This is a genomic window from Providencia sp. PROV129 (assembly GCF_028482245.1).
Taxonomy (GTDB): Bacteria; Pseudomonadota; Gammaproteobacteria; order Enterobacterales; family Enterobacteriaceae; genus Providencia; species Providencia vermicola.
Genome location: NZ_JAMPQD010000024.1, coordinates 1 through 88,448 on the forward strand (window position 1 = coordinate 1; position 88,448 = coordinate 88,448).

Annotated in this window: 74 protein-coding genes, 3 tRNA genes and 1 riboswitch; of the genes, 27 read left to right on the forward strand and 50 right to left on the reverse strand. The window is 41.3% G+C overall.

Going from position 1 to position 88,448, the window contains the following annotated elements:
- Positions 1-92 precede the first annotated feature (92 nt).
- On the reverse strand, positions 93-659 hold the full coding sequence (gmhB, locus tag PSF27_RS17165) for a D-glycero-beta-D-manno-heptose 1,7-bisphosphate 7-phosphatase (RefSeq protein WP_206083776.1): 567 nt from the start codon (positions 657-659) through the stop codon (positions 93-95).
- Positions 660-829: 170 nt separating this feature from the next.
- Here gmhB and metN point away from each other — a divergent pair, with 170 nt between their 5' ends.
- The 6 genes from metN to proS all read left to right on the forward strand — a co-directional run bounded on the left by metN (position 830) and on the right by proS (position 6,464).
- Complete coding sequence (gene metN / locus PSF27_RS17170) at positions 830-1,861, forward strand: methionine ABC transporter ATP-binding protein MetN (protein WP_206083775.1); 1,032 nt, start codon at positions 830-832, stop codon at positions 1,859-1,861.
- Entirely contained in the window at positions 1,854-2,507 is a 654-nt protein-coding gene (gene metI, locus PSF27_RS17175; protein ID WP_206083774.1) for a methionine ABC transporter permease MetI, read from the forward strand. The genes metN and metI overlap by 8 nt, the downstream gene beginning before the upstream one ends.
- A gap of 60 nt (positions 2,508-2,567) precedes the next feature.
- Positions 2,568-3,389 carry a MetQ/NlpA family lipoprotein gene (locus tag PSF27_RS17180; RefSeq protein WP_206083773.1) on the forward strand — a complete coding sequence of 274 codons (822 nt, stop codon included), beginning with the start codon at positions 2,568-2,570 and terminating at the stop codon, positions 3,387-3,389.
- Positions 3,390-3,514: 125 nt separating this feature from the next.
- A complete protein-coding gene (gene rcsF, locus PSF27_RS17185; RefSeq protein WP_206083772.1) occupies positions 3,515-3,919 on the forward strand; it encodes an Rcs stress response system protein RcsF in 405 nt (134 codons plus the stop codon).
- 7 nt (positions 3,920-3,926) lie between these two features.
- Positions 3,927-4,646, forward strand: a complete 720-nt coding sequence (tsaA, locus tag PSF27_RS17190; protein ID WP_206083771.1) for a tRNA (N6-threonylcarbamoyladenosine(37)-N6)-methyltransferase TrmO — start codon at positions 3,927-3,929, stop codon at positions 4,644-4,646.
- Positions 4,647-4,745: 99 nt separating this feature from the next.
- Positions 4,746-6,464 carry a proline--tRNA ligase gene (proS, locus tag PSF27_RS17195; RefSeq protein WP_206083770.1) on the forward strand — a complete coding sequence of 573 codons (1,719 nt, stop codon included), beginning with the start codon at positions 4,746-4,748 and terminating at the stop codon, positions 6,462-6,464.
- A gap of 63 nt (positions 6,465-6,527) precedes the next feature.
- Here proS and chbG read toward each other — a convergent pair whose 3' ends face one another.
- The 7 genes from chbG to nlpE all read right to left on the reverse strand — a co-directional run bounded on the left by chbG (position 6,528) and on the right by nlpE (position 12,878).
- Complete coding sequence (chbG, locus tag PSF27_RS17200) at positions 6,528-7,283, reverse strand: chitin disaccharide deacetylase (protein ID WP_272539780.1); 756 nt, start codon at positions 7,281-7,283, stop codon at positions 6,528-6,530.
- A 35-nt stretch (positions 7,284-7,318) separates the two neighbouring features.
- The gene (locus PSF27_RS17205; protein ID WP_206083768.1) at positions 7,319-8,671 is read right to left on the reverse strand and encodes a 6-phospho-beta-glucosidase; all 1,353 of its coding nucleotides are present in this window, start codon (positions 8,669-8,671) and stop codon (positions 7,319-7,321) included.
- Between the two features lie 121 nt (positions 8,672-8,792).
- Positions 8,793-9,659 carry a transcriptional regulator ChbR gene (gene chbR / locus PSF27_RS17210; protein ID WP_206083767.1) on the reverse strand — a complete coding sequence of 289 codons (867 nt, stop codon included), beginning with the start codon at positions 9,657-9,659 and terminating at the stop codon, positions 8,793-8,795.
- A 9-nt stretch (positions 9,660-9,668) separates the two neighbouring features.
- A complete protein-coding gene (gene chbA, locus PSF27_RS17215; RefSeq protein ID WP_206083766.1) occupies positions 9,669-10,013 on the reverse strand; it encodes a PTS N,N'-diacetylchitobiose transporter subunit IIA in 345 nt (114 codons plus the stop codon).
- Positions 10,014-10,057: 44 nt separating this feature from the next.
- A complete protein-coding gene (chbC, locus tag PSF27_RS17220; protein WP_272539783.1) occupies positions 10,058-11,419 on the reverse strand; it encodes a PTS N,N'-diacetylchitobiose transporter subunit IIC in 1,362 nt (453 codons plus the stop codon).
- Positions 11,420-11,527: 108 nt separating this feature from the next.
- Complete coding sequence (locus tag PSF27_RS17225; protein ID WP_206083764.1) at positions 11,528-11,848, reverse strand: PTS sugar transporter subunit IIB; 321 nt, start codon at positions 11,846-11,848, stop codon at positions 11,528-11,530.
- Between the two features lie 373 nt (positions 11,849-12,221).
- Positions 12,222-12,878, reverse strand: a complete 657-nt coding sequence (nlpE, locus tag PSF27_RS17230; RefSeq protein ID WP_206083763.1) for an envelope stress response activation lipoprotein NlpE — start codon at positions 12,876-12,878, stop codon at positions 12,222-12,224.
- A 273-nt stretch (positions 12,879-13,151) separates the two neighbouring features.
- Here nlpE and rof point away from each other — a divergent pair, with 273 nt between their 5' ends.
- Positions 13,152-13,415, forward strand: a complete 264-nt coding sequence (gene rof, locus PSF27_RS17235) for a Rho-binding antiterminator (RefSeq protein WP_042848970.1) — start codon at positions 13,152-13,154, stop codon at positions 13,413-13,415.
- A gap of 60 nt (positions 13,416-13,475) precedes the next feature.
- Here rof and tilS read toward each other — a convergent pair whose 3' ends face one another.
- The 19 genes from tilS to rpsB form a co-directional block, all read right to left on the reverse strand.
- Positions 13,476-14,828, reverse strand: a complete 1,353-nt coding sequence (gene tilS / locus PSF27_RS17240; RefSeq protein WP_272681921.1) for a tRNA lysidine(34) synthetase TilS — start codon at positions 14,826-14,828, stop codon at positions 13,476-13,478.
- Positions 14,829-14,845: 17 nt separating this feature from the next.
- Positions 14,846-15,730 (reverse strand): DMT family transporter, encoded by an 885-nt coding sequence (locus PSF27_RS17245; protein WP_206083761.1) that lies wholly within the window; start codon positions 15,728-15,730, stop codon positions 14,846-14,848.
- Between the two features lie 109 nt (positions 15,731-15,839).
- Complete coding sequence (accA, locus tag PSF27_RS17250; protein ID WP_206083760.1) at positions 15,840-16,799, reverse strand: acetyl-CoA carboxylase carboxyl transferase subunit alpha; 960 nt, start codon at positions 16,797-16,799, stop codon at positions 15,840-15,842.
- Between the two features lie 12 nt (positions 16,800-16,811).
- Positions 16,812-20,294: a DNA polymerase III subunit alpha gene (dnaE, locus tag PSF27_RS17255; protein ID WP_272681922.1), complete on the reverse strand. Its 3,483-nt coding sequence runs from the start codon at positions 20,292-20,294 to the stop codon at positions 16,812-16,814.
- 11 nt (positions 20,295-20,305) lie between these two features.
- Complete coding sequence (gene rnhB, locus PSF27_RS17260; RefSeq protein ID WP_206083758.1) at positions 20,306-20,899, reverse strand: ribonuclease HII; 594 nt, start codon at positions 20,897-20,899, stop codon at positions 20,306-20,308.
- A complete protein-coding gene (lpxB, locus tag PSF27_RS17265) occupies positions 20,899-22,050 on the reverse strand; it encodes a lipid-A-disaccharide synthase (RefSeq protein ID WP_272681923.1) in 1,152 nt (383 codons plus the stop codon). Before lpxB ends, rnhB begins: the two co-directional genes overlap by 1 nt.
- Positions 22,051-22,103: 53 nt before the next feature.
- Positions 22,104-22,901: an acyl-ACP--UDP-N-acetylglucosamine O-acyltransferase gene (gene lpxA, locus PSF27_RS17270; RefSeq protein WP_206083757.1), complete on the reverse strand. Its 798-nt coding sequence runs from the start codon at positions 22,899-22,901 to the stop codon at positions 22,104-22,106.
- 1 nt (position 22,902) lies between these two features.
- A complete protein-coding gene (gene fabZ, locus PSF27_RS17275) occupies positions 22,903-23,355 on the reverse strand; it encodes a 3-hydroxyacyl-ACP dehydratase FabZ (RefSeq protein WP_047756012.1) in 453 nt (150 codons plus the stop codon).
- 129 nt (positions 23,356-23,484) lie between these two features.
- Positions 23,485-24,522, reverse strand: a complete 1,038-nt coding sequence (lpxD, locus tag PSF27_RS17280) for a UDP-3-O-(3-hydroxymyristoyl)glucosamine N-acyltransferase (protein WP_206083756.1) — start codon at positions 24,520-24,522, stop codon at positions 23,485-23,487.
- A gap of 3 nt (positions 24,523-24,525) precedes the next feature.
- Positions 24,526-25,020: a molecular chaperone Skp gene (gene skp / locus PSF27_RS17285; protein WP_206083755.1), complete on the reverse strand. Its 495-nt coding sequence runs from the start codon at positions 25,018-25,020 to the stop codon at positions 24,526-24,528.
- A gap of 89 nt (positions 25,021-25,109) precedes the next feature.
- Positions 25,110-27,524 carry an outer membrane protein assembly factor BamA gene (bamA, locus tag PSF27_RS17290; protein ID WP_272681924.1) on the reverse strand — a complete coding sequence of 805 codons (2,415 nt, stop codon included), beginning with the start codon at positions 27,522-27,524 and terminating at the stop codon, positions 25,110-25,112.
- Between the two features lie 41 nt (positions 27,525-27,565).
- The gene (gene rseP / locus PSF27_RS17295; RefSeq protein ID WP_206083753.1) at positions 27,566-28,918 is read right to left on the reverse strand and encodes a sigma E protease regulator RseP; all 1,353 of its coding nucleotides are present in this window, start codon (positions 28,916-28,918) and stop codon (positions 27,566-27,568) included.
- Positions 28,919-28,926: 8 nt separating this feature from the next.
- Positions 28,927-29,787 (reverse strand): phosphatidate cytidylyltransferase, encoded by an 861-nt coding sequence (gene cdsA, locus PSF27_RS17300; RefSeq protein ID WP_206083752.1) that lies wholly within the window; start codon positions 29,785-29,787, stop codon positions 28,927-28,929.
- Positions 29,788-29,796: 9 nt separating this feature from the next.
- Complete coding sequence (locus tag PSF27_RS17305; RefSeq protein ID WP_272681925.1) at positions 29,797-30,552, reverse strand: isoprenyl transferase; 756 nt, start codon at positions 30,550-30,552, stop codon at positions 29,797-29,799.
- Between the two features lie 186 nt (positions 30,553-30,738).
- The gene (ispC, locus tag PSF27_RS17310; protein ID WP_206083750.1) at positions 30,739-31,932 is read right to left on the reverse strand and encodes a 1-deoxy-D-xylulose-5-phosphate reductoisomerase; all 1,194 of its coding nucleotides are present in this window, start codon (positions 31,930-31,932) and stop codon (positions 30,739-30,741) included.
- Positions 31,933-32,079: 147 nt separating this feature from the next.
- Positions 32,080-32,637, reverse strand: coding sequence for a ribosome recycling factor (gene frr / locus PSF27_RS17315; protein ID WP_206083749.1), 558 nt, complete (start codon positions 32,635-32,637; stop codon positions 32,080-32,082).
- 108 nt (positions 32,638-32,745) lie between these two features.
- Complete coding sequence (gene pyrH, locus PSF27_RS17320) at positions 32,746-33,474, reverse strand: UMP kinase (protein ID WP_206083748.1); 729 nt, start codon at positions 33,472-33,474, stop codon at positions 32,746-32,748.
- Positions 33,475-33,691: 217 nt separating this feature from the next.
- Positions 33,692-34,543 (reverse strand): translation elongation factor Ts, encoded by an 852-nt coding sequence (gene tsf, locus PSF27_RS17325; protein WP_206083747.1) that lies wholly within the window; start codon positions 34,541-34,543, stop codon positions 33,692-33,694.
- A gap of 143 nt (positions 34,544-34,686) precedes the next feature.
- On the reverse strand, positions 34,687-35,412 hold the full coding sequence (rpsB, locus tag PSF27_RS17330) for a 30S ribosomal protein S2 (protein WP_102139937.1): 726 nt from the start codon (positions 35,410-35,412) through the stop codon (positions 34,687-34,689).
- Between the two features lie 658 nt (positions 35,413-36,070).
- Between rpsB and map the strand changes: the two genes are divergently transcribed.
- The 4 genes from map to PSF27_RS17350 all read left to right on the forward strand — a co-directional run bounded on the left by map (position 36,071) and on the right by PSF27_RS17350 (position 41,296).
- On the forward strand, positions 36,071-36,868 hold the full coding sequence (gene map / locus PSF27_RS17335; protein WP_206083746.1) for a type I methionyl aminopeptidase: 798 nt from the start codon (positions 36,071-36,073) through the stop codon (positions 36,866-36,868).
- A 108-nt stretch (positions 36,869-36,976) separates the two neighbouring features.
- Positions 36,977-39,613, forward strand: a complete 2,637-nt coding sequence (glnD, locus tag PSF27_RS17340; protein ID WP_272539787.1) for a bifunctional uridylyltransferase/uridylyl-removing protein GlnD — start codon at positions 36,977-36,979, stop codon at positions 39,611-39,613.
- A 62-nt stretch (positions 39,614-39,675) separates the two neighbouring features.
- The gene (gene dapD / locus PSF27_RS17345) at positions 39,676-40,503 is read left to right on the forward strand and encodes a 2,3,4,5-tetrahydropyridine-2,6-dicarboxylate N-succinyltransferase (RefSeq protein ID WP_206083744.1); all 828 of its coding nucleotides are present in this window, start codon (positions 39,676-39,678) and stop codon (positions 40,501-40,503) included.
- Between the two features lie 412 nt (positions 40,504-40,915).
- Positions 40,916-41,296, forward strand: a complete 381-nt coding sequence (locus PSF27_RS17350; protein ID WP_047755916.1) for a DUF3461 family protein — start codon at positions 40,916-40,918, stop codon at positions 41,294-41,296.
- Positions 41,297-41,374: 78 nt separating this feature from the next.
- Here the strand turns inward: PSF27_RS17350 and PSF27_RS17355 are convergent, their stop codons facing one another.
- Genes PSF27_RS17355 through PSF27_RS21105 form a run of 3 tightly spaced genes read right to left on the reverse strand, consistent with a single transcriptional unit; the run spans position 41,375 to position 42,946 of the window.
- Entirely contained in the window at positions 41,375-41,827 is a 453-nt protein-coding gene (locus PSF27_RS17355) for a flavodoxin (protein ID WP_047755915.1), read from the reverse strand.
- A 21-nt stretch (positions 41,828-41,848) separates the two neighbouring features.
- Positions 41,849-42,607 carry a tRNA pseudouridine(65) synthase TruC gene (gene truC, locus PSF27_RS17360; RefSeq protein WP_272681926.1) on the reverse strand — a complete coding sequence of 253 codons (759 nt, stop codon included), beginning with the start codon at positions 42,605-42,607 and terminating at the stop codon, positions 41,849-41,851.
- A 3-nt stretch (positions 42,608-42,610) separates the two neighbouring features.
- Positions 42,611-42,946 carry a YqcC family protein gene (locus PSF27_RS21105; protein WP_272681927.1) on the reverse strand — a complete coding sequence of 112 codons (336 nt, stop codon included), beginning with the start codon at positions 42,944-42,946 and terminating at the stop codon, positions 42,611-42,613.
- Between the two features lie 239 nt (positions 42,947-43,185).
- On the opposite strand from PSF27_RS21105, the gene PSF27_RS17370 reads away from it, so the two are divergent.
- The gene (locus PSF27_RS17370; RefSeq protein WP_272539790.1) at positions 43,186-44,073 is read left to right on the forward strand and encodes a DUF535 family protein; all 888 of its coding nucleotides are present in this window, start codon (positions 43,186-43,188) and stop codon (positions 44,071-44,073) included.
- A 446-nt stretch (positions 44,074-44,519) separates the two neighbouring features.
- Here PSF27_RS17370 and syd read toward each other — a convergent pair whose 3' ends face one another.
- Positions 44,520-45,080: a SecY-interacting protein gene (gene syd, locus PSF27_RS17375; protein ID WP_272539791.1), complete on the reverse strand. Its 561-nt coding sequence runs from the start codon at positions 45,078-45,080 to the stop codon at positions 44,520-44,522.
- Between the two features lie 143 nt (positions 45,081-45,223).
- On the opposite strand from syd, the gene queF reads away from it, so the two are divergent.
- From queF to xni, 3 genes are all read left to right on the forward strand, one after another.
- A complete protein-coding gene (gene queF, locus PSF27_RS17380) occupies positions 45,224-46,069 on the forward strand; it encodes an NADPH-dependent 7-cyano-7-deazaguanine reductase QueF (RefSeq protein ID WP_272681928.1) in 846 nt (281 codons plus the stop codon).
- A 108-nt stretch (positions 46,070-46,177) separates the two neighbouring features.
- Positions 46,178-47,545 carry a nucleotide 5'-monophosphate nucleosidase PpnN gene (ppnN, locus tag PSF27_RS17385; RefSeq protein WP_206083738.1) on the forward strand — a complete coding sequence of 456 codons (1,368 nt, stop codon included), beginning with the start codon at positions 46,178-46,180 and terminating at the stop codon, positions 47,543-47,545.
- Positions 47,546-47,563: 18 nt separating this feature from the next.
- Positions 47,564-48,319 (forward strand): flap endonuclease Xni, encoded by a 756-nt coding sequence (xni, locus tag PSF27_RS17390; protein ID WP_206083737.1) that lies wholly within the window; start codon positions 47,564-47,566, stop codon positions 48,317-48,319.
- Positions 48,320-48,374: 55 nt separating this feature from the next.
- Here xni and rlmM read toward each other — a convergent pair whose 3' ends face one another.
- The 3 genes from rlmM to PSF27_RS17405 are packed head-to-tail and all read right to left on the reverse strand — an operon-like array spanning position 48,375 to position 50,835.
- The gene (gene rlmM / locus PSF27_RS17395) at positions 48,375-49,478 is read right to left on the reverse strand and encodes a 23S rRNA (cytidine(2498)-2'-O)-methyltransferase RlmM (protein WP_206083736.1); all 1,104 of its coding nucleotides are present in this window, start codon (positions 49,476-49,478) and stop codon (positions 48,375-48,377) included.
- On the reverse strand, positions 49,471-49,866 hold the full coding sequence (locus tag PSF27_RS17400) for a DUF423 domain-containing protein (RefSeq protein ID WP_206083735.1): 396 nt from the start codon (positions 49,864-49,866) through the stop codon (positions 49,471-49,473). Before PSF27_RS17400 ends, rlmM begins: the two co-directional genes overlap by 8 nt.
- Positions 49,867-49,893: 27 nt before the next feature.
- Complete coding sequence (locus tag PSF27_RS17405; RefSeq protein ID WP_206083734.1) at positions 49,894-50,835, reverse strand: transcriptional regulator GcvA; 942 nt, start codon at positions 50,833-50,835, stop codon at positions 49,894-49,896.
- A 699-nt stretch (positions 50,836-51,534) separates the two neighbouring features.
- Between PSF27_RS17405 and csdA the strand changes: the two genes are divergently transcribed.
- Entirely contained in the window at positions 51,535-52,740 is a 1,206-nt protein-coding gene (gene csdA, locus PSF27_RS17410; protein WP_272681929.1) for a cysteine desulfurase CsdA, read from the forward strand.
- A 29-nt stretch (positions 52,741-52,769) separates the two neighbouring features.
- The gene (csdE, locus tag PSF27_RS17415; protein WP_206083732.1) at positions 52,770-53,228 is read left to right on the forward strand and encodes a cysteine desulfurase sulfur acceptor subunit CsdE; all 459 of its coding nucleotides are present in this window, start codon (positions 52,770-52,772) and stop codon (positions 53,226-53,228) included.
- A gap of 37 nt (positions 53,229-53,265) precedes the next feature.
- Here the strand turns inward: csdE and tcdA are convergent, their stop codons facing one another.
- On the reverse strand, positions 53,266-54,087 hold the full coding sequence (gene tcdA / locus PSF27_RS17420; RefSeq protein ID WP_272681930.1) for a tRNA cyclic N6-threonylcarbamoyladenosine(37) synthase TcdA: 822 nt from the start codon (positions 54,085-54,087) through the stop codon (positions 53,266-53,268).
- 30 nt (positions 54,088-54,117) lie between these two features.
- Entirely contained in the window at positions 54,118-55,227 is a 1,110-nt protein-coding gene (gene mltA / locus PSF27_RS17425) for a murein transglycosylase A (RefSeq protein ID WP_206083809.1), read from the reverse strand.
- A gap of 263 nt (positions 55,228-55,490) precedes the next feature.
- Here mltA and PSF27_RS17430 point away from each other — a divergent pair.
- The 3 genes from PSF27_RS17430 (at position 55,491) to PSF27_RS17440 (ending at position 55,797) form a co-directional block, all read left to right on the forward strand.
- Positions 55,491-55,567 (forward strand) — tRNA-Met (locus PSF27_RS17430).
- Between the two features lie 57 nt (positions 55,568-55,624).
- Positions 55,625-55,701: transfer RNA gene (locus tag PSF27_RS17435), tRNA-Met, on the forward strand.
- A 19-nt stretch (positions 55,702-55,720) separates the two neighbouring features.
- Positions 55,721-55,797, forward strand: a tRNA-Met gene (locus PSF27_RS17440).
- 112 nt (positions 55,798-55,909) lie between these two features.
- Here the strand turns inward: PSF27_RS17440 and amiC are convergent.
- Entirely contained in the window at positions 55,910-57,160 is a 1,251-nt protein-coding gene (gene amiC / locus PSF27_RS17445) for an N-acetylmuramoyl-L-alanine amidase AmiC (RefSeq protein WP_206083730.1), read from the reverse strand.
- A gap of 246 nt (positions 57,161-57,406) precedes the next feature.
- On the opposite strand from amiC, the gene argA reads away from it, so the two are divergent.
- Positions 57,407-58,750 carry an amino-acid N-acetyltransferase gene (gene argA, locus PSF27_RS17450; RefSeq protein ID WP_206083729.1) on the forward strand — a complete coding sequence of 448 codons (1,344 nt, stop codon included), beginning with the start codon at positions 57,407-57,409 and terminating at the stop codon, positions 58,748-58,750.
- Between the two features lie 109 nt (positions 58,751-58,859).
- Here the strand turns inward: argA and PSF27_RS17455 are convergent, their stop codons facing one another.
- From PSF27_RS17455 to rppH, 13 genes are all read right to left on the reverse strand, one after another.
- Complete coding sequence (locus PSF27_RS17455; protein ID WP_272681931.1) at positions 58,860-59,429, reverse strand: hypothetical protein; 570 nt, start codon at positions 59,427-59,429, stop codon at positions 58,860-58,862.
- A gap of 70 nt (positions 59,430-59,499) precedes the next feature.
- Positions 59,500-61,347, reverse strand: a complete 1,848-nt coding sequence (gene recD / locus PSF27_RS17460; protein ID WP_272681932.1) for an exodeoxyribonuclease V subunit alpha — start codon at positions 61,345-61,347, stop codon at positions 59,500-59,502.
- On the reverse strand, positions 61,347-64,958 hold the full coding sequence (recB, locus tag PSF27_RS17465; protein WP_272574349.1) for an exodeoxyribonuclease V subunit beta: 3,612 nt from the start codon (positions 64,956-64,958) through the stop codon (positions 61,347-61,349). The genes recD and recB overlap by 1 nt, the downstream gene beginning before the upstream one ends.
- A complete protein-coding gene (gene ptrA, locus PSF27_RS17470; protein ID WP_272539795.1) occupies positions 64,955-67,852 on the reverse strand; it encodes a pitrilysin in 2,898 nt (965 codons plus the stop codon). Before ptrA ends, recB begins: the two co-directional genes overlap by 4 nt.
- A 17-nt stretch (positions 67,853-67,869) precedes the next feature.
- On the reverse strand, positions 67,870-71,247 hold the full coding sequence (gene recC, locus PSF27_RS17475; protein ID WP_272681933.1) for an exodeoxyribonuclease V subunit gamma: 3,378 nt from the start codon (positions 71,245-71,247) through the stop codon (positions 67,870-67,872).
- Positions 71,225-71,611, reverse strand: a complete 387-nt coding sequence (locus tag PSF27_RS17480; RefSeq protein WP_206083723.1) for a type IV pilus modification PilV family protein — start codon at positions 71,609-71,611, stop codon at positions 71,225-71,227. Before PSF27_RS17480 ends, recC begins: the two co-directional genes overlap by 23 nt.
- The gene (locus PSF27_RS17485; RefSeq protein WP_272681934.1) at positions 71,608-72,045 is read right to left on the reverse strand and encodes a DUF2509 family protein; all 438 of its coding nucleotides are present in this window, start codon (positions 72,043-72,045) and stop codon (positions 71,608-71,610) included. Before PSF27_RS17485 ends, PSF27_RS17480 begins: the two co-directional genes overlap by 4 nt.
- A complete protein-coding gene (locus PSF27_RS17490; protein WP_272681935.1) occupies positions 72,045-72,650 on the reverse strand; it encodes a prepilin peptidase-dependent protein in 606 nt (201 codons plus the stop codon). The genes PSF27_RS17485 and PSF27_RS17490 overlap by 1 nt, the downstream gene beginning before the upstream one ends.
- A complete protein-coding gene (locus PSF27_RS17495) occupies positions 72,644-73,129 on the reverse strand; it encodes a prepilin-type N-terminal cleavage/methylation domain-containing protein (protein WP_272681936.1) in 486 nt (161 codons plus the stop codon). Before PSF27_RS17495 ends, PSF27_RS17490 begins: the two co-directional genes overlap by 7 nt.
- A gap of 307 nt (positions 73,130-73,436) precedes the next feature.
- The gene (locus PSF27_RS17500; protein ID WP_206083719.1) at positions 73,437-74,288 is read right to left on the reverse strand and encodes a thymidylate synthase; all 852 of its coding nucleotides are present in this window, start codon (positions 74,286-74,288) and stop codon (positions 73,437-73,439) included.
- A gap of 111 nt (positions 74,289-74,399) precedes the next feature.
- Positions 74,400-75,296 carry a prolipoprotein diacylglyceryl transferase gene (gene lgt / locus PSF27_RS17505; RefSeq protein ID WP_206083718.1) on the reverse strand — a complete coding sequence of 299 codons (897 nt, stop codon included), beginning with the start codon at positions 75,294-75,296 and terminating at the stop codon, positions 74,400-74,402.
- A 158-nt stretch (positions 75,297-75,454) separates the two neighbouring features.
- Positions 75,455-77,701 carry a phosphoenolpyruvate--protein phosphotransferase gene (gene ptsP / locus PSF27_RS17510; RefSeq protein ID WP_272681937.1) on the reverse strand — a complete coding sequence of 749 codons (2,247 nt, stop codon included), beginning with the start codon at positions 77,699-77,701 and terminating at the stop codon, positions 75,455-75,457.
- Positions 77,702-77,705: 4 nt separating this feature from the next.
- Complete coding sequence (rppH, locus tag PSF27_RS17515; protein WP_206083716.1) at positions 77,706-78,239, reverse strand: RNA pyrophosphohydrolase; 534 nt, start codon at positions 78,237-78,239, stop codon at positions 77,706-77,708.
- Positions 78,240-78,352: 113 nt separating this feature from the next.
- Positions 78,353-78,450, forward strand: a riboswitch (TPP riboswitch).
- A gap of 59 nt (positions 78,451-78,509) precedes the next feature.
- On the opposite strand from rppH, the gene thiB reads away from it, so the two are divergent.
- The 6 genes from thiB (at position 78,510) to rluA (ending at position 88,373) form a co-directional block, all read left to right on the forward strand.
- The gene (gene thiB, locus PSF27_RS17520; RefSeq protein WP_272574345.1) at positions 78,510-79,514 is read left to right on the forward strand and encodes a thiamine ABC transporter substrate binding subunit; all 1,005 of its coding nucleotides are present in this window, start codon (positions 78,510-78,512) and stop codon (positions 79,512-79,514) included.
- Positions 79,490-81,094 (forward strand): thiamine/thiamine pyrophosphate ABC transporter permease ThiP, encoded by a 1,605-nt coding sequence (gene thiP, locus PSF27_RS17525; protein WP_272539802.1) that lies wholly within the window; start codon positions 79,490-79,492, stop codon positions 81,092-81,094. Before thiB ends, thiP begins: the two co-directional genes overlap by 25 nt.
- Entirely contained in the window at positions 81,087-81,791 is a 705-nt protein-coding gene (gene thiQ, locus PSF27_RS17530) for a thiamine ABC transporter ATP-binding protein ThiQ (RefSeq protein ID WP_272681938.1), read from the forward strand. Before thiP ends, thiQ begins: the two co-directional genes overlap by 8 nt.
- Positions 81,792-81,853: 62 nt before the next feature.
- Positions 81,854-84,205, forward strand: coding sequence for a DNA polymerase II (locus PSF27_RS17535; protein ID WP_442958954.1), 2,352 nt, complete (start codon positions 81,854-81,856; stop codon positions 84,203-84,205).
- Positions 84,206-84,587: 382 nt separating this feature from the next.
- A complete protein-coding gene (gene rapA / locus PSF27_RS17540) occupies positions 84,588-87,494 on the forward strand; it encodes an RNA polymerase-associated protein RapA (protein ID WP_272681939.1) in 2,907 nt (968 codons plus the stop codon).
- 228 nt (positions 87,495-87,722) lie between these two features.
- Complete coding sequence (gene rluA / locus PSF27_RS17545; protein WP_272681940.1) at positions 87,723-88,373, forward strand: bifunctional tRNA pseudouridine(32) synthase/23S rRNA pseudouridine(746) synthase RluA; 651 nt, start codon at positions 87,723-87,725, stop codon at positions 88,371-88,373.
- Positions 88,374-88,448: the final 75 nt, after the last annotated feature.

An 88,448-nucleotide genomic window follows, 5' to 3' on the forward strand; every position in this document is an offset into this window, starting at 1 on the left:
AGTCAGTGGATGCGCATTATAGGGAGTCAGAAAAATCTGGCAAGTATTTTTTTAAAACTTTTTTCTGACTGCTCGCTTATCACCCAAAATGACTATTTTTTGATTCTTTTTAGCGTTGCTGGCAGGTCTGCAATGCTATTAATCACGAAATCGGCACTATTCATTGCTTCTTCTGTCACAGGTTCGCCACTTTTAACTAACACTGTCGCCCCAACGTTTGCTGCTTTACCTGCTAAAATATCTGCGAGTTTATCACCGACCATTATAGAAGCTGCCATATCTATATTTAAGAAAGACTGAGCATCTAATAGCATGCCAGGTTTTGGTTTACGGCAATTGCAGTCTTGCTGATACTCTTCAACATCTGACTCGGCGTGATGTGGGCAGAAATAAATGCCGTCTAGGTCAACACCACGATCTGCAAGTGACCAGTCCATCCATTCGGTTAATTGCATAAACTGGTCTTCGGTATAAATGCCACGACCAATACCCGATTGATTTGTGACAACCACTAATGCATAACCCATTTTTTTTAATTCCAACATGGCTTCAATAGCGCCTTCAATAAATTCGAAGTCATCTATTTTATGTACATAGCCATGATCGATATTAATTGTTCCGTCTCTGTCTAAAAAGACTGCTGGTATCCCGTTACTCACCTGTTTACTCCTCAAACCAAATATCTTTTTAGTATCTCACGAAAAGAAATGAAATGAGAATAGAATAAATCGCACAATCTTTGTTGACTTAGACGTCTAGACGCCTTAACATCCAACCATATTAGATACACTATCTAAAGAACAATTCAGATAAAAGTTAGAAAACATAAATGATAAAGCTCTCAAATATAAATAAAGTTTTCCAGCAAGGAAGCCGTAGCATTCAAGCGCTAACTGATATTAGCTTGCATGTACCTGCTGGTCAGATATATGGCGTTATTGGTGCTTCAGGCGCAGGTAAAAGTACGTTAATTCGTTGCGTAAACATGCTAGAGCGCCCAACGTCAGGCCAAGTTGTTGTTGATGGGCAAGATTTAACATTAATGACAGAAAAAGCGTTGACGAGAGCACGCCGCGGTATTGGCATGATTTTCCAACATTTTAACTTATTATCTTCGCGCACTGTTTTTGATAACGTGGCACTGCCACTGGAACTCGACAATACACCCAAAGAAAAAATTAAAGAACGTGTTGATGAGCTATTAGAGTTAGTCGGTTTAAGTGAAAAGAAAGATGCTTACCCTGCTAATTTATCGGGTGGGCAAAAACAACGTGTTGCAATCGCGCGTGCTTTAGCTAATTCACCCAAAGTTTTATTGTGTGACGAAGCGACTAGCGCATTAGACCCTGCAACAACGCGTTCTATTTTAGAACTATTAAAAGACATTAACCGTCGTTTAGGGTTAACCATCTTATTAATCACTCACGAAATGGATGTCGTAAAACGTATTTGTGACCAAGTCGCAGTGATTAGTGGTGGTCAATTAATTGAACAAGATAAAGTGAGCGAAGTGTTCTCTCACCCGAAAACACCTGTTGCACAGGCTTTTATTCAGTCAACATTAATTATTGATATTCCAGATGACTATAAAGAGCGTATGAGTACAGAGGCAGGTAAAGATTTATCGCCATTAGTGAAATTAGAATTTACAGGTCAATCCGTTGATGCGCCGCTAATTTCGATGGCAGTACGTAAGTTTGATATTGATATTAATATTTTAAGCTCTCAGATTGATTACGCAGGCGGCGTAAAATTTGGTGTGATGCTAGCTGAGCTACATGGCATTAATGGTGGTGTTGAGTCCACAATTGAATTTTTGAAAGAGCACCACGTGAAAGTAGAGGTTTTGGGTTATGTCTGAGAGAATGATTTATTTGCTGATTAACGGCACCATCGACACTATCACAATGACCTTTGTTTCTGGCTTTTTAGGCTTTGTTTTAGGCTTACCATTAGGTGTTTTACTTTATATTACGCGCAAAGACCAAGTGATGGAAAATGTCGGTTTATATCGTGCACTTGCCGTTATAATTAATATTTTCCGTTCAGTACCATTTATTATTTTACTCGTTTGGATTATTCCATTAACGTCATTTTTAGTGGGTACAACCATTGGTTTAAAAGCCGCGATCGTCCCTTTAACCATTGGTGCTGCGCCATTTATTGCACGTATGGTAGAGAATGCGCTATTAGAAATTCCAAGTGGTTTGATTGAATCAGCACGTGCCATGGGGGCAACGCCTCTTCAGATCATTCGTAAAATATTGATCCCTGAAGCAATGCCAAGCCTGATCAATGCTGCAACCATTACCTTAATTATGTTAGTCGGTTATTCAGCGATGGGCGGCGCAGTGGGAGCGGGTGGTTTGGGTCAAATCGCGCTGCAGTATGGTTATCAAACCTATAACCCTGTTGTGATGAATACCGTGATTGTTCTTCTTGTCATTTTAGTAAACGCAATCCAGTTTGGTGGCGAGTACTTAATGAAAAAAGTTTCACATCGATAGTCAGTAAAATAGCGGCGCCATTAGGGTGCTTATAAAGTCAGTATGAAAGGGGTACTACCAATGTCTATTAAGTTAAAATCTATCGCAGTTGTCGGCGCGCTATTAGGCACACTCGTTTTAGCGGGTTGTGGCGAAAAAGAAAAAGATGCTAACAGCATTAAAGTTGGTGTGATCATGGGCAAAGAGTTAGAAGTTGCTGAAGTCGCACAGAAAGTTGCTAAAGAAAAATACGGTTTAGATGTTGAGCTAGTTTCATTTAATGATTTCGTATTGCCAAACGAAGCATTAAGCAAAGGCGATATCGATTTAAACGCCTTTCAACACAAGCCATACCTTGATCAACAAATTAAAGATCGTAATTATAAGTTAGTGCCAGTTGGCAATACTTTTATTTACCCAATTGCTGCTTATTCTAAAAAAATCAAATCTGTTGATGAATTAGCTGATGGCTCACAAATCGCATTACCGAATGACCCAACAAACTTAGGTCGTTCTTTACTGCTACTGCAACAACAAGGTTTAATTAAACTAAAAGATGGCACAGGCTTAATGCCTACTGTTCTGGATGTTGTTGAGAATCCAAAAAATCTGAAATTTGTTGAACTAGAAGCGCCACAGTTACCACGCGCACTTGACGACCAAAAAATTGCTTTAGCTATCATCAACACCACTTGGGCAAGCAGCGCTACACCTAAACTGACGCCAGCAAAAGATGGTTTATTTGTTGAAGATAAAGATTCTCCGTATGTGAATATTATTGTTGCCCGTGAAGACAATAAAGATAACGAAAATGTAAAGAAATTTATCCAAGCTTATCAATCAGATGAAGTTGCTAACAAAGCTAACGAAGTCTTTGATGGTGGTGCAGTTAAAGGCTGGTAATCTTTTTTATTATTAAAAAAACGATTAAAATACCAGATGGCTCCGTGCCATCTGGTATTTTTTGCAATTTATAGACTATAAAAATAACGATATTTTATTGAATCATATAAGAAAGGTAATAACTTATGAGACTGTTATTGCTCACCTTAGTAGCGTTTACGTTAGCTGGGTGTGGGATTAACCAATACACGAGTCCAGGGGCAAACAAAGGTTTCACGAGTATGAAATTGTCTAAGCCTGTGCCGAGTGTGACTGAAGAACCAGAAACAGCAAATGTTAAATTAATGAATAGCCCTGAAGAACTCCTAGGGATGCCTTTCAAAGATTTAGGTATTGTTTCTGGCGAGTCTTGCAGAGAAAGCGTTCAAAGCCCCCCTGCAAATCTAAATACAGCGAAAAACAGTATGTTATCACAAGCTGCTTTTATCGCTGCTGATGCCGTCCTTTTGCACCAATGCCAGACAATGACCGCTCCTGGTTGTTATCAAGCAACGATTTGTGAAGGTAGCGCATTAAAAATTGTTGAATAACCGTCATATGCAATCTTTTCAATTTGATACTATTGGTCATATCGAATCACCATATAAAGAAAAGTTTGCCATCCCGCGCCAACCTGGGCTTGTTCCAGGTGGTGTAGGACGTCTACACCTCCATCCCCCTTTCAATGATGCGAATACCGTTCGTGGCTTAATGCAGTTTAGTCATATCTGGGTAATTTTTGTTTTTCATCAAACAATGAAAGGCGGCTGGAAACCATTAGTTCGTCCACCTCGTCTCGGTGGTAATGATAAAATGGGTGTGTTTGCAACTCGTTCAACATTTAGACCAAATCCAATTGGTATGTCCCTTGTTGAATTAAAAGGGGTTTCTATAAAAAACAACCAAGCTATACTCGAGCTTGGTAGCCTGGATTTGGTTGATGGCACTCCTGTGATTGATATAAAGCCTTATTTACCTTTTGCTGAGGCAATACCAGAGGCTACCGCGGGATATGCACAGGCTGCACCTTCAGATAATATGCAGGTTATATTCACGCCAGCCGTTGAAAATCAATTAGTGTCTTATCAACACCAATACCCTGCGCTAAAACAATTTATTGAACAAATTTTGATGCAAGACCCTCGCCCTGCGTATAAAAAACAATCTACTGAAATTCGTGACTATGCGGTTCATTTATTAGATTTTAATATTCGTTGGCGAGTATTTAATGGTGTGACTGAAGTATTCGCTATCGAACCCTATGAAAAAACGTGTTAACCCCTTTTGGCGAGTCTCAGTCACTGGTAGACTAGCTCTCTATATACTTTGGTAAGCAAGCGGCTTGCCATAATTTGTTGTTCTAATGGAACCTATACAATGCGTACTAGCAAATATCTGCTCTCAACTCTAAAAGAGACCCCTGCGGATGCAGAAGTTATCAGCCACCAGCTGATGCTGCGTGCAGGAATGATCCGTAAACTTGCTTCTGGTCTGTATGACTGGTTACCCACAGGCGTGCGTGTTCTGCGTAAAGTCGAAAACATCGTCCGTGAAGAAATGGAAAATGCAGGCGCTATCGAGGTATCTTTACCCGTCGTTCAGCCCGCAGATTTATGGCAAGAAAGTGGACGTTGGGAACAGTATGGCCCTGAGTTGCTGCGTTTTGTTGACCGTGGTGAGCGCCCATTTGTCCTTGGTCCAACCCATGAAGAAGTGATCACTGATTTAGTGCGTAACGAAATCACATCTTATAAACAACTGCCATTGAATTTATTCCAAATTCAAACCAAATTCCGTGATGAAGTTCGCCCGCGTTTTGGCGTCATGCGTTCACGCGAATTTATTATGAAAGATGCATACTCTTTCCACATTAGCCAAGAATCATTGCAAGAAACCTATGATGCAATGTACGAAGCATATAGCAAAATTTTCACGCGTATTGGCTTTGATTTCCGAGCGGTTCAAGCGGATACTGGCTCAATCGGCGGTAGTGCATCTCACGAATTCCAAGTGTTAGCGAAAAACGGTGAAGATGACGTTATTTTCTCCACTGAGTCTGACTATGCTGCAAATATCGAATTTGCCGAAGCATTAGCACCAACCTCGCCACGCGGGGCACCAACCGAAGAGCTTCGTTTAGTCGATACACCAAATGCAAAAACAATTGCTGAGTTGGTTGAGCAATTTAACTTACCTGTTGAGAAAACAGTTAAGACTCTCATTGTTCATGCCGAAAAAGATTCAGGTCATACGTTAGTGGCACTATTAATCCGCGGTGATCATGAACTGAATGAAGTTAAAGCTGAAAAACATCCTTTAGTCGCTAGCCCACTCGAGTTTGCAACAGAAGCTGAGATCAGAAATGCAGTGAATGCAGGCCCAGGATCACTAGGCCCGATCAATATGCCACTACCGATTGTTATCGATCGCAGTGTTGCAGTAATGAGTGACTTTGGTGCAGGTGCAAATGTTGATGGTAAGCACTACTTTGGCATCAACTGGGAACGTGATTTAGCATTACCTGAAGCTTATGATTTACGCAATGTCGTCGAAGGCGATCCAAGCCCAGACGGTAAAGGTGTACTACAAATTAAACGTGGTATCGAAGTTGGTCATATTTTCCAATTAGGTACCAAATACTCAGAAGCGATGAAAGCATCTGTACAGAACGAAGAAGGCCACAACCAAATCGTCACCATGGGTTGTTATGGTATTGGTGTAACACGTATCGTCGCCGCAGCTATTGAGCAAAGCCATGATGAACGTGGGATTATTTGGCCAGATGCAATTGCACCTTTCCAAGTTGCAATTTTGCCAATGAACATGCACAAATCTTACCGCGTTAAAGAAGTCGCTGAAAAACTGTATGCAGACTTAAAAGCAAACGGCATTGATGTGATTTTTGATGACCGTAAAGAACGCCCAGGTGTGATGTTTGCGGATATGGAGCTGATTGGCGTTCCATACACTATCGTGATTGGTGACCGTAACTTAGATAACAACCAGATTGAATATAAATCACGCCGCAGTGATGATAAAGAATTGGTTGGCTTAGAAAATGTCGTTAGTTTCCTTAAAGGTAAGCTCGGCAAATAAGTTAGGTTAAAAGCCAAAAAATAGAGCCCAAATTGCAGTCATATTGAATTTGGGCCTTTTTCTTTAAATATCTCGGTAGGAACCAACTTTAAAACCACGTGCTATTATTTGTGATTTTAAATTTTCCGATGTTAATACTTCTAGCTCATTTAAACGTGGATAAGCGTAGTTGCTTTTTAATAACGCATTATCAATAAAAGCGGGATGACTCATGACCTCAATAGAATGATGGCCCTGTGCTTTGGCTTCATCAATAATCTTCAAAAACAATGCTTCTGAAATTTCATCACCATAAAATTCACTACTGAAACAGTCAGTGCTTGCCACTTGATATGACAATGGCGGCCAATTTTTTTCTAATTGGCGGTCTACACGCAATGCAACTCCCTGTTCTTGTGCAAAACCCACGACTATTGGGAAAATTCCTTCAATCATATGCACGTGATGATGGCTATCAATATGGCTGGGCTTTTGGCCAAAAATTTCAATAAATTTGTGATATTGCAGATTCAGTTCTTGTTCAATCTCAGACAAAGGCAAATCATTAATATCGATATCCCACAGCCATTTACCCAACATTCCATCACGGCTGAGAGTCGGCATTGATGAAAAAGGCTTACCTGCCGTTAAAACAAAATGCATTCCCACCGCTAAATTCGGATTTTCATGACTTAATTTAGCCGCATGGGATATGGCAGGCATATTCATCATTGCACTCGTTGAATTAACAACCCCATTACGATGAGATTCAATAATCCCGTAATTAACGGCTTCACATAATCCAAAATCATCAGCATTCACAATAAGTAATGAAGCCATTTGTTCTCCCTTAATGCTATAAGCTATTTAACTCATTAACCTTCCTGCTCAATTTGTTGTATTGCTTTCGCAAAGTTCGGCAGGTGTTTTTTATGGGCGATAAGTAATTCTTTCGAAATTAAACGCGCATCATTATCGGAGTGAATTAATGGGTTCAAATTCATCGCCAGTAATACATCATTAAACTGACCATTGACTGCGGCTTGGCTAGTAGCAACTTCAAAGTTTTTTAAGGTATAAATTAAGCCAAGTACTTTATCATCAAAATGCGTTACTCGTGGGTGCGGTTTCGCACCATCACGCCCAAGTAGGCAAGTCATTTCCACCGTCCAATCTTCAGGAATATTATCAATTTGCCCCTGATGTGGGATATTAACGTAATGCTCCGTATTTTTATCGTTATAGATCGCGTTAATGACTTCACAAGCTGCATCCGAATAATAAGCTCCGCCACGTAACTCAAGCTCTTTAGGTTTCACATCAAGTGATGGATCCTTATAAAGTTCAAATAGCCGATGCTCTACTTTTTGCACGATTTGAGCTCGAGCCCCACCTTTATAATATTCACCAAGCTCGATAGCTAACATTTCTTTTGGTTTAAAGTAATACAGTAAATAAGAACAAGGGATCAGATTTAAGCTGCGAATTAGCCCTTCGTCAAACGCAAGGTCAGTGATGTTTTTTACTGAGTTGGCACTTAACGTACCTGACGCAATACCATCTAATAGCTCATCAAAACGAGAAACTCCATTAACAATCACATCTTTGATAAAAACCATATGGTTTAAACCGAATAAGTCGATGGATAACTCATCGTTATCTGACAGATTAAGAACATCTGTAATAAACATTTTCATGCCAATCGGTATATTACACACACCAATAAAACGCTTAAAGTTAGTGTGCCGGTAAACCGCTTCTGTCACCATCCCTGCTGGGTTAGTAAAATTAATCACCCATGCATTAGGGCAGATTTCTTCCACATCTTTAATAATGTCAAAAATAACTGGAATTGTACGCAGCCCTTTAAATAATCCACCAGCACCATTGGTTTCTTGGCCTAAATAACCATGTTTTAATGGAATAGACTCATCTAATTCACGAGCTTTTAATTGGCCGACCCTTAATTGCGTAGTCACAAAATCAGCATCTTTAAGTGCTTCTTTGCGATCCAATGTCTTCACTATTTTTAATGGAATGTTTGCATGTTTAACCATGCGTTCGCATAAATCAAAAATAATCTCTAATTTTTCTTTGCCTTCCTCAACATCCACCAACCATAACTCAGTGATCGGAAGTTCATGGTAACGTTTAATAAAACCTTCGAGTAATTCAGGTGTGTAGCTACTACCGCCACCAATCGTGACAACTTTTAACTTCTGAGTCATATTAACCTCATAGAACCTTATACAATAGACATAGAAAGACACACCATCTTTATTAGAAAAGATGGTTATGCTTGAATTTTTTAATTAAGAACGTTTTGAAGCTTAGTTTAATTAATGCTAATTAACCCACCATTTTCTGCTCAACACTGTATAAATTTTTACGATAATCACTCGGCGTCAGTGAGGTTGATTCTTTAAATTTTTTCACAAATAAACTTGGGCTACTGTAACCAGACTCAAATGCAATATCGGTAATCGAATAGTTGGTAATTTCTAATTGTTTTTTAGCAAAATTAATTCTGATATCGTTAATAATTTGCATTGGTGTTTTACCATAAAAACGTTTTGTCGCCCGCGTTAGATACTCTTGTGATTTCCCCGTCATAGTGATCATATTTTGTAGCGCACTTTCACTGAACATCGCAATATCATGCATGTCTTCAAGTGTGTTTTTAAGCCATTGAGGAGCATCGTCTTGCAGGCTTTTTTCACGAAAATGACGTAATCGATTGACGACATTAAACGTGACTAATTCAATAAACTCATTAAATTCGCTATCTCTGAAATTTAAAGAGGCGATGACGGACTCAATATAAGCCATAAATTCATTTTTTAGTGGGTAGCTTTGTGATGCAACAAAACAGCTTGGCAATAATGGCAAATAATGTTTATCAAAAAATGATTTGCTAATTCCAACATTTAATATTCTAGTTGGACCAAAGTCATAAGCACTTTCGTGATATGAACCAATAGGTAAAAAAACAAAATCCCCGCGCTCTAATAATATCTTCTTTCCATTAATAAATTGGTAACAACGACCCGTTAATACAATCGTATATTCATAATAGTCGTGTTGATGCAGTCCACTTGCACTCTCAACTTTATTATAAATAAAGACATGAAAGGTTTTATTGTTAAACAGTTCACTTTCTTGAACTAATTTAATTTCAGCATTAGTGTCGGTTCTATTCATCAGTGTCTGCATCATTATCCCCTTTTAACGGTTTAATTTTTCATGTAGCTCAATTAATTCTGTAATCAGTTCGCGAGCTAACATAGCATTCATTAAATGATCTTGAGCATGGACGAGGACTAAACTGACTTTGATTCTGCCCTCCCCCATATCGCTTTCAATGAGCTGAGTTTGTACTTTATGTGCGTCATTCAAAGAAGAGTGAGATTGCTCCATTAAACTTTTTGCCGTTGTGAAGTCCCCCTCTTTGGCCTTTCTTAATGCCGTATAGGCTAAACTTCTTGCTTGCCCTGCATTAATAATTAAGCCCATGACAACTTCTTCTAATTCGTTAGCTGCATCTTCTTGAATATCATCGAGTTCAAACATTTTTTTATCTCTACTTAAATGGGAGGAGCAAGCTCCTCCGTTTTTTAAAACTTCAGTGCATTAGCAATATCTTCTTCGCTTTCTTCTTCATCTATCGTGTTTTGGGCTTTATTCGAAATCACCACAAATGGTAGATAAACCAGAACAGCAACACCAAGGTTAAATAAAGCAAGTAATAAAGCGGCAATACTTCCATTGGTGTTAAAGAAGGCTGCTAAACCTGTTGGCATTGTCCACGGTGCAATATTGGTCACTGGTGGGATAATCCCTAAAGAATACGCTGCTACCATTATTCCCGCCAATAAAGGCTGAATCAGAATAAATGGAATAAACATAACTGGGTTCATGATGATAGGTAATCCAAAAATAATCGGCTCATTTATTTGGAAAATACCCGCTGGTAACGCTAATTTTGCAACTTGCCGGTGATCTGCACGACGTGAAGCAATAAAGATGGCAATGATCAGCCCTAATGTTGCCCCTGTTCCACCTAAGAAGACGTAGGAATCAAGCATTGGTTTTGCCCACATATGGAAAGATTTACCCGCAGCAATTGCCGCATCGACCGAACCATACTCCGCATATAATGAGACGTTTTCCAGTGCCCATGGCGTCATAATCCCACTATCTAAGGCTGTCAAGGCGAGTGAACCGTGAATACCAAAGAACCACAGCAATGACGTAAATACCACATAGGCCCAACCAACGACATTCCCCATTGATGCAAGAGGAGTCGACACCGTATCCATAATAATTTGGTGGAAATTTGTACTAATACCGCTAGAAAGCGCCCATGACACAATCCCCATTATTGATAAGATAATAAAACCAGGAATAAGTGCAGAGAATGAACGAGAAACAGATGGAGGCACGCTATCAGGTAATTTAATCACCCAGTTACGGCGTACAATAAATGCAAACATTTCGGCAACCACTAACCCTAATATAATACCCGAAATGATATTTGCCCCACCTAACCAATTCGCGCCAACGGCATAAGCACCATTTACTTCGTAAGGTGTCACCGTCATAAAAGCAGCAACAGCCAGTAGCCCTGCGGCTAATGGGTCAACTTTTCGCTCTTCAGCTAATGCCATCGAGATAAAAAAGGGTGCCATGAGGGACATGATACCTAGTGTCCCGTTATACACATTCCCCCCAATCACTTTAAATCCATTTAAAGTTTCAATTGTCGATGGTTCTAATCTCACGCCCAATGAGTAGAAGAACGACCCTGCATCAAAGCTTAAAAACACATTATTAATTAATACAAACATTGCCCCGACTAATGTCAGTGGCATAATACGAATAAAACCATTCTTTATTGCATTAACGTGAGGTTGCTTCCCCAATCTAACTGCGAAGGGCAGAAGTACCTTTTCAAGCGAAGTGATAACAAGACTCATAAAAATACCCTCGATTTTTTGAGTGTGCTCCATTCTGAATAGGCTAATCTGCAGTGAATAGCACTAAGGTTGATGGAGTTATTATTGAGTAGAGGTAGCTCTCTAATGTTAGTTTGCTGTTTGTTTTTTTATGCTTGCAACGGCTGCTTTTAATACCCCAAGTCCATCCACTTTGCCGTATAACAATGAATCAATCACTTCGACAGGTTTATTTGGCAGTATTTTTTGAATATCCGTTAACATCCAAGCAATTTGTGGACCGAGTAAAACCAAATCTGCATCAACACCTTTTTCACTTGCTAAACTTTCAGGAAAAGCCTCTATGTTGACGGGTACATCGTATTTTTCTGCCTGTTGCCTCATTTTGTTGACTAACAATGAAGTCGACATGCCAGCAGAACAAAATAAATAGATATTTTTCTTCTTCATTCCTTATCCTTTGATTCGTTCTATTTTTTAGTTACCGCTTAGATTTATAAATTTTTTTACAGACTTGCGGCTTTTCTTAAATCAACAAACTAAAAATTAAAATTATTTCTAGTTGAATGGAGTATACGGAATTCCCTTAGTTTACGATATTTCATTGTTATCACTAATTGCTCCTGATTGACCAATCGCCATGACAACCTTCACAAAATACGCAAATATTTTGCGACAATAAAAAAGTTATACTGATATCAAAAAAGAAGTATGTGAAGGAGTGAAAAATAGATGGGATAATTTTTTATTGGAATTTTAAGACGTTAAATAAAAAAAGCCCAATATTTCTACTGAGCTTTTTAGGAAGAAAATGCAATCTAAATTATTTGCAAGACGCCGTTTTATCGAATTTAATTTGCCCTGTTTGGACGAATGCAGAGTCAAATTGACCATCCTCCATTGATGGACGAACGGTATAATAACCTTCAGCCTCAACATACACAGGGGTTCCACCGTCAACCCCTGTTTCCCTATAGGCTTTTTCTAATTCAATACCAGATGCTGAGTATTGACGCCCTGTATCACATTCTGTAAATACTGCGGCATCCGCCATATAGCGATATTTCCCTATTTTTTTACTTGGCTGAACACGGTTTAGCGTATAGTTCAGTTCCGTTTCAATTGGGTTTCCTTCTAAATCCAGCAAAGTGACGGACTCACCATTGTCGGCTTTAGCAAAAAAGGTATTCTCACCTTTCGGATTAGTAGTACGGAGCTTATTACCTTCAAGGTTCCATTTGCCTGCTTCATGGAAGCCGCTATTGCCGTCTTTTGTTCCCAAGTAAATCAATTGTTCTACATAACTGCCATCTTGGTTAACTAACAATGTTGCTTCAATGCCTGAGCAATCTGCACAAGGTAATACCCCAGTATAGACCTGATCAACTGGCGTTGTATTGGTATTTTGCGCACTACTTTGGCAGCCTGCTAATGCCACTGTACCAACCGCCATTAAGACTAATAATAGTGTTTTTTTCATGATAATTCCCTTGAAATCATTCGTTTTTAACTCGTTTACCAATATTAAACATCATAGCATCTCAAGCCATAAAAGAGTGGAAACAGTAACATAATTCAGACATAACTGATAAAAAATACCACGCATTAATTTGATGAATAAGAATTATCTTTTTCATCCAGTAGCGATTATAGTTATTAAAATTACTATGCTATTATCGTACTAAGCATTTTTTTGCTTGATACAATATGTTCAAGGCGGCAATAACCGCCACTAACACAGTGGTGAGGGAATATGTCTACAGATACTGAATATCAACCTATCAATTGTGATGATTACGAATATCTAGAAATTGCATGCCAACGTCAGTTGAAGTTGCAAATAAAACTTAATGACGGCGAGAATATTGAAGGGCAAGCTAGTGATTTGCTCCTACGAAAAAAAGTCGAGTACCTGATTGTTGAAACACATGAAGGAACCAAGGAGCTACGACTGGATTGCATTAATTCCTTCAGTCATCCTGAAATCGGCACAATTGTTGTCGACCACTCTCACTAATACTCACAATTTGAGTTCTTCTTGCCCCTTATGATGGTCACAGTCATAAGGGGTTTCTTATTATAAGGCTAACTGGAATCTCGATTCCTGCTGCCAATCTATTGCAATCCCCAATAATTCATCATTCATTAACCCTTCAGGTGTGATAAAACAACCCACTGCCGTAATCAGTTGATCATTGTAATAAATCAGTGGAATACGCTCCCGCATCCATGGCGCAATGCCCAGTTCCTGCCATATTTTTTTACTGCTTCTTGAACGGTGCCGCCCCACAATATTAAGAGTGCCTTGCAAACCAAAACGCACAGTCACTTTTTCATCTGGCTCTGGAGGACGGATTTGCCCTTGCCCTTCCATAACCTGTAGTCGCCCAAGTGATCCAGGTAATTCAAACGAAGCGGGATATGACCACGCATATTGCTGTCCCACCAAGTTTTCAACACGTGGAACTACCCACAATACACCTTGGTAACGGCGGACTTCAACCTGCCCTAGACGGCAAACAGGTTCAGCATCTTGTCTGGCTAGCGCCACTTCTTGCCAAATACGCTCTAACTGGTTAAATGGTGGCATCGGGAGTTGATGCAGCCCAATCCAGCGGCGAATCAACGCGTTACGTTTCGCCGAAGAACAGTGCTGTAATTCATCAATAAATAAACCACCTCGGTAATCAATCATACCTTCAAGCGTTTCTTGCAATAACTCATCCAGCAAGGATTCTTGCTCCGCACATAGCAATGCACTTCGAGCAATGGCATTGGACATATGCGGCCAACGGGCAGTTAAACGGGGTAAAATATGCAACCGAAGAAAATTGCGGTCATAACGATCATCTTGGTTGCTATCATCCTCCACCCAAGGTAATTGCTGCTCTTGCATGTAAGCTTCTAAATCGATACGGCCGATGGTTAATAATGGGCGCAACAATTGTGTTTGCCCTTGTTGCGTAACAAAGGGCAGAGATTCAGGCATTGATGATAACCCCGCAGGGCCACTTCCACGTTTTAAAGCTAATAAAAATGTTTCTGCTTGGTCATCCAGATGCTGAGCTGTCACCAACACTTCATCAACATCAAGTTCTTCACGGTAAGCCTGATAACGAGCATCCCGCGCAGCGGCCTCGATACCTTTTTCACTAGGATCAATGAAAACAGGGCGGCAGACAAAAGGAATCTCCCATTGTTGGCATAGCTGTGCACAATGCTGCGCCCACGCATTTGCCTTAGTATTTAGGCCATGGTGGACATGGATAGCACGAATAATTAGTGATGAGTCATTATTTTTCTTGAGCTGGCAAAGGGCATGTAACAATACCGTTGAGTCAATTCCACCACTAAACCCAACCAGTATTTTTTTATAATCACCAATTTTTTCACGTACCCGCTCAATGACCATGGATGATATCTGTTCCATTCATTCGCCCTTTTTAGCTATTGCTGATTGCGGCGTTTTGCACCAACACATAAAACGCCTGAAATAATCACTAACATAACCCCAATAATATATGCGATTTCAAATGGGTCACTTAAAAGTAAAACTAACCACAACACAGATAATACAGGTGATAAAAATACCACTGAGGCAATTTTTGTTGAGTTCCCCGTATTCATTGCTTTAAACCACAAGATATAAGACACACCATTAATAAGTACCCCATTAATCAGCGTCGGCCAAAATGTACCTTGCGATGGCAACTGCATTTCACTAAATGACAATAGGAGAACCAACGAAGTCAATGTCGAGAAGATAAATAACCAGACTGTGCTAATATACGGATCAATAGAATATTGGCGTGAAAATACTGACATTAAAGCAAAGCAAAATGCACCACTAAACACTAACAATAATGCTATTGGGTTATCCACATGCAATTGGGTAATTTGCCCTTTAGTAAACGTGATAATAACGGCAATAAAACCAACCACAACCCCCACAATTTGCCGCCCCGACAATCTGTCTTTTAATAATATTACTGATAAAAGAATAATTATTAGTGGCCAGCTATATTGGATCACCAAAACAGCGATACCATTTTCTATGGAATAACCGTAGTACAATAACAAATAGAAAAGACAATCAAGAAATCCAAGAACAAAGACTTTGCCTAAAATATCTCTAGGTAAAATCAACAATTTGGCAGGTGTATAGCCTGATGCCAGTGCCACCGAGATAACGGCAATGACCGAAATAAGGTTTGACCAAAATAGAAATTGGAAACTATCCATCCCATTTTGCCCAAAGCGTGAAACTATTGGGATAAAGCTCCAAATCAATACGCAAGAAAAAGCATAAATTAAATAATTATATTGTCGCACTGCCATACCTATTTTTTATTATTTGTAGTGAATATTGGTAATGTTCAATAAAAAACGGGAGTTAGCAAAAGCGAACTCCCGTTTTATCTAATATAGGGTTTGCTAGAAATTAGCAATAACCGTATTCCATCAAGCGCTGATAACGACGGTCTTTTAATGCATCCGCATCTAAAATTTCCAGCTCGTTAAGGTCTTCAGTGATACGTGCTTTTAGATGTGCGGCTATTTCATCGTAGTTACGATGTGCACCACCTAAAGGCTCAGAAATAACGTTATCAATCAGTTTTAGTTCTTTCAGGCGCGGTGCTGTAATCCCCATCGCTTCAGCCGCTAGTGGGGCTTTGTCTGCACTTTTCCACAGAATGGATGCACAACCTTCAGGTGAAATAACGGAATAAGTGCTGTATTGCAACATGTTCACTTTATCACCCACACCAATGGCTAACGCACCACCAGAGCCGCCTTCACCAATGACAGTACAAATTACTGGTACAGATAAACGTGACATTTCACGCAGGTTACGTGCTATCGCTTCGGATTGACCACGTTCTTCTGCACCAACACCTGGATAGGCCCCTGGAGTATCAATGAAAGTGATAATAGGCAGATTAAAACGCTCAGCCAGTTCCATCAGGCGCAGCGCCTTACGGTAACCTTCAGGGGCTGGCATACCAAAATTACGACGGATTTTTTCTTTCGTTTCACGCCCTTTTTGGTGCCCGATAATCATCACTGGACGACCCTCTAAACGCGCCAAACCACCGACAATGGCTTTGTCGTCAGCATAAGCACGGTCACCCGCTAATTCTTGGAAGTCCGTGAAAATGCGAGAAATGTAGTCCAGTGTATAAGGACGACGAGGATGACGAGCGAGTTTAGCAATTTGCCAAGCCCCCAGATCAGAGAAAATTTTACGTGTCAGTTCAACACTTTTTTCACGTAAACGAGCAACCTCTTCATCAAGGTTGACCTCTAAGTTGTTATCTTGACGGCTTACGGCTTTTAGAGAATCAATTTTTGCCTCTAATTCCGCAATTGGCTGTTCAAAATCAAGAAAATCCAGACTCATAATATTCCTATTTTAGTCAAATTCTAATTCTACCTGCTCACTACCCAGCAGAGTTCGAAGATCGTTCAGAAGGGGATCCACGGGTGTCACACGCCAAACAACGCCAAATTTAAGCTTGGCTCTGGCATCGTCCTTCTGGTAATACAGATGAACCGGGATAGTGCCCGAACGGTGAGGTTCAAGCGCACTGCGCAACCGGTTCAGTAATTGATCGTTAATTTGTTTATCTGACAGTGAAATCGCAAGTCCGCGTGCATATTTCTCCCTTGCCTCACTAATGTCCATTAACTCACGCACTGTCATTTTATTACCACCATTGAAATCATCAAAGCTGACCTGACCAGTGGCTATCAGGATATTGTCTTTTTCCAACATATGTTGGTATTTATCAAGTGCATCTGAAAATAGCATAATATCCAGACGACCAGAACGATCATCAAGCGTGCAGATACCTATTCTATTCCCACGCTTGGTCGTAATCACTTTAGCTGAAAGTACTAAACCTACCACAGTTGTCACTTGACCACGAGGGGTTGGGTTCACATCTTTTAATCTAAGGCCATTAGTATAGCGTTCTATTTCACTCAAGTATCGCGTTATTGGGTGGCCTGTTAAATATAAGCCTAGGGTTTCCCTTTCCCCATCCAACACCACTTGTTCTGGCCATTTTGGCACGCTTGCGTACGAGCTTTCCACTTGCTCTGGCGCTTCAGCTAATACCCCAAACATATCTGCTTGGCCAATCGCTTCAGCTTTCGCATGTTGATCAGCGGCTTTAAGTGCATCCTCAAGAGAAGACATCAAAGCCGCACGGTGAGGGCCTAATCGATCAAACGCCCCTGCCATGATCAACTTTTCCATCACGCGGCGGTTAATTTTTTTAATATCAACACGGGCGCAAAGGTCAAAAATTTCTTTGAAAATCCCGCCTTGTTGGCGAGCTTCGACGATGGCTTCAATTGGGCCTTCCCCTACCCCTTTGATGGCACCAATTCCGTAAACTATCTCACCTTCATCATTCACATGGAAGTGATAAAGGCCACTATTGATATCTGGCGGTAATACCTTCAAGCCCATTCGCCAGCATTCATCAACTAAACCAACGACTTTTTCTGTATTATCCATATCTGCGGTCATTACCGCGGCCATAAATTCAGCAGGATAGTGTGCTTTTAACCACAGTGTTTGGTAAGAAACCAATGCATATGCTGCGGAATGCGATTTGTTAAACCCATAACCAGCAAATTTCTCTACCAAGTCAAAGATTTTCATCGACAGTTCGCCATCAACACCGTTTTTGATTGAGCCTTCTTCAAAAACAGAGCGCTGCTTCGCCATCTCTTCTGGTTTCTTTTTACCCATGGCTCGGCGCAGCATATCCGCGCCACCAAGAGTATAACCCGCCAGAACCTGCGCAATCTGCATAACTTGCTCTTGGTATAAAATAATACCATAAGTTGGCTCAAGAACAGGTTTTAACGATTCATGTTGCCACTGTACATCAGGGTATGAAATCTCTTCACGGCCATGTTTACGGTCGATAAAGTTATCTACCATGCCTGATTGCAAAGGACCAGGGCGAAATAACGCGACCAGAGCGATCATGTCCTCAAAGCAGTCAGGACGTAACCGCTTAATTAAGTCCTTCATTCCACGGGATTCTAACTGGAACACCGCCGTGGTTTCAGAACGTTGCAGCATATCAAAACTTTTTTGGTCGTATAATGGGATCGCTGCAATATCAATTGGTTCTAAGTTTTTCTTAGCTCGACGAGCGTTAATCATCTCTAACGCCCAGTTAATGATCGTTAACGTCCGTAAACCAAGGAAGTCGAATTTCACTAACCCAGCATATTCAACGTCGTTTTTGTCGAATTGTGTAACGGGGTTATTCCCTTCTGCATCACAATACAGTGGGGCAAAATCAGTAATTTTTGTTGGTGCGATAACCACACCACCAGCGTGTTTACCTGCGTTTCGAGTCACCCCTTCAAGTTTTCGCGCCATATCAATCAACGCTTTAACTTCTTCATCTGCTTCGTAAATTTCAGGAAGCTGAGGCTCAGCTTCAAAAGCTTTTTCTAATGTCATTCCTGGATCAGGAGGAACTAATTTAGAAATTCTATCCACAAAGCCATAAGGATGCCCAAGGACACGCCCTACGTCACGAATAACCGCTTTTGCCGCCATCGTACCGAAGGTAATAATTTGTGATACCGCATCACGACCATACATTTGAGCCACGTGATCAATAACTTGGTCACGTTTTTCCATACAGAAGTCGACGTCAAAGTCAGGCATTGAAACCCGCTCAGGATTCAAGAAACGCTCAAACAGTAAGTCAAATTCTAATGGATCAAGATCAGTTATTTTAAGGGCATAAGCCACTAATGACCCCGCACCAGACCCCCTTCCAGGCCCAACAGGAACACCGTTATCTTTTGACCATTGGATAAATTCCATCACGATCAAGAAGTAACCAGGGAAGCCCATTTGGTTAATAACATTAAGTTCAATGTCCAGACGCTCATCATATTCAGGACGTTTCTCTGCACGCACTTTTTCGTCAGGGAATAAAAATTCAAGGCGTTCTTCAAGCCCTTCTTTTGACCGCATAACCAAGAAATCTTCGGTTTTCATATCCCCTGTCGGGAATTGTGGTAAGAAGTATTCACCAAGACGAATAGTCACGTTACAACGCTTAGCAATCTCTACACTGTTCTCTAATGCTTCAGGAATGTCGGCAAAAAGCTCGCACATTTCTTCTTCTGTACGTAAGTATTGCTGAGGGCTATAGTTTTTTGGTCTTTTTGGGTCGGCAAGCGTAAATCCATCATGGATGGCGACACGAATTTCGTGGGCATCAAAATCGCTGCTTTCAATAAAGCAGACGTCATTAGTCGCAACGACGGGTAAACCTTTTTTTGTCGCCAATTCGACGGCAGCATGAAGATAGCTTTCTTCATCGGGGCGGCCTGTTCTCACTAACTCAAGGTAATAACAACCTGGAAAATGCGTTTCATAAAATTCAAGACATTCGTCTACAAGAGCTTGGTTGCCGCGCAAGAGAAATTGCCCGACATCCCCTTTACGCCCACCAGAGAGCAAAATAAGCCCATCTTTGTGCTTTGCTAGCCACTCACGCTTAATCGTTGGCCCAATTGCACCATAACCTTTTTGGTAAGCTTCTGAAATCAGCAGAGTCAGGTTTTGATACCCTTCATTATTGCGAGCGAGAACGGTTAGGTGAGAGATTTCATCGCCTAATAACTCACTTTCAACATAAAAATCAGCGCCGATGATCGGCTTGATCCCTGCACCATGAGCAGCACCGTAGAATCTGACTAACCCACAAAGGTTAGTAAAATCCGTAATTGCAAAGGCAGGCATGCCCATCGCCGCGACTTTTTTGACTAATGGGCCTGTTTTAGCGAGCCCATCAATCATTGAGTAGTCACTGTGCACACGCAAATGAATAAAACGAGGTGATGCCATCGATTAAATACCTATTTTTGACTGTCTAAAGCTCGTCTCACAGGAGCAAAGCTTTTACGATGGAATTCGGTTGCACCATACTGCGCCAATTTTTCTAAGTGATATGCGGTTGGGTAGCCTTTATGCTTTGCAAAGCCATATTCTGGAAATGCTTTGTCCAGCTCAACCATCTCCCTATCCCGTACCACTTTCGCTAAAATGGATGCTGCGCTTATTTCTTGCACAAGGCTATCGCCTTTGACCACCGCCTGTGAAGGCATTGGCAGTTCAGGGCAGCGATTGCCATCAATTAAAACAAATTCAGGAACGATAGATAACCCTGCAACGGCACGCTGCATGGCTAACATCGTCGCATGTAATATATTTATTTTATCAATTTCTTCAGGTTCTGCACGACCAATACACCAGCACAACGCTTTTTCTTTAATTTCGTCGAACAGTTTCTCACGTTTCTTTTCGCTGATTTTTTTAGAGTCGGCGAGCCCTGCAATCGGGTTATTCGGGTCAAGGATCACCGCAGCGGTGACTACTGCTCCCACTAATGGCCCGCGTCCGACTTCATCAACGCCAGCAATTAAGTTGGCTTTAGGATATATAAATTCCATTAATTTCTAACCAAATCGAGTACTGCTTGTGCAGCTTGTTTATCTGCATCACAACGAATGAGTTGATGCAGATGTAAAAAAGTTTCTTTTAATTCATCAACTCGCTTCCCCCCTTCCAGTAATGGAAGCAGTTCCTGCGCCAGTTTTTCTGGCTGACACTCTTCTTGCAGCAGTTCTTTGACAATTTCTTTTTCAGCAAGCAGATTTGGCAAGGAAACATACGGGGTTTTGACTAAGCGCTTAGCAAGCCAAAAAGTGAATGGTTTCATTCGGTAACCAACCACCATAGGACATTTAGTTAGCATGCACTCTAGGGCTGCGGTTCCCGATGCTAACAGCGTAGCATCCGCCGCTATCATCGCATCACGGGCTTGCCCATCTAAAATATGCACAGATAATTCAGGCGCAGCAGTGGCTTTTATGGTATCAAATTGCTGACGGCGTTTTACATTAACTAACGGTACCACAATGTGCAAATCAGGGAAGCGTTGTTGGAGTATTTGCGCCGTTTGTAAAAAATCGGCACTCAACATTTCGACCTCTGAATGGCGACTTCCAGGCAATAATGCGAGGCATTTTGCATTTTCGGGAATGCCGAGGCGTTCTCGCGCAGCAAGTTTATCTGGGTTCAACGGGATCGCATCCGCCATCGTGTGGCCAATAAAGCGACAAGGTACATCGAAACGATCGTAAAACGCTTTTTCGAAGGGTAAAAATGCTAAGACTAAATGAGTGGAGCGACCAATTTTAAATACGCGTTTTTGGCGCCATGCCCAAACGGAAGGGCTAACGTAATGAATAGTTTTAATGCCTTTCGCTTTTAAGCGCCCCTCTAGAGTGATGTTAAAATCAGGGGCGTCAATTCCAACAAAAATGTCGGGTTGTAACTGCGTAAAACGCTGGGTCAAGTCTTTACGAATGGATAATAAGCGAGGTAACCGGCCGAGAACTTCAACAATTCCCATCACGGCTAATTCTTCCATTTCGTACCAAGCTTCACAGCCTTCAGCTTGCATCAACGGACCTGCCACACCAACAAAGCGCGCATTAGGCACTTGTTCTTTAAGTGCACGAATAAGCCCCGCACCGAGAATATCACCAGATGTCTCTCCAGCAACAAGGCCAATAGTAAGTGGACGGTTATCAATCACCGAAATTCGCTCCTTAATAAAGGCCTAGTCACGTTAAGCACATTACCTTGTGATTAACGGATAATACCACGCTTAGATTGTGCAGAATCTTCTAAGAAATCACTAAACACTTTAACATGTTCGTTTACTTTTGCCGCTTCTGCGATTTCTTCACGTGCTTCTTCTAATGATTTACCTGAACGATACAACGTCTTGTATGCATTACGAATAGCATGAAGTGATTCTTTTTCAAAACCACGACGTTTTAAACCTTCAAGGTTTAAGCCAAATGGTGTTGCATGGTTACCTTGTGCGATAACATAAGGAGGTACATCTTGCGCCACACCAGAGCAACCACCAACCATAACATGAGCACCAATTTTACAAAATTGATGAACCGCAGTCATGCCACCTATAATCGCGTAATCGCCTAACGTGACATGGCCACCAAGGGTTCCGTTATTTGCAATAATGCAGCGATTACCAATGATACAATCGTGAGCTATATGCACGTTAACCATCAATAGGTTATCGTCACCCACTTTTGTTAGGCCAGTATCTTGGACGGTACCACGGTGGATCGTTACGCTTTCTCTAATGCGGTTTCTATCACCAATTTCAACACGAGTTGGTTCGCCTTGGTACTTCAAGTCTTGGTTAATTTCACCAATTGAAGCAAACTGGAAAATGACATTATCGCGGCCAATTTTAGTATGGCCATTAACAACAACGTGAGATTTCAGCTCAGTGCCTTCGCCAATTTCAACATTCGCGCCAATATAACAAAAAGGGCCAATACGCACATTGGCTCCAATAATCGCACCCTCTTCAACAATGGAGGAAGGATGGATATAGGCAGTATTGTCAATCATATCAGACCTCACGGCGACGGGCGCACATCATTTCTGCTTCGCAGGCCACTTCTCCATCAACTTTTGCAACGCCTTTAAAACGTGCGACTCCGCGACGTTCTTTAATAAATTCAACTTCTAAGACCATTTGGTCCCCAGGTAGAACAGGACGTTTAAAACGTGCATTGTCTATCGCTGCAAAATAATACAGTTCACCTGGCTCTAATTTTCCAACGCTTTTAAATGCAAGGATACCCGTTGCTTGCGCCATCGCTTCTAAAATTAAAACACCAGGGAAAATTGGTTTACCAGGGAAATGCCCTTGGAAAAATGGCTCGTTGAAGGAAACATTTTTAACTGCACGCAAAGATTTGCCTTCTTCAAAATCCAATACACGGTCAACCAAAAGGAATGGGTAACGGTGTGGAAGGAGCTCTAAAATTTCTTCAATATTCAGAGTATGATTATCACTCATCGAAATACTCTTCCTGTCTATTAATACGATTATTATTAACGAATCGGCCTGCTTTAACCTTAAATTAGGTTAACTGGCAGGCCGGAAAACGTAACTCAGATAACTATTTTAGCCTGAATTACAAAATGATTACTGATTTTTTTGATTTTGGCTATCTAATTCACGTTCAACATTTTTCAGGCGCTTATTCATCTCATTGATACTTAAGACTAAAGCAGCTGTTTTACGCCAAACTTTATTAGGTTGTAAAGGGATGCCTGAAGAGTAAACACCTGGTTCAGTGATAGGACGCATGACCATTCCCATTCCCGTTACTGTGACCTTATCGCAAATTTCCATATGGCCATTGATCACACTCGCGCCACCAATCATACAGTAACGACCGATTTTTAAGCTGCCAGCCATAATTACACCACCAGCAACTGCGGTATTATCACCAATAATGACATTATGTGCAATTTGGCACTGGTTATCGATAATAACCCCATTACCTATCACTGTATTGTCGAGTGCGCCCCGGTCAATTGTTGTACTTGCGCCGATCTCAACGCGATCGCCGATGATCACTGTGCCTAATTGCGGGATTTTGATCCAATTACCGCGATCATTTGCATAGCCAAAGCCATCTGACCCGATCACAGTACCAGATTGCACTAAGCAGTGTTCGCCAATTTCAATATTGTGGTAAACGCTGACATTTGCCCATAAACGGGTGCCTGCCCCAATACGCGTGTTTTTACCCACAAAGCAACCTGCGCCAATCACCACGTTATCACCCAGTACAACACCACTTTCGATAACGGCATTTGCGCCAATTGCAATATTTTTACCGAGTGTTGCATCACTTGCAATCACTGCGGATGCATGAATATCTTCTGCCGGGCTTGGCGTGGTATCCATGATTTGAGCCATCCGTGCATAGGCTAAGTACGGGTTATCAACAACCAGTGCTGCTACTTTGCAGGATTCGAGATCTTTTGCTGTGAGGACCACCGCGGCAGCTTGGCAATCGGCCAATTTATCGCTGTAACGGCTATCAGATAAAAAAGTTATCTGTTGATTATTCGCTGAATGCATAGGCGCAATACTGGTGATGACGGTATCGCCATCACCATGTAATTGTGCATTCAACTGCTGAGCAAGGTCAGCCAATCGAATTGAAGACATCTATTATTTAACCTGTTTTTGAACCTGACTCGTGATGTCGATGCTATCTTTTGCATACGCAACTGCGTTTGCATCGATAACGACATCGTAGCCTTCTTTAGCGGCAACAGACTTAATAGAGTCCTGAATACGAGTTAAAATCTTATTACGCTCTTCACCTTGACGACGACGGTTGTCTTCTTCAAATTTCTGCGCTTTTTCAGCAAAAGTGTCACGTTTAGTCATGAGTTCGGATTCAAGCTTTTCGCGCTCGCTTTGCTTCATGGTAGCACCATCGCGACGCAGTTTTTCTACGCGCGATTGCAGGTCTTTTTCCAAATTCTGCAATTCAGTTGCACGGCTTTTGAATTCGCTTTCAAGCTGTTTAGCAACGGCTTCACGCGCAGGCATATTTTGGAAAATTTCACCAACGTTTACGATAGCGATTTTTTCAGCATAAGCCCCCGCAGACATTGCTAAAGCAATACTCACACCCGCTGCACACAACAATTTTTTCACACTAAACTCCTTAGCCCATATGTATGGTTGGAAATTTTGGTTGCCCCCATAAAATTATGGGAGCCTTCATAGATAGAAACAGGAATAGATTACCACGTTCTACCAATATTAAATTGGAACTGTTCTGATTTATCCCCTTCGTAGTCCTTAATCGGCTGCGCATAAGAGAAGACCAGTGGTCCAAGTGGGGACATCCACTGTAAAGCCACACCCGCAGAAGCACGGACGTTACTTGCCTTACCATAGTCAGGCATACCTGCACGCCAAGCAGCAGGAATACTATTCCAATTAGTGTCCCATACCGTACCCGCATCAACGAAAAGAGAGGTACGAACCGAGTTCGAATATTTCTCATCGAGGAACGGTGTAGGGGTAATTAACTCAAATGATGCTGCATACATGGCGTTACCACCTACTGCATCACTCGATGGGCTTCCTGGCTCAGGGCCATCTTTTCCGTTAACTTTCTTCAGATAAACAGCTTTTGGACCAATATTATTCGAACGGAAGCCACGGAGAGTGCTTGAACCACCCGCATAGAAGTTTTCATAGAATGGCATTTGCTTGCTGCCGATACCATCACCATATCCCGCTTGAGCACGGCCTAGAACCACCCACGTTTCATCTTCATTCAATGGGTAGTATTGGGCGGTATCAAAGCGCAGTTTATAGTATTCGTTATCGGAGCCAGGAACAGTCACTTTACCAGAGACATTCGTTTTATTACCTGAAGTTGGGAAGAAACCACGGTTTAACGAGTTGTATGTCCAGCCTAAGTTAAGCGTAAAGTCATCCGCATCAAAACTTTCTTTATTACGGCCATTTTCTGTGATTGGTGGATTTTTACCCATAGAATCAAGGTAATCCCACATCGCAGCTTGCGCACGCATATCAGATAGTTTGTTATGAACATAACCCGCTCCCACACGGAAAGAGTTATTTTCATTGAATGGGAAGCTTAAGAAACTATCTAAGCCATACGTTTTGTTGTTATAGCCAGACAGGTCAGCATCTTTCGCGCTAAAGTCGTTATAGAAAATACGACCACCCAAGCTCACACCATTAACAGTGAAGTAAGGGTCAGTAAAGGAGAACTCAACGTTAGTTGAATAGTCATTTTTACTTGCGTTGATACCAACCGCGTTACCTGTACCTAACCAGTTATCCTGTGTAACACCGACTTGGAAGCTCACGCCACTTTCTGTACCAAAACCGATACCGAAGTTCATCGAGCCTGTATTACGTTCTTTAACTTTATAGATAACATCAACTTGATCAGGGCTGCCTGGCACACGCTGAGTTTCAACATCAACAGTTTCAAAATACCCTGTACGATTCAGACGTTCTTTACCAAGCTCGACAAGGTCATTCCCCAGCCATGCTCCTTCCATTTGACGCATTTCGCGACGTAGGACAGTATCTTTACTGGTGTCATTACCTTGGAAACGAATTTCACGAACGTAGAAACGGTTACCTGCATCAATGTTCAGATGTAATTTAACTGTTTTATCGGTGTCGTTAATTTCAGGCTGAGTCATCACTCGTGGATAGGCATAACCATAACGACCAAACAATTCTTTGATCTGGTTTTCCATCCGCGTCACTTGCGCACCATTGTATAACTCACCTGGTGTAATTGTGATCAGCTCTTTGATTTCATTTAAATGTTCAGCCGTATTACCATTAATTTCAACGCCAGAAATTTTGTACTGGTCGCCTTCAGTAATGTTAATCGTGATGTAAATACCTTTTTTGTCTGGGGTCAGACTGACTTGTGTTGAGTCAATATTAAAGCGTGCATAACCGCGATCAAGATAGAAACTGCGCAGCGTTTCTAAATCACCTGCCAGTTTTTGCTTCTGATATTTTTGGTCAGCCGCAAGGTTCCACCATGGGACATCATCACGTAATTGCAGCTTGTTAACCAATTCAGCAGTCGTGTAGTTTTTGTTCCCCACAATGTTAATCTGCTGAATTTGCGCAGAAACACCTTCGGAGAATACAAATTTTAAATCCACACGATTACGCGGTAATGGCGTCACAACGGCTTTCACTGTCGCGTTGTATTTACCCACACTGTAGTAAAAGTCTTCTAAGCCTTTTTCAATATTCGCGATTGTCGTGCGGTCAAGTGCCTCACCTACGCGAATATTTGAAGCCTCCAAGTTCTGCTTGAGCATATCGTCTTTAACAGATTTATTACCTGTAAACGTGATGCTTGCGATGGTTGGCCGCTCTTTAACTTGAACGATCAGCGTGTTTCCATCACGCAGGACCCTAACATCTTCGAAGTTACCCGTTGAAAATAGTGAACGAATCGAACGACTGATATCGTCGTTATCAATCGAATCACCAACCCTAACTGGCATGTTCAATAATGCTGCACCAACGGCGACGCGTTGTAGACCTTCGAAACGAATGTCTTTAACTACGAATCCGTCTGAACCGTATGCAGTGGCGCTGCCTAGAAGCAGCGACGCTATGAGCAACTTTTTCATCGCCATCGTTGTTATGCGTATTCCTTACTGGTCCCCAGCTTACAAAATTAGAAGCGAGAGAAATCATTAAAAAGTGCAAGTCCCATTAACAGAATCAATGCCATTGCACCTATCCGAAAACTAAAGTCTTGTACTCGCTCAGACACTGGACTTCCCTTAATTTTTTCAATTAATAAGAAGAGCAAATGCCCCCCATCTAAAACAGGCAATGGAAACAGATTGATGATACCTAAATTCACGCTAATAAGCGCAATAAACATCAAATAATATACCAAGCCTGATTCGGCTGATACCCCCGCTCCTTTCGCGATAGATATCGGACCGCTTAAGTTATTGAGTTTGACATCCCCAACAACTAATTTACCCATCATGTTGACCGTTAGCTTCATCAACTGCCACGTTTTATCACTTGCTTGGTAAAACGCAGAAAATGGCCCGTATTGCTGAACCATTTTATATTCATCTGCCAACGGTAACACTGAAAGTTCCACCCCCGCAAATCCAATTTTCTCACCACGCTGCCCATCTTGGCTGTCTGGCGTTAAGGTGAGTGAAATACGTTGTGAAGAACGTTCAATTTCTAATTTTAACGGTGTTCCCGGATTCATACGAATAATTCGAGTCACAGGATTCCAATACCCAAGTTCCTCACCGTTAACACTCACAATTCTATCGCCTGGAATTAAGCCCGCGCGTTCACCAGCTTGACCCGCTGTTACTTTTTGAATCACAGGGTCAATTCTGACTGAAACTGGCATAATACCCAGTGACAAAATCGGATCTTGCTTTTCAGGATCAAATTTCCAGTCAGTTAAATCAACTGTTTTGGTTATGGGTTCACTATACCCTTGTGGCAACACTTGCGCAGTTAACTCGCGATCACCTATTTTGCCAACTAATGCTAAGCGCGCCGAATTCCAATCAGGTGTTTCGATACCATCAATGGATTTTAGTTCCATTTTGGGTTCAAAATTCGCAACTGCTGCAATCGAACCAGGTTTTATATCCTCAATAACTGGCTTAACAGAAGGAACACCAATCATAAAGACTATCCAGTAGACAACAATAGCTAACAAAAAGTTCGCAATTGGGCCAGCACTAATAATTGCCGCACGTTGCCCTACCGTTTTATTGTTAAATGCTTCATGTCGGCGTTCAGGAGAAACGTCACCAACACGTTCATCCAACATTTTGACATAACCGCCCAGCGGGATTAACGCAAGGACAAACTCAGTACCGTGTTTATCTACTTTACGCCACAACGTTTTACCAAAGCCAATGGAGAAACGCTCAACATAAACGCCACAGCGACGTGCAACCCAATAATGGCCAAATTCGTGTACGGTTATCAGCACACCAATTGCAATAATAAATGCCGCTAAGCTCCAAATAAATCCCATTTATCTTCCTACAGCCCAAAGCCGTTAAAAATTAACAAATTCAGCCCAGCAAACACTGGAATTGCTGCAGTTAAGCTATCAATACGGTCAAGGATACCACCGTGACCAGGGATTAAATGGCTACTATCTTTAATACCAGATTGGCGCTTAAACATACTTTCCGTTAAATCGCCAAATACAGATACTACAACAACAATAATTGAAGTCACTAGCAAATAATCTGGCATAGCAGGGATTGGTGCATATGCACTAAATACCCAAGAAATAATCCCAGCTGTGATTAAACCACCAACGAGGCCTTCCCACGTTTTGCCTGGCGAGACTTTTGGGGCCATTTTATTACGACCAATCGTACGACCAAAGGCATAAGCACCAGAGTCTGCCCCCCATACCAATAACATGACATACAGTAGCCACCATGCACCAATAGCGGTGTCATTCTGGTAGCCCACGGTACGTAGTGCCATCATTCCGCAGTAGAAAGGGATTATGGTTAATACCCCAAATAATAAGCGAATAATAACAGATTTACCCCATGACGCTGATGCTGGATAAGTGACAACAAGGATAATAGCAACAACCCACCAGACCAGCCCTGCCCATAGTCCATAAAGGATCATTGGCGCATTGGATAATACCGTGATGTCAGGGATTGAAAATTGTATTGCAAGTAATATTGCAGCAAAAACAACTGCTAAGCTAATTCGTTTAACCTGTGAGTGCCATCCTGCAAATTGTGCCCATTCCCAAGCACCTAGTGCAGAAACAGCAATCACAACTAAACCAAAATTCGCTGGAGAAAGAAAAAACAACGCCGCAATAACAATTGGTATCAATACTATCGCAGTAAGCAAACGATATTTCAGCACATCTATCCCCTATTCTTTGACGAGTTCGTCATCTGATTCAGCCCCACCATAACGACGCTCGCGCTTACTAAATGCATCAACCGCATCCTGAAACACCATTTCATCAAAATCTGGCCACAAAACGTTGGTGAAATAAAATTCCGCATAAGCGACTTGCCATAATAGGAAGTTGCTAATTCGATGTTCTCCCCCTGTTCTGATGACTAAGTCGACATTCTCTTGGTCATGCATACAGATTGAGTTATTAATAGAGTCTTCACTGATATCATCAATAGACAGCTCACCACTTTGCACTTTTGCAAAGATTTGCTTCACACTATTGGCGATATCCCAGCGCCCACCATAGTTCGCTGCAATATTTAATATTAAGCCTGTATTGTTTTGCGTCAATGCTTCTGCTTTATCAATGCGTTTTCTAAGACGCTCGCTAAAGCGGTCAATATCCCCTATCACTTTTAATTTAACATTGTTCTTGTGTAGGTTTTTGACTTCATTATCGAGTGCAAAAACGAATAATTCCATCAACGAACTGACTTCTTTTTCAGGCCTTCGCCAATTTTCACTGCTAAATGCATAAAGCGTGAGCGAGCTGATTTTATGTTTTACCGCAAAACGCACAGAATTACGTACAGATTCAACACCTGCCTTATGGCCTGTTATTCTGAGTTTTCCTCTCTGTTTTGCCCATCGCCCATTACCATCCATAATGATAGCGACATGCTTAGGCATCATCGATTCAGAGAGATTTTCACCACTAGAGTTCATTAAATGTTAATCCTTGTAAGTACCGCTTTGAGAATACCACTCAATAATAACCACTATTATTAAGTTTGCTGATAAGACACATCCTTAATTCTCTGCTAAATACTAGGTTATCTTTCTTTTTTTAAACGCATCACATATTAAAGATAAATTATGGTTATCAGCAACTAAATAAATCACATACCAAGCTTAAACTGTCTGAGCGATTATTTTTATCGCATCACGACGTGCACATTCATCGATTTCTAAGACCTCTTCAATAGAAACAGGTTCAGAAAAAACTTGGTTTTCTAGGATTTTGTGATTAATTTTCGCGATATCTGTAAAACGAATTTTCCCTTCAAGGAACGCCGCTACCGTCATTTCATTTGCCCCATTCAGTGCTGTTGTCGCTGCTTGCCCTTGATGACACGCATCAATAGCAAGTTTCAAACAAGGGTAGCGCTGATAATCAGGTTGCACAAATGTTAACGATGAAAGGCTAGAGAAATCAAGCGGTTTTGCGCCTGACATAATACGCTGTGGGTAAGCCATGCTATACGAAATTGGGGTGCGCATATCAGGGGTACCAAGCTGTGCGATGACACTGCCATCACGATATCTCACCATTGAGTGGATCACCGATTGCGGGTGAATAATCACTTCCATCTGATCAGCATTTGCATTGAAGAAATAACAGGCTTCAATATATTCTAGCCCTTTATTCATCATAGTCGCTGAATCAACTGATATTTTACGACCCATCGACCAATTCGGGTGATTACACGCTTCATCTGGCGTCACGTTATCAAAGTGCGATAGTGGTGTATCTCTAAATGGGCCACCTGAGCCTGTTAAAACAATACTGGAAATACCTGAAGCCGTTAAATCAGCAAAACCTAAGTTGAGCTGAATAATTTCAGGTAAACTTTGGAAGATAGCATTATGCTCACTATCAATTGGAAAGACTGAGGCATTATGTTGTCGAATCTCATTAAAGAATAAGCGGCCACTGGTAATTAAAGACTCTTTATTCGCTAATAATATTCTTTTACCTTTGCGGATCGCCGCCAAGGTGGGTAATAGCCCAGCAACACCCGTGATTGCTGACATTACTTGGTCTGCCTCGTCAAGGCCTGCAAGGTCAATTGCTGCTTGCTTGCCCGACAACACTTCTGTTTTGTTATTATTCTCAGATAAAATTGTCCGTAATGCCTTCGCCGATAACTCATCCGCCATGGCGGCATATTTCGGATTAAACTCAAGACACTGCTTTGCCATTTCGGCAACATTTTTACCTGCAACAAGGGCAAGAACTTGGAATTTTTCAGGATTTTGACGAACAACAGAAAGTGTATTAGTACCAATTGAACCTGTTGAACCCAGGACTGTCAGACGTTTCATAGTGATCGGATACTCTGTATTAATTCAATACTGAGATTATATCAGCTTAGTGATAAGAAAGGATTTTTTAATGGGTACGAAAAATAATAAAGCCACGCTAACGCACACTTTTACAGTTTGCATTGGTGGCTTTATCATCATAATGGATTAAAACTCCATCAATTCTGCTTCTTTTTGCGCTAATGATTCATCAACTTTCTTGATGTAGCTATCAGTCAGCTTTTGAATGTCATCTTGTGAACGACGCTCATCATCTTCACTAATTTCTTTATCTTTTAGCAGCGCTTTTACTTTGTCATTAGCGTCACGACGCACGTTACGAACAGCGATACGACCTTGCTCCGCTTCACCACGAACCACTTTAATTAAGTCTTTACGACGTTCTTCCGTTAACGGAGGAAGCGGAACACGGATAACAGTGCCAGCAGAAGATGGGTTCAAGCCTAAATCAGACGCCATAATCGCTTTTTCAATCGCAGGTGACATGCTACGGTCAAAAACAGAAATAGCTAATGTACGTGAATCTTCAACCGTCACGTTAGCTAATTGGCGCAATGGTGTCGCTGAGCCATAATATTCAACAGTGATACCATCTAATAAACTTGGAGATGCACGGCCTGTACGAACTTTGCTGATTTGGTTTTTGAATGCTTCAAGGCTCTTTTCCATACGGTCTTGAGCATCTTTTTGGATTTCGTTAATCACGTTTTCAACCCTTAAGAACTGATTATTAAAGGCCGCAATGCGACCTCGCTTAAATTGTCTGAATTTATCTTAGATAATACATTTAAACTCAGGCTATGTCTCTGAGTATTAGTTGTGAGAAATCAGAGTACCTTCGTTTTCGCCCATGACAACACGGCGTAATGCACCTGGTTTATTCATATTGAAAACACGAATTGGTAAGTTATGATCGCGAGCTAATGTGAAGGCAGCTAAGTCCATCACTTTTAATTCACGTTCCAAAACCTCTTGATAATTCAGGTTTTCATATAATACAGCATCAGGGTCTTTTGCTGGATCAGCTGAATAGACGCCATCAACTTTTGTGGCTTTTAACACAACATCCGCTTCAATTTCAATACCGCGTAAACACGCTGCAGAGTCTGTTGTAAAGAATGGATTACCTGTTCCCGCAGAAAAAATAACAACACGGCCGTGACGTAGCAAGCTGATGGCTTCCGCCCAGCTGTAATTATCACAGACGCCGTTTAATGGAATAGCAGACATCAGTCTTGCATTCACATAAGCACGGTGCAAAGCATCGCGCATAGCGAGTCCGTTCATCACCGTGGCTAACATACCCATGTGGTCACCGACAACACGGTTCATACCAGCTTGTGCCAAACCAGCACCACGAAACAGGTTACCACCGCCAATAACCACACCGACCTGTATACCCAGTTCTATGAGTTCTTTGATTTCCTGAGCCATACGATCTAAAACGCTAGCATCGATACCAAAACCTTCTGCGCCTTGTAAGGCTTCGCCACTTAATTTAAGCAGAATACGCTGATAAACGGGTTTTGCATTGGTAGCCATGGTGTTCTGTCCTAACAGATTATTTATTGGGGTAACATACGCAGAACACACAGGTTCTACATACCTAAATTTGAATAGATTTTTAAACCTTAATTACCCACGTAATATTTCAAGCCAAAAGATAACCTTGATGGTCTCTCATACCCGCTAACTCATGTTTGTTTACTTGAAAGAAACGTGAATAAAACAGAGCCGCCAATTGGCGGCCCTTAGTTGATTACTTGCTCATCGCAGCAACTTCTGCTGCAAAGTCAGTTTCAACTTTCTCGATACCTTCACCAACTTCGAAACGAAGGAAACCAGAAACAGTAGCGCCTTTTTCTTTCAGTAAGTCACCAACAGATTTGCTTGGATCCATGACGAAAGGTTGGCCAGTCAAAGAGATTTCGCCAGTGAATTTGTTCATGCGACCGATAACCATTTTTTCAGCGATCTCGCGTGGTTTACCTGATTGCATTGCGATGTCTAACTGAATTTGGTGCTCATGAGCAACAACATCAGCTGGAACGTTGTCTGGAGTCACATATTCAGGTTTGCTTGCAGCGATGTGCATAGCGATGTGTTTCAGTAATTCTTCGTCTGCGCCTTCGCCAGCGACTAAAACACCAATACGAGCACCGTGCAGGTAGCTACCTACTTGTGCGCCTTCCAGAATAGCAACGCGACGAATATTGATGTTTTCACCAATTTTCGCAACTAATGTTGTACGAGCTTCTTCGAATTTTGCTTTCAGCGCGTCGATGTCAGCATTTTTATCAGCAACAACAGAAGCTAAAACTTCTTTACCGAATGCTAAGAAACCTGCGTCTTTAGCAACGAAGTCAGTTTCACAGTTCAGCTCAACCAGAGCACCTGTTTTACCATCGTTGAAAACTTCAGTCAGGATAACACCTTCAGCTGCAACACGGCCTGCTTTTTTAGCCGCTTTTGCTTGACCTGATTTACGCATGTTATCAATCGCTAATTCGATGTCGCCATTAGCTTCAACAAGTGCTTTTTTACATTCCATCATACCTGCGCCAGTACGTTCGCGCAGTTCTTTTACCAATGCAGCGGTAATTCCAGACATGTGATTTATTCCTCGATATTCCCCGTGAGAGTCTTCCCCACGTGGATAGTTCTGATTCATATATAAAAGGGGCCTAAATCAGGCCCCTTCTAACATATAGCAGTACCTGTATAGCAATACCTGTTAATAAGGTTAAAACCTTATTATTCAGCTTCTACTAAGCTTTCTTCTGCTTGAACAGCCAGATCTTGCGAACGACCTTCACGAACGGTGCTTGCTACAGCGCCCAGATACAGTTTGATTGCACGGATTGCATCGTCGTTACCAGGGATAATGAAATCAATACCATCTGGATCAGAGTTAGTATCAACGATAGCAAATACTGGGATACCCAGGTTGTTTGCTTCTTTGATAGCAATGTGTTCGTGGTCTGCATCGATAACGAACAGAGCGTCAGGTAAACCGCCCATATCTTTGATACCGCCTAAGCTGTTTTCTAACTTGCCAAGTTCACGAGTACGCATCAGCGCTTCTTTCTTGGTCAGTTTGTCGAAAGTACCGTCTTGTGATTGAACTTCTAAATCTTTCAGACGTTTGATTGACTGACGAACAGTTTTCCAGTTAGTCAACATTCCGCCTAACCAACGGTGGTTAACGAAATATTGGTCACAGCTGTTAGCAGCTTCTTGAACGGCTTCGCTTGCAGCACGCTTAGTACCAACAAACAGAATTTTGCCTTTACGAGAAGCAATTTTAGTCAACTCAGCCAGAGCTTCGTTGAACATTGGAACAGTTTTTTCCAGGTTGATGATATGAACTTTATTACGCGCGCCGAAAATGAAAGGTTTCATTTTTGGGTTCCAGTAACGAGTCTGGTGACCAAAGTGAACGCCCGCTTGTAACATATCGCGCATGGAAACAGTTGCCATTTAATACCTCTGTATTTAAGTAATTGGGGTTATGCCTCCACGAATCCCATACTACCGACTCCAAAGCTGCGTCTAAACGCATAAGAGCACCCCGGCGCACGTGTCGATTCGTGTGTGTTATACACAATTGAGTTTAAGTTTCGCAAATCCAATTTCCTTTTCAGGAAACCTCATTTTGCTGCCATAAGTTGACATTTCAATGAAGATGAGAAGAAATAATATGGATTGCCGGCGCGCTTTATACCATAAAACCAACTTAGAAGCCAACTTTTGTTGATTTTTTCACACATAAAAATGCGTGAAAAATGGATTTTATGGTTCGCATTTCGCCTATCTAATACGTGATCCGTATTGGGTTAATTATAGACCTTTTTTGATGTGATGAAAAAGCCCTATTTTTATAATGGATACTCATTCACTTACTGGTGTTTTTTGCAATTTGTGCGGTTAAAAGCTCAAAATGAACAAGCCGCTCGCTTCTATTACCTTATTCTAATAGCAACTTCAACTCTCGAACCTTTCGATAGCTAGTTGGCAGAAAATGCGGTGGCTGTTACCATAAGTGTTATTAATGCTAAAAAATGGTCTCAAAAACCCATTTTAACCTCTCATTTTTTAACATGTCATCAATCATTGCTGGCATGAATGGACTGAACTCATGGCTATTATTATCAAAACTGAAGAAGATATTCAGAAAATGCGTGTTGCTGGCCGCTTAGCTGCCGAAGTATTAGAAATGATCGCACCGCATGTGGTACCAGGTGTTAGCACAGGTGAGCTGGATAGACTTTGCCATCAACACATTGTTGATACACAACAAGCAATTCCAGCATGCCTGAACTACCATGGTTTTCCAAAATCCGTTTGTATTTCCGTTAATGATGTTATCTGCCACGGTATTCCAAGCGATGAAAAAATCCTAAAAGACGGTGACATCGTGAATATCGATGTCACCGTGATTAAAGAAGGCTTCCACGGCGATACTTCAATGATGTTTATTGTTGGAAAACCAACTATTCAAGGCGAACGCCTGTGCCAAGTCACCCAAGAAAGCCTATATTTAGCCATTCGTATGGTTAAACCTGGCATTCGCCTACGTACCATCGGTAAAGCGATTCAAGAATTCGTTGAAAAACAAAGTTTCTCCGTTGTTCGTGAATATTGCGGTCACGGTATTGGCGAAGGTTTCCATGAAGAGCCACAAGTGCTGCATTATGATGCAGATGACAGTGGCGTCATTCTGCAAAAAGGCATGGCATTCACCATCGAACCGATGGTTAATACAGGCGACCACCGTATTCGCACGATGAAAGATGGCTGGACGGTAAAAACCAAAGATCGCGGCTGGTCTGCACAATATGAGCACACCTTAGTTGTCACCGACAATGGCTGTGAGATCCTCACACTGCGTAAAGAAGAAGAGCCGTTTATTTCTGCGGTTTTAGTTAACGAATAAATTTCCCCAAGAACCCTCGATTAAGAGGGTTCTTCCTCTGTTCATCTTTCACAAAAAACCGTAAGCTGGTCGTAGTTTCTTTATGGCTATCAATACGGAAAGATAAAGATGACGGCATCCTCTGCAACATATCTTGCACCAAACCACTTCACTGCCCACGACCTTGACCTCATTACCTTAAGGCAACATGTTGATGATTTTGATCGTTGGCTTGAAGACAGCTTTAATCAAGGTAAAAATGTGGTTGATTTAATTCACGTTCGCAGTGATTACCTTGATGCTTTGTTGACAAGGCTTTGGCAGGCTTTCGAATTCGACAAACAAGCAAATATGTCCCTTGTGGCTGTCGGGGGCTATGGGCGACATGAGCTCCATCCACTTTCTGATATTGATATTTTAATTCTCAGTAAACAACCACTTCCCGAGGATATCGCTACAAAAATTGGCCAATTTATCACGTTACTGTGGGACTTACGCTTTGATATTGGGCATAGCGTCCGTTCTCTTGCTGAATGTATCGAAGCAGGCAATGCCGATTTAACAACAGCAACCAATTTAATCGAATCACGGCTTATTTGCGGTGATATCACCCTTTTCTTATCGCTACAAAAAACCATTTTCAGTGATGATTTTTGGCCATCAGCCACCTTTTTTGCGGCAAAAATTGCTGAGCAACAAGAACGCCACCAGCGTTACCATAGTACCAGTTACAATTTAGAACCCGACATCAAAAGCAGTCCTGGCGGCCTACGGGATATTCATACCTTACTTTGGGTTGGAAGGCGCCATTTTGGTGCGACCACAGTAGATGAGATGGTTGGTTTTGGTTTTTTGACTGAAGAAGAACGCCAAGAGCTCAAAGAATGCCTCACTTTTTTATGGAAAATTCGTTTCGCGCTCCACTTAGTGGTGAAGCGCCACGATAACCGTTTACTGTTCGATCGCCAATTTAGCGTTGCACGTTTACTAGGTTATGTCGGTGAGAAAAATCAGCCTGTAGAACGCATGATGAAAGATTTTTATCGTGTGACTCGCCGCGTGAGGGAGCTAAATCAAATGCTATTACAGCTATTTGATGAAGCGATTTTAACCCTTAAACCAAATGAAAAACCGCGACCGATTGATTCACAATTTCAATTACGCGGCACATTAATTGATGTTATCGATGAAAACCTATTTATCAACCAACCTGCCGCTATTTTAAAAATGTTCTACCAAATGGCTCGCTATCCAAATATCACGGGTATCTATTCCACAACATTGCGCCTACTGCGCTTTGCTCGACGAAACTTGAGCGTGCCACTGTGTGAAATCCCTGAGGCACGCAAGTTGTTCCTAAAAATTCTGCGCCACCCACGAGCAATTAAAGGCGCATTTGTTCCCATGCACCTGCACAGCGTACTTAGCGCCTATACGCCGCTTTGGAGCAACATTGTTGGGCAAATGCAGTTTGACTTGTTTCACGCCTATACCGTTGACGAGCACACCATCCGTGTTTTACAAAAAATCGACAGTTTTACACTTGAAGAAAACCGTCGCGAGCACCCTTTGTGTGTCAGCGTTTACCCTAAACTGCTGCAACCTGAGATTTTACGCCTTGCGGCTATCTTCCATGATATCGCCAAAGGCCGTTCAGGGGATCACTCCGATTTAGGCGCTGATTTTGTGTATGACTTTGCGCTACTGCATGATTTATCAGCAAAAGAAGCTGAGCTTGCTGCATGGCTTGTTAAAAACCACTTATTGATGTCGGTTACTGCTCAACGCCGAGATATTCAAGACCCTGATGTTATCAAGCAATTTGCAGGTGAGGTGAAATCGGTTTCTCGACTTAACTATTTGATGTGTCTAACGGTTGCAGATATTTGCGCCACCAATAGCACTTTATGGAACAGCTGGAAGCAGAGCTTAATTCGCGAACTCTTTCTATCAACGGAACATCAGCTCAACCAAGGCATGCAAAGTACGCCAGATTTACGGGAGCGCATTCGCCATCACCGCAATCAAGCGTTATCTCTGCTTCGCCCTCTTGCAATTGATGAAGAGAAACTGCAAAAACTGTGGTCACGCTGCCATGCCGACTATTTTTTACGCCACACCCCGTCACAACTCGCTTGGCATGCCAAAAACCTGTTACATCATGATTTAACTCAGCCTTTAGTGCTAATCAGCACTCAACCGAAACATGGTGGAACAGAAATTTTTATTTGGTGTCACGATAAATCGCATCTGTTTGCCGCCGTAGCCAGTGAACTAGACCGTCGCAATTTAAGCATTCACAGTGCTCAAATATTCACCAATAAAGACAATATGGCGATGGATACCTTTGTAGTCCTTGAGCCAAATGGCTCGCCGCTCGCCAAAGACCGTTATGACCACATACGCAAAATGTTGTTACTGGCGGTACAGCAACCTGAAATTTCCCTGCCGAAACAACGTACATTGCCCTCTAAATTGCGCCATTTTACGGTTCCTACCAAGGTCAACTTCTTGCACTCCACCAATGAACGCCGTACCTACATGGAATTATTCGCGTTAGACCAGCCCGGCTTGCTGGCAAGAATTGGCCATATTTTTGCACAGCTAGAAATTTCTTTATACGGCGCGAGGATCACCACAATTGGCGAAAAAGTAGAGGATTTCTTTGTGTTAGCAGATAAAGAACACAAAGCACTCGATAAAAAAATGCAACAAGTGTTATCAGAAAGGTTGACAGAAGCCCTACAATCGAAGGATAAAATATAACGTTCATCACATTTTTATGGTGAACGCTCACTTTTATGTTATTCAAGAGGGAAATAGAATCAATGCAGCATTTACAAGCGATCATTGAAAACGCATTTGAAGACCGTGCTAACATCACGCCAAATACGGTTTCAGCCCCCGTTAAACAAGCCGTTTTGGACACTATCGCGTTATTAGATAGCGGTAAACTACGTGTTGCCGAAAAAATCGCAGGTGTCTGGGTCACTCACCAATGGTTAAAAAAGGCCGTCTTACTGTCATTTCGTATCCAAGACAATCAAGTGATTGACGGTGCTGAAAGTCGCTACTTCGACAAAGTACCAATGAAATTTGCCGATTACGACCAAACACGCTTCGAAAAAGAAGGTTTTCGCGTTGTACCACCTGCCGCGGTTCGTAAAGGTGCCTATATCGCCAAGAACAGTGTACTCATGCCATCTTATGTCAATATTGGTGCCTATGTCGATGAAGGAACAATGGTCGATACTTGGGCAACAGTGGGCTCTTGTGCGCAAATTGGTAAAAACGTGCATTTATCTGGCGGTGTCGGTATTGGTGGCGTGTTAGAACCATTACAAGCGAACCCAACCATTATCGAAGACAACTGCTTTATTGGCGCACGCTCTGAAGTTGTTGAAGGTGTCATTGTCGAGGAAGGCTCGGTGATTTCCATGGGCGTCTATTTGGGGCAAAGCACTAAAATTTATGACCGTGAAACGGGCGAAATTTTTTATGGCCGCGTTCCTGCGGGGTCTGTCGTTGTATCGGGCAATTTACCGTCGAAAGAGGGTAACTACAGCTTATATTGTGCAGTCATCGTCAAGAAAGTGGATGAAAAAACGCGCGGAAAAGTTGGCATCAATGAATTATTAAGAACTATTGATGAATAACTAGTTTTCTAACAGTTTCTCCTCCTGAACCTTTTACTGCTGTTTTTGAATCACTTAGCAGTAATCTGGTAAAACGAAGCTATCCCGAAATGCATACGCTGTATGCAACTCGGGTGGCCAAGTTCCCTTATCTCCCCCACATCTCCTTTTTCTTTTCACCGTTTTATTGCAAAGAGAAGTTGGTCAATTTCGAGAAATCGCGCATAATATGTTCGTGACTTTTGCCGTTTACCATCAATAAAACTGTATTATTTTATTTTTCATTATCATGATGCTATTTACGTAATGGCTTAATGTTATTTACGTCTTTAGGTCAATAGCACAGTACAAGAGAAATAGACTGGTATTGTTGCGGCCTGTTCACACGATTATTCTGTTCACCGACTCTGACTCTACAGTTAAGCGAGCTAACATGTACGATAATTTGAAAAGTTTAGGCATTAGTAACCCTCAGGATATCGACCGCTATACCCTGCGCCAAGAAGCAAATAACGATATTTTGAAAATTTACTTCCGTAAAGACAAAGGGGAATTTTTTGCCAAAAGTGTAAAATTCAAATACCCACGCCAACGTAAAACTATCGCGGATGGTGGTAATAATTTCAAAGAGATCCACGAAATTAACACCAACCTTCGCTATGCCATTGAAGAACTTGATCAAATTTGCCAAACAGATAAAACTGATATTGATTTAAAACACAAAATCCTTGATGACTTACGTCATTTAGAACATGTAGTTTCAAACAAAATTGCAGAAATTGAAGCTGACTTAGAAAAACTGACTCGTAAGTAACTGACCTGCAAAATAATTTACTGCGCCGTGAAATCACCTGAATTCGTATCGAAAAGGGTTACTCCACGGTGCAGGTACTTAAAGTAATTCACTCCACGCTTCAACCCACGGTTTTGCAAACTCTTCAGGAACATCCACTTCAATAGCGTCAATAAAAAGAATATCACCAATACGCGTAGCTGATTGTTCGGTCAGCACTTCATCAAAACGTAACCCAGCGCCACAAAAACTTTCATAACTGCTATCACCTAAGGCAATTAACCCATAACGTAAATCAGGTTGGTAACCAACAACATCATTGATTTCATTAAAAAGTGGTGCAATAGAGTCAGGTAAATCACCTTGTCCTGTAGAGGAAGTCACGATTAACGCAATTTCATTTCCTGAATTGTATAATTGCCAATCATTCAGAGTGGGTTCGTCAAAGACAACCACTTCATGCCCTCGTTCCTCTAAGATTTCTTGTGCTATTTCAGCCACAGCTAAAGAGTTGCCATAGACAGTACCAACAAAGATACCTATTTTTGACATAACGCCTCCCTCTAAATTTATTTAAACTGATGGATTAATAACTTTCATACTTAAATTAGCGACTTGTGCTGACCATCCAAACTGCTCAATCAGTGATATCCATTGTGCATCCCAAGGTGCAACCAGAGATATATTTTCTTCTGTTATAGGATGACTTAAATTTAATTGACTTGCGTGCAACATTAGACGCGACACAGAAAAATGTTCTGTTACCCCTCGATTTTGGCGTAAGTCACCATGTTTACTATCCCCAATAATTGGGTGACGTAAGTGAGACATATGCCGCCTGAGCTGATGTTTTCGACCTGTTTGTGGTGTTAATTCGACTAAACTAAACCGTGCCGTTTCATAGCGACCGATGGCCACAGGGCATTCCACCGTCGCAATTGGACGGCAATGGGTAATGCACTCTTGTAACACAGGCTCCCGAGTGGCATGTTTGTCTGCAATTTTGTCTAACTCTTCCAGTAAAGGGTAATCAATAGTTTGCTCATCTGTCAGATAGCCACGCACAATGGCATGATACGTTTTCTCTAACTGATGTTTTTCAAACTGAGTAGCTAGCAACCTCGCAATGTCACTCGATAACGCAAATAATAAAATACCTGATGTCGGTCTATCGAGACGATGAACGGGATAAACATATTGGCCAATTTGGTCACGCAATGTTTGCATCACAAAAACAGTTTCTTTGCTATCTAACCAACTGCGGTGAACTAACATACCTGCGGGTTTATTCACCGCAATCATATATTCATCTTGATAAATGATTTCTAACATCAATCACCTGTTTGAATTAGTTGAAAAGATGCTGTCTAGCTCACGCAAGTGCTGGATAAGAGCCACATATTGCTCTTCTTCATCGTGCTTATAGGCTTCTTCAAAATACGGCGCGATAGCAAAATTTGCAGGTAACATGCCACCTTGGTCAATAATCGCTTGTAAACGTGGAATTAAGATCCATTGTAGCCATTCCAGTGCTTCCATCGTATCAATACAAAATGGCTCGACACTTTTAAACGCATCCTGTTCAGGTGGATGCTCACGCCACAATAATTTTAATTTCATTTCCTCTTCGAGATGGCGAAGCTTTTCAACAATGCGTTGTTCTTTGTTCATATTTAACCCTTTTAACCTTTATGCTGCGAAATATACTGTAATTTTGCCAATGATTCTGTCGGATAAATGGGGTTGTTCTGTCTTATATACAAGCGGGTTTACTTCTATTGCATTTATTTATTCATAATAAATTCAATTCAATAAGTTTCGTTGATGTTTTGTTAGGGTGTATACGGATATAATGAAATGTTTTTTTAATTGAATTTTAGCAAAATAATTAACAATAAAATGGTCTATCTATGGGATTACTAAAGCAGTGGCGCAAGGAAAATAAGGCATGGAAGGCCTTCAGTGGTAAATATGTTGAGCTCAAAAGAAAAATTCGCATAGCGAAACTCCCTTCAGTGCAATATCAACAGTACCAAGGCATGTGTCAGACATATCAAAGTGCTCAGCTCGCTTCTGCAATTAACGGAGTTCCCCATTTTATTGAGCGCCCAATTAATAAATATCTGCATAAAGCTTGGAGTGGAAAGCAAAAATTGCTGACAGCAAGCTATACACTGGATTTAATTGAAAAAACCTTTACCCCTAAAGCCGTCGAAAAAATGTTTTCGGCAAAACGTGAAGGGTTAACTGTTGCAAATATTGAGCTGAAATCTGGTGATTTTGCACAGCTCACCTTGATTTATTCTCAATACCCAAGAGAAGGCGATCTTACCTTACACCTGCGTAATGAAACGGGTGATGATATCTATTTAATGAGTTTTTCTTTTGGGCCTGAAGGGCAACTCTATGTTTGCTCACTGCAAGGCCCATCAACCGACCAAAGTGTTGAGCAGGTTCGCCTAATCACCAAACAAATGCATGGTATGAGGCCCAAAAACCTATTAATGTCTGCTGTTTATGCTGTCGCGACCTATTTCAAAGTGACATCAATCCAAGGCATTTCAAACAATAGCCATATTAAGAGCCAACATTTAAAATCGAGCTATGATACTTTTTGGCAAGAATGTAGTGCAACATTATCATCTGATGGTTGGTACCAGCTTCCATTACAAGAGCCAGTTCGTGATATAGAATCCGTGAAAAGCCAGCGTCGTGCTGAATTTCGTCGACGTGAAGCACTTCGTGATGCGATGAGCCAAGAAATTATTGCATCACTCAGTGCAAACTCAACGAAGTAACAATCCGTTGATTACAAGCTAGAATAACAAAAAAAGCCAGCCGGCCTAAATCAGGCCGACTGGCTTAACATCACATTTTAGATTTTAATGCATCCTGCAAAACGACATCCTGTCGTTCAACATCCTGTTGAATAAAACAATTTAATAGGTTGTTCCTGCCTATTAAGCAGTCCATCGCTTTGGTTTTTTCATTTTTTATACATTACGATGTATAAAAAGCTAAACGAACTTACCCTGTCCAGCGGCATAAGAATGTATTAAATCTATTAATGAAACAACCTAGCTGAGCAAACAAAAATTAATTTTAAAAAGCGGTGTTTCCATTATTGGTAGTAACGTCATGATATTAAAAGTTAATTAATTATCATTTAAATAAAATTAAATAACTTTGAGAAATTACTTAACCCAATTGTAAGTCCTGACTTACAACATTTATCCTAAAATACTTACTCCTGAAGCTCAACAACAGGGAGTAACTCTCCAATAAAACTCGCTAAATTTGGTGAAAGTACGCGCCGCTCTTGGCTACCAAATTTTTCTAAGATCACCTCCCCTGTCAAATTACACAACGAGATCATTTCAATTTCAGAGTCTATTGTGGCAATAAACAGAGTTGGCGATAACTTTAAACGCTTTTGAGTAACTAAATGCCCAATTAAATTTTCTTGTAAGCGAATAAAATCCTCTTCATTCCATACTTGTACCAAACTTAAGGTAATATCACGAAATGTGGCTTTCATATCCCCAGCCAGCTGAGTGGTATAAAAGTGATGAATATCGTCCTGTAAACTGATATCCAATGCCGTAGCGACTTTATTTAAATGTGCATCCTTAATGGGAAATGCTTGCGGTTCCCAATAGACCCAGTTCTCGCCTGTTCTCACGACACAAGGAGAAGGAATACCATATAAATCAACAGATGCAGGTGGTAACCCCGTTTGTTGTTCCCACGCTGAAATATAGTTTTGAGTAAAACGCTGTAACGCTTGAGAGAGTATTGTATTCATAATTACGTAATTTTTACGGCTAGCCTAAATTGAAAGACGTCAATATGATGGATAAATGGTATTATGACAGATGTTTGCAGGCGAATAAAATGTACTCATTGCGCCTTTTAGCCTCATTTTGTTTATGAAGTATAAGGATCACTATGTCACACTACCAGAACAATCCCGCTCTTGACAATTTAACCCTCGGGAAAAAAACGGCGTATCACGACCAATACGATGCCTCGCTACTGCAGCCCGTCCCTAGGAGCTTAAACCGTGATCCACTGGATATTTATGCAAATTCACTGCCATTTCATGGTGCTGATATTTGGACCTTATATGAACTTTCTTGGCTAAATAAAAGTGGCGTTCCCCAAGTGGCTATTGGTTCAATCAGTGTGGATGCAACAAGTGACAACCTGATTGAGTCTAAAAGTTTTAAGCTCTATCTCAACAGCTTTAATCAAACTCGCTTTGAAACTTGGGAAAATGTGCGAAGCGTTTTGCAAAATGACTTAAGCCACTGTGCTAATGGCAAAGTTGACGTTACACTTCATAAGCTAGAGGCTTTTTCTCATCAGCCAATCTTACCCTTTAAAGGGCTGTGTATTGATGAGCAAGACATTACTATCGAACAGTACGAGTTTAATCGTGACTATCTAGCGGGTTGTACTCAAGAACCGATTGTTGAAGAAACATTAGTCAGTCATTTGCTAAAATCGAATTGTTTGATTACAAATCAACCTGACTGGGGCTCTGTACAAATCCACTACCATGGCCCTAAAATCAATCATGAAGCGCTCTTACGCTATTTGGTTTCGTTTCGCCATCATAATGAGTTTCATGAGCAGTGTGTTGAACGAATTTTTAACGACATTATGCAACTGTGTAGACCCGAAAAATTGAGTGTTTACGCGCGTTATACCCGCCGCGGGGGGCTGGACATTAACCCATGGCGTAGTAATGAAATTTTTGAACCTGAACTTGGTCGTTTGGCTCGCCAATAAGTACACATGTAGTTAAAAAATGCTTGAAAAACAGTTGAAAAGTAAATGCACTAGTGTATTTGCGGTACAATTCACCTATCAAGAACCCATGGGGTAAAGGAGTACTACTTGATTACGCATATCAGTCCATTAGGATCTATGGATCTACTCTCGCAGCTTGAAGTTGACATGCTTAAACGCACTGCAAGTAGCGATTTATACCAGTTATTTAGAAACTGCTCACTCGCGGTTTTACATTCTGGAAGCCTTACTGATAGCAGTAAAGAGCTACTAGAAAAAAGCAAAGACTTTGATATCAACGTATTACGTCGTGAACGTGGTGTAAAACTTGAGCTTATCGAGCCACCAGAAAAAGCATTTGTTGACGGGAAAATTATTCGTACTTTGCAAGCTAACTTATTTGCAGTTTTACGCGATATTTTATTCGTTCACGCGCAAATAAACCAAGCTAAAGAGCAACTCCATTTTGATACGGAAAATGGCACGCACATCACCAATATGATTTTCTCTATCCTACGCAATGCTCGTGCATTACATATTGATGATGACCCAAGCATGATAGTTTGCTGGGGTGGCCACTCAATAAATGAAATTGAATATCAATATGGCCGTAAAGTTGGTAACGAACTGGGTTTACGTGAACTGAATATCTGTACGGGCTGTGGGCCTGGTGCGATGGAAGCCCCAATGAAAGGTGCAGCTGTTGGTCATGCCCAACAACAGTATAAAGATAGCCGTTTCATTGGCTTAACCGAACCTTCAATCATCGCAGCAGAGCCACCTAACCCATTAGTTAACGAGTTAATTATTATGCCTGACATTGAAAAACGGTTAGAAGCGTTCGTCCGTTTAGGTCACGGTATTATTATTTTTCCAGGTGGTGTTGGTACCGCTGAAGAGCTGCTGTATTTGCTGGGCATCTTGATGGATCCAGCCAATAAAGAGCAAGTTCTCCCGCTTATTTTAACGGGTCCGAAAGAAAGCGCTGAATACTTTGAAGTCCTCGATGATTTTATCCGACATACTTTAGGGGATGAAGCGAGCAAACACTATCAAATCATTATCGATGATGCTCAAGAAGTGGCGCGTGTGATGAAAAGAAGCATGCCACAAGTGAAAGAGAATCGCCGTAGCACAGGCGATGCATACAGCTTCAACTGGTCAATTAAAATTGCGCACGACTTGCAGCATCCGTTTGAACCAACACATGAAAACATGGCCTCACTGAACCTTCATCCAGGGCAAGCACCTGAAAAATTGGCTTCAGATTTACGCCGTGCGTTCTCTGGTATCGTTGCAGGTAATGTGAAGGAATTTGGTATGAAAGCCATTGAAAAACATGGCCCATTCAAAATTCACGGTGATAGCGATCTCATGAGGCGTATGGATGTGTTACTCCAAGGCTTTGTTGAACAACATCGAATGAAATTGCCAGGTGGCACTGCATATGAGCCTTGCTATGAAATCGTGAAATAAATCTGTAATGGCGTATTTATGATCCATTTATTAATTATTGATGCATTAAATTTAATACGCCGTATCCATGCGGTGCAAGGAAGCCCGTGTGGAGAAACCTGTCTATCTGCGATATCACAGTTGCTCACTCATACAGATGCCACACACATTGTCGCGGTGTTTGATGAAGAAGGTCGCCATCAAAGCTGGCGTCATGAAAAACTCCCTGATTACAAAGCAGGTCGGTCGCCGATGCCTGAAGATTTACACGCTGAGCTCCCTGATCTAATGGCTTTATTTACAGAAAAAGGCATTCACTGTTGGCAATCTGTAGGGGATGAGGCTGATGATTTAGCGGCCACGTTAGCAACGCGTATCGCGGGAGCTGGGCACACTGTTACCATCGTTTCCACCGATAAAGGCTACTGTCAACTGCTTTCGCCTAATCTACGCATTCGCGATTATTTCCAAAAACGCTGGCTAGATATTCCTTTTATCGAAAAGGAATTTGGCGTTTCTCCTGAACAACTTCCTGATTATTGGGGACTTGCGGGGATCAGTAGCAGTAAGGTTCCAGGTGTCGCAGGTATTGGCCCGAAAAGTGCGGCAATACTATTGCAGCAATATCACTCTATCGAAAACTTATTTGCGAATTTAGATAAACTGGAAGAAAAATGGCAAAAAAAACTAGTTAACCAACAAGAAATCGCATTAATTTGCCGCGATATTGCCACATTAAGAACGGATATTGCACTGCAAGGAAATTTAAACCAGCTACGTTATATAAGCAACTGATCAAAATAAAAAGGCCTCTGAGTTAATTAGTGGCCTTTCTTATTAGTTTTATAAATTAATAATATTCACGCGCCATTGGGTTTGCTGACCAAACACGCATCACATGCACAGTCACTTCTTCACGATCATGATAAAGCTGCTTAGCTTGGATTAGCACGTTTACACCCCGTTCTTTCAGCTGCACCTGCATCTTTTCTAATATGTGTGAGACTTCTTCATAGCGCTTTTTCATTGGCAGTTTTAGGTTAAATATGGCCTCGCGGCACCAACCTTGAGCTAACCAATCCGTCATCAATGCAGCCACTTTTGCTGGCTTTTCAACCATATCACACACTAACCATGTGATGTTTTGTGATGAAGGTTGAAACTTAAAACCATCTACACGGTGATGAGTAACTTGCCCTGTATCCATCAAACTTTCTGCCATCGGGCCATTATCAACCGCATGAACCATCATGCTACGTTTCACTAGTTGATAAGTCCAGCCCCCAGGGCAAGCGCCTAAATCGACCGCTTTCATTCCACTGGCAAGACGCTCATCCCACTCTTCATAAGGAATAAAGACGTGAAATGCTTCTTCTAACTTCAAGGTAGAACGGCTGGGCGCATCTGATGGAAATTTTAAACGCGGAATGCCCATATAAAAATTTGAGCTATTATTGGTATATGAATATCCCGTATAACAGCAACCTGGTGCAATAAAAAACACGTGGATCACGGGTCTTTTGAAATTCTCAAGTGGAAGTAAGATTTTTTCTTTACGCAACGCATTACGTAAAGGCACCGTAAATTTACGGCAAAACTTCATCAGTTCTTTGGATTCGTTGGTATCTGCGACCTCCACCCGAATATCACCTGCTCTCACCACTTGTTGGCTTAGCGCATTGACTATTGGGGTGATACGATCTTCAGGTGGCAAGTCTTTTAATAAATCACCAACCACAATCATTTGGCGAGCAAAAATTAGCTCACGAAAAGGCAATGTACGGGCGAGAGTGTCTGCATCTTCAGCTTGGTAGCACTCAAAAATGACATAACCACTATTTTCTTTTACACGGGCAAAACCATAAATTTCTTTTTGCCCTGCTTTATCCGTAATCTCTGCTGCGCACTCTTTTTCAAAGCCTGGTCGACAATAAAGTGCAATTTTATTACTCATTACGTGACGCCGATTTCCTTAGACGCATAGCGCCAATAACTACTAACAACCAACCAATCAGGAAACAAACTCCCCCTATTGGCGTAAAATAAGAAAAGTATTTTACCTGCAATAGGGCCATACAATAAAGGCTACCGCTAAAAAGAAGTATCCCAACAGAGAAAAAAACACCTGACCAATAAAACCATAGGATCACTTTACGTAATAAAATTGCGCCTAATACCATTAATGCAATAGTGTGCAACATCTGATAACGCAATCCAGTTTCAATCCAGTCCATTTGATGGACACTCATAATTGACGATAACGCATGAGAACCAATAGCCCCAAAAGCAACAGTAAAAAAGCCACTAATTCCAGCGAAAATTAACATCAAACGACTATTCACAGTAACACCTTTTGTTTAAATACTTGATTACTGAATAAGCGCCACATCTTGGTCACCCGTAATAAAACCCAATTTTTCTTGTTCACTCGCTGCTTGCGCAAGGATCCACTGACGAAATGCAGCGATTTTGCCTAAATCTGCTTGGCTTTCTTGGCAAACTAAATAAAACGCATTTTTACTAACTAACACCTCGCTAAAGGGACAAACCAAACGCCCTGCGTCAATTTCATTCTTTGCCATTACATTATTGGTTAATGCAACACCTTGTCCATGTACTGCCGCTTGAATCACCATCGCGCTATGGCTAAAAATCGGCCCTTGTTGTACATTCACTATATTCTGTAGCTCTAGCTGTTTAACATACGCTTGCCAGTCTCTTCGAGAAGAATCATGAAGCAGTGTATGTTTTGCTAAATCTTCTGGATTTTTTAGTTGGTTTTCCCCTGTCATTAATGACGGTGCACAAACTGGCATTAAATATTCAGCGTAAAGCCTATCAGTTCTTAAACCAGACCAATTTCCTCGACCATAAAAAATCGCTACATCCACATCATCTGCGAGTTTATCTTCTTCTCTATCAACGGCTTGAATGCGGACATCAATACCTGGGTAAGCTTGGTTAAACCCTGAAAGCCTAGGTACCAACCATTGGATAGCAAAACTGGGTGATAAACTTACCGTTAATGCACCTTTGGCGCTTCTCGCTTGCAACTTACGTGTTGCTTCATTTAAAGAAGAAAATATTTCTTTAATATCAAGGTAATAACTTTGCCCTTCTTCCGTAAGAAGTAGCGAGCGATTACGCCGACGAAATAGCTTTAACCCAAGAAAGTCTTCCAAACTTTTCATTTGGTGACTCACGGCTGCTTGGGTGACAAATAATTCTTCTGCTGCCTTAGTAAAACTTAAATGACGGGCTGCGGCGTCAAACACTCTCAGCGCATTCAGTGGCGGTAATCTTTTAGACATAATCACTTCTACTCGGCATCTCGTTATGCATTAGTTTTTTTTATCCGAAGCATTATAATTTGTCCCTTGAGGATCTGCCAGTAAATACCTATAGTATGCGCACTTCCTAAGCCGGAACGAAAAGTTACAGAGTTTAGTTACTCTGAAACTTTTGGCTTTGTGGTTGTGATGTTGTGTTTGCAAGTTGTCTGGTTGAACCAGACTTTGTAGCTTTTGCTACTGTTTTTTTCACTTCCTGTACATTTACCCTGTCTGTCCATAGTGATTTTTTATAGTGCACCGCCAAAACGCGGTGCTTTTTTTTGATTTTTTTACTGGTATTTACTTAGGACAAATGAAAAATTTAACTTAGTAAATACAAATAGCTACAGATAATTACTAGTGTACCGAAAAAACTTTAAGTTAGATATTTAAGATAATTCCTGAAAATAATTCAGTTTATGCTTTCTAAAAAAGAACTCTCAAACAAAAAGGATTACTTTGCGGTGCAATACACTGAATCACCCAAGAAAATTTACTTTTGATATTGCTAATAAGTAATACCAAACGTAACAAAATATTTCAATGTTTTGATTGAAAATGACAAGTTTAAATTAATCAAAAAATAATCAATAATGTACGGATAAATGTACATCTCTGTAGACAATACCCACAACTATCAGATAACACAGATAATTATTGACTAAAAAGAAAGAACCCATGGATCATTTTAGCGCTACCGCATTTCGCCAATTATTTCCTGCAATAAATTCCTCAACATTATTTTTTGATAGTGCAGCAACTGCATTGAAACCGATTGCAATGATTGAGGCTTCAAATAATTACTACCGCTTATCTGGTAGCTCGGTTTACCGCGGTCAATCACCAGAGTCATTAAAATTAACTCGCGACTATGAATTAGGCCGTATTCGAACGGCAAAATTTATTAATGCCGCCAGTGAAAATAATATAATTTGGACACGAGGTGCCACCGAGTCGATTAATTTGATTGCTCAGAGTTATTTTCGGCCAATCTTACGAGCAGGTGATGAAATCATTGTCAGCGAAATAGAACATCATTCAAATTTATTACCTTGGATGATAATTGCTAAGCAAACTGGCGCTAAAATTATAAAATGGCCCATCGAACAAGGTGCCTCACTCAGTTTAGCAACGCTAAAATCACTGCTAAATAACAAAACCAAAGCCATTGCTATTACACAGATGTCGAACGTCACTGGCTTTCAGCCTGACTTATCGGCAATCACTCATCTCGCCCACCAAATAGGTGCCCTGGTTATCGTTGATGGCGCACAAGGCGCTGTACACTGCCCTATTGATGTTAGTGCTGAAGATATCGACTTTTATGTTTTTTCCGCCCATAAACTGTATGGCCCTACAGGCCTCGGTGTTTGTTATGGAAAAACAGCATTATTAGAAGCCATGGTGCCTTGGCACGGCGGGGGAAAAATGTTGACTGAGGTGACTTTTGAAGGTTTCACGCCAGCCCCCATTCCTCAATGTTTTGAAGCAGGCACACCTAATATTGCTGGCGTTATTGCTTTTTCAGCCGTTCTTGAGTGGATTCAATCTATCGATTTAGTACAAGCAGAAGCTTATACTTGCTCACTTATCGAACAAGCCAATAAAAAACTCTCACGCATTCCTGGTTTTATTGGTTATAGTGTGCCTAATTCACCATTACTTTCATTCAATTTTGAAAGTATTCACCATAGCGATTTAGGTGTGCTCTTGACTGAACAGCATATTGCATTACGCTATGGGCAACATTGTGCTCAACCTTTAATGGATGCCTTGAATATTAGTGGCTGCATACGCATCTCTGTGATGCCATATAATAACCTACAAGATATTGATAAACTTATTAATGCAGTCACTCGCTCACTTTCAATACTCAATGACTAAATCAATACTAAAGATAAAAAGGAAGCCTAATGACTTCGACTAAATATGAGCTTGCTCCGCACCCTTTTGGTACAGAGATTAAAATTCAGGAAATAGTTGAACAGTTTTCCGCACATAAAGCCTGGGAAGATAAGTACCGTTTGCTTATCCAATTAGCGAGACAATTACCGACACTAACTGATGATGAGAAGCAACAAACTCAAGAAGTGAAAGGCTGTGAAAACCGAGTGTGGATTGGTGCAATACTCAATGATGATGAAACTTTCCATTTCTATGGTGACAGTGAAGGTCGTGTTGTAAAAGGGCTTTTTGCGATTTTATTAGCGGCTATTGAGCAAAAAACAGCGAAAGAAATTATGGAATTCGACTTCAATGAATTGTTGGAACAAACAGGCTTACCCAGTCAGCTCAGCGAATCTCGCCAAAATGGTATTCAATCATTAATTACGGCAATTCGAAATATTTCCAATGAAATGACGCCAGCCTAATCAACGAAAGAGGCTATGTATCGCAATAGCCTCTTCACTATTTAATGTTTTTTTCTACATTTCTTTGGGCTTTTGCCATCATTTTTTTCAACGCATGTGCCACAGCAATAAAGCCAAAGCTTGCTGTGACCATGGTGACTGCCCCGAAACCTGATGCACAATCCATTCTTTTTGAGCCTTCTGCAGTACTTTTTGCTGCGCAGACAGTGCCATCACTTTGTGGATAAACAAGCTGTTCCGTGGAAAACACGCAATCAATTCCTAGCTTGCCTTTACCATTTTTAACCACATTAAAGTCCGACTTTAACCGCTCACGAAGCTTTGCCGCTAATGGGTCTTGAATGGTTTTCGCCAGATCCACCACTTGTATTTGTGTGGGATCTATTTGACCACCAGCCCCACCAGTTGTGACTACAGGGATTTTAAATCGCCTACAATAAGCCAGTAGTGCAGCTTTAGGCCGAACACTATCAATTGCATCAATAACGTAATCAAACCCCGTACTGAAGTACTGAGCGACATTATCGACTGTGATGAAATCATCAATGACATTCACCTCACACTCTGGGTTAATCTCCAAAATCCGCGCTTTCATCACCTCAACCTTCGGTAAGCCAACGGTTGATTTAATAGCATGTAATTGACGGTTAGTATTCGTGACGCAAATATCATCCATATCAATTAAGGTGATTGCACCAATTCCAGAACGAGCTAATGCCTCAGCTGCCCATACACCAACACCACCCACACCGACAACACAGACATGAGAGCGCGCAAAAAGATGAAGGGCTTTCTGCCCATATAAACGCCCGATCCCAGCAAAACGCTGCATCCAAGCATCTGAAAGCTTAGCTTGCATAATAACAAACAACCTTAGTTAAGACGGTAATTACATTGCACCAAAAAGGGGCTGACTCTTTTTCAGCACCCAGACGCGTCCATAATGGTTATAAAAACCAGCCATTTTGCCTGCGTCATGACCTGTTCCATGGTAAATATCGAAGTGGTGGCCTTTAATCGCTCCCCCTACATCCAAGGCAACCATCATACGCATTTCGTATTGCCCCGTAAATTTACCATTACCATCTAAAACAGGAATTTCCGCCAGCAATGCCGTTCCTGCTGGGATCAAGGTTTTATCTGACGCAACTGACGCTTTTGCTATCAACGGAACTGCGCTAGCGCCTCTTACTGGTACAAAAGATTGCGGTTTGAAGAAAACAAACGATGCATTTTCCTCCAATAATTGACGAACTTCTTGCTCACTATGGCTATTTGTCCAATCGTGGATAGCTTGTAAAGACATTTGGCTTAATGGCACTTCGCCACGGTCAACAAGAACTTTACCGATACTTTTATACGCGTGGCCATTTTTCCCTGCATACCCAAAGAAATTCAGCGGGCTACCATCACCAAAATCGACATAGCCACTCCCTTGAACTTCCATCATAAAATTATCTACAGCGGAATTACTGTAAGCCAAAATGAGGTTATTACTCAACGCGCCATTATAGATAGCTGCTCGGCTAGGTAACCGCGATTTCCCTTTTGGGGGCATTCCATATAATGGATGGCGAAATTCCCCTTGTGGTGAACGTCTTGCTTCAATAACAGGTGTGTAATACCCCGTAAATTGAACGTTCCCGTAATTATCAGCCCCTTCCATTTGGAAGGCCGATAAATTGAAGCTGGCGAGCTGTGCGGGGTTTCCACCTGCCATTAACCAATTTTCAATCGCATGATAAGTGTCACGGTTATTTTGGAATAAACGCGGAGATGCATTTTTAATTTCAACGATCTGCTGATTAAAGTCAGGTGCATTTATTGGTTTGCCTTGAACATTTACCTGATTAACTTTCTGTAAGTCTTCAACAAGACGACCATCTTTGTATTGTTGGCCTTTATCCGTTGGGTGAGTTTGGCATCCTGCCAACAATGAAAAAAAGACACCTGTGACTATCCACTTATTTACTATTGACCATTTTTTCACCGATAGCATATTAATTACCTTCATTAATTCTAAGTTCATGCTCCACCATCCAAATACAACCCACAATCCAATATGCAACGCACAATAGCAAACCCAAAATGGGAATGAAACGAGTAAACATATTTAGTTAAATTATTTTTCTTTGCCACCCCCGCAAAGTTCAAAAAATAAACATAACGTGCGTATTTTGTTCTGTAGAATGCTAAAAATGAAAAAAAAACACGAAAAAACTTGCATCAGATCTCATCCCGAGTATAGTGCCCGCTATCGGACGCGGGGTGGAGCAGCATGGTAGCTCGTCGGGCTCATAACCCGAAGGTCGTTGGTTCAAATCCAGCCCCCGCAACCAATACTGATTTAATCAGTAAAGTAGTAAAAAAAATCAAAACGTTGTAAAGAATTCAGTCGCGGGATGGAGCAGCTTGGTAGCTCGTCGGGCTCATAACCCGAAGGTCGTTGGTTCAAATCCAGCTCCCGCAACCAATTTTTTTACTTCTTCAGTCGCGGGGTGGAGCAGCTTGGTAGCTCGTCGGGCTCATAACCCGAAGGTCGTTGGTTCAAATCCAGCCCCCGCAACCATTTCTTTCCCTAGCCCCACACTCTCAAAAATATTAATCACCACCTTTATTTTTACAAATAAAAAAGGCGACTCGCTTTTGCTTATCACCTGTTTATTTACCGTTCGTTATGGTTAGTTGCGGATCGCTAACTCACCCCCATTGCGGAAGTAAGCTTTTACCCCTTCAAAGATAGACTCTGCCATTTGTTGTTGGAACTTGGCCGTTTTCAGCTTACGCTCTTCTTCCAAGTTACTGATAAACGCGGTTTCAACTAATATTGATGGAATTTCAGGTGCTTTGAGTACCGCAAATCCAGCTTGATCAACCTTATTTTTGTGTAATCGGTTGACTTTCCCCATACGTTTGAGTACTTCATCACCAAATTTCAAACTATCATTAATCGTTGCTGTCTGGACTAAATCCAACATTGTGTGGTCAAGATACACATCACCACTCTTACTTACACCACCAATTAAATCGGCCTCATTCTGAGTTTGAGCAAGGTAGCGAGCCGTATTACTGGTAGCTCCTTTAGTCGATAATGCAAAAACTGATGAGCCATGTGCTGAACGATTAGTAAATGCATCTGCGTGAATTGAAACAAATAAATCAGCCTGCATCTTACGTGCTTTTGCAACACGCACTTTAAGAGGAATAAACACATCCTCATTACGAGTCATGTAAGCACGCATTTTAGGATCTTTATCAATCAACGCTTTTAAGCGCCGTGCAATCTGCAAGACAACATCTTTTTCACGTGTTTTATATTTCCCTATCGCACCTGGGTCTTCCCCACCGTGCCCAGGGTCAATCATAATAATAATTGGGCGATCCGTCCCTGCTTTACCTGGTTTTTTCGCTTGCGCAGGCATACTTTCTTCGAGGTCACCTTTATTGTAGTCCTCGAGTAATGCTAATAATGGATCATCGCTAGTATCCACACCTTTGCCTGGATAGAAATCAAGGACTAAGCGGTGTTTAAACTCCCCCACAGGCGACATGGTAAAGAATTGTGGGGTCACTTTATTTTTCACTTCAAAAACAAGGCGTACGGTTTTAGGATCAAATTGCCCCACTCTGACCAATTTGAGATAAGGGTCACGTGTTTGAATTTGAGTTCCCATCTGCTTAAGTACGTTATTTAACTGTACGCCCTCAAGGTCAACAACAATCCGCTCTGGGTTATTCAGCACAAACTGGCGGTACTTTAGCGGAACGCTTGATTCAAGCGTTACACGAGTGTAACTCGATGCAGGCCAAATACGCACAGCAATCACGCTGCTATTAGCAGAAAAACCGAATGGGCTAACGCTCAGTAACATAACTGCGGCGGCGCCTTGAATAAAACGACGCTTAGATGGGCTGTGATCTTGCTGACTCATCAATAATTCCGAACCTAGAACTGAAAAATAAATTGATATTAGACTATATGCCAATTAATTGGCCAGAAATAAGCACTCTAACTAATCATGTGCTCTCTGTCATTAATAATACACATTTATATTTAAAGATATGTAACTCTTAAAAATATATTTGTTATTTTTTATACCATCTTTTACTTGATATTTTTCGCCAAAAAGAATAAAAATACATTATTAACGAATAAAAATTCATTAAAGAGGGTTATTATGAAAGAGCGCAGCACCGAGTTGGTTGATGAGTTTCGCCATTCGGTACCTTATATAAACGCCCACCGCGGCAAAAATTTTATCATTATGCTTGGTGGTGAAGCGATTGCGCATGAAAATTTCCCAAGTATTGTCAATGACATAGGATTATTACATAGTTTAGGGATCCGAATTATTGTGGTCTATGGTGCTCGTCCTCAGATTGAGGATATTCTAGCAGAACACAAATATGATGCGGTTTACCACAAACATACCCGTGTGACTGATTCGAATACACTTGAATATGTTAAGCAAGCATCTGGTGCATTACAGCTTGATATTACCGCTCGCTTATCAATGAGTTTAAGTAATACACCATTACAAGGTGCCCATATTAATGTAGTCAGTGGTAATTTTGTCATTGCACAGCCACTTGGTATCGATGATGGTGTTGATTACTGCCACAGTGGGAGAATTCGCCGCATCAATGAAGAAGCCATTAATAATCAATTAGATAATGGTTCTATTGTTTTAATTGGCCCTGTTGCGGTTTCCGTTACTGGGGAAAGTTTTAATCTGACCTCAGAAGAAATTGCGACTCAACTCGCTGTAAAAATGAAGGCCGAAAAACTGATCGGGTTCTGTTCTTCTCAAGGTGTCGCAGATAAAGAGGGTAATATCTTATCTGAATTATTCCCAAATGAAGCAGAAAATAGAATTCAAGAACTTGAATCTGAAGGGGATTACTACTCTGGAACTGTACGTTTCTTGCGTGGCGCAGCAAAAGCTTGCCGCCGTGGGGTACGTCGTAGCCACCTATTAAGCTATCAAGAAAATGGCTCGCTTATTCAAGAATTATTCTCTCGTGACGGTATTGGTACTCAAATCGTAATGGAAAGTGCTGAACAAATTCGCCGTGCAAATATCAATGATATTGGGGGTATTTTAGAACTAATTCGCCCTTTAGAGCAGCAAGGAATACTTGTTCGTCGCTCACGGGAACAACTTGAAATGGAAATCGATAAATTCACGATTATTGAACGAGACAATTTAGTGATAGCTTGCGCTGCTCTTTACCCATACCCAGAGGAAAAACTAGGGGAAATGGCTTGCGTTGCTGTTCACCCTGATTACCGTAGTTCTGCTCGAGGAGAGGAGCTACTTCACCGCGTTGCAGTACAGGCGAAACAATTAGGCTTAGATAAACTATTTGTATTAACGACTCGTAGTATCCATTGGTTTCAAGAGCGTGGTTTTACCCCTGCTGAAATTGAGATGCTGCCACTGAAAAAGCAAGCTTTATATAATTACCAGCGCCGTTCTAAAATTTTGATCTTGGAGCTAAAGAGCCAATCTGATAAGTAACCGTCCTTATTTGCAATAAAATAAGTGTTGGTTAGTGCAGTTAATACCCCAAATTATGCATGGATGTCTAATTTGGGGGCATATAATTAACTCGTTAATATCGACTTAATTAAGCAATCTGTACAATTCTTGCTTTTTCACAAAGTGGATTGGCCTCTAAATGTGGCTTTATTGCCGCTTCCATTTCAGCAAAAGAGCTACCATAGAAGTAGAATGCGGTTTCTGTTGGGCCATCCCACACACCGTGAATACTGCCGATGTCTTCAACAGCTTCATCTAATACATCAAAAACGTCGTTAATGTCCCCATTTTCATAAACTTCATCAGCAAGCTCTGTACCATTAAAATAAACGGCTAAACCTTCGTGCTCACCAAAGTCGATACGAACATCTTCAGCATGAATAAATAAACGAGACCCTTTTGGCGCTAGCATTGAGGTAAATAGCTGGATTATCATGCTAATATTTTCATCACTTGCGTCAGCGATGGCCAATTCAATATCACATTCCTGTGCTTCACCATTATCACCTAATAGTGTGCCGCCACCTGTGACATGAATATCCTTACCCAGACTTTTCATGACTTCATCAAATGCATCTTCTAAATCTGCACGCCTAACAGGTTCTAATCTCGCATTTAACGTAATGGTTACTGCGGTCATCTCTTGCTGGTTATCCATATCATTACCTTTAAATCATTATTATTAACAAGTTAAGTAGTTTTATTACCTATACTATCACTTGTCATGGTTACACTAACTGTCTCGTTAGCCCACTACGGCGTTTTGTTGGTGTTTCGATTGCCCGACGTAATATCTTCGGGTTGCTATAAAGGGAAAGTTCTTTTTTTGCTCGGGTGATTGCGGTGTATACCAATTCCCGAGTAATAACGGGTGAATATAATTGGGGTAAAACGAATGCGGTATGAGTAAATTCCGAACCTTGTGATTTATGAACCGTCATCACATAAGCGGTTTCATGTGAAGGAAGTCGATTTGGCTGAACTCCGCGAATACTCCCATCAGGAAACTGAAAATAAGCTCTAAGTGCGCCTTCTTCATCAGGTAAAATAATGCCAATATCGCCATTAAAAAGCCCTAATGGGCTATCATTACGGCTGATCATTATAGGCCGACCTGCATAATGTTTATTCAAATGATTATAAGGCCGATTGATTAGCCCTTGACGATGAAGTAGCTTTTCTAGTTTATCGTTTAGCCCAACGACACCAAAAGGCCCTTCTCTTAGCGCGGTTAACAACCGATATTGATTAAACTTAGATAAAATTTCTTCAGGCGTTTTATTTGCTTTCACCGCAAGTAAGTAATCTTCATAGCAAACTGAAGCATCAAATAAAATTTTCACATAATCATCTGCGGTTTCTTGTACATAATTATGCACATCCACTAACCCTTGGTTTAACAGCTTTTGAGCCCGAGTGGAATTGCCGTCGTTAACAGCAAAAGCAAGTTGCCCAATACCTGATTGCGCTGAAAAACGATAACTTTTGCGTAATAAGCACAAACTATCACGAATAACAGGGCCTTCAACCGACGAGTATTCACCTAATGAATAACCTGTAATTTCTGCCAATTGCTTCGCTCTTTCAGGACTATAGCCAATATCTGCAAACTGGCAAATATCTCCGAGTACCGCCCCTGCTTCTACTGATGCAAGCTGGTCTTTATCCCCTAGAAATATCAATTTTGCCTGTTCGGGTAGCGCCTCAATCAATTTTGCCATCATCGGTAAATCAACCATCGATGCTTCATCGATAATTAAGACATCCAATGACAATAAATTATTGCGATTAAAGCGAAATTGTTGACTTTCTGGTTGAGCCCCTAATAATCGATGCAACGTCTTTGCTTGACTTGGCAAAATCTCACGCTCTTTTTCGGTCAGTGGCATGCCTTTCATCGCATTACCAAGGGATTCCGTTAACCTTGCTGCGGCTTTCCCTGTTGGAGCCGCCAGCTCAATCTTTAACTGATTCTCTTTTTGCATTTCCAGCTTAATTAAAGCAGCCAGTATACAGGCAACTGTCGTGGTTTTTCCCGTACCTGGCCCCCCTGAAATAATGGAAACCTGACTGGTTACAGCAACTGCTGCTGCAATTTTTTGCCAATCAATACTTTCTGAAATAGGAAAGAGAGTATCTAACACGGATTGAATTTGTTGATTCTGACTATTTTTCACTGACCTGTTAGAGAAAAAATGAGCAACACACTGCTCATACTGCCACATACGTTGAAAATATAAATAATCCCCCGAAAGCAATAACGGGGAGAGGCTATTTTCTGATGTTAAAGAGACCGCATGTGCATTTTGCACAGCTTGATAAAGTGTTTTTTTGTCAGGCTGCCCCATTCTTTGCCAAAAATCATTTGCAAGCTCTTGATGACGCCCTGAAAATAGGTTATCCAATGTCACGTCAGATAATGCTAAACACACATGTCCTGTCATGGTTTCCGCACTCAAAAGCGCAGCAACAACCAATAAAATGGGATTGTTTTCATCAGCAATACTGTAAGCAAATTGCACATCTAAAGGCATAAAAATTCGCTCTTCAATCCCTCGATTAAAAAGAGATTTCATTAGCATGCCTCCTTAACAGGTGTATCGCTAAACAGTTGATCGATAGCTTGAATAAACGCTTTTACTGGGCGATAAAAGAAAATACCATTCTGTGAATTAACGCTATCAATTCCTCTTAAAAAGAGATAATACACACCACCAAAATGCGTTTCATAATCGTAGTCAGGTAAGCGCTGTTTTAAATAGCGATGTAGCGCCAAGGAATACAATTGATATTGTAAATCATAGCGGTGGTCAATCATTGCTTCAGCCATCGCTTCTTGCGTGTAGAATGAAGCATCTTCACCAAGGTAATTCGATTTATAATCAAGTAAATAGAATTTTCCATTCCAATAAAAAGTTAAATCGATAAAGCCTTTTAAAATCCCCTGCACTTTTTCAAAATTCAATGGCGGACATTGCTTAGATAATGGATCATAGCGATGCGTTACGTTATCTAAGCTTTTCGCATTAATGATGGCGTCAATGGGCAAATAAAACTGCATTTCATCAAGCTGATCTTGTAGCGGCAATACGGATAAACAAAGCCCGTCGTCAGAAAGGGGAGCATCTACGATTGCTTTTAGCCATTCTTGCAACATGGGCGCCCATTTAACATCAAACCCCGAACCTTCAAGCTTTTCAGTTAACCACTCGAGTGAAACTGGCTCGCTAAAGCCAATTTCCTCCATCAAGGTATGCAGGAAAGTTCCTGGTGATGCTCCTTTAGGAAACTGATGAGGAGTTAAGATATTATCGATTTCATCGTCTTGTTGTTCGAGATCAATACTCACTTCGACATCCATTTTAGGTGCCAATGAGTTTGCAAACTGTAACGGAGAGACTGTTTGCCCATCTTCTGAATGGCTAGCCCCATAACTAAGCCCTGAATAGCTGGTTACCCGCCAGTGATCATCAAAGTAACGAGTTAGTTCCCTCGCCATTAAATCGCCATGAGTTTCTTTGTCTAACACGAGTCTTTCGGATTCAAACTGACCAATAGGAATAACGTCAATAATCTCATTGCCAATCTCATTTAACATACTATTTAGCAGCAGATGATCACCTGGCTCTCCTTTTTGGATAACGTAGCCAAGGGCTGATAAATGTAAATCCGTTTCACCACTTTTCTTTCTATTTCCCTTTATTAACGGAGCAATACCGACACTACAATGGTAAATTGCACGAGTTAATGCTACATACAACAAACGGAGATCTTCAGCTAAACGTTCTTCATCTGCTAAAATAACGGTTTCTTCACTATCTTCTAAATCTAACCTCGTACCATAATCATTCCTATCATGATATAAGCCTTTAGATTGCGGTAAGAAATTGCTAGCGAAAGGTAACCACACAATTTTATATTCAAGGCCTTTTGACTTATGGATTGTACTAATTTGAACAAGGTGCTTATCGCTTTCCAAGCGCATCTGCTGCGCGTCCGATTGGTGGTCGGGATGAGCAATTTGTTGTGCTAACCAGCGCGTTAGTGTGTGCTCACCTTCAAGTTGAACTGACATTTCCTGCAATAGCTCACCGATATGCATAACATCCATCAAACGCCTTTCACCATCAATTGCAGATAATAATGTTTCAGCAATATGGCGCTGTGACATTATCATTCTCAACATTGGCAATACACCTCGTTTTTGCCAGACGGTAGAATAGCGAGAGAATTCATCAACGAGATTTTCCCATGCTTTTTCATCATGGTTGAGTTCATCAATCTCTTTGGCGGTTAGCCCTAAAATCCCTGTCGCTAATGCACTTCGTAGCACGCGCTCTTTTTCAGGAGTCAACACTGCCTGTAGCAGCCACAATAAATCCCTCGCTTCAGGTGTTGAAAATACACTTTCCCTATTTGATTGAAAAACTGAAGGAATATTTAGCTGATTTAAGGCATCTCTAATTAATACTGCTTCACGGCGGCTGCGTACCAATACGGTAATATCTGAAGCGGAAACTGAAACCTGTTGCTCATTATTCACGAAGTATGTTTTACCTTCGAGCCCACCTTGCAGGTATTGTGCAATTTGCGCTGCACATTGTTTCGCCATTCCATATTCATATTCAGAAACAGAGACAGCTTCTGCATCTAACTGCCAAAAAGTGAGAGCTTTTACCTCATTACCTCTGTTGACCAGTTTTTTCCCTACATTTTGTTGTGCAAAGTTAACGGGCTGAAATGGAATTTGTTCAAAAATAAAAGGCGATTGGCAATGGCTAAACACACGATTTATGGCTTCAACCATACTTTGTGATGAGCGATAGTTGGTTTCTAATGTGTAGTGAGCGCTAACTTCTTTTTTCGCTTCAATATAGGTAAAAATATCTGCGCCACGAAAGGCATAGATGGCTTGTTTCGGATCACCAATAAATAAAAGAGCTGTATTATCAACACCTTGATAAATTCGCTGAAAAATACGGTATTGCTGTGCATCTGTATCTTGAAACTCATCAATCATTGCAACAGGAAAACGCTGGCTAATCGTCTGTGCTAAGAACTTACCACCATCATGACTCAGAGCACGGTCTAAACGCGTTAAAAGATCATCGAACCCCATTTCCCCGCGACGATGTTTTTCATCAGCAATAGTTTGCCTAACTTCTGAAATCGCTAATGGGATCACAATATCTTTCAACGTGAGTGATTGAGTGAGTAACACCTCTATTTGCTGAAAAACCGCATGCTCAGGGCCCTGCCCACTTTTTGATTTTTCATGTAATACCGTTTGAGAAAAACGAACAAGATCTTTTGGAAGATCATAATCTTGGGTGATTTCTTCCGCCCACAGGCCTATTTTGGTTAACCAACCTGGTAAAAAACGAGAACTGTAGCTTCGTTTATCAACGTCAGAGCCTGTAATGAGTTTTTCAAAATCCCCTGCATTTTCTCGCCAAGATAGTTTCACCGATTCAATAAGGGAAATTATGCGCTGATGCCGTTCCTCCAAAGACTCTTGAACCCTAGGCTGATTAATAATAAGCGGCATATCCCCTTGTAAGAAAGGCCTTATTTCAGCTAAAAGAGACTCAGGGCCATTCCATTCGGACTGCACGACTTTAGCCATTGAGTAATCAAGCGGATAAAAGTGGCGTCGCCAAAAGTCTGCACAGGCTTGCTTTTGAATTGGAAATTCATCTTGGATCATTGTTTGCTCAAAGAGTACACCAGATTCAAATGCATTATGCACTAGCATCCTTTGGCAAAACCCATGGATAGTATAAATAGCAGCCTCATCCATTTGCCGTTCAGCCGCCAATAACCACTCTTGTGCAAATTTTAATTGTTCTTCACCTGAAAGCTCACCAAGCAACTCCAAATATTCAGGTTGAGATTCAAACCCAACGCCATTCCTTAAGCAAACCAAACGCATTTCATGAATTCGCTGACGTATTCGTCCACGTAATTCATTTGTTGCAGCCTCAGTGAATGTCACCACTAATATTTCTTCAACGCTAAGCGGTCTAGGGAACGCATTTCCCCCCCCTAGACCTAATAAAAGCCGCAGATAGAGTATACCAATAGTATATGTCTTCCCTGTTCCCGCAGAAGCTTCTATTAATCTTTGTCCACTTAATGGTAAAGAAAATACATTTAATAGTTGGGACTCTACCTGCACTTTATTCACTCAGCATCTTCCTTTATTGGCAAAATCTTTTGTAACTCTGAAGCTGTTGGGTAAAACACCCAATCTTTCAGTTGAGCAAAACCAGACTTCGCATCCACGCCTTGACCAATGACTTGAGATGTTAATGCTAGCCCTTTTCGCCTAATGACTGCATTTTCGTAATATTCAATGACTTGCTCTTTCGTTGCAGCCCCTAAGGCCAACAAAACTTTCTCACGGGTGTCAAAACTAAAAATATTACGTGAGAAGTCTGATGAATAACGCCCAAGCTCTTCATAAAATGTCTGTGGTGGCTGGTTCATTTCAGTAATAATTGATTGTTTATACTGACTAAACTCTTCAACTGGTAGCTTTTTAAGTTTATCTAATGCCTGAGCATAAAACGCTTGATAGCGCATGTTAAGGTAATCGGGTGTCTTGGCATTACTTTGTAATAAAAAGCCCATTCCCCACTGGTCACCTAAGCCAGATTTAAATGCAAATACCGCATAACCTAGCTGTTCATTAGTCCTTAATTGATCATAAAACCAAGGCTGAATAACCTTCGCTAAAATACCTGACAGCACTGCGCCATCTATGCGACTATAGCCATCTGGGACAAAGATTTCAGCAAGTGCGTTATCGGTACTATTCCCTTGTTTATGGAAGTCAGCTAAATAGTTTTTATCAATAACAACCACATCACCACGCCACCATTCAGTACCCTCGCTGTGTAATAACTTTTGAGCATCCTGAATTGTTTTGATACTTTGCGACTCACTCATGTTACCGAAAACGAGGGCTTGTAATGCTGCGCTTTTCACCAATAGTTGACGATAATGAGTCAAATCACCTAACGATATTTTGCCCAACTCAGCAAGACGTTGCTCTTGTTCAAAGTAAGGTACGCTATTAATACGCTGAAGAGGCTGCATTGCCAATTCATAAGCTTTAGCATTATTTGCAACGGCTATTTGTTCCTTATACCAAGATTTTGCCTGTGCTAACTCTTGCTCTGTTGGCTCAAAGCTTAAATACAGCTTAGTCATTGATAAAAAGAGTTCTGGTAAATGTTGCGTATAACCACTCGCATTGAGCTGTAAACCAATATCTTGTGAAACAGAAACAGACATACCCGCAACGGATGCTTGATATTGCAGCTCATCCATTTTTAATGACGAAATATATTGCAGTAATGCCCCTGTTACTTGATCTTTCGCACTCTGATTACCTAGCTTTGTACGTAAAGACAATGTGATACTTGCTTTAGGTTCATCAGCAAAATATTGGCTTGGCATATATAACACACGAGTATTTCCATTTTGATAAATAAACTCAGGGTGTTTATAAGCTTTTTCAGGTTTAATTAAGGGTAGTTTATCCGCAATGTAAGGGTTTAATGCTGGCAGTTTAAAGTGCATTTTAGACTCTAAACTATCCCAATTTTCAAACTGTTTTTGCGTGACCTGATCCACTTGATAGGGAGCTTCAACAAAATACGCTTTTTTATTGCTTGGTTCATCAGGGCTAATAAACCAGATTCTTGCATTTTTTGCGGTCAACTCAGATAGACGTTGCTTAATGGCTGCGGGATCATATTTATCTGCAATATAATCAGAATCAAGCACATGATTAACAGGAACATCGATCATTTGGTCAGACAACCACTCGATGTAGTTCATATCCCTAACAACCGAACCATAGCGAAAAGATAAGTTAAGCACTTTTGCAATTTCATCAAAATAGCTTTTGCTTATACCATCATTTTTGATTAGCTCTATATAGGAGAAAATAGCGGCAATAATCTGGTCTCGTTCCTGTAACCCCTTATCCGTTAAAGTGACATAAATCGAGAAAGAACCATAATTTCTATCCGCGTTTGGTGATGCTGATGCGCTTATTCCTTCAGCTAAACCCTGCGAAATTAACCAATCAGCTAATGTTCCAGGGCTACGATTCCCAAGTAGGTAACTAATATAGCTATCACTTTTACTGCGAAAATCCGCCATATTGTTTTTAATACTAAATTCAATTTGAATCGCCTTTTGTGGCTGCGCTGGCACGTAATGAATAATAATGCCTTTTTCTTTATCTGTAACCGCTTGAGTATTAATGGCAGGAACACTGGCATTAAAATTAGGAATACGACCAAACGTTTCTTGCGCTATATTGGCAAGAGATTCAATTGATTGATCACCATAAAGAACACCATTCATCAAATTCGCTGAATAATAATGTTTATAAAAACCAACAAGTTCATCCTGTAATTTACTGTTAGGCTTATCTTTTAATGTATCTAAATTACCGCCAGAAAAACGAGAGTTAGGATGTTGTGGGTTTAGTGTTTCAGAACGTACTTGCCATATACGCATTCCATCGCGAGAACGCGCCATCGTTAATTCTGCATTAACTGCATTACGCTCTCTATCTGCATTAGTAGGATCTAATAACGGCTCCGCTAATGCATCAGCTAATCTATCAGTCGCTTCTTTTAATGCGCCGTTCTCCACTTCAAAATAGTATGCTGTTCGGTGTGGTGCAGTACTGGCATTATGGCTACCGCCGTGTTTTTGTAAGAATTCAGAAAAGCTACTTGGTTCTGGGTATTTTTTAGAGCCCATCAATACCATATGTTCTAAATAGTGAGCTAACCCTAGCTGGCTATCTGGATTTTCAATACTTCCTACAGGTATAGAAACAGCCGCTAATGATTTTGTTGCTTTAGCATCAGACACCAATAAAACCGTCATATCGTTATTCAGTTTTATTGCCTTATACTCGCGAGGGTCGCTCTCACTCTTATTAATCGTCTCAGGTAACAATTGCCATAATGGTTGAGCGGCAATAGCACTACCACACCCTAATACTATGAATAATAAGAATAGTTGGGCGATTTTTTTGGATAAATATTGCATCCTATAATGCACTCCCGTTATTTTAAATATTTAGTCATTGGCTGTAAAAAACGCTGAGTATTCTGTAACAGCGATTGAATCATTGTACTATTCAAGTTTCTACAAGCCCTCAACACGTAATCATCTTCTATCTCGCCTTTTTTCATCGAACTCCCTTGGAGACTTTGAATTAAGGCTGATAGTGCTTTTTGTTGGTTATCCTCTGAAACGAAATCATATTGCTTCGTTTTTTTATCAAAACATGCAGTTAACCAACTCCAACCACTTTGGTTTAAAAGAATTAATGGGGAGTTTAACCCTTCACAATAACCTTTTACTAAGTTTTTTAAGTAACCTAACGCATCGTCTTTTTCGATGGATGAAAACTGCCAAATACTGTTATCGCGCCCCAATGCAATGCTCTCTCCCTCGCCAACTTGAGCATTAAAAAGAAGATGCTCAATCCATAACTGCATTCCATCATTCGCAGTTAGATAAGCTGGACGATAACGTAATATACCTGCTTCGTGCACATTCTGAAGTTGCCCTGTCAATTTGATCCCTTCAATTTCACAATCTATCGGATAATCAAACGGTTGAACTTTATAATCTTTTATTTTTTCAGCTAATGGAATAATCTCGTTAAGTTGTTGTTCCCAAACAAGCTGACCAAATTGTTTCGCTGGCAGCTGCCCTGATGCTTTAAGTGCATGATAAAAAGGATCAGGGCTTTCCTCTTTGACGAGCAAATCTAAAATTTGGTCGTTAATTTTATAGCGTTGTAGCCGCCCAAGGATAAAAGGTTCTTCCTCGGGGAGCTCGGTATCTTCAATTGAGAAATGGACTTTCAGACGTTGCTGGAAAAATGCACGAATAGGATGACGATAAAAACGTAAAAGCTGCTCTAAAGAAATATGCGTAATTTTTTCTTCTGGATCTTGAAGAACTGAGCAAAAAGAGGTGTCTACACTCTCTGTCATCTTCGCTGCAGGTAACCACTCTTTAGCAAAACTTTGATAAGGGTCTTGAGGAAGATAGTTTTCTTTCGCAAAAGGAACCCGATTGTGTTGAATAACCAGATGGGATCTTAGACGCTTAGAACTATCATCGATATTGAGTAGCTCATCACCTTCTAAGCAGAAACTTTGACAAATATAATCGAGTAGCTCCGTCACTAAGACAGATGGATTGCATGGTTGATTATCTCGAATTGAAAGCCCGATATAGCTAATATACAGCTGGTTACTTGCTGAATTTAGCGCTTCTAAAAAGAGGTAACGGTCATCATCCCGACGCTTTCTATCCCCTCTTGCAGGCTTCTCTGCCATTAAATCAAAACCCAATGGTGGAATACTTCGTGGATAGGCTCCATCATTCATCCCCAGCAAACACACGACTTTAAATGGAACAGAACGCATTGGCATCAATGTACAAAAGTTAACGGCTCCTGCTAAGAAGCGCTGACTAATTTTTTCATCATCAAAGCGTACTGAAAGCTCGTCCCTAATCAAACGAAGTGAAATTGATTCTTCATAACCTGACACCATCGCATTTTCAATAATTTGATGCCATTGGCTGGTTAAAAGGGCTAAGACGAGCTCAGTTTCACTATCAACTATAAAACAACTATCAATAAGTTGCTGACAAAGCTCTTTCCATTCATTAAGCGTTTTTTCTAACGCTAATATGGCACGCCATTCTCTTAATGTATTAATTAATAAAGCCAATTTCCCTGCTAGTTGAGCAGCTAACCCACTACACTCATCGTAAGGCAAAATACCATTCCATGGGCCATTTCGACTATCCATGGCATACCCCAATAGCATTCGACTTAAACCAAATTGCCACGTATTTTGCCCTATAACGGGTAAAGCAAATGAACGTACATTATCGTCGTCAAGCCCCCAGCGGATCCCTGACTCGTTCACCCAACGTCGTAGCAAACTTAATTCACTTTCATCAATCCCAAAACGCTGAGAAAAAGCCTTAACCTCAAGTAAACTAAGTACTTGTTCCGTAGAAAACCGACTTTGTGGCAAATCTAACAATGTGATAAAAGCCTGCAAAATTGGGTGAGCTTGTAATGCTTTCCTGTCAGAAATAGAAAAAGGGATATAGTGTGAAGATGTTGTATTACCAAAAACAGCTTGAATATACGGTGCGTAACTGTCTATATCTGCCACCATAACAATGACATCTCTTGGCGTTAATGATGGGTCTTCTTCAAAAATAGACAGCAGATGATCTTGCAACACCTCAACTTCACGTTGGGCGCTATGACATAAATGGAATGAAATAGAATTATCCCCTTTATGTATTAGCCCTTTTCCTTGACTTGTTTTATAGTTTTCTATTGTCGTACCAAGTTGTGCGTGATCCTCAAGATCTAAAATATCTTGCTGAATATTTTCTAGCAGGCTCGCTCTATTTGTATCAACATAAGCAGAAATTTCATTTGCTGTATCAATTTGAGAAATAAAATATAAATTATCTCGACCAAGCTTCCCCCACGAGGCCAGTAGCGGATTCGCAATATCCTGCTCCCCCTCATCATTAAATAGATGAGGTACATGCTCTTCAATTTTAAAACGCGATATCTCATGTTTATCAAGATAATGACGTAATTTTCTTTGTTGTAATTTTGCTAAAAAAGAAGCGCTCTGAATATCCCCCCAATAATAACGGCAAGGGTTTGTAAACATTAAATGGATGTCGGTATGCTCCGCAATGGCATTCAACGCTTGAAGATAAACAGGTGGGAGTGATGAAATTCCGCAAATAAAAATACGCTTAGGAAGCATTTTCCCTAAAGAAGGTGTACTTCTCAGCTTATCAATAAAATTTTCGTATAAGTTAGCTCGATGCCAAGGTGATTGATTTAATTCATTTGAGTATTCAACAAGACATAGCCACAACCTTTTCTGCCATAGCTGATTAGTACTAAGCCCTTCTATTAGCTCATTTTGTTGCCATTTTTCAATCCATTGTGGCCGATAGACTAGATATTGGTCAAATAGGTCTGCAACCCTTCCCGCAAGCTGATGAAGTTTTCGTTTATCGGTATCATGTTGTAGATAATGTCTTAATGGTTCAAATTCTTCATCATCAATAACCTTGGGTAAAATTGTCATCAATTTCCATGTCATTGCTTGTTTGGTATACGCACTTTCTTTCGGTATCTCAGGCAACACACGCCTGAACATGTCCCATATAAACGTCGCTGGTAACGGGTAGTTAATATTTGCGGCAATCCCGAATTGCTTTGCGAGTTCAATCTGTAACCACTGAGACATTCCAGGGCTTTGCACTAAGATGATTTCTTGTTCAAAGGGATGAGATAAAGGCTCATTTTTCATTAAATGAGCAATGAGCTCTTTTAACAAATCTAATTGGTTAGAATGATAGACTTGAAACATGACGCTCTCCTATTGAGCAATACCAACGGCTAAGCGAAAGCCGCTGCCTAGGAATAAGTAATGAAACCATCAACTCAGTGCAAAACTCCGCTGGGTAGCGGTAACTTTGCTCAATCTTTCCAACAGAGTATCGTAAATCTGTATCAATGAAAGACCTTTCCGTCTTCGAAATTTCATCGACCAGTATTCGTTGTTTTTCTAATGCACTATGCAATTCCCTGACAGCCATTGAACTCTTATATAATTGATTAAAATTCAATACGATATATTGTGTATAGTTTAGCAAAGCGATAAGCAGGATAGCAAAAACCACCATAGCTATCATTGATTCTATTAATGCAAACCCTTGTTGTTGTATTTTCACAAACAAAATCCTTTTTGTTGAACAGGACAGTAATCTAACCAGCCATTCTTACGGGGAGTAACTCTCTGCTTCAGAGGATCCCATTCAACCCATTGGTACACTTTAATATCTAAACCATCTTTATAAGAACTTTGACCTGATAAAATAGAAGTTGAGCGGCCATAAGGCTTTAAGCAGCTTTTCCAATTTTGTGTTACGTTTTGCTGACAAACCCATTTTTTCTTTGTATTTATTTCCCAAGGTAGCGTTAAACCCCACGCTAACGCGGATTCAGCTCGGTTAAACGTATGATAATATTTAGTTTCTTTGTGCCACTCATCTAAAGCTCGACTTTGAAAAAAATGAAGAGAACTCATTAATAACAAACTCATAGTTATTAAAATAACTGTCATCACTAAAGCAATATTACCTCTTTGGCTGTCCATTTTTGCCATTATAAATTCCTAAGCTTTACTGAGATTCTGTAATCAAAAAGCTGTCCAGCTAATAACCTTGTTTCAACACTCATAATAACTTCAAGTAGTTGAGTACCTTCAATCCAATTAAAAGCTAATTTTTTTACTGTAACCAATTTTGCATCTAATAATGACTGCCAACTTGTTCCGCTACAATCCCTAACATTTCGGTTTGACTCTAACTTTCCATTATTTAGCCGATAGCCAAAATAGTCTGTCTCTCTTTTTTTTGACTTAACAGCCGCCCATTCACCTGATAAGTCTTGGTCATAGGCAAAAATGATACACGTATTTTTTCCCTCACTTAACGATTTAGCGCTAATCATTATTGGTTCTCCCAGACAACTAGAATTGCGGCAATAACCAATGCGCCTAAAGTCCTTTTCCATATTCAGTAAAACCTGCCTGACGTCCCTATTTATTTGATATTGAAAATAAGCGCGGTAAGTTTGCTTAAAGATTGAAGGGATACTATTCATAACAGCGAGACAAATAAGGCTACTTATTACCATTGCAACCAACATTTCAATTAATGTGAATCCTTTTTGCCTTGCCTTATTTAAGCAATTTACCAGCGTCAACATTTAGGTATCCCTGCCATACCAAAGTGTGAACAGGCTCTAACTCTCCCTAAAGCAGACATATAAATAGAAATAACCCTATCTTTATTCTTTAACTGAAAACTAAATGCGCGGCTGGTGCCTTGCTTCCCATATAACTCAACTGAAGTACGAGTTGAGCTAGCCAGTTCAATTCCCTGAAATTTATCAGATGTAATATTCCCTACCTCTTGGTGTGTGTTTGAATCTTTGATGGACATACACCAGTCAGCTTTTCCTGATCTTACAAAAAGAGTTTGCTGTCGATTCATGTAAATTCCTTCTTTTACATGCTGATAAATAAACTCAGTCAGTTGCCTCGCAGTATCAATGAGCCGTTGTTGCTCAATGTGTTGTTGCCAAGAATGCAGCCCCGAAAAAGCAGTCAAAGAACAAATAAATAGCACAACTAATATCTCTATTAATGTAAAACCTAGCTGAGTTTGATCCAGTTTGATTTTCATAAACCCCCTCCATGCATATAGAGAAGGAATCTCGCTAAAAAAAGCGAACATAACGAGTAAATGTTTTTCTGTTTACATAGTTCTTCCCAAAAAAATGAATGCTCTTGACTTGAGTTTAAATCAATTTGCGAAACGCTTCGCAAAATCATAGATAGCATCCAAAAAAGTGGAGTTTTTTTACTCAAGGAAAAACAAAATAAAACACACCAGTAAAGTGTAAGCAGCTTAAGGAGGAGAAATATGTATTCAAGAATAGGGCAGGTGGTGGCTCATCATCTCAAGCCACCATAGTTATGAAAGAGAATAATTAAACAGTAAATGGATACTTGATAGCTTCATGACACTGATACCCATCAAGTGTGAAGTCATCTGTTGTTACCCATGTTTCAATATCTTCTAACGTTTTAATTTTTGGGTTAATTGTTAATGAAGGAGAAGGAAATGGTTCACGCTTTAATTGCACATCTCTCATCAACGGTAACTGATTTTCATAAATATGTGCATTTACAATTTTATGGTAGGCCTTACCTGCTTTATGACCCGTAATCCGTGCCATTAATGCAAGTAAAACAAAGCATTGTACTTGATTGAAATTCAAGCCGAGCGGGACATCACAGCTACGCTGATATGATGTTAGATGCAGCGTATCGCCTAACAGCGAAAATGTATGAGTGTGCATACAAGGACGTAGGCACCCCATTTCAAATTCACCAGGGTTATAGAAAGTGATAATTTCCGCACGATCATCAATGCCATTTTTTAAGTTATTAACCACTTTTTGAAGTTGATCAAGATGGGTGCCATCTGGGCGTTGCCATGAGCGACCTTGAACACCATAAACACGGCCCATATCATCCTCCCCCTTTCGATGAGGATTATTCAGCCAAGCTTGGTTTTCATTCGCATTTGCATTCCATGTGTTGCAACCAATTTCACGAAATTGTGCTGCGTTATCATAACCACGCAAATAACCCAGTAGCTCAGCAATCGCCGCTTTATAAAAGCTTTTACGAGTCGTAATCAAAGGGAACTGATTATTACCAACATCATATTCAAGATCGGCATTAATTACAGTTAAACAACGAACGCCCGTGCGTTTGTTTTCAACCCATTGCCCTTCATCAATAATACGTTGGCATAACTCTAAATACGGCTTCATAGTGGCTCTCTTATTCGAAATAACTTAACTGGCAAGCTTAGAACTAAATACCTTATTTTCAATTAACTTATTGTATTTAAAATACTAAGCTAGCCTCAACAACAAGGTGATTTAACTACCTTTAGGCTCTTTTTCTGGCTTATGCGCAGGGACATTTTGACCATATTTATATGCCCATACAATCATTAAAATTCCAATAATTATCATTGGAATAGATAAAATTTGCCCCATACTAATACCGCCAAATAACCCAAGCTGGGCATCTGGTTGCCTGAAGAATTCAACAATAATCCTAAACGCACCATAACCAATTAAAAATAACCCTGAAACGCTCCCCATTGGCCTTGGTTTACGAACAAATAAATTCAGGATAAGGAATAAGACAATACCCTCTAAGAACATTTCATACAGCTGTGAAGGGTGCCTTGGTAATACACCATATTGCTCTAAAATCGGTAATAAAGAAGGGTCCTGCGCAGCCAATTGAATATCTTCGCTGCGTGAATGCGGGAATAGGAAAGCCCAAGGCGTATCAAGGGTTACACGTCCCCATAATTCACCATTAATAAAGTTACCGATACGCCCCATTCCTAAACCAAACGGGATTAACGGAGCAACAAAGTCAGAAACTTGAAGAAAACGGCGACGAGTACGATGTGCAAACCACATCATGGCACAAATCACCCCAATTAAGCCGCCATGAAAGGACATCCCGCCATCCCAAACCTTAAAGAGATAAAGCGGATCATCAAGGAAAACAGGGAGGTTATAGAAAAATACGTAGCCAAGACGACCACCAACAAATACGCCCACAAAACCAATATATAGTAGGTTTTCAACTTCGTTTTTAGTCCAGCCGCTATTTGGTTTTGCAGCACGGCGCCCTGCTAACCATAATGCGAAAACAAAACCAACAAGGTACATAAAACCATACCAGTGCAACGATACTGGCCCAATTGAGAACATAACAGGATCAATTTCCGGAAATGCTAAGTAGCTGTTACTCATCGTTCCCCACTTTTAATGATTAAGCCAATAGTTGGCTGGCTATAAAATATCCAATACACGTCAACGCATTTGAATGCGCGCAAAAGCATACAACAAAAGGTATGGTAACTTATACTCGAATATAATAATTTAACCGCAAACACGCAAAAATAAGGAAGCTAAATTCCACCACGAACAAACCCACCTAAGCGATGAATTTCCATAAAGTGGCTCGCTTCTTTTCGAACATTTTCACATGTTTCTGCCATTAATAATTTATCTACCAAATCAGTCATTAGCTCAGGATCAAGTTGACGAATAAGGTACTTCATCCTCGGAACACTTCGCCCACTCATACTTAAAGAGCGGTAACCAAGGGCAATTAATATCATAGCACTGAGTGGCTGGCCTGCCATCTCACCACACACACTGACAGGAAGCGCCAAACGCTGACACTCTTCACTGACCTTCGCCAGAAAGCGAATAACAGCAGGATGAAGATTATCATATAGAGCAGCAACATGTGTATTATTGCGGTCAACAGCAAGTAAATATTGTGTAAAGTCATTGGTACCAATAGAAATAAAATCTACGCGTTTTTTTATCTCTGGCAACAAAAATAACAACGAAGGTACTTCAAGCATGACACCAATTTGTGGCATTTTTACTGGCTGTCCAAGCAATTGGCTGACCTCTCCTTTCGCTCTTTTTATTAATGAAATAGCTTCATCTATTTCATTAATACTGGTCACCATAGGCAACAGAATGCGTAAATTTCCAGATAATGCATTAGCCCGTAGCATCGCCCTTAATTGAATTAAAAAAATCTCAGGCTGATCAAGCATTATGCGGATCCCTCGCCAACCTAGACTTGGATTTTCTTCACTAATAGGCATATAAGGAAGCTGCTTATCTGCCCCAATATCAAGGGTACGTAGCACGACAGGCTTTGTTGGAAATAACTGTAAAACTTCTTTATATAGCTGTTTTTGTTCATCTTCTGAAGGAAAACCATTGTGCAGCATAAACGGTAATTCTGTACGGTATAGCCCAACACCATCAACTCCTGTATTAATTTGCTGCTCATAGCGCGGACTTAACCCTGCGTTTAGGTGGATCTGTATTTGTTCACCACCTATTAAGGTTGCATCTTGCTCTAAAGTTCCCTCAGCCAAACGACTAATCACATTCTCTTCGTCAATAATCTGCTGATATTCCTGAATAATTAGGTTTTCGGGCTCAATGAAAACCTCACCACGGTAACCATCTAAAATCAAATGGCGATTATGTAGTAGAGACGGTTCAATATCCGCTCCCATTATGGCGGGAATACCCATTGCTCGGATTAAAATTGCTGAATGCGAGTGCGTTGCGCCATCACGGACAATAACACCCGCGAGCTGCTCCATCGGCAACTCAGCAAGCACACTGGCACTGAGTTCATCAGCCACTAAAATAAAGCGATCGGGCCACTGTTCATTCGCCGTTAACGAATCATCAAGATGAAATAATAAACGCTGACCTAACGCCTTGAGATCTGCGCCCCTTTCTCTTAAATAGAGATCACGTAAACGAGAGAATTGCTCAACATAGTTTTCAATAACCGTTTTCACCGCCCATTCAGCAGCGGCTCCGCCATCAATGGCTGTAAATAGATGTTTTTTAAGCTGAGGATCACTAAGCAAATGATTATAAAGGTCAAAAATTGCTGCGCTTTCTTTTGCAGAACTCGCCATAAAGCGTTTGCTGATCCTCCGGCATTCTGCCGTTGCACTTTCTAAGGCGGCAATTAAACGTTGCTTTTCACTATCGATATCAATGGCGCTGGTTTGGCTGATGCTATCAAAAGAGGGCTGTGAATTGTCTTGCCAACCATAGGCCATTGATATTCCCTGAGAAACAGGAATAGCTTTAATTCTATTTTGTCGATACTGCCCAAAAATCCCTTTGGCTTGTGCTTGTGATAAAATCACGGCAAGCTGCATCGACAACGTCACCATGAAAGACTCTTCTGTCTCATTAAACAGTCGTTTTTCTCTTTGCTGAACGACAAGCACGCCTAATAATTGACGTCGATAAACAATAGGGACACCCAGAAAGGCTTTAAGCTGCTCTTCTTTTAATTGAGGAAGGTATTTATATTGAGGGTGTTCACGAGCATCAGCGAGATTTAGCATTTCAGATTGACGCCCAACAGCGCCAACAACACCTTCATCAAAGCCAAGGCGAATAGCAATCCCGCTAGGTTTTTTTAACCCGCGGGTTGCCATTAAGTAATAGCATTGGCGGGGGTGATCAGCCAAGTAAATCGAACACACATCGGTTCGCATTGCTTTGCAGGTTTCATCCACCAACACTTCTAGCGCATCAGTCAAACTTGTCGCCATCGCAACTTTTTCGACAATTTCACGTAAACGCATCAACATAGGCTTACTTTGCTCCGCGCCTACGGTTATTAAAAGCGGGTCGTTGTGGTAATTTTTGTTCCTGTAAAGGCATAACAACTGGAGCGAATTCTTTCATTACACGGCGATAAACTTCCCGTTTAAAAGAAACCACCTGCCTGACAGGATACCAATAACTGACCCATCGCCAGCCATCAAATTCTGGCGATTTACTGCGCTGCACGTTTATATCGGCATCATTACATTGCAGTTGGAGTAAAAACCAACGCTGTTTTTGCCCAATACAAACTGGTTTTGTATCCCAACGCACCAAACGCTTGGGTAATTTGTAACGTAACCAATTACGGGTAGATGCCAGTAACCTGACATCCTTACGCTGTAGCCCAACTTCTTCGTATAACTCACGATACATCGCTTGCTCAGGTGATTCCCCTGGGTTGATGCCCCCTTGAGGAAACTGCCATGAGTGCTGACCATAGCGGCGAGCCCATAGAACCTGCCCTTGCCGATTACAAATTACAATTCCTACATTCGGGCGGTAGCCATCATCATCAATCACTCGACTACCCCAATAACCAAATTTGAAAGATACCTAATTGTTTCACACATACCCTAACTGGTAAACCTATATCAATACAGTTTGCAGATATGTCCGAAGTCTCTACAATAGTAAGTGCCTCAACGGGGTGCCAAAATTATTTTGGCTGAGAAATAACCCGTAGAACCTGATCCGGTTAATACCGGCGTAGGGATTTGAGCCACCGCCTGCAAACCTGCATCGGTTCACTCTCAAATCCTGTGTCACTCTCTTTTTAGCGCAGGAAAAAGCATGTTTAAAAACAAAATTATAGCATCGATTTTTACCCTCAGTGCACTCAGTTTGAGTCAATTCGCATGGGCAGAGAAACCAACCCTAACTGTCTATACCTATGACTCCTTTGCTGCAGAGTGGGGACCAGGCCCGCAAATTAAAAAGAATTTTGAAGCTCAGTGTGACTGTGAATTAAAAGTTGTTGCGTTAGGTGATGGTGTTGCCCTGTTAAACCGTTTGAGAATGGAAGGCAAGAAAAGTAAAGCTGATGTTATTTTAGGCCTAGATAACAACCTATTAGATTCAGCTGAGAAAACAGGCCTTTTTGCCCCTGCTGAAATTGACACAACCGCACTAAAATTACCCATTGCATGGGATAGCTCTGTTTTCATTCCTTATGACTATGGATATTTTGCATTCATTTATGACAAGAATAAAATCCAGCAACCTCCCGCAAGCATGGATGCGCTATTAAACAGCAAAAATAACTGGAAAATCATCTACCAAGACCCACGCACCAGTACACCAGGACTTGGGCTGATGTTATGGATTGAAAAACTGTATGGTGATAAATCCGCTGATGCATGGAAAAAAATGGCAGGAAAAACCCTAACGGTCACCAAAGGTTGGAGCGAAGCATACGGTTTATTCTTAAAAGGTGAAGGGGATTTTGTTCTGAGTTATACCTCATCGCCAGGCTACCAGATGCTAAATGATAAAAAAGATAATTATGCCGCGGCATTATTTAATGAAGGCCATTACATGCAAGTGGAAGTTGCTGCAAGGTTAAAAAACAGCCCACAGCCTGAACTTGCTAAGCAATTCTTGCAATTTGTTTTAACACCTGATTTCCAAAATACCTTACCGACCACTAACTGGATGTACCCTGTCATTGATATCCCTCTCCCAGACGTTTACAACCAACTTCCTCTACCAGAAAAAGCCTTACAATTTAGTTCACAAGAAGTGGCTAAAGAACGTCAAAATTGGACACGTTTATGGCAAACCGCCGTCAGTCGTTAATTAATCTGTCTTTATTGCCAGGAGTTCTCGCTTCTGGTTTATTAATTGCGATAGCGCTCCTCAGCTTTGGGGCGCTCTGGTTTTTTGCGCCTGAAATAGCCATTGATGACATCATCAGCGATAGTTATCTATGGCATGTCATTGGCTTTACCTTTTGGCAGGCATTTTTATCAGCTGTTTTTTCTGTGCTTCCCGCCATTTTCCTTGCGAGAGCGCTTTACCGCCGCCGTTTTTGGGGGCGGTCATTATTTATACGCCTCTGTGCGATGACACTTGTCCTCCCCGTTTTAGTCGCTGTTTTTGGTATTTTATCGGTATATGGACAAACAGGTTGGCTGGCAAAAGTTTGCCACTGGCTAGGCGTGGAATATCACTTTTCCCCGTACGGCTTAAAGGGGATTTTACTTGCGCATATTTTCTTTAATATGCCGCTCGCCACAAGGATGTTGCTGCAATCTTTAGAAAACATCGCCATTGAACAACGGCAATTGACCGCACAATTAGGTTTTAATGAGTGGCAGCAGTTTAAGATCTTAGAATGGCCTTATTTACGTAGGCAAATTCTACCAACTGCCGCACTGATCTTTATGTTGTGCTTTGCCAGTTTTGCCACCGTACTCGCTTTAGGTGGTGGCCCTGCGGCAACAACGATTGAGCTCGCAATCTATCAAGCGCTTAATTATGATTTTGACCTTGGTAGAGCCACAATTTTGGCGCTCATCCAATTGTTTTTCTGTATTGGATTGATGTTTATCTGCCAAAAAATCAATAACTTATTTTCTGTTGGTTTTAGCCAACAAACGCGGTGGGTAGACCCCGCAGATACCCTTTTTCGCCGTATTCGTGACTGTTTATTAATTGTGACGGCGATGCTATTGCTACTTCCCCCGCTGCTTGCAGTGTTTTTTGATGGTTTAAACGGGCAGTTATTCTCTGTTTTACAGCAACCTGCATTATGGCAAGCCACAGGAACATCCCTTTTTATTGCACTATGTGCAGGTGTAGTCTGTGTGATTCTCACTTTGATGTTGCTTTGGAGTAGCCGTGAGCTGCGTTTGCGCCACGCAATGCGACTTGGACAAGCGATTGAATTAAGTGGTTTAATTATTTTAGCCATGCCTGGAATTGTACTTGCAACGGGATTTTTTATCTTTTTCAATGAAACCATTGGACTACCTGAGTCACCCTATCCCTTAGTGATCATGACCAATGCCTTGTTGGCTATCCCGTATGCCTTAAAAGTCCTAGAAAACCCAATGAGAGACACCGCGGAGCGATATAATCCTTTATGCCAATCCTTGGCAATAACAGGGTTTAACCGTTTTAAAATTATCGAACTCAAAGCGTTACGCAAACCTATTGCCCAAGCACTCGCATTCGCCTGTGTGATTTCGGTGGGGGATTTTGGCATCGTCGCCCTGTTTGGCAATGAAAATTTCCGCACACTTCCCTATTATTTGTACCAACAAATTGGGGCGTATCGCACCAACGATGGTGCAGTAACAGCGATGCTACTGTTATTACTGTGTTTTTGTTTATTTAGCCTGCTCGAACGTATTTCAGGAAAACACCATGATTAAACTGACAAATTTAGACTACCAATATGATAACTTAACGATGTCATTTGATTTTTCAGTAACATCAGGGGAATGTGTCGCGATTATGGGGCCAAGTGGGGCGGGAAAAAGTACGTTACTAAGCTTAATCAGCGGTTTTCAGTTTCCCAAAACAGGCACGATAGAACTTAATGGGCAAGATCATACCTTTACCCCGCCAGCACAACGCCCTGTTTCCATGCTATTTCAAGAAAACAATTTATTCGCACACTTAACGATACGGCAAAATATCGGCCTCGGTTTGCAGCCAAGCCTGTGTTTAAGCACAAAGCAAATGCAGGTCGTCGAACAAATTGCAGCCCATGTCAGCCTAACTGAGTACTTAGACCGCTTGCCCGCACAGCTTTCAGGAGGACAGCGCCAACGTGCTGCACTGGCTCGCTGCTTGGTTCGCAATCAACCGATCTTATTACTTGATGAACCTTTTTCAGCCCTCGACCCTGCGCTTCGCCATGAAATGCTTACGTTGTTAAAAACAGTCTGTGTGGAAAAATCCATCACACTATTAATGGTATCTCATAATGTGGACGATGCCCTGCAAATCGCACCAAGAACCTTAGTGGTAGCTGCGGGTGAAATTGCCTATGACGGCGATACACAGGTTTTATTGCAAGGGCAAAGCGCAGCCTCTGCGCTTCTTCGTGTCACCAATACCAATTAATACTGTATAAATTCACACTATTGTCGTATATTATTGGGGATACTAGCAAACCGAGTTGCCCAATGCCCCAACCAATGACCCCTGCACAACAAGGCTTTATCTTGAGCCGGCACTGGAAAGACACCCGCCACGGCGTCGAGGTCACGTATTGGCTTCTTACAGACACACACCCACAAAAAGTCACCATTCCTAATCAAAAAGCAATTGGCTTTTTATCCGCCTCAAAACTGCCGATTGTTCAGCATCTTTTAGATGAGCAACTAAATGTCAGCTACCGATTACTCGAACTCTCTGACTTTAAAAGGGAAAAAGTCTACGCCATCTATTGTCATCAATATCGCCAATTACAAAATATCGAAAAAAGCTGTAAAGAATTAGGTGTTGAACTATTTGAAACGGATATTCGCCCTTGTGAACGCTATTTAATGGAGCGTTTCATTACAGCGCCTGTGTGGTTTTCCCGTAATTCCCGTGGTGAATACCAGCTCAAACCTTGTGAAGGTTATCGCCCGAACATTAAAGCCGTTTCTCTTGATATCGAAACCAGTCAACATGGCGAGCTGTATTCCATCGGGCTATCTGGCTGTGATGATAATGTGGTGTTTATGCTAGGCCCTGAGCAAGGCCCTGCATTAAATTCAGATCACCGCCTTGTGTATGTAAATAGCCGACCTCAATTGCTTGATAAACTCAATGAGTGGCTACAACAATATGACCCTGATGCCATAATCGGTTGGAATTTAATCCAGTTCGACTTACAGGTTTTGCAAAAACACGCAGAACGCTACGGCATTCCGTTGTTATTTGGCCGGCAAGGAACAAAACTTGAGTGGCGGGAACATGGCTTCAAACAAGGTGTTTTCTTCGCCTCAGCTCAAGGGCGGCTAATTATCGACGGCATCGATGCACTTAAAAATGCGACATGGCATTTTGCTTCATTTAGTTTGGAATTCGTCGCACAAGAACTTTTAGGGGAAGGTAAAGCGATTGGTACCCCCTACGATCGGATGGACGAAATCAACCGTCGCTTTGCTCACGATAAACCCTCTTTAGCGCACTACAACATTCAAGACTGTATTCTAGTCCACCGCATTTTCGAAAAAACCGACCTAATGGCTTTCTTGCAAGAGCGTTCATCCGTTACAGGTTTAGTGCCAGATAAAATGGGGGGTTCTGTTGCTGCATTCTCCCATCTTTATATTCCACGCTTACATCGCCTTGGCTTCGTTGCGCCAAATTTGACTGAGCACAAAATGCAGTTAAATCCAGGGGGATTTGTAATGGACTCACAACCAGGGTTGTATGACTCCGTGTTAGTGCTAGACTACAAAAGCCTATACCCCTCAATTATTCGCACCTTTTTAATTGACCCTGCGGGCATGATTGAAGGGCTTGCTCACCCTGACCCACAACATTCTGTTCAAGGTTTTCGCCAAGCATGGTTTTCGCGTACAACCCATTGTTTACCTGATATTGTTAGCCATATTTGGCAAGAGCGCGATAAAGCCAAGAAAGAACATAACGCACCACTTTCTCAAGCCTTAAAAATCATTATGAATGCCTTTGCAGGAGTGCTTGGCGCAGAAGGCTGCCGTTTTTTTGACCCGCGATTAACCGCTTCGATTACGATGCGCGGCCATGAAATCATGCGTACAACTAAGCGATTGATTGAATCCCAAGGTTACCAAGTCATTTATGGGGACACGGACTCCACATTCGTCTGGCTACGCGATCAACACAGCGAGGAACAAGCGCAAAAAATTGGCTATGCACTGCGTGATTACGTTAACACTTGGTGGAAACAACACTTAAAAGATGAATGGCAGCTCGAAGGCGTTCTTGAACTTGAGTACGAAACGCATTACCGCCGTTTTCTCATGCCAACCGTGCGTGGTGCGGAAATGGGCAGTAAAAAACGTTATGCGGGTTTAAGCCAAGATAAAATGATATTCAAAGGGCTAGAAACGATCCGTTCAGATTGGACTCCGCTAGCACAAATTTTTCAAAAAGAGCTCTACACCCGAATTTTTCATCGGCAAGCGTATCGTGAATATATTCGTGAATATATCCAAAATATTCGTGAGGGTAAATTTGACGACCGCTTAATCTATCGTAAGCGCTTGCGTCGAAAACTCACTGATTATCAACGTAATGTTCCACCTCATGTCCGCGCTGCACGTGCCGCAGATGACTATAATGTAAAATTGCAACGCCCATTACAGTACCAAAATGGGGGCTGGATAAGCTATATCATCACACAGGCTGGGCCTGAACCCCTCGAAATCGTGACAGCAAGGCCAGATTATGAACACTATATTTCCAAGCAAATCAAGCCAATAGCCGATGCAATTTTACCTTTCCTACAGGATGACTTTGATACCCTATTAACAGGCCAAATCACCCTGTTGTTTTAAAATTTATTATTCCACTGATGCTTTTTTAACAGGTGACGATAAGCCTCGGTTGAATTAATATAACGCCCCTTTGATATCCGCACAGCTAGACTGCACAAATAATGCGCGATAATCAGCAATACTCGTTATAATTCAATCAGCATTTCTTACCTTATCTTTAACGCGATTTTCGCTAAGAAGAACAAGCAATGATGGGAGCCACTGCAATTTGAATTTATTAATGTGTATAATTAATCATCAGGTAATGACTGTTTTTACAAAAATCGAATTCTTCCTTGTGCAACAGATAATGAGTTGCACCAGCACTGGGCGAAGACTCTGATAAAAATTGTCTTAAAAAATCTAAGAATAACTCACAAATTTATGGAATTAAGTTAAATCTATGCCATTTACTCTTGGTCAACGCTGGATCAGCGATACAGAAAGCGAACTTGGATTAGGCGCCGTTGTGGCTATTGATACCCGCATGGTAACGTTACTTTTCCCTGCAAGTGGTGAAAACCGCCTATACTCACGCAGTGATGCGCCCATTACCCGGGTGATGTTTAATGAAGGTGATACCATCACCAGCCACGATGGCTGGCAACTTCAAGTTGAAAGCATTGAAGAAGATAAAGGATTATTAACTTACATTGGTACGCGTTTAGACACGCAAGAAACTGATGTAAGCCTCAGAGAAGTGTTTCTCGATAGTAAATTGACCTTTAATAAACCACAAGACCGTTTATTTGCAGGACAGATTGACCGAATGGATCGCTTTGCACTGCGCTTTCGCGCGCGTAAATTTCAAAGCGAACAGGTTAAACATCAAGCCACAGGCCTACGTGGCATACGCGCCAGTTTAATTCCACACCAATTACACATTGCCAACGAAGTTGGCAAACGCCATCACCCACGTGTTTTACTCGCAGATGAAGTCGGTTTAGGAAAAACCATTGAAGCTGGGATGATCATCCACCAGCAACTCATTGCAGGCCGTGCTGAGCGCGTCCTTATCATTGTTCCAGATAGCTTACAGCACCAATGGCTAGTGGAAATGCTCCGCCGTTTTAACCTGCGTTTCTCGCTGTTTGATGATAGCCGTTATAGCGAAGCACAACACGATAGCGATAACCCATTTGAAACCGAGCAATTAGTCCTGTGTTCACTGGATTTTGTCCGTCGCAATAAGCAGCGTTTCGACCAACTAGTTGAAGCGGGCTGGGATATGATGGTTGTCGATGAAGCCCACCATTTACAATGGAGTGAAGCTGCGCCAAGTCGTGAATACCAAGTCATTGAAACATTAGCAGAAAATATTTCATCAGTCCTTCTGTTAACCGCAACACCTGAACAACTTGGCCAAGAAAGTCACTTTGCTCGTTTGCGCCTTCTCGACCCAAGTCGTTTCCATGAATATGCGGAATTTGTTGCAGAGCAGGAGAACTACCGCCCTGTTGCTGATGCCGTTTCATTATTGTTATCTGGCGATAAACTGACTAATGATCAACAAAACTTACTCAATGATTTGATCAAAGAGCAAGATATTGAGCCATTACTGAAAGCCGCTAATCTTGAAACGGAAGATGGCACTGCAGCACGCCAAGAACTGATTAACATGTTAATGGACAGGCATGGCACGAGCCGTCTGTTATTCAGAAATACCCGTAATGGTGTTAAAGGCTTCCCTCGTCGTGAGCTACATTCGTTAAAAATGCCATTACCGACCCAATACCAGACTGCAATTAAAGTCGCAGGTATTATGGGCACCAAAAAAGACACGGAAACCCGCGCGAAAGAGATGCTATACCCTGAGCAAATTTACCAAGAGTTTGAAGGGGAAAATGCGACCTGGTGGAACTTCGACCCACGCGTTGAATGGTTGATGGGCTTTTTAACCGCGAATCGCAATGAGAAAGTCCTGGTTATCTGCGCAAAAGCGGCAACTGCACTGCAATTAGAACAAGTATTACGTGAACGTGAAGCAATCCGTGCCGCCGTCTTCCATGAAGGGCTATCACTGTTGGAGCGCGACCGTGCTGCAGCCTACTTTGCTTCCCAAGAAGAAGGGGCGCAGGTATTACTGTGCTCTGAAATTGGTTCAGAAGGCCGTAACTTCCAGTTTGCTAACCAATTAGTGATGTTCGATCTACCATTTAACCCTGATTTGCTAGAGCAGCGTATTGGTCGTTTAGACCGTATTGGTCAAAGTCGAGACATCAGCATTCATGTGCCTTTCTTAGAAAATACCGCACAAGCAGTGCTAATCCGCTGGTACCACGAAGGCTTAGATGCTTTTGAGCACACCTGCCCGACAGGTCGCGCCATTTACGATAAATACTACCAACCACTGCTGCAATTTATGGCTGAACCAACTGTCACCGAAGGGTTTGATGAGTTCATCAAAACATGCCGCGATGAACACGACAGCTTAAAACTGCAATTAGAACAAGGCCGTGACCGTTTGCTGGAGATGCATTCAAACGGCGGAGACGCAGGCAACCAGCTAGCAGAAGAGATTGGTGAAGGCGATAACGACACTGAGCTGGTTAACTTCGCACTAAACTTGTTTGATATTGTTGGTATTAATCAGGAAGATAAGAGCGATAACTTAATCATCTTAACACCATCCGACCATATGCTAGTCCCTGATTTCCCAGGTCTTCCACAAGATGGTTGCACCATCACATTTGATAGGGAACAAGCCCTTTCCCGTGAAGATACACAATTTATCAGCTGGGAACACCCAATCATCCGTAATGGATTAGATTTAGTGTTATCGAGTGATACTGGCAGCTGCGCAGTTTCTTTACTGAAAAATAAAGCATTACCTGTCGGTACGTTATTGACTGAATTAATTTACGTGGTCGAAGCACAAGCGCCAAAAAACCTACAAATCAGTCGTTTCTTACCCGCCACACCAGTACGTTTGTTAATTGATTTAAAAGGCAATAACTTATCTTCTCAAGTGGAATTTGAAAGTTTTAACCGCCAATTAAATGCCATTAACCGTCATATGGCGAGCAAACTGGTGAATGCAGTGCAAAACGAAGTGCACTCAGTCCTGCGTTTGTCTGAACCGATGGTGGAAAAAGAAGCGAAATTACTGATTGAGAGCGCAAAAGATGCCGCTGATAAAGCGTTAACCTTAGAACTTTCTCGTTTAGAAGCGCTAAAAGCGGTCAACCCAAATATCCGTGATGAAGAGCTGGATATTATTGAAGAAGAACGCCAGCAACTGATGACCAATATCGACCAAGCCACATGGCGCCTCGATGCCATCCGCTTAGTTGTCGTGACGCATCAGTAAGCTATAACAATCGAACCATAGAACACGTTATGGTTCGATTGTGAATTTAAAATCTACAACTCGAGTGAGCTAAATCATTACGTCGTGTTTTTACGTAATAACAATAGGATTACCCTAAATAATTCGAGTTGTAGGTAGGCGGCAAGCAAAGATATCTCGGGGAGCATATGCCCCGAGTAGCTGAGCGACACCAACACCCCTACAACTTGAAGTATAACGGGTAATTGAATGATACCTTACAATCCACCACTTGAACCTTGGCTGCATGTCCTATACCAAGATGACCATATTATTGCGGTGAATAAGCCAAGCGAACTACTTTCTGTACCTGGAAAAGCACCTGAGCACCACGATAGCATTATGAGCCGTATTCAACGTGATTTTCCTGCCGCTGAATCCGTACATCGCTTAGATATGGCGACCAGTGGCGTCATGGTTGTGGCATTACACAAAAAGGCTGAGCGTGAGCTAAAGCGCCAATTTAGGGAACGTGAGCCCAAGAAATTCTATATTGCTCGTGTCTGGGGACATTTAGAAAAAGAAGAAGGCTTGATTGATTTACCGCTAATTTGTGATTGGCCAAACCGCCCTAAGCAAAAGGTGTGCTTTGAAACAGGTAAGTCGGCACAAACGGAGTACCAAGTATTGGCGCGCGAAGACCAAGCTACTCGCGTGAAGCTTTCACCCATTACGGGACGTTCTCACCAACTGAGAGTCCATATGTTAGCTTTAGGCCACCCAATATTAGGCGACCGTTTCTATGCTCACGATGAAGCAAAAGCTTTAGCTCCACGCTTACAGTTACATGCTCAGGAGTTATATATCACCCATCCTGAATATGGCACGCCAATGCATTTTACCTGCCCACCGGATTTTTAACGCTAGATTTATTTGATCGTTTGATTAATTTTCCCTCCCCCTACCATACCCTAAATAGTTCGTGTTGCAGCTAGG

Coding starts and splice junctions, on each gene's coding strand:
- metN (WP_206083775.1), top strand. CDS start 830: ATGATAAAGCTCTCAAATATAAATAAAGTTTTCCAGCAAGGAAGCCGT.
- metI (WP_206083774.1), top strand. CDS start 1,854: ATGTCTGAGAGAATGATTTATTTGCTGATTAACGGCACCATCGACACT.
- PSF27_RS17180 (WP_206083773.1), top strand. CDS start 2,568: ATGTCTATTAAGTTAAAATCTATCGCAGTTGTCGGCGCGCTATTAGGC.
- rcsF (WP_206083772.1), top strand. CDS start 3,515: ATGAGACTGTTATTGCTCACCTTAGTAGCGTTTACGTTAGCTGGGTGT.
- tsaA (WP_206083771.1), top strand. CDS start 3,927: ATGCAATCTTTTCAATTTGATACTATTGGTCATATCGAATCACCATAT.
- proS (WP_206083770.1), top strand. CDS start 4,746: ATGCGTACTAGCAAATATCTGCTCTCAACTCTAAAAGAGACCCCTGCG.
- chbG (WP_272539780.1), bottom strand. CDS start 7,283: ATGGCTTCATTACTTATTGTGAATGCTGATGATTTTGGATTATGTGAA.
- PSF27_RS17205 (WP_206083768.1), bottom strand. CDS start 8,671: ATGACTCAGAAGTTAAAAGTTGTCACGATTGGTGGCGGTAGTAGCTAC.
- chbR (WP_206083767.1), bottom strand. CDS start 9,659: ATGATGCAGACACTGATGAATAGAACCGACACTAATGCTGAAATTAAA.
- chbA (WP_206083766.1), bottom strand. CDS start 10,013: ATGTTTGAACTCGATGATATTCAAGAAGATGCAGCTAACGAATTAGAA.
- chbC (WP_272539783.1), bottom strand. CDS start 11,419: ATGAGTCTTGTTATCACTTCGCTTGAAAAGGTACTTCTGCCCTTCGCA.
- PSF27_RS17225 (WP_206083764.1), bottom strand. CDS start 11,848: ATGAAGAAGAAAAATATCTATTTATTTTGTTCTGCTGGCATGTCGACT.
- nlpE (WP_206083763.1), bottom strand. CDS start 12,878: ATGAAAAAAACACTATTATTAGTCTTAATGGCGGTTGGTACAGTGGCA.
- rof (WP_042848970.1), top strand. CDS start 13,152: ATGTCTACAGATACTGAATATCAACCTATCAATTGTGATGATTACGAA.
- tilS (WP_272681921.1), bottom strand. CDS start 14,828: ATGGAACAGATATCATCCATGGTCATTGAGCGGGTACGTGAAAAAATT.
- accA (WP_206083760.1), bottom strand. CDS start 16,799: ATGAGTCTGGATTTTCTTGATTTTGAACAGCCAATTGCGGAATTAGAG.
- dnaE (WP_272681922.1), bottom strand. CDS start 20,294: ATGGCATCACCTCGTTTTATTCATTTGCGTGTGCACAGTGACTACTCA.
- rnhB (WP_206083758.1), bottom strand. CDS start 20,899: ATGGAATTTATATATCCTAAAGCCAACTTAATTGCTGGCGTTGATGAA.
- lpxA (WP_206083757.1), bottom strand. CDS start 22,901: ATGATTGACAATACTGCCTATATCCATCCTTCCTCCATTGTTGAAGAG.
- fabZ (WP_047756012.1), bottom strand. CDS start 23,355: ATGAGTGATAATCATACTCTGAATATTGAAGAAATTTTAGAGCTCCTT.
- lpxD (WP_206083756.1), bottom strand. CDS start 24,522: ATGTCTTCAATTCGATTGGCTGACCTTGCTCAGCAGTTGAATGCACAA.
- bamA (WP_272681924.1), bottom strand. CDS start 27,524: ATGGCGATGAAAAAGTTGCTCATAGCGTCGCTGCTTCTAGGCAGCGCC.
- rseP (WP_206083753.1), bottom strand. CDS start 28,918: ATGGGATTTATTTGGAGCTTAGCGGCATTTATTATTGCAATTGGTGTG.
- PSF27_RS17305 (WP_272681925.1), bottom strand. CDS start 30,552: ATGAACTCTAGTGGTGAAAATCTCTCTGAATCGATGATGCCTAAGCAT.
- ispC (WP_206083750.1), bottom strand. CDS start 31,932: ATGAAACGTCTGACAGTCCTGGGTTCAACAGGTTCAATTGGTACTAAT.
- pyrH (WP_206083748.1), bottom strand. CDS start 33,474: ATGGCTACCAATGCAAAACCCGTTTATCAGCGTATTCTGCTTAAATTA.
- tsf (WP_206083747.1), bottom strand. CDS start 34,543: ATGTCTGGAATTACCGCTGCATTGGTAAAAGAACTGCGCGAACGTACT.
- rpsB (WP_102139937.1), bottom strand. CDS start 35,412: ATGGCAACTGTTTCCATGCGCGATATGTTACAAGCGGGCGTTCACTTT.
- map (WP_206083746.1), top strand. CDS start 36,071: ATGGCTATTATTATCAAAACTGAAGAAGATATTCAGAAAATGCGTGTT.
- glnD (WP_272539787.1), top strand. CDS start 36,977: ATGACGGCATCCTCTGCAACATATCTTGCACCAAACCACTTCACTGCC.
- dapD (WP_206083744.1), top strand. CDS start 39,676: ATGCAGCATTTACAAGCGATCATTGAAAACGCATTTGAAGACCGTGCT.
- PSF27_RS17350 (WP_047755916.1), top strand. CDS start 40,916: ATGTACGATAATTTGAAAAGTTTAGGCATTAGTAACCCTCAGGATATC.
- PSF27_RS17355 (WP_047755915.1), bottom strand. CDS start 41,827: ATGTCAAAAATAGGTATCTTTGTTGGTACTGTCTATGGCAACTCTTTA.
- truC (WP_272681926.1), bottom strand. CDS start 42,607: ATGTTAGAAATCATTTATCAAGATGAATATATGATTGCGGTGAATAAA.
- PSF27_RS21105 (WP_272681927.1), bottom strand. CDS start 42,946: ATGAACAAAGAACAACGCATTGTTGAAAAGCTTCGCCATCTCGAAGAG.
- PSF27_RS17370 (WP_272539790.1), top strand. CDS start 43,186: ATGGGATTACTAAAGCAGTGGCGCAAGGAAAATAAGGCATGGAAGGCC.
- syd (WP_272539791.1), bottom strand. CDS start 45,080: ATGAATACAATACTCTCTCAAGCGTTACAGCGTTTTACTCAAAACTAT.
- queF (WP_272681928.1), top strand. CDS start 45,224: ATGTCACACTACCAGAACAATCCCGCTCTTGACAATTTAACCCTCGGG.
- xni (WP_206083737.1), top strand. CDS start 47,564: ATGATCCATTTATTAATTATTGATGCATTAAATTTAATACGCCGTATC.
- rlmM (WP_206083736.1), bottom strand. CDS start 49,478: ATGAGTAATAAAATTGCACTTTATTGTCGACCAGGCTTTGAAAAAGAG.
- PSF27_RS17405 (WP_206083734.1), bottom strand. CDS start 50,835: ATGTCTAAAAGATTACCGCCACTGAATGCGCTGAGAGTGTTTGACGCC.
- csdA (WP_272681929.1), top strand. CDS start 51,535: ATGGATCATTTTAGCGCTACCGCATTTCGCCAATTATTTCCTGCAATA.
- csdE (WP_206083732.1), top strand. CDS start 52,770: ATGACTTCGACTAAATATGAGCTTGCTCCGCACCCTTTTGGTACAGAG.
- tcdA (WP_272681930.1), bottom strand. CDS start 54,087: ATGCAAGCTAAGCTTTCAGATGCTTGGATGCAGCGTTTTGCTGGGATC.
- mltA (WP_206083809.1), bottom strand. CDS start 55,227: ATGCTATCGGTGAAAAAATGGTCAATAGTAAATAAGTGGATAGTCACA.
- amiC (WP_206083730.1), bottom strand. CDS start 57,160: ATGAGTCAGCAAGATCACAGCCCATCTAAGCGTCGTTTTATTCAAGGC.
- argA (WP_206083729.1), top strand. CDS start 57,407: ATGAAAGAGCGCAGCACCGAGTTGGTTGATGAGTTTCGCCATTCGGTA.
- PSF27_RS17455 (WP_272681931.1), bottom strand. CDS start 59,429: ATGGATAACCAGCAAGAGATGACCGCAGTAACCATTACGTTAAATGCG.
- recD (WP_272681932.1), bottom strand. CDS start 61,347: ATGAAATCTCTTTTTAATCGAGGGATTGAAGAGCGAATTTTTATGCCT.
- ptrA (WP_272539795.1), bottom strand. CDS start 67,852: ATGCAATATTTATCCAAAAAAATCGCCCAACTATTCTTATTATTCATA.
- recC (WP_272681933.1), bottom strand. CDS start 71,247: ATGTTTCAAGTCTATCATTCTAACCAATTAGATTTGTTAAAAGAGCTC.
- PSF27_RS17485 (WP_272681934.1), bottom strand. CDS start 72,045: ATGGCAAAAATGGACAGCCAAAGAGGTAATATTGCTTTAGTGATGACA.
- PSF27_RS17490 (WP_272681935.1), bottom strand. CDS start 72,650: ATGTTGACGCTGGTAAATTGCTTAAATAAGGCAAGGCAAAAAGGATTC.
- PSF27_RS17495 (WP_272681936.1), bottom strand. CDS start 73,129: ATGAAAATCAAACTGGATCAAACTCAGCTAGGTTTTACATTAATAGAG.
- PSF27_RS17500 (WP_206083719.1), bottom strand. CDS start 74,288: ATGAAGCCGTATTTAGAGTTATGCCAACGTATTATTGATGAAGGGCAA.
- lgt (WP_206083718.1), bottom strand. CDS start 75,296: ATGAGTAACAGCTACTTAGCATTTCCGGAAATTGATCCTGTTATGTTC.
- ptsP (WP_272681937.1), bottom strand. CDS start 77,701: ATGTTGATGCGTTTACGTGAAATTGTCGAAAAAGTTGCGATGGCGACA.
- thiB (WP_272574345.1), top strand. CDS start 78,510: ATGTTTAAAAACAAAATTATAGCATCGATTTTTACCCTCAGTGCACTC.
- thiP (WP_272539802.1), top strand. CDS start 79,490: ATGGCAAACCGCCGTCAGTCGTTAATTAATCTGTCTTTATTGCCAGGA.
- thiQ (WP_272681938.1), top strand. CDS start 81,087: ATGATTAAACTGACAAATTTAGACTACCAATATGATAACTTAACGATG.
- PSF27_RS17535 (WP_442958954.1), top strand. CDS start 81,854: ATGCCCCAACCAATGACCCCTGCACAACAAGGCTTTATCTTGAGCCGG.
- rapA (WP_272681939.1), top strand. CDS start 84,588: ATGCCATTTACTCTTGGTCAACGCTGGATCAGCGATACAGAAAGCGAA.
- rluA (WP_272681940.1), top strand. CDS start 87,723: ATGATACCTTACAATCCACCACTTGAACCTTGGCTGCATGTCCTATAC.